The following is a 115,343-nucleotide window of genomic DNA, read 5'->3' on the forward strand; positions in this document are numbered from 1 at the left end:
ATTTATTTTTATAATTATATGATCACATATTCCAGCAAGAGCTTCATCAATTGAATTGTCTACAACTTCATATACTAAATGATGAAGCCCTCTTGGTCCAGTTGAACCAATATACATACCAGGTCTTTTTCTAACTGGATCTAAACCCTCTAATACCTGTATGTCCGATGCGTCATAATGTCTTTTGTCTTTCGCCATTTTATCTCCTATTCTAATAAATTACTTTACCTTCACTTATTCTATAAAAATTTGCATCAACTGATTTTAAAAATTCATCAGTTTCTGTTGTAGTAATAAATGTCTGTAAATCCTTTAATGAATGTAATAAATACCTACTTCTATTTGAATCAATTTCTGAGAAAACATCATCTAAAAGAAGAACAGGTTTTATTTTATATAAATTTCTTATTAAATCTGCTTCAGCTAACTTTAAACTAAGTACAATACTTCTTTGTTCGCCTTGAGAACCATAATTCCTAGAAGAAAATCTATTAATTTTAAAATCTAAATCATCTCTATGAGGACCAATAGTCGTGTATTTTTTTTCTAAATCTTTAGAAAGAGAATCCTTTAAAAGTACTAAATAATTTTCCATAAGTTCTTTCTCATCGACTAAAACTGGAACTGTTGAAAGATAAGTTATACTTAGATCATCCCCAGAAATTAATTTATAATGCTCTTTAGAAATTTCATTTAATCTCTTTATGATCTTTAGTCTCATAATAATTATTTTAGTTCCATTTTTTACTATTTCCCTATCATAGACATCTAAAAGATTTTTGTCTATATTCATCTTTAGAAGTTTATTTCTCTCGAATAAAAGCCTTCTATATTTGTACATATAAAAATCATAATTTAGATCAATATTTGACAATAAATCATCTAAAAATTTTCTTCTTTCCCTAGGTGAATATTTTATCATATTAAGATCATCAGGGTTAAAAAGTATAACAAACCTAGATTTTTTGTAATCCTTGGTATTTACTTTTTCATCATTTATAAATAATTTTTTATTTTCAAATTTTGAAATTTCAACTCTATAATCATCCTTGTAATCATCAATATTATATCTTGTAATAATACTAGAATAATTTTCATCAATATTAATTAGATCTTTATCTTTTGAATTTCTAAAAGAATTTGCCTTTACAGACATATATATTGATTCAATTAAATTTGTTTTCCCCGAAGCATTTAAGCCATAGAGTACGTTTATATTTTCACCAGGAATAAAATCTAAACTCTTATAATTTCTGAAATTAAAAAGTCTTAGATATTTGAGTTTCATTTCTCACCAATTATATATTCATTTCCTTCAAAGGAAATTTTATCTCCCTTGTGTAATTTTTTTCCTCTTCTAGTTTCAACTTCTCCATTAACTTTTACATTTCCCTCTAATATCATATTCTTGGCAAAGCCACCTGATTCACAAAGTCCTGTAAGCTTTAAAAAGGAGTCTAGTTTTATAAATTCAGTATCTATATTTATAGTTTCCATAATTACCCCGCAAGTCTAACTGGAAGCACAAGATATATATAGGAGTCATCTCCTTTTTCTGTTATTATTAATGGATTTACAGAATCTGTGAAATTAAGAACAATATCTTCAGATTCTAAAATTTTAACTCCATCTAAAATATATCTTGAATTAAAAGCAATATCTAAAATTTCTTCATGTTCTGATGTTTTAACCTTTTCAAAAACATCTCCAATTTCCGAATTACTCTTAATATTTATGTGATTTTCTAATACATTTAATTTAATAAGATTTGCTCTATCTTCTCTCGCAAGAAGAGATGCTCTTTCAACTGCGAATTGAAATTCTCTTTTAGATACAATAGTAGAAATTTTGTGTTCATCTCTCAGAAGCGCACTGTAACTAAAAAATTCGCCACTTAATAATGTACTATAAAATATAGTATTATCAAATTTAAAAACTATATTGTTTTTTGAAATATTAAGAGTTACATCTATATCATTATCTATTATCTTTACAAGTTCATTAAGAGATCTTGATGGTATAATAATTGAATTTTCAATTCCCGTTTCCTTTTCAAGTTTTTGAATTGCCAATCTAAATCCATCTAGTGCAACGAAGTTTATAAAATTCTTCTTTATATCCATAAATACACCAGTGAAAACAATTCTAGATTCGTCATTGGAAACTGCGAAAGTAGTTTTCTTTACAATATTTTTTAAATCTTTTGCAGAAATATCTAATTTAATATCATCTTCAACCTTGGGAAGATCTGGATATTCATCTGCCTTTTGAGTTGAAATATTAAAAATAGAATCTCCACACTTTAAATTCATAGTGTAATTTTCTACATTTATATTTATAATATCATTTTCAAGTTTTCTAACAATATCTCCAAAGAGTCTTGAATTTATTACAATTTCTCCTTCTCTTTCAACTATTGCATTTAATTTAGTTTTAATGCTTATCTCTGTATCAGTAGCAGCTAATATTAAAGTATTATCTTTAGCTGTTATTTTTATGCCTTCGAGTATTTGCATAGTTGTTCTCTGAGAAATTGCTTTTTGAACTATTGAAATATGTTTTGTCAGTTCTTTTCTATTAACCTTTATTAGCATTTTTTCCTCCTAGAAATATAGTATATAAAATAGTAATAGTAGTAGGGCTTGTTAATTTGTGTATAAGTCCTAAAAACATTGAGATTTATAAAAATTTAACATTGATAACATGTGGATAAGTTTTTGACTTTTAAAAAATTATCCACAATTAAGATTTTATTTCCTTTATTAAATTTGTTATTTCAATTTTAAATATAGGATCATTATCTAAATCATGAGTTATTTTATCGTATGCGTGAATTACAGTTGAGTGATCACGCCCGCCAAATACATCACCTATTTTTGGAAGGCTTAAATCAGTAAGTTCTCTAGTAATATACATGGCTATTTGTCTTGGATAAGCAATAGCATTAGTTCTCTTTCGTGAATTTAAATCGTCTATAGTTAAGCCGTATTTTTTGGCAACTTCTGATTTTATAAATTCTGCTGTAATTTGTTTTTTTGCTTTAGTTTCGTAAATATCCTGAAGAACTATAGCGGCAGAATCAACAGAAATATCAGAATCTGTCAGCTTTGAATATGCCATAACGCGGGAAAGCGCCCCTTCAAGTTCTCTAATATTACTTCTTACATTTTCAGCTATAAAATTCATAACTTCTTGGCTAATATTAAAACCCTCAGAGTCAGCTTTTTTCCTAAGAATTGCAATTCTAGTTTCCAAATCAGGAGGTCCAATGTCTACTACAAGTCCCCAAGCAAATCTTGAAATCAACCTTTCTTCAAGACTTTTAATGTCTTTAGGTGGTTTATCAGAAGTTAAGACAATTTGTTTATTTTGTTCGTGAAGCTCATTAAAAGTATGAAAAAACTCTTCTTGAGTTCTGTCTTTATCAGCGATAAATTGGATATCATCAATTAAGAGAAGGTCTACTTTTCTGTACTTATTTCTAAATTCTTCATTTTTATTAGTTTGAATGGAATTTATAAGTTCATTTGTAAATTGCTCACTTGTAACATATAAAATTTTTTTAGTAGGATCTTGCTCTAGTACAAAATGTCCAATTGCGTGCATTAAATGGGTCTTGCCAAGTCCAACACCTCCATATATAAAGAGTGGATTTGAAAATGCATTTTGCGGGTTTTCATAATTTTCAGAAACTGCAAGTGCCGCTGCATGGGCAAATTCGTTACTCTTTCCAACTACAAAAGTTTCAAAAGTGTATTTAGGATTGAGCCTTGATACATTTAGAAAAGGCTTATTTATAAGTCCTGCAGGGTTTGAATCGGTGGATTCATCATCTGAAATAATATTAATATCAAAATCAATTCCAGTAATTTCCTTTAAAGCATCACCAACTAAATCAAAATGTCTTTTATTATTTACGAGATAATCTCTTATAAAAGGCGATGGAACTTTAATTACAATTTTTTTGCTATCGTAGTCAATTGATTTTGGAAGCATTCTTGAAAACCAAGTGGAATATGTAACTTGAGACATAGATCTTTTTTCAAGTTCTTTTAAAAAAGTTTCCCACATTGTGGAAAGTTCTTTATCCATATTTCCTCCTCATTAACAATTTTTATATTGTTGATAAATTGTAGTTAATAATTAAATCTACAAATGTGAATAAATCTGTGGATAAATAAATATAAACAATAAAATTCATATAAAATGTTGATAACTTTTTGTAGAAATTAGATTATTTCTATTTTTTACAAAATAAAAATAAAATTATCAACATCTTATCAACATAATGTTAATAACTTTACTTATAAACAAATTTGTTTTTATCTACAAACAATTTATATTTATCCACATATATTTTAACAAATAATGATAGACTTATCAACAATAAGGGATTTTACAAGATTTTAAAATTTTTATTGTTATAATATTTAAAATTAAAAATTAAGAGCTTATTTGCTATTAAATCATCTATATTACTTGACAATTTAACCATTTGTAAATAAAATGATAAAGATAGAAAGAGGTGAGAACTTTGAAGAGAACTTTTCAACCAAAAAACAAACAAAGAAAAAGAGAACATGGTTTTCGTTCAAGAATGAGAACTAGAGCAGGTAGAGCCGTTATTAAGGCAAGAAGAAGAAAGGGCAGAAAGAGACTTTCAGCTTAGGTTTATAATGAAGGATTGTTATTTAAAAAAGAATAGTGAATTTCAGAGGGTTTATTCTAACAAAAAAATTTCTGGATCTAAGTATATTACTCTTTTTACTATTGAAAATAAAAGAGATTATCCAAGATTTGGTATTACTACTACTAAAAAAATTGGAAATGCCGTAAATAGAAATTTCGTTAGAAGAAGATTAAAACACCTTTTAAGAGAGAATTCTCACAAAATAAAACCAGGTTACGATTATGTATTTGTTGCTAAAAAGGATGCATGTGATTCTGATTTTAAAGACTTTAGGAGTTCTTTTTTTTCTGTTTTAAAAAGACAAAAGAAGATGATTAAATGAGTAAAATTTGTATGTTATTAATAAGATTTTATCAAAAATTTATTTCTACATATCTTTTACCAGGAAGACACTGTAGATTTACACCCACTTGTTCACAATATAGTTATGAAGCCTACGAGAAATATGGTTTTTTTAAAGGTACTTATCTTACTATTAGAAGAATTTTAAAATGCCATCCCTTTCACAAAGGCGGTTACGATCCTCTCATTTAAAATTGGAGGAAATTATTAATGCATTTAATTAGTTCTATACTTGGAATTTTTGTAAAATTCATCTACGATGGACTAGCTACAATTATGTCAAATGAACCAGCTCAAGTTTCATATTTTGCACTTTCAATTATTATTGCTACTATTATTATTAAGCTTTTAATTTTGCCACTTAATATTTCTCAGATGAAAAGTCAAAAGACAATGGCAAAGCTTCAACCAGAGCTTAAAAAAATGCAACAAAAGTACAAAAACGATCCACAAACTTTAGCTGCAAAACAACAAAAACTTTATAAAGATGCCAATTACAGCGTCGCTGGAGGATGTCTACCAATGATTATAACAATGGTTGTATTAATTGCTTTTTATAGAGTGTTTTTGAACCCACAAACCTTCGCTTTTACAGACCCAGGTTTTTATGAAACAATGAACAAGAATTTCTTTTATATTAAGAATATTGATCATGTAGATCAAACTTTTATTATGCCTATTATAGCAGCTGTTTCAACTTTTTTAGTAAGCTTTATTACTACTAAAAACCCTGCCTCTCAAGGTGCAGGTGCTGATCAAGCAAAGTCTATGATGACTACTATGATGGTTGTGATGCCTATTTTAATTTTTTCAATGGCGAGAAGATATGCAGCTGGTCTTGTTATTTATTGGATTGTTTCTAATATATTTTCAATAATCCAACAACTTATTACTAATAAGATTGTAAAAGATGAAATTGAAGAAGTTGAGGTTAAGGATAAGTAATGAATTATGTAATTAAAACGGGAAAATCCGTTGACGAAGCAGTAAGAGAGGCTCTAATTGAATTAAATATTTCAAGAGAAAATGCTGAAATTGAAGTATTAGATGAAGGTCAAAAGGGATTTTTGGGACTTATTGGTTCTAAGGATGCAACTGTAAAAGTTTGGCCAAAGGAAGATGAAACTAAGAGTATTTTAGATGAAATATTTAATGAAAAAATTGAATCAGAGAAGAGCCAAGACACAGTTCAAGATAATGTTGAACTTGAAATAGAAAATAATGAAATTTTTACAGAAAAAACAGAGGATAATTTAGAAGCTAGCGAAAAAAACTATGTTGAAGAAAGTTCGAATAGCATCGAAGAAGAAAATAAAGATATTTTAGATGCTGCAAGAGAATTTACTGCAAAAATTCTTGAGACTTTGGAACTTGATAATACTGTAGAAATGGAATTGGAAGATAATACTCTAAACATTAATATTAAAGGAGATGAAAATAGACTTGGAATTTTAATTGGAAAAAGAGGTATAACTCTTGATTCAATCCAATATATTTTAAATTTAATAGTCAATAAAAAATCTTCAAGATATATTAGAGTAAATTTAGATTCTAGCGGTTATAGAGAAAAAAGAAAGCAAACTCTTATAAATCTTGCAAAAAAAATGGCTAATAAGGTTACAAAGAGTGGCAGATCAGTTAAGCTTGAACCTATGAATTCTTATGAAAGAAAAATTATTCACACAGCTTTGCAAGATTTTGATGGAGTGTTAACACATTCTGAAGGAAAGGACCCTTTTAGAAAAGTTGTAATTCAAAAAGAAAGAAAATATTAAAAAATTATATAAGAGGGCTTTATTTTAAAAGCCTTCTTTTTTATTTGCTTTAATTGTAGTAATATAGTTTAAAAGGACTGATATAATGGGAAATTTAAATGATACTATTGCTGCAATTTCTACTGCAATTGGCGAAGCTGGCATTGCAATTGTAAGAATGAGCGGCGAAGATTCAATAAATATAATAGATAAAATTTTTGTATCTGTAAGTGGAAAAAATATGGCAGATGCTGAAAATAGAAAGTTTTTGTATGGTCATATATGTGATGGAGACAAAAAAATAGATGAAGTTTTAGTTGTAAAAATGAAAGGGCCTCACTCCTATACTGCTGAAGACATTGTTGAAATTCATTGTCATGGAGGAGTTGTTTCTGTTAAAAGAATTTTAAATTTAATCTTGTCTAATGGTGCAAGGCTAGCTGAAAAGGGAGAATTTACTAAAAGAGGTTTTCTTAATGGAAGAATTGACCTAACTCAAGCTGAGGCAGTAATAGACATGATTAAGGCAAAAACAGATATTTCCTTTGATCTTGGTTTAAATCAACTTAGTGGAGCACTCAGCGAGGTACTAAATAAATTAAGGGATGAACTTATCTCTATGCAGGCTCTTATTGTCGCAAACATAGATTTTCCTGACGAGGATATTGAAGATGCTGCCTATCATGATCTTATGGATAGAAGTGAAAAAATTTTAAATAAAATGGATAATCTCCTTGAAAATTCTAAAAACTCAAGACTTCTTAGAGATGGCATAAATACAGTAATTCTTGGAAAACCAAATGTTGGAAAATCTTCACTTTTAAATGGACTTTTAAAATATGAAAGAGCAATAGTAACTGATATTGCAGGTACAACTAGAGATGTAATTGAAGATTATATAAATTTAGATGGTGTTTTATTAAAAATTTCTGATACTGCCGGAATTAGAGAAACTGACGATGAAGTTGAAAAAATTGGCGTAAATATTGCTAGAGAAAAATTGAAAGATGCGGATCTAGTAATTGCAATTTTTGATATTTCGAGAGAATTTGATCAAAACGATAAAGAAATTTTAAAATTGATCGAAAACAAAAAACATATCATTATATTAAACAAAGATGATTTAGAACAAAAAATTTCTGATGAAGAAATTGAAAAGTATTTTAAAGATGATTATTTGAGACTTTCAGTTATGAAAAATGAATCTATTAAAAAAGTTGAAAAATTAATTTTAGATTTGTTCTTTGATGGAGAACTTCAAATTTCCTCTGACACGGTGCTTTCTAACATTAGACATATAAATGCATTAAGAGAAGCAAGAAAAGAACTTTTAGAGGTAAAAGAAAGCCTAAATAAAAAGGTGTTTTTAGATTTAATTGAAGTTGACCTTGAAAATGTAATTGCACATATTTCTGAGATAACAGGAACAATTACAACAGAAGATATTTTAGACAGAGTATTTTCTGATTTTTGTATAGGAAAGTAGGTAAAGATGTCAGATATTAAATATTTTGAAGCTGGAGATTTTGATACAGTTGTAATTGGAGCAGGTCACGCAGGAAGTGAAGCTGCTCTTGCATCTGCAAGACTTGGTGCAAAAACTCTTTTATTATGTATAAATTTAGATTCAATAGCACAACTTAGCTGTAATCCAAACATTGGTGGAACAGGTAAGGGTCATCTAGTTCGTGAAATTGACGCTTTAGGTGGCGAAATGGCAAAAAATATAGACAAAACTTTTATCCAATCTAGGATGCTTAATACTTCAAAAGGTCCAGCTGTCCATTCACTTAGAGTGCAAGCTGATAAGAGAAAGTATCACGATGAGATGAAAAGAGTGCTGGAAAATGAAGAAAATTTATATCTCCTTCAAGATGAAGCTATTAGAATTTTAAAAGATGGTAAGAAAGTAACTGGAGTTTTAACGAGAAATGGTGCAAAATATAAAACTAAATGCGTTGTAATATGTAGCGGAACTTACCTAAGATCAAGAATATTTATGGGAGAAGTAAATTATTCCTCAGGTCCAAGTGGATTTGGTCCAGCAAATTATCTTTCAGAAAGTCTTGAAAAAGATTTTGGAATGGAACTTAGAAGGTTAAAAACAGGAACTCCTGCAAGGGTTTTGCGCAAATCAATGGATTATTCTGTGATGAAAGAACAAAGAGGAGACGAAGAAATAATTCCGTTTTCTTTCCTAAACATCGACAAAAAATACGATATTAAACAAGAACTTTGTTATTTGACTTATACTACTAAAAAGTGCCACGATATTATTAGAAATAATATCGAAAGATCTGCACTTGCACTTGGAGATATTGAAGGAAAAGGTCCAAGATACTGTCCATCTATTGAAGATAAAGTAACTAGATTTGCTGATAGAGATTCACATCAAGTTTTTATTGAACCAGAAGGTCTTACTACTGATGAAATGTACATCCAAGGTGTGTCTTCTTCACTACCAGTAGAAGTACAAAATCAATTTTACAGAGAAATAATAGGAATGGAACACTGTAAAATTTTAAGACCCGCCTATGCTATTGAATATGATGCAATCGATGCAACCCTCTTAAAGAGAACCTTAGAACACATGGATTATGAGGGTTTATTTTTTGCTGGACAAATTAATGGATCTAGCGGATATGAAGAAGCAGGAGCACAAGGAATTGTCGCAGGAATAAATGCAGCTCTTAAAGTAAAAGGAAAAGATCCCTTTGTGCTAGATAGATCTGAAGCATATATTGGAGTTTTAATTGACGATTTAGTAACCAAGGGAACTCGAGAACCTTATAGAATGATGACTTCAAGAGCTGAATATAGGCTCACTCTAAGACAAGATAATGCCGATTTAAGACTCACTGAAAGAGGAAGAAAAATTGGACTTGTAGACGATGAGAGATATAAAGGATATTTATATAGGAAAAATGCAATTGAAGAAGAAATTAATAGAATTAAAAAAATTCAAATTAATCCAACTGCTGAAAATAATAAAATTCTAAAAAGCCTTGGATCAACCGAAACTCAAAATTCTTTCTCTCTTTATGAGCTTATAAAAAGGCCGGAACTTGACTATAAAAAACTAGCAGTATTTGACAAAGACAGACCTTTTGTAAGAAGTGATGTAATAAGAAATATTGAAATTGAAATAAAGTACGAAGGTTATATTAAAAAGCAAGAAATACAAATTAAACAGTTTAAAAAACTTGAAAACAAAAAACTTTCCAAGGATATAGATTATAAAAATATAGATGGACTTAGAATAGAAGCAAAAGAAAAATTATCAGATATTAGACCAGAATCCATTGGTCAAGCATCTAGAATAACTGGAGTTTCCCCAGCAGATATAAATGTACTTTTGATACATCTTGAGCAATTAAGGAGAAAAAATGTTAATTGATTATATGAAAAACTATGATCTGAGCACAGATAATATTGATAAATTTGAAAAATACAAAGAATTAATACTGAAATACAACGAGCATACAAATCTTACGCGAATTACTGAAGAAAATGAATTTAACGTAAAACACTTTTTGGACTCATTGAGCCTTTTTAAGACAAAAAAATTCGATGGAGAGAAAAAAATTATTGACATAGGAACTGGAGCAGGATTTCCAGGGATTCCATTAAAGCTTTATAACGAACAATTAGATATAATTCTTCTAGATTCACTTAGAAAAAGAATTGATTTTTTAAATGACGTAATTGAAGAACTGAATCTAGAAAAAATAAAGGCAATTCACGCAAGAGCCGAAGAAATTGCAAGAACAGAAGAATACAGGGAACAATTTGACATAGCAGTATCTAGGGCAGTTGCAAATCTAGCTACCTTAACAGAGTATGCAATGGGATTTGTAAAAGTTGGAGGGTATTTTATTTCTCAAAAAGGTCCAGAATACAAAGAAGAGCTTGAAGATGCAAAGAGAGCGATTGAATTAATGGGCGGAATTGTGGAAAATGTGATTTACACTCCATTACCAATGGATATAGATCATTATATTATTGTGATTAAGAAAGTTAAAAAGACTGACAAAAAGTATCCAAGAGGTGGGGGAAAACCAAGGAAGGCACCTCTATAAATTCCAAAGATCAAATTAGTTAATAAAAACAAGATGCTCCACGTAGAGCATCAAAAAAATTAAAAAAATATAAAAATGCTCCACGTAGAGCAAAGCTTCAAATTTTTTGAAGCTTATTTTTTTGCTTTGCCTTTAAAAAAAAATTCAAACATGTTATTATTAATGGTATAGAAATGAGGTAAAAAATGTCTGTTGTAATTACAGTTTTCAATCAAAAAGGTGGGGTTGGTAAAAGCACCACTGTTATAAATTTAAGTTCAGCACTTGCCTTGAGAGGTAAAAAGACACTTGTAGTTGACATGGACCCACAAGGAAATTCAACTTCAGGGCTTGGAGTTTATGAGTTTAAAAATATGATATATGACTTTGTTATAGATGAGAAAATAGATTCTATTTACAAAACTTCTTTTAATAAGCTCGACATAATCCCATCAAATGGAGAGTTTGCTGGAGTGGAAATTGAACTTGCAAGATACGAAGACTGGCAGTTTAAACTAAAGAAGATGATAGATAAGGTCAAGGACAATTATGATTTTGTAATTCTCGACTCTCCACCTTCTCTTGGAATATTATCAATGATGTCTTTAATTGCAAGCGATAAAATCCTTATTCCTGTGCAATGCGAATACTATGCCCTTGAAGGAGTTTCACAACTAATGGATACAATTGCTCTTGTAAGAGACAATTTTAATCCAAATTTAAGTATTTTAGGAGTTGTGATGTGTATGTACGATGGAAGAAACAATCTGTCTAATCAAGTAGTAGAAGAAGTTAAAAAATTCTTTAAGGATAAAGTTTTTAAAACTTTTATACCTAGAAATGTTAGACTTGCAGAAGCTCCAAGTTTTGGTATGAATATATTTGATTATGACAACAAATCTAGAGGTGCAAGGGCATATACGGAGCTTGCTAAGGAAGTAATAGGTGAAATATATGAGTAAGAAAAATGCACTTGGCAGAGGAATAGAAAACTTTTTAACATCCAGTGAAAAAATAAGAGAAGTGATTGAAGAAGATAGTTCAAAACTTATGGATATTAATGTTATTGAAATTATTCCAAATGAAGATCAGCCCAGAAAAAATTTTGACAAAGATGAAATATACGAACTTTCTCAATCTATAAAAAAATATGGAATAATTCAGCCACTTTTACTAAAGAGAAAAAATGATAAATATGAAATCATAGCAGGAGAAAGAAGATATAGAGCGGCATTAGAAGCTGGAGTGACAAAAGTTCCTGCAATTGTAAAAGATGTATCTGATGAAATTTCTAGTAGGATTGCTATCATTGAAAACATTCAAAGAAAAGACTTAAACCCAGTGGAAGAAGCTATGAGCTACAAACACCTTTTGGATTCACAAGATCTAACACAGAAAGAACTCGCCGATGAAATAGGTAAAAGTAGACAATATGTGGGCAACACTATTAGGCTTTTAAAGCTTGATCCTAGAGTTTTAAAACTTTTGGAAGAAGGGAAAATTAGTACATCTCATGGTAAAAAATTACTTGCTATAAAAGATAGTGATAGACAGTATAAGGAAGCCATGAAAATCATAAAAAACTCCATTCCTGTAAATGTTAATAAAAAAAATACTGAGACTGGAAAAATAGAAAAATCAAAAGATGTTTTTTTGGAAGATATAAGAAGTGAGATTGAAAGATCACTTGGAACAAAGGTAAGTTTCAAAAAAAGAGGAAAAGTCGGCAAAATTGAAATCGAATATTATGGCGAAGAAGACTTATCTAGAATTGTTGATCTTATTTTAAAAAAGGATTTAATGGAATGAAAAGATTTTATACGACATATTTAGTATCAGCCTTTTCAGATAGGGCTTTTATGGGTAATTCGACTGGAGTAGTAATTGACGATAGTGGAAAGCTTTCAGATGAAGAAATGGAAAACATCGCTAAGGACATCAATCAATCTGTAATTGTTTTTGTAAGAGAACTTGATAGAGATCGATACTTAACAAGATTTTTCACGCCAGATGGTGAGATAAATCTTTGTGGTCACGCAACTGTTGCAACTTTTTATGCACTTGCAGAAAATGAATATATTAAAAGTGAGGAAGAAGGTATAAAGAAAATTATTCAACACACAAAAATTGGTAAAATACCAGTTGAGCTTGAATATAGAAATGGGAAAATCCAAAATATTTACATGAATTTAGATATTAAACTCGATGAAAAATTTGAAGATGAAGATAGAATTTTAAAAATTCTCAATTTAAAAAAAGAAGATATTGGGCTTGAAATAGCTGAAAATTTGAGCATGAAAAAAATATCTACGGGAACTTGCGACATAATTGTACCTGTAAAAAACGAAGAATCACTTTCTTCTATAGTACTAGACAAAAAAGAAGCCCTTGAAATTTCGAGAGATGAAAATTTAATTTCAATTCATGCTTTTACAACAAATGATGGAAAAAAAATTAAACAAAGAACTTTTTCTCCAATAATTGGCGAAGATGAGGAATTTGGAAGTGGAACATCTACAGCTGCAACTATGTACTATTTAAGTTCAAACAAAATAACAGAAAGCAAGAGTGTTACAGCAATACAAGGCGATTATATTGGAAGAATTTCAAAGGTTTTTACAAATCTAACAGATAGAGAAGGAAGGATTCGTGTTGGGGGAAGAGCTTACGTATTTATGAATGGAGTTTTATATTTATAATGGCAAGAAAAGAGAGAAAATCAAAAAGATCTAAAATAGTTCTTTTTATATTTTTTGTAGTGATAGTATTTTTTGGAGTGAGTTTAGTATCTTCACGAAATAAAATAGTAGATATTAATCCAAAAGATGTTGATTATATAGAGATAATTGGATTTAAAACTGATAATATGAAGACAATAAAGGAAGAAAAAACTGTAAATAAAATAGTAAGAGACTTAAATCGATTGAGAGGAAAACAAGCAAACAAAGATACTAATGCAGAAATAGCAAATTATATAAATGTCTATTTTACAAGTGGAAACAAAATTTCTTTTGTAAAAACAGGTCTTACTATTAGAGTAAATAATATCTATTACAATATTAGTTCCAATAACTCAAAAATGATTGATAATATAATAGAAAAGTATGGAAGATAAAATAAAGCTGGCTTAGTTGATAAGTCAGCTTTTTAAAAATATAAATGGAGCTGATAGGCGGATTTGAACCGCCGGCCTATTGATTACGAATCAATTGCTCTACCAACTGAGCCATATCAGCAAATAATAAAATAATTATAGCACTAATTGAAAAAAAGTAAAACTGAAAAAACTTGATTAATGATATAATGAATGTGGTGATTAAATGAAATACATAATGGCATTTGATGCAGGAACTACATCTGCAAGAACTATAATTTTTGATAAAAAGGGAAATCCAGTATCTGTTGCACAAAAAGAACTTATTAAACATTTCCCAAAGCCCGGATATGTTGAGGAAGAACCAGAAGACCTTTGGTCAAAGCAAATAGGTACGGCAGTGGAAGCAATGTCTAAAAAAGGTATCGACCCAAAAGATATTGCGGCGATTGGAATTACAAATCAACGAGAAACTACAATTGTTTGGAATAAAAAGACAATGGAGCCAGTTTACAACGCTATTGTGTGGCAATGTAAGAGGACGACAAAATACTGTGAAGAACTAAAAGAAAGAGGACTTGAAGAAAAAATAAAACAAAAGACAGGGCTTGTAATAGATCCCTATTTTTCTGCTACAAAAATAAGGTGGATTCTTGAGAATGTGGAAGGCGCAAGAGAAATGGCTAATCGTGGAGAGCTTTTATTTGGAACGGTGGAAACATATCTAATTTATAAGTTAACAGATGGCGAAGTTCACATAACAGATTACACAAATGCATCGAGAACAATGTTATTTAACATAAAGGAAAAAAGATGGGATGATGAGCTTTTAGAAATTTTTGATATACCAAGATCCATGCTTCCTGAAATAAAAAATTCAAGCGAAGTATATGGTAATTCAAAATCAAAATATTTGGGTTGTGAAATACCAATTGCTTCTGCAATTGGTGATCAACAGTCTTCACTTTTTGGCACAGCATCCTTTGAAAAGGGCATGGCAAAATCCACTTATGGCACAGGAGCTTTTATCCTAATGAATACAGGTGACGAGCTAATAAGATCGCAAAATGGTCTTGTTTCAACCATAGCATGGTCAATAAATGGGAAGGTTAAATATGCACTTGAAGGTTCAATTTTCGAAGCAGGATCATGTATTAATTTTTTGCGAGATAATCTAAGGATTATAGATCAAGCAGATGATTCTGAATATATGGCTAGTAAGGTAAAGGACACAAATGATTGCTACTTTATACCAGCCTTCACAGGTCTTGGAGCTCCTTATTGGGATCAATACGCAAGAGGCAGTATAATTGGACTTACTGGTTCAGTAAATAAATATCACATAATACGAGCAGCATTAGAATCAATAGCATATTTAAGTTGTGATGTAGTAGAAGCAATGCAAGAAGACTCAATGACAAAAATAAAATCATTAAAGGTTGATGGAGGAGTAAGCAAGAATAATTTTTTGATGCAATTTTTGTCAGATATTGTTGGGGTTGAAGTTATAAGGCCGAAAGTAATTGAATTAACAGCTCTTGGTGCATGTTACATGGCTGGGCTTGCAGTAGGATTTTGGAAAAACATAGACGAAATAAGAGAAAACAATGAAACAGAAAAGTGTTTTGAGCCAAAAATGAAAGAAGAAGATAGAAGTAAAAAGATGAGTAGATGGCACGAAGCCATAAAATATTCTATGAATTGGGCGAAATAATCGAATAAAAAATAATAAATTGTAAAATCCTTGCAGATTTTATTTTTAAGTAAAAGGTTTTAATAGGATAAGGTTATCATTTTTGTTATAATATATTTGATAAAAAAATTATGAGGAGATTTTTATGGATTACAATAATTTTTTGAGAGAAAAAATGGTACCAGCCTTTGGGTGTACCGAGCCCATAGCTTTGGCTTATGGTGCAAGTCGTGCAAGATCTATATTAGGAGAAGATCCTGAAAAGATTATAGCAAAGCTATCGGGCAATATGATTAAGAATGTAAATAGCGTGAAAGTGCCAGGGACTGATGGAAGAAAGGGAATTGAAATCTCTCTTGCTGCGGGAGCATTCCTTGGAGATTATAATAAGAAACTTGAAGTTTTATCTAGTGTTGATAAAAGCAAGTTAAATATGTTAGATGATCTTATAAAAAAGGGTCTAGTTAAAATAGAACTTGTTCATGAAATTAAGGGACTTTACATAGACATTGTTATGGAGAAGAATGGCAATAAATCTCGTGTAATAATCAAGGATTACCACACAAACATTATTTATGAAAGTATAAATAATAAAGTGCTTTTCGAAAATAAAAATGAAGACGAAAAACTAGAATCTAAAATAGATTTATCCTTTGATAAAATTTATGATTTTGCAAAAAGTGGAAATTATAAAAGTATAACAGATATCTTAGATAAAGAAATTGAGTACAATTATGATATTGCAGTAGAAGGAATTGAAAACCCATGGGGTGCAAACATTGGAAAAATGATTTTAGAAGATGCAAAAGATAACTACAATGACAAATTAGTTGCTTATGCAGCTGCAGGTTCCGATGCTCGCATGTCTGGTTGTGAAAAACCTGTTGTTATAAATTCTGGAAGTGGAAACCAAGGCATAACAGTTTCCGTTCCTATAATTATTTATGCAAAGGATCATAGTATAGAAAGGGATAAATTATATAGATCACTTATTTTTGCAAATTTAATTGGTCTTTATATAAAAGAAGGAATAGGAGAATTATCTGCCTATTGTGGAGTGGTATCTGCTGCAGCTGCTTCGGTATGTGGAATTGCCTTTATGAAGGATGAAGACAAAGATCTTATAAAAGAAACCCTAAAAAATGGACTTGCGACAAATTCCGGAATTATTTGCGATGGAGCAAAGGAATCTTGTGCCATAAAGATTGCATCTAGTTTAAAAATGTCACTCTTTGCATATAAGCAAGCAAAGTCTGGAAACTCTTTTAAATCTGGCGATGGAATAGTAAAGGACGATGTTGATGATATGATTAAAACAGTTGGACATATTGCAAAGGATGGAATGAGAGAAACTGACGAGGTTATTTTAAAAGAAATGATAGGAAGATAAAAGTTAAAAGATGAGGTTAACAAAGAACGGTAAATCAATTGGTTTACTGTTCTTTTATTGGTTAAATAAAAAAAGAATAAAATAAAAATAAAGTTTTAATTTTATCTTACACTATATTTAAATTTACATCTATAAAAACACCTCCAAAACAGATAGTCTATTAATTGAAATTAGATTATCTACTTGGAGGTATTATATCTATTAAAACCACATTTATTTTTCAATTACATTATATCCCATATCCTTTAAAATTCCTGTTACAGAATTTTCTGGAACTAAGTGAGCGGAGCCAACTAATATGAAGTATGTGTTCTTTCCATCTTTTTTTAGCATCGCATCTATTTTTTTTGCCATACCCTTGTCCCTTTCGCTTAAAAGTGCTTCATTAAATTTTTTAGATTCTTCATCACTTTCAGCAGATAAAATAGATTTCATTTTAGATTTGTCTCCACTTTGCCAAGCATCTAGCAAATTGTCGAGACCTAAATTTATATTTTTGTAGCCATTTTTTTCGATTTCACTTGTTAAAGCTTCAATCATTTTTATATAGGAGGTATTGTCGAAGTTTGCAAGGATATTTGATTGATATTCCATAGATTCAAGTTCTCCTATTTCAATTTTATTTAATAGGCTTAGGCTCATGAAGTAGGATTCAATTCCAAAGCTTGCTCTTGCAGTTTCTCCTGATGGATCAATTGACAAAGTGTTGTAAACAGCCCAAGGTTTAAGCGTTTTTATATCAGCTTCCTCCATTCCAAAACTTTTAAATAAATTTAGAACTCTCAAATAAAGTTCAGCACCTAAATCATCCCTTAAAGTTTTCCCATCATTGTAGTAAATTTTTTCACGCATTTTTTTTGCTTCATCTTTTTTTGACAGATCAATTTCCATAAAAATCTTGTCGGAGGATTTTAGTGCATTTAAAATATTTTTGTCTATTGGGTAAAGAGAAGTATTCCCAAGGTGAATTGATCCAAGCATATAAATTTTATTTTCCTTGTTGTTTACTTCGTAGAAAAATCCCCTAGAGACTTTGTCATTGTCTTGTAAAACTTTATTCACAGCTCTTGAGTATAAAGAGATCATTTCTTCTAGAGAAATTTTTGAATTTAAATACCCTTCATCTTCAGAACCTAAAAATATTTTTGCTTTTTTCAAATTTTTTATTTCAAATTTTTCGTCCTTTAATAACTTTGAAATTGAATTTAAAATTTCTTCACGGGTAAGTTTTTTAAAAGTGAAGTTTCCAGCTGTTTCTATGCCCCTTTCTTCAATTTTTTTCTTTGAAAGTTTATAGCAAGTGTTGGCATCTTCTAATGTTGCGGGTTTCGTAAAGTCTCTTTCATTGAAAAAACCTTTCGCAGGATAAAGCCCCATAAACTGTGCTTCGTTTAGATCCTTTGTAGCCCAAGGACTAAAAATTGGACTTTTAGTTTCGGATAAACTATCTTTTTTAGACTTTATCTCGTGAGCTTCTTTTATTTTTTTGTTTAAAGTATTTTGGTTTTCTTCACTTTTTATACTTTCAGCTTTAATTTCCGTTACAATAGGAGCAGTAACTGTAGCACTTGCAATACTTGGTATTAGAAGTGCTGGAACTAAAACTAAAATAGAAAAAATTTTTTTTAGTTTAGTTAATTTTTTATTTTTATTCAAAACTTCACCTCATATAAAATTCTTTTAAATATTTTAAAAGTTTTTCGTTTGCATCATCATTTAAAACACAAATTCTAAAATAATTTTCATTTAAATTTTTAAAATATTTACAGTCTCGTATTACTATTCCCTTTTCTAAAAGTTTTTCACGAAGTTCTGTAGACTTAATCCCATCTAAAATTTTTATCAAAATAAAATTTCCAAAGCTTTTTTGAGGTTTCAAATTTTTCATTTCTGAAATCTCGTGGAAGATATAATTTCTCCTTGATGTAATAAAATTGAAGACGTGAGAAATATATTCTTTATCAGAAAACATGACTTTGCCACAAATGTCTGCAACAGAATTTATTTGCCAAAGTACTTCTTTATTTTTAAAGTAATTTAAAAAATTTTCATCAGAAGATAGTCCATAGCCAAGCCTAATTCCGGGAAGAGCAAAAAACTTGGATGTTCCACGAACTACTGCAAGATTTTTATAGGAATTAATTAATTTTGTGGAAGAGTATATCGATATATCTGTGAATTCGATGTAAGTTTCGTCGATCAAAATTTTTGCATCTGTTTCTTTTAGAATTTTTTCAATTTGTTCTGTATCTAAAATTGTGCCCGTTGGATTATTTGGATTTGCAAAAACAACAAACTCAATTTTTTCTTCAATAATATTTTTAATAAGCTCATCTAAATTTATTTTAAAATTATTTTTTTCATCTAATTTATACTCTATAATTTTTGAATTTATTTTTCTGAGTTCATTTTCATATTCAGAGTAACATGGCGAAAGGATCATGGAAATTTTTGGAGCGAAAAACTTTATAGCATCTTTTAGAATTTCTGTGGATCCAAGCCCAAGCACGATATTTTTACTATCACAATTTACATACTTTGAAATAGAGTTTTTTAGATCTATGTAATTCACATCGGGATAAGTGGAAAGTAGATTTAAATTATTTTTTAGCTCGTCGAGAGTTTTTTTGCTAGGACCAAGGGGATTTATATTTGATGAAAAATCCATAATATCCTCTATATCAATGTCGTTATTTTTTGCAATTTCAAAAACATTTGCACCGTGACTATTCATTTAAACACCTCTTTTCTATTGTACACTATTTTGTAAAATTTTTACATTTAATATATAATGTTGATTAAGAATAGGGTGGGTGGCTATGAATATTTTTTTAAACGATTACAATGATTTTGGTTCAAAAGAAATCTACAACGAAATAAGTAAAATTTTTGATGAGAAAATTTCTGGATATGGATTAGATGAAATTTCAAACTCTGCACGAGAATTAATTTTAAAAGAAATAGGTAGAGATGCAAATATTGAGTTTATCTCAGGAGGTACTGCTACAAATATTTTGGCGACAACTTTTTGTTTAAGACCTCATGAAGCAGTTTTATCTGCTTCTACTGGGCACATAACTCATCATGAGACAGGATCTATTGAGGCGACAGGTCATAAAGTTGTAACAATAAAAACCTCAGATGGAAAAATAAGAGCAAGTGAAATAAAAGATTTAGTGGAAAATCAACCTGGCGAAATTGATGTAAAAATAAAAGTTGTCTACATTTCACAAACTACAGAAGTTGGAACAATTTATTCCATTGAAGAAATAAAAGAAATATATAGAGTTTGCGTTGAAAAAAATCTTTATTTATACATTGACGGAGCGAGGATTGCTCACGCAATGGCTGCAAATAATACAAAATTATCAGATTATGCAAAATACTCTCATATTTTTTCTATTGGTGGCACAAAAAATGGTGCGCTTTTCGGCGAAGCTTTAGTAATTTTAGAAGAAGATTTGAAAAAAGATTTTAGATACTACTTAAAACAAAGAGGAGCCATGATGGCAAAAACCTTTTTAATAGGTTTGTCTTTTAAAGTATTATTTGAGGATGGACTTTATTATAGAAATGCAAAGAAAGCTTATGAAATGTCAAGACTTTTAGTTGAAGGTCTAAAGGAAATTGGAAGAGAGCCACTTTTTGGCGAATCAAACCAAATATTTATAAGGTCAAATCCAGATGAAATCAAAAAATTAGAAAAAGAAAATATTTTTGAAATAGACAATAAGAAAGATTCAATAATTAGATTAGTTACAAATTACAGGACAACAGAAGAAGATGTGAGAGGATTTTTAAATTCTATTAAAAATTAGGAGGAATTATGTTAGACAAAAATATGACAGTTGAAGCTGCAGCAATGGAAAATCCAAAAGTTTTAATGGAACTTCAAAAGCTTGGTGCAGAATATGATTTTATCGCCTTGGAAAGTCTTGAAGATGCACTAAAATCCCTTGGCGAAAACTACGATGTATTTATTAAAAAAGTTGAAGGACACACTGATTTTAAAGATATGGAAAAAGTTAGAAAGATGAATAAGGAAGAGCTTATAAACTATATTATAAATGAAATTCATCCTCAGGAACTTGAAACTATTGAAAAAATAGATGGTATTTTTAGAGGTGCAATCAAAAAATACTACAGAGAAAGAGGAGAACAACTCTTTGTAATTTACGAAGTGCTTCTACTAATTAAGGCAGAACTTGTTTCACACTTTTCCAGTGAAGAAGAGTTTGAATTTAAAGACTCTTTAGCAGGAAAGAATGTGGATTTCGAAAATCTCATTGCAGAGCATGAAAAGACAATTGGACTTTTTGATAGGATAAAATATCTAACACGCGACTATAAAATGAATGCAGAAGAGCCTGAAGTTAAAGAACTTAACAAACTTATGTATGGCCTTGATGAAGACATGAGAAGACATATTTATATCGAAAACGAAATTTTATTTAAGATGTAATAGAAATTAAGAAGTAAATTAGAAATGGTTTGGCTTTGCTAAACCATTTTTTGATAATTTTAGTTGTATTGTTTCAATTGGGTTGCTATTATTACTTTTCTATAAGTTACCTCTTTATAGTTGTTTTTACAGCATTAAGAATTATTTTGAAATACTTGTAAAAAAATCAAAGAAGTGTTATTATAAAAGCAGAGACACCCCAGAGGGGGTGTAGGAGGTAATATGGAGAAAAAATTTGATGTGAGCGGCATGACTTGTGCATCTTGTGTTGCAAATGTCACAAAAGCTGTGGAAAAGTTAGATGGCGTGATAGATGCAAATGTAAATCTCATGACTAACTCAATGAAGGTAAATTACGACGAGAACAAAGTAAATGACGAAAAAATTATAAATTCAGTGGAAAAGATTGGCTACGGAGCAAGAGTTTCTGGTGAAAAAACTTCAACAGAAAACAAAATAGATAATAGAGAAAAAATTTAAAAAGTAGACTTATTTATTCAACTATTTTTATGCTCGTGCTAATGTATGTAGCCATGGGGCATATGGTAAAATTACCAACTCCTTGGATTTTTCATGGAAGAGAAGGTTCAATAATTTTTGCATTCACACAATTTCTTTTGGCACTTCCAATAGTCTACATCAATAGAGAATTTTTTATTTCTGGATTTAAGGGACTGAAAAACAAAGCACCAAACATGGATAGTTTAGTCGCCATAGGTTCATTAGCGGCATTGATCTATGGTGTTTTCGCCATTTACATGATGGCTTATGGCTTTGGCTATGGCAAAATGGAAATTGTCGATAATTACAGACATAATCTCTACTTTGAATCCTCTGCCATGATTTTAACTTTAATAACAGTTGGAAAATATTTGGAAGAAAAGTCTAAAAATAAAACGAGGTCATCAATTTCAAAGCTTATGGATCTTGCACCCAAAATGGCAACTGTAATTGAAGAGGATAAAGAAATCGTAAAAAACATTGAAGATGTAAAGATTGGCGATATTTTAATTGTAAAACCAGGAGAATCTGTTGCAGTTGATGGTAAAATAATAGAGGGCTCTTCATCCCTCGATGAATCGGCAGTAACTGGTGAATCTATGCCAGTTTCAAAGACCATTGGTGATAGAGTCATCTCTGCATCCATTAACACAACGGGATCCTTTAAATTTGTGGCAGAGAAAGTTGGAGAAGACACGACAATCTCACAAATTATTAAATTAGTGGACGAGGCAAATCAGTCCAAGGCTCCAATTGCAAAATTGGCAGACAAAATCGCAGGAATTTTTGTGCCAGCAGTTTTGATTATCTCCCTAGCAACTTTTGTAGTGTGGATGATAGTAGGGTATGGATTTGAAACTTCCCTCAATTTTGCAATTTCAGTCCTTGTAATATCTTGTCCTTGTGCCCTTGGACTTGCAACGCCAGTTTCAATAATGGTTGCAACGGGTAAAAGTGCGGACTTTGGACTACTCTTTAAAAATGCAGAGGTTTTAGAAAATCTTAGCAAAATAGACGTCATAGTCATGGATAAAACTGGTACTATAACAGAAGGAAAACCAGAAATAACAGATATTATAACTGACCTAAATGAAGAAGAATTTATAAAAATTGCGGCATCTGTGGAGAAAAACTCACAACATCCATTGGCATCTGCCATTTTAAAATATGCTAATGAGAAAAAAATAAAATTAAAGAATGTAGATGATTTTAATTCAGTTAGCGGTAGAGGCCTTAGTGGAAATTTAGATGGCACAAAATATTTTGCTGGCAATAAAGAATTTATGATCGAAGAAAAAATCGACATAAAAGATTATGAAAAAAAAGCAGAAAAACTTCAAGAAGAAGGTAAAACATCAATGTACTTTGCAAATTCAAAGGAAGTTATTGGCATAATTTCTGTAAAAGATCTACCTAAAAAAAGTTCCAAAGATGCAATTGCGTTTTTAAGGAAAATGGGCAAGAAGATAATTATGTTAACTGGAGACAACGAGAAGACCGCAGAGGCCATTGCCAAGGAAATTGGAGTTGATAAAACTTTTGCAGGATTGCTTCCTGAAGATAAAAATAAAAAAATTGATGAAATTCAAAAATCTGGTGAAAAAGTACTAATGATTGGAGATGGAATAAACGACGCTCCATCTCTAGCTAAGGCTGATATTGGAATGGCAATAGGCCACGGCACAGATGTGGCCATTGAGTCCTCAGATGTAGTGCTAATGAGATCTGACCTTTTAGATGTAGTCTCTGCACTTGAACTTTCCAAGGCGACAATAAAAAATATTAAAGAAAATTTATTTTGGGCATTTTTCTACAACACAATAGGAATTCCTATTGCTGCAGGAATTTTATTTCCAAAGTTTGGCATAAAATTATCGCCAATGTTTGGAGCTTTTGCAATGAGTATGAGTTCAGTTTTCGTTGTAAATAATGCCCTTAGACTTAGAAAATTTAAGCCAAAGGGTATAAATTCTGTAGAAAAACAAAATGAAAACATGGAAACTAAAAAAGAAAAGGTAACTACAATAAAAGTTGGTGGCATGATGTGTGAACACTGCGAAAAGAGAGTTTCTGAAGCAATAAAAAATACAAAAAAGGCAAGAGAAGTAGTTGCAGATCACAATAGTGGAGTTGTAAAATTTATTGACGAGGGAATAACACCCAAAGAGATAAAAGAAGCAGTTGAAGATGTAGGTTATGAAATTATTAAAAATAAAGGAGAAGATAATATGGAAAAAATTTTAAAAGTTGAAGGAATGTCTTGCAATCACTGTGTAGCAGCAGTAAAAAAAGCACTAGAAAGTGTCGAAGGCGTATCTGAAGCCAATGTAATGTTAGAAGAAAAAAGAGCAGAAGTAAAACTAGACAAAGAAGTTTCATCTGACGAGCTTGTAAAAGCAGTTGAAGATGCAGGTTATTCTGCAAAATTAGAAAAATGAGAGCAGAAAGAGATGTGCAGCTTAGAAAATTAAAAACTGTTCGAGGACAAATTGAGGGACTTATAAAAATGGTTGAAGAGGATAGATATTGCCTAGACATTTCTAACCAACTTATGGCATCAATTTCCATTTTAAAGAATATTAACAAGGATGTCTTAACAGTACATTTAAAGGGCTGCGTTAAGGAATCTTATGGCAAGAGCGAAGAAGAAATTGAAGAAAAAATTGAAGAAATAAATAGCATAATAAATAAGCTTTCAAAGTAGGAGTTATTTATGAAAAAAATAGCAATTTTATTTATTGCTTTGGCTTTTTTAACATCTTGCAAAAAAAGCAAAGGCTATGAAATAAAATTTAGATCTGGAGAAAGCTATAAATTTGAAGAGTTATCTGTGAAAGTAATTGACGATGAAGAAAAAATGACTACAAGAGAAATTTTTAATAGCCTTGATGACAAAGATCAAGAAAAGATGAAAGAAATAATAAAATTACTTGAAAAATGTGAAGTTGTCGATGGAGGATACGCTTACGACTCAATACCAGACCACGAGTCTTTGTTGCTTGAATTTAAAAACAAAAAGAATGAGGACATGATTTATATGTATGATACCAAAAGAGATAGAAATACAAAAAAATTCCACTACACATTTTCAGGTAGTCTTGGAAAATACGATAGTCCAGCAATTTTTTCAGACGAAGATTTAATTTCAAAGATAAAAAGCATAGTATAATAATAAAATAAAAACAAAGAAAAATCACGGTCTTTTTTATGCCGTGATTTTTTATAGATTTTTTACCAAGTGCAAAGTCCTGTCTTTTCCTGTATTTTCCAAAGTATTCTCATAAAAAATCTATTTTCATAAAAATTTTCTAAATGTAAAGTATATTCGCCGTTTTTATTATTCCAAATTCTAGAAAAATACTCTTCCATTTCTCTTGGCAATGTAGAATTTTTTTCCATTTCCACAGCCAAATTTGTTTCCAAGTTAAAATTATCTAAATTTCTCCTTGTGTAATTAGCACTTCCAAGTATTGCAAGGGGATTTTTGTCCTTAAATTTAAAATAAATAAATTTTGTGTGAAATTGTTCACCAGAAGTTTGATACCAGCGAATATTTATGTCTGGATAATCTTCCTTTAATTCAGAAAGAGCAGGTCTATTTGGTGTCCCATTTTTTTCAAGACCAAAGGCATCTTTATTTAGATCGGCGATAATTTTTACATATGCTCCACGCTTTGAAGCTTCACCTAAATCTTTTAGAATTCTAAATTCTGAAAGATAAAACATTCCAAGATTTATTTCATCGCCTTTTTTTGCATCTCTTATATTTTTTGATATTTCTTCATAAATCTTTCCCTCAGTGATAATTTTTAATTTGTAAGGTGAAGTTACTTCTTCTGCCTTAAAATTTTCTATAACATTAGGAAGTTTGTTGAAAAATATACTTTCGGATTTAATTAAATCTTCCATAGATTTGCCGCGAAAGACCATAGCAACATTAGAATGGTAAGCGCTTGGATCATGTGGATTTGCTGATGCAACTAAGGCTTCTTTCTCAGAAATTACCACTTTTCTGTGATTACCTTTAAAGTTTGCGAGTTTTAAAATTGATCTAACATTTACTTTTTCTGCATCTTTGTCAAAAAAGTTTTTGATAAAGCCACCGCCAGATGTACCAAACCACTTTACATAGGCTCTGTAACCGCCAGATATTAACACATTGGAATCACGCATTTTATTCAAATCTGTAACAACAACATAAATTCCATTTTCACGAAGTTTTTTTAAATTATTTTCTTCATAGGCGCCGTAAAAATTATTTATAGGATCTGTAACAAATAAAATTGGCATCTCTGGATTTTCTTTTTTCTTTACAACTAAAAGATCGGTCATTTTTTCTACTTGATTAGGGAAGTTCATAGAATTGTCGTATTCATCATTGAATAGGAAAAAATCAATTATTAAAAATTTTTGAGCATTCTTTATAATTTCCATTTCACGATTAAAAATTTTTTGCTGGTGAAATCTCTTTCCATCTTTCAAATAAGTAAGATCGTATAAAAACTCACAATCGGCAGGCTTAAACTCGCTGGATATATTAGTACCAGATGGGTTTTTTGTATTTAAACTATATAAAATCGGCACAAAAATAAGCAATAAAACAATTAGAATCATAATTTTCTTTTTCTTTTTCAAAGTTATCTCCTTTAGATTATTATAGCAAAACTTATGAATTAATTTGTAAAAAAATATAAAAAAGTTAAAGTTGACAAGTGTTATGTGGTGTTATATACTGTTATACAACGAGGAGAATGAAATGAAAATTATTTTGGTAAATGGATCTGCAGTTCCTCTTTATGAGCAGATAAAAAATGCAATTAAAGAAAACATTTTAAAAAATTCTGTGGCTGCTGGTGAACAACTCCCTTCAGTGAGGACTCTTTCCAAGGATTTAAAGGTTAGCATTTTGACAGTTAAAAAAGCTTATGATGAACTTGAATCTGAAGGATTTGTTGAGTCTAGACAAGGTCTTGGCACCTTTGTTTCTAGAAAGGACTCTGAAGTAAAAAGAGAAGAATTACAAAAAAAATTAGAAAAACACTTACAAGAGGCTATAAATTTGTCGGCAGAGTTAAATTTAGATAAGAAGACAATTATAGAATTATTTGAATTTTTATATAATGAGAGGGTGGACTATGATAAATAAAATTGAAGTAAAAAATTTAAAAAAGAATTATGGCAGCTTTACTCTTGGACCAAATTCTTTTGGAATAAAAAAGGGATTTATCACAGGTTTTATTGGCAAAAATGGAATGGGCAAGACTACTACGATAAAGTCATTGCTGTCATTAATTAATTATGAGGGAGAAATTTTTGTTGATGGAAAAGATTCAAAAGATTTAGATTATCTTCAAGATGTTGGAATAATTATGGACGATTCCTTTTTATCTAAAGATTGGAATATTTATCTTGTAAATGAAGCAATGAAATGTGGTTACAAAAATTGGAATGAAGAAAAATTTTTTGAATATTTAAATCAATTTGAAATTGAAAAAAATAAAAAGATCAAAGAACTTTCTCGAGGAATGAAAATAAAACTTATGTTTTCAATTGCTCTATCCCATGGCGCAAATCTTTTGATTTTAGACGAGCCAACAAGTGGACTTGATCCAAGTATGCGTGATGAACTTACAGATATGTTAAAGGAATTTGTGGAAGATGAGAATAACACAGTACTATTTTCAACTCACATAACAGAAGATTTAGATAGAATTGCCGATTACATAATTTTTATAGATAGAGGAAAAATTATTGACGACTGCAGTAAAGAAGAATTTGAAGAAAGGTACTTTGTATTAAAGGGTGGAGAAGAAGATTTAAAGCTACTCGAAAAATATGAAGTCCTTGGCATAAAATCAAGCTCAACTTACTTTGAAGCACTTGTGAAAAACATTACAGAAGAAAATATTTCTGAAGGATTAATTGTGGAAAAGCCAGATATAAATAAAGTTTTAGTTCTATATGGGAGGAAAAAATGAAAGACATTAAAAAAATAATTAAGTTAGATTATATTTCTATCAAGCCCTATTTTACTTTAAAAAATTTAGCAATAATGGTTTTTTTGTATTTATTTTATTGTTATTTGAGCAAAAATCCAATTATTGCAATAGCAATGCCAATTTTTTTTGCAATAATTTACTCATCCTATCCCTTCTTAGTTGGAGAAGAAGCTGGAATTGACGGGCTTTATAAAATTCTAGGACTAAATTATAAAAGTGTTGTGAGAGGAAGATATTTATTTTCCTTAGTTTTATTTGTTATAAGTATAATAATTGGAATGATTTTTTCTATTATAACATTATTTTTTGTGGAAAAAATCGATATAAAAATAATATTTCCAAACATAGTAGCATATCTCATAATTTATATAATTTTAATTTCATTTCAATACCCACTTTATTTTAATTATGGATACAAAAAAGCAAAAACATTATCATTTTTTACTTTCCTTGCATTTGGAGTTTTGTCTTTTGCCACAGTCTATCTTAGGGATAATATAAAAGGCATGCTAATATTTATGACTGAAAATAAATTTTTTAGCTTGCTAATAATAGCATTGATTATTTTAGTTACAATTTCTACTTCGGTAAAGATATCAGAAAAATACTATAAAAAAAGAGAGTTTTAAAAACAAAGTATTTTTCGATGTCAGATATATTAAGAAAAAATTTTAATGGTCTTGTAATATCCATAGATAAATAATTTTTCAATAAATTAAAAACACAAAAGGACACTAGTGAATTACCTGAATGATGTAAAATCGTGAAGAAGAACAATAATATTGAATTTTAACATGCGGTCTGTATATATAATAGTTTAAAGATCTTTTAATTTTTTTAATTTTATGATTATTATACCAATAAATATATCTTTTTATTTCTTCAGCTAATCCACTGATAGAATCCATATAAATTGTGTAAAAAAAAGAAAAGGTCACTTAAAACCTCATAACTTGTACAATGTGTTAGTATAAAACAAACAAACCAAGAGAATTAAATGACCAAGTACATTTTTCAATTAATACTGAAGAACTTTATATAAGACTTAAAAGCATAAACTGTTTAGAAAGGCTTAATGAAAAGATCAAAAGACTAGAAAAAGTAATTTACATAATTCCAAATGCTAAATCAGCTTATCGTTTAATAGATACCTATATGGATACAAATGAAGAATGACTATAATCTGTTAGGTAATAATAGATATGTGACAGAAAAATAAAAAAAATAGGAAGCCATCTGATAATATAAGATTAACAACAAACAAATTATCAGACAGAGAGACCTCCTATGAAAATAATTATAACAGAAGAAATGAAATTTCGTCAAAGGGTAGTAGAATATGCAATAAAACAAGACAATAATGCAAAAGCTGCAAGAAGATATGACACAAGTAGACAACAAGTTCAAAGATGGCGAAAAAAAATATGATGGAACAGTCCAATCCTTAGCAAACAAGTCCAGAGGCTCTATGTCAAATATTGGGGAGACTCGTTAATTCGAGTCTCTCTTTCCATTAAAAAATCAATACTTAGGCGCTATTAGAATATCAAAACTAAAATAACTAAAAAATTACTAAAAATAGGTATAGCAAACAAAACCCCTAGGGGTTTTGCAAAATTTTCCCGTTTTCATATCATTACTTACAAGCAAACATGATTCTCTTTCTAAACAAATTGAAATTTTTCATACCAAAACAATTTCTTTTTAAAGTCTTTATCTTAGTATGAGTACCTTCAAGTGGACCATTAGACCAAGGATAATCAAAAGAATTACATATCTCATCAAACCAGTTATTAAAAGCAGTGATACAAGATTTAAATTCTTTTAAATCAGATTCTTCAGCTCTTCTTATCCATTCCCTTAAAGATTTAGATGCTCTAACTCTATTGGGTTGACTTAGAACATATTGGTAAAACAGTTCCTTTAACCTATATGCTAACTTCAAATCGTTGTTTAAATCAAGCATTAAAGAAACTTCTTTAGCTTGTTCAGTTGTTAAATTAGAAGCAGGTTTTGTAAGTAGACTCCTACTTCTCTTAAAATACTTTCTAAGCTTAGAAGAAATATCTTTTTGAATCCTCTTTCTAACATTCTCTAAAGCCCATGAAACTTGTCTTATGAAGTGATACCTATCAACAATATGGATAGAAGTTTTAAAGAACCTATTCTTAACAGACTTAAAGGTATTGGACATATCACTTACAAAAAACTTAACTTCTTGTCTCTCCTTGTTAGGAACTTTTTTAAAGTATTTAAACAAAAAGTTCTTATCCCTAGTAGGCAAAATATCAATGACAGAGTGCTTATCACCATTAAGAAGAGAAGTTTGATACTTAATATTTCCACTATCACCTTTAAACTCATCTATACACAATACACTTGAAAGTTTTGCTCTTGAAACATATAAACAATGTAAAATTCTCAAAACAGTATTAGAAGAAACATTATACCTACTAGCAATAGAAGAGCTAGAATGAAGTTCATTAAATTCAGCAACAATAGCAAAAACAAGCCTATAAGTCATAGTGTGACCCTTAGCAATAAAATCAAGTTCTCTTTCAAAACGACAACCACAAGACTTACAATCATACCTAGTCTTCTTTAAATGAATAAGACATTTCTTACCATGAATATGAGTATCCTTAATCTTTTGAATCCTATGATCATGAACCCAAATCTTTGTAGAACCACAGTGAGGACAAGTATCCATCTTTGTAACAGAAGCATAAATGTGAACAAATTCCTTATCCTCACAAAAACTATCAAAAATTACATCTTTAAAACCCAACAAATTCATGTTATTATTATTTTGCACTTATATGCACCTCCTAACAAAGTTTGTTGTTATTTTAAGTTTAGGACTAAATGCGTATAAGTGCAATTTTTTTTGCATAAAAATATCTGTTAGAGATTTACTCCCCAACAGATATTATAGAGCCGAAAAAACAAAACGATACACTGTCATTAACTAATTTTACACTAGTTAATAACACAATTCAACTAAGATTAAACTTTAATACAGAAATATATATCCAAGATGATGTAAAACTAAGACTTGTAAAAAATATAATTGAAAGGATGAATTTATCAGAACTTAAAAAAGTCTATTCACATTTTGGAAGAAAAACAGTTGTAAATCCTGTAACAATGCTCGAAATACTAATATTCTGCTATTCAGAAGGAATGTTTTCATCAAGAGAAATAGAAAAAGCTTGTAAATATGATTTAAGAATTAAGTATCTACTAGATACAGAAAAAACACCTGACCATAGCACAATAAATAGATTTAGACAAAAAATAGTAGAATTAACACCGGATCTGCTCCATCAAATGGTCCAAATGTTAATAGAAGAAAATCAAATAGATCTATCAAGTATATACATAGACGGAACAAAAATAGAAGCCTATGCCAACAGATATAGCTTTGTATGGAGAGGAAGCATTGAAAAATATCAAGAAAAACTTAGAATAAAAGTCGTAAAATACTTAGGACTTAATGAAAATTCAACAGCAGAAGAAGTCCTTGAAGTAGTAACAACAGTTTTTAACCAAACGGCAAAAGAATGTGCAGATAAAAATATAGAATTTGTATATGGACAAGGAAAAAGAAAACACCAACTCCAATGAAACTACGAAATGCTAAAAGACTGGAAGGAAAAACTTGAAAAATACAAAGAACATTTAGAAATAATGGGAGAATATAGAAATCCTACTCAAAAACAGACCATGATGCAACCTTTATGAGAATGAAAGAAGACCATATGAAAAATGGGCAACTTAAAGCGGCATATAACGTACAACTAGCAAGTGCATCAGGCTTTATCATAGGAGAAAACATATCACACAATCCAAGTGACATGTATACATTAAAACCATTCCTAACAAATCTATTAGACAAATATCCAAACAAACTAAATAAAATAGTAGCAGATGCAGGATATGAAAACGAAGAAAACTATGTATTCTTAGCAGAAAAAGGATTAGACTCATACATAAAACCATCAAACTATAAAAAATCAAAAACAAGAAAATACAAAAAAGACATGGAGTTTAGAAAGAACCTAAAATATGATGAAAAACAAGACAAGTACACATCACCAGAAGGAAAAGAATTCATAAGATGTAAAGACAAACATACAAAAAAGAAAAGTGGATACATATCGACAACAAAGATATATAGATGCTTTGATTGGAATACAAATGGACAAAAAACAAAAGGAATCTATATATCAGAAACCTTTCAAAAACATAGAGAAAAATCCTTAAAAAATATAAGACCAAAAGAAGGAATAGAAGAAAGAATAAACAGATTGATCCAAACAGAAGGAGCATTTTCTAAAATAAAAGATGGATTATCCTATAATAGATTTCACCATAAGGGAAAAGCGAATGTAATAAGTGAAATAAATCTTTTATCAATATCCTTAAACCTAAATAAATTAGCATCAAAAATAACAAAAAAAGACTTAGAAATCATAAAATACAAAGCTGCTTAAGAAAAAATTTTTTCAAAAGTATAGCTTTATTATGTGTCCCCATTTTTAAGGGAAATTGGAAAAATCTATCTAAAAGATTTTTTTAAATCGGAAAATATAATGGCTAAATTCAAATATTTAACAAAAAAAGTGATGAGCAAAATAGAATTGTCTATTTTGCAACATCACCTTTATCAATTTTCCTTACAAAAAGATATTAAATTATTTTCCAGCAATACCTTCAAGTCCCTTGTCAACAAGAGCTTGTTTTTCTGGATCAATTTTTGGTGTATCCATTGTGAAAGAATTGTCTACAACTGTGAAATCAAAGTAACCAAGTCTTGCTATTGGTCTAATTTTGCATACATCTACCTTGTCTCCATCAGTGATAAATTCATCTTTAATGTGGATTCCTACAACTTCTCCAATTATAATATCAATTGTGTTAATTGTGTCAATACCTGGTAGTCTAATTGTTTGAACGTATTTGATTTCATATTGAACAGGAGATTCTTTAACTCTTGCAACGTCAACAATTTTTGAACTAACTTTTTCAAGTCCACAGTATTCAAATTTGTCTTTAAATCCTTTAGGTAATTTAGCAATTGAGGATTTGTTCATTGCTTCTGCAAGATCTTCTGAAACCATGTTGTAAACAAATTCGCCAGTTCTTTCAATGTTTTTAACAGTATTTTTTCTATCATCAAAAACATTTTGATTAGCTGAAAATAATATTAGTGGTGGGTCAAAAGTTAAGTTAGTAAATTGTGAATATGGAGCAATATTATCTGTTCCATCTATATTTTTTGTAGAAATCCAACCAATTGCTCTTGGGATTGTACATGATTTAAATGGATTCTTTTTTAATCCGTGATTATTTTTTTTAGGTTCGTAAAACATAAATTTCTCCTTTTAAAGTTTTATTTTATTATTAAATATGCGATAGGTGTTGTAATTAAGAAACAAAATACAGTTCTTTCAAACCATATTATAACTAAATCTTTAATCGATACCTCTATTTCAGAAGCTACAATTGTAGGAATTGTAGTTGAAAACATAATTACTTGTGCAACGCTCATTACAGAAATTATAAATCTTGTAACAATAGGTGCTTTTGTTATTACCATTACTGGTAAGAACATTTCTGCTAGTCCAAGCATTGCCGCTTTAGCCGCTAACAATGGATCAGGTATTCTAAGTAAAAGTGTAACGGGGTATAAGATGTATCCAAAATAGTCAAATACTTGTGTGTAATTTGCGATTATAAGTGCAATAAGTCCAATAGACATAAAATTTGGAAGAACTTCAAAAACTAAATTAAATGAATCTAACACATTTTTTGTAGTTCTTGGTATAATTGGACCTGCTTCTTTACAAAGTGTAAGACCTTCGTTAAGAGATGCAAAAAATAAATTTCCTTCCAATTTTTCCTCAGAGTAACCTTCTTTATTTTCATAATACTTGTTAGATGCTGTGGAGATTGGTGGGATTCTTACAGTTATTGCACTTAGTGTAAAAGTAACAAAAAGCGAAACAAACACATACTCACTCCAATAAGCCATTAAATCTGTTGTATTCGCAATAACAATTAAAAATGAAATAGCAACTGTAGTAAAGCCAGTTACTACCGCTATTGCTTCTCTTAGAGTATACTTTCTCTCTTTGTATAAATCATCTGTCATCATAACTCCAACAGCAGTTGATCCCATAAAAGCTGCTACTGCAATTACAGCAGTTCTACCAGGAGTTTTCCAAATTGCTCTCATTATAGGTCTCAAAAAGTTTCCTATAAAGTCTATAAAGCCATAATCCATTAAGAAAGTAATAAAAATTGCTGAAATTGGAATAAGTGTACCAACTTGAATTGCTAGCGAGTTAAATAAAAAGGGACCGTGGTCATCCCTTGCCACTGCTTCAGGCGCAAAACCTGAAAATAAATAAATTGTAAAAAATGCTCCCGCAAGTTTTGTAATAGAAAAGACAACTGAAACTTTATCTTTTCTCCATGTTCCCTTTACAAATGGTCTTATTGCTCCAAGCATAATTATTATAAAGGCATAAGCTGTTGTAAATTTAGGAAAAGTGTTGATAAAAAGTGAAATAACATATTCTAGTGGAATAGTTGAAGATCCATTCACCTCAATTGGTGTAAAAAATGCAAATATTCCAATTGCACTTAATAGAATAAACTTTATTAATAATTTGGGATTCTTATAAAGCTTTTCTTTAGATATTGTTTTTTCGTTCATAGATTCCTCCTTTGATTAAATAATATCCTTTTCCAAAATTAAAATATATGGAATATATTGCTTTTGATTTTAAAATTTTTGCTTTATAATGTAATTATGATAAAGCAATTTATATAGGTGGGAAAAATTTTGGAGAACAATTTACTTTTATACGATATTATTACAAAGGAGTATATTCACAACTTAATATATGGAGATTTATCTAGAGCAAAATTATTTAAGTCTACATTTAAAGAATATGATTTTGATTTAAATACGAACTATATAATTACTGTTATGTACGATGATTTTTGGAAAATTTGTAGAAACAGAGATAATCAGTATCGCTATAATATTAAGAAAAAACTTTTAGATTATACGCGAGAAATTCTTTTAGATTTTAAAACTATTTCCACGACTTTGACTGGGACTGATAAAATAATAATATTTTTGGATTGCCAAGAACGTGACGAAGATAAAGCGTATGAGCTAAGTGAAGTTGTTGCAGAAAAAATCATAAATGGGTTAAAGAAATATATAAGTCATACAGTTAGCATAGGCATAAGTTCCTATTGCAAAAGCAATAAAGACATTGCAAGAGGATACGAGGAGTCCTTTAGCTCTCTTGAAAATATTTTTGGCGAGGGTAGAGGAAAAATTTTAAGACCGCGTGCAAAGAATTTAAGCATAAACAAAAATTACAAATCGAAAATTGATAAAAGAATTTACGGATTATTAATAAAAATAGGTTTTCAAGATAAAGAAGGTTCTTATGAACTTATTGACATGATGTTAGATGAAATGATTATAAGAAATATGACAGAGGAGTATATAAAATCTAACGTAATAAGACTTATAGTTGAAGTTATAAATTATTTTAACAGAGAGCATTCAAAATCTAATTTATCTGTTATTACCATAAAAGGAATAGAAACCATAGTTGATGCAAATAACATTTCTGATATAAATAGTACACTAAAAAAAGTAGTGAATTTAATATGTTCTAATTTGGAAAGAGAGGATGAACACGAACTTGCAATTAATAACGCAAAGGCATATGTGAAAAAATATTATATGGATGACATTAATCTTGATCAAATTGCAATGGTGGTAGGTTATAGCAAGAGTCACTTTTCTAGAATGTTTAAAGAACATATTGGCATAAATTTTTCAAAATATCTCATAAAAACTAGAATTAATAATGCAGAAAAACTTATAATAAATTCCGACAAGCCAATTTATGAAATTTCTATAGATGTTGGTTTTAATGATTACTCATATTTTTCAAAAGTTTTTAAAGAGAATTACGAATTAAGTCCAAAAGAGTATAGAAATAAGTTTAAAACAAGTAGTTATTCTGTTTCTAAATAATATAAATTCATAAAGTCATACATAAGGGGCTGTTGCAAAAGTCCCAATAAATAAAAAGACGAGAAAAATTTAAAATCCCCGGTTTTTTGATATAATTGTATTCATAGAGAGTGTCCTTTCTTTTTATATTTGGTTAATTAATTATATAGGATATCTCTCTATTTTTCTTCTATTTGGTTTCACATCAATTGTAACGCTACACTTGAAACTCTTTTATATTAAAATATTACTTTTCTGTTTCTTAGAGCTATGCTAACTTTTTTGTGCAAATAAGTGTACTGACTCCTAAGTCCGAACAAGGATTTAAGAGGTCAGTACAGAATTCACAATCTTTAGTGTTTTTTATTATGGATAATTTTACAAAACTATTTAACCAAGTCTAAAAATTTTTCCATTGATTTTGTTAGAATGGCATTTTTACGATAGATTACAGTTAAACTCCAAGGAAATTTAGGGTTTTTAAGACGAATGAATCTTGCATTTTTAGAAATATATTTTTCCACCAGTGGTCTAGGTAAAATTGTAACACCTTGGTTATTTGCCACCATTTCCAACAACATATCCCATTGATCATTTTCAAAAATTATATTCGGTTTAAAACCTGCTCTTTTACACTGTTCTACAAAAACACCATTGTATTGAAATTCAGAAGTTACTTGAATAAATTTCTCCTCTGAAAGAGTGGAAAAATCTACTACTTTTTTATTTGAAAGGTGATGTTTTTCAGAAACTACTAAAACAGCCTCTGATGTATAGGCGATCTTTTTAATAAATCTGTCATCTTCAAAGGGCTCAATGACAATACCAAGATCTAATTCTCCAGCTAATAATTTTTCTTTCATATGTATGGATGTTATTGAAAAAATATTTAGCTCTATATCAGTGTATTTTTTGCGATACTCATTTATTAAACTGAAAAAATAAATACTACCAGAAGTTGGCGGTAGTCCTAGATTAAGTGGAATATTCTGCCTATTTATTTTATTAATTAAAATTTTCTCCTTTTCCTCATAGTAATCGATAACATCTACTGCAAAATCATAGAGTAGTTTTCCGCTTTCTGTTAGAACAAACTTATGATTTCCAGGCTCGTGAAGGGGAGTCTGCAATTCCTTTTCAAGACTTATAACTGCCTTACTTATTGTAGATTGACTTATAAATAAATTTTCTGCAGCTTTTGTAAAACTCTTTGTTTTCGCAATTTCAATAAAATAGCGTAGATGATTTACTATCATAAGAATCCCTTTTCTTTCTTTCCTAAGAAGGCTTATAAATCACACTATTATCCTATCATAAATTTTAATAAAGGTACAAAAAAAGGACCGTCATTTTAGGGTAACCATATTTAGACAGTCCTTCTTAAATCACCAAATCTTATACTTTTCCGCCTGTCTAGTTAACTCTTCTCTAAAATCAGGATGTGCAATTTTAATGAGTTCATTTGCTCTTTGTCCTATATTAAGTCCTCTAAGCCATGCTACTCCATATTCTGTAACTATATAATCTGTGTCATTTCTACTCGTTGAAACGGCTGAATTTTTTGCAAGATATGGAACTATTTTAGAGTGCAGAACCTCGTTACCATTTTTATCCTTAGTACTATAGGTAGAATGCATTGCTAAAATGGACTTTCCACCTTTTGATCTTTGTGCACCCATGACTGTTTCAGATTGTCCACCTGTACCTGACCACGGCATACCATTCACGGTTTCTGATGCTGCTTGACCATATAAATCTACTTCAAGGGTTGCATTAATAGAAACAAAATTATCAAGTTTTCCAATAGTATATGGATCATTAGTATAGGTGCAGGATTTAAAAATCACTGAAGGATTATTATCTAAGAAATCATATAGATTTTGACTTCCCATTGTAAAGGAACAAACTGAGTATCCTCTATCAATAGTTTTTAAAGAATTGTCCACCGCTCCACATTTTATTAAGTCCACCATAGTTTCTGTAAACATTTCTGTATGAACACCAAGATGTTTTTTTGTTTTCAATTCATTTGCAACTGCATTAGGTATATTTCCAATTCCAAGTTGAATAGTTGAACCATCATCTATAAGATCAGCAATGTATTTTCCTATTACTGCATCTTTTTCAGTATATGGCACTAGATTTGAAATTGGAATGGGATGATTTGCCTCTACTATTGCCTCTACCTCTGATATATGTACTAAAGTATCTCCATAGGTTCTTGGAAAATTAGGATTAACTTCCACAATTGTAAATGCTCCATTATTTATTAAATCCCTCTCATAAATGGCACTTACAGATAAGGTCATATATCCCCTCTTATCCATAGGAGAAACTGTACAAATTACTACAGGTCTCCAGTTTTCATATTTGCATCTTTGTAAAGTCTTTCTCAAAATAGAAGTAGAACTTTGTGGAACAGGACTTACTAACTTTTCTTCGTAAGCTTTTCTTAAAGCACCAGACATAAACCATGCATTATGATCTAATATACCTTTCATCTCTTGGTCGTGAAAATAAGGATAGTCCCTTAGTGGTAAACAAGTATTAAGATGAGCTCCCTTTACTCCGGTATTTTTTAAATGGGTAAGATTTGACATAATTTCAATAGGTTCTGCTGCAGCTTGAGCTGAAAAAATATAGTCTTTATCTTTAATCAACTCTAAAGCTTCTTTTGCTGTCATTACTTTACTTTTATACATTTCTTCGTAATTCATAACTTTCTCCTTTGTTTATTAATAATATTCTCTAAAATTTCATTGAAAAGTTCTGGTTGGTCCATAAAACTGGCATGACCTGCGTCTTCAATTGGAATAAGAATTTTTTCACGTTCAAAATATTCTATACTCTCTTCTCCCGTAAAGAATGGCACAACTAAATCCTTCTTACCATGAATCCAAGTTACAGGACAAACTATATCTGAAATTTTACCACTTCCTTCAACTACTTTTTTTTCGTGAGTTATATTAAATTGACATAAAGCTACACTAATATCTACAAAACATCTTTCTTTAATAATTTCCTTCATATAGGCATTAAAATCCTCTTCATTAGGCGGATATAGATTGAAAATAGTATTTCCCCAAATATTGTGAAGAAAAGCTGTGTTTTTATTTTCGATTGCCCTAGTTATAGGAATCATTATTGCAGGGTCCTTTATGACATCTTCTCTTTTATACAGAAATTCTCCATCTATAGGAGTAAGGTCTTCAGTTCTCTTGGGTAGTAAAAATCCATTTACTCCAACAGAAGCAAGAAGAACTAGATGATTTACTTTGTCTCTATAATTTGCTGCAAGTTCTAGGGCAGTTCCCCCTCCTGCACTCCAACCTACTACCACTCCATTAGAAATTTTCATTTCATCCATAAATAGCGCAACATCATCTGCCCAGTCCTTAATTTTAATATGACTATTTTTATAGGTTGACTCTCCAAATCCTGCCATATCTATTGCCACAATATACGCCCTGTCTTCAAAATCCTTCATTAGATGTTCATAAAAAAGAGATGAGCTTTGATTTCCGTGAATTAAAATTAATGTAGGCTCCTTTTCCTTTAAATCTTTTCCAGTTTCTCTATAGGCAATTATTTCTCCATTGCTAATTTTCTTTTTATTTACTTGATAGATCATTTTATCCCCCTATTTTTTGCCGGTTTCTGGAAGTAAAAATCCACCTATTACGAAAGTTAAACTCAGTAGAACTGCACAGTTAATACTAAACTCATAAGAACCTGTTTTATCAAAGGATACTCCAAAGAGATAGAACACTATAGTTTCAATAATATAGGATAATGCCCAAAAAAAGCCCATAACTACAGTAAGTCTTGCAGGTGTCATACCATGAAGTTCTTGTGGAATTGTAACTAGTGAAGTCATTGGAAGGAACATAAAAATTCCAATAGATATTGCTGCTACAATAGCAAGTGTTGGATAAGAGGTTTTAACCATCAAATAAGCACTAGCAGTCATAATAGAACCACAAATAATAATGACAGGTTTTCTCTTATGGTATTTTTTGAAAGAACAATAGCAAAAAGTGTTCCTATAATTCCACCAATACCTGTAAGAGCACTTAATTTAGATGTAGTAATAGCAGCACCCTCTATTCTAGGGAAGAGTTGAAGAAGTGTTAAATATAGTATTAATACTCCCGAATAAGAAAATGGAAGTAACCAAGTTACCTTATCCTTTAGAGTATCACTAATAGTGTAATTAATCTTCTCTTCATTTGTTCCAGTCTTATTAAGTTCAAAATCTTCTCCAAAAATCGACCAAAATATAAATAGCAGTCCTGAAATTGCTGTAAAAAAGCCCATACTCTTTTGCCAAGTTTTCATTATCTCAATTACCGGCTTAACAATAAGTAGAGCAAGAACTGCTCCAAAATTATATGCAACTGAATTTAAAGCATTAATAGTAGGCTTTTGTTCATCTGTAAAATAATGAATTACAACAGGAGCAAAATATATTACAAATACTGCGCCACCAAAGCCCATAACAAATCTACCTAGAATAAACATTAAATATGAATTGGAAAATACTGCTAATAGACTTCCCACGAAAATCAACCCACCTCCAATGGCAATGGACTTTTTCGGTAAGAGTTTATTTAAAATTCCAGCTGCCAAAAAATTACCAATAATCTTAGCAATCGTTACTGCATTAGATACAAAGGATGAAGACGCTGCCGAATCCACTCCGAAAAATTTTGCAATCTCTGCAGTTAGCGTACTTCCCGCAATCCAGTTTACAGCAAAAAATGCATAGGTAAAAAACAATATTCCTTCAATAACATAGGCTCTCCCCATTGCTCTACTTTTTTCATTTTCCATAAATTTGCTTTCCCCTTTCGCTATAATTTAATAAAACTTAAAGTCCTATTAATCTTAATTATAGCAAAATAAAAAAAGCTCAGTGATATATAAAAATCATCTATCATGAAACGTTTTCATAATTGTGCGTGTTTTTTAACTAAAACTTTTTATTTTTAAAATATCTCATAACAAATTTTTTAAATTCAAGCTCATTTTTGTTGAGTTCTGCTCCTTGCAACCATATAAAGGAGAAATCCCTTTCAAACAATTTATCTAGTTTAAATACATCTACATTTGAATGTTTAATTTTTTCTGAATTTAATGTAATTGCTGGGCCGAGTCCGTTTTCGACAAAATAATGTAATTGTATATCTGATGAAGCATTGTAAAGAATTTTTGGATGGAAATTATAGGATTGATATATTTTTTTAACATCATTGTACATGGGATAGGATTCATTAAAAGCTACAAAATTAGTATTTTCAAAAATAGAAAAGTCACTTATTTTGTCTATAAAATGATATCTATTTTTGGGAGCGATTAAAACAAATTCTTCTTTAAATAAAGAATAATTAATTATTAAAGGATCATCTTTTCTATTACAAAACCCAAACTTAAATTTACCAGATTTTACGCTTTCAACTACAAAATTTGAGTCAGTGCCTGGTGACAACTTAAAGTTAATTTTTTCTTTAGGGAAACTAGTATTAAAGTCCTTTAATAGATTAGCTATAAAATTAGAGCTTAATGAATCTATGGATATTAAATTTATACTATTTAATTGCTCCTTTGAAAAAGCGTTAATTTCTTTTAGACAATTTTCATAATTATTTAAAATATTATTTGCATATTCTAAAAAAATTTTTCCCGACCAAGTAATTTTAATATTTCTACCAGATTTAATAAATAATGTTGTCCCTAATTCTTCTTCTAAAGATGTTATTGAGTAACTTAAACTAGAAGTGGAAATTAAATTTTCTTTTGCGGCATTTCCATAATGTTCATACTTTGCTAATGATTTAAAATAATATAATTGTTGTATATTCAAAAAATCACTCCCTTTATTTCAAAATTTTGTACAATCAAGCAAAATAATCGAATGATTAATTATTTACATAATACTCTATTTTCAAGATTTTGTCATGATATAGTGATAAATTTAAGAAAAATTTCAAGAAAACAGGCAAAATGGGGCTTTAATTAATCGAAAAAATCAAACGATTGAACGGAATATTAAAGAGAAGGAAAACGATATCTTATTTTTAAGTCGTTGAATATCAACAAACTTGAAGATATTATAAAGATACGGAAAACAATTTCAAAAAATAATTTATTAAAGGAAGGGATTATTATGGCAAAAGAAGTTACGCAAGAACAATTAAGTGAGTTAAAAGAATTAGTTGAAAGAGCAAGAAAAGCACAAAAAGTTATTGAAAATTATACTCAAGAAGAAGTAGATAAGTTATGTCGTGCAATATGTGCAAAATTATACGATGCAAAAGTTTGGGCTGAGTTATGTGATGAGGCCGTAGACGAAACAGGATTAGGAGATAAGGTTACAAAAAGAAACAAGAGAAACAAACTTAAATTAATCCTAAGAGATTGTATGAGAGCAAAGAGTGTTGGAGCTATTGAAGTAGATGAAGAAAAAGGAATTACTAAATACGCAAAGCCAGCAGGACTTTTAGCAATTTTAGTGCCTACAACTAACCCATGTCTAACACCAGCTGGTCAAGCTATATACTGTGTTAAAGCAAGAGATGTAATGATTTGCTCACCTCACCCAAGAGCAAAAAATGTTACTAATAAATGTGTTGATTTAATTAGAGAGGCTCTTGTAGAAAATGGAGCACCAGCTGACATAGTTCAATGTATTAAAAATCCATCAATTGCACTAACTCAATATTTAATGGCTGATGCCGACTTAGTTATTGCTACAGGTGGAAAAGCAATGGTTCACTCAGCATATAGTTCAGGAACACCAGCTTATGGTTCAGGTGCAGGTAATGCTACTGTTATTATTGATGAAACTGCTAATACTGATGAAAGAATTAGAGAAGCAGCTTCTAATACAAGAATTTCAAAGACATCAGACTTTGGATCAGGATGTTCATGTGATGGAAATTTAGTAATCCATGAGTCAATCTATGATAAATTAGTTGAAGCTTTAAAAGCAGAAGGTGGATACCTTTTAAATGATGAACAAGCTGAAAAAGTTAAAAAAGTAATGTGGGATGAAGAAGGACACAGACTTCCAAAGACAGTTGCAATTAGTCCTCAAAAATTAGGAGAAGCTGCTGGAATTGAAGTTCCAGAAGAAGCTAATTTCTTAATGGTAACTGGTGGGGGAATGGAAGGCATTGGAAAAGAACACTTCTTCTCATCTGAAAAATTAACTACATTATTAACATTATTTAAATATGAAGGAGATTTTGAAAATGCCCTTGATATGATGAGAGCATTATTTGAAGTAGGTGGAAAGGGACATTCATGTGGTCTATATTCATTTGATGATGATCACATTGATGCACTTGGAAAAGCTGCTCCTGTTTCTAGAATTATGATTAGACAACCTAATAACAAAGGAAATGCTGGATCAGCAACAAATGGTATGCCAGCTACATCTTCTATGGGATGTGGAACTTGGGGCGGAAATATTGTATCTGAAAATATAGCTCTTAAACACTATATAAACACTACTTGGGTAGCTAGACCTATTAAAGAAGATATGCCATCACTTGAAGAATTATTCCAAGAGTTTTATGTAGAAGGAATGGATCAAGAATAATAATAGAAAAGAAAAAGATATGTTTAAAAGCTGCTTTTTAAGTGGCTTTTAAACAAATATAAATCGTAGGAGGAATTATGAAAAAACTCATCTCGGAACAGTTAGTTGAATATTTAGAAAATAGAGATACAAAATATGTATTTGGACTTTGCGGACATACTGTAATAGCTATGCTCGATGCTCTTGAAAAGAGTGAAAAATTAAAATATATTTCTGTAAGACATGAACAAATTGCATCTACAGCTGCCGATGGCTACGCAAGGGCTACAGGTAAGGCAAGCGTTGTTATGTGTCACTTAGGACCAGGACTTACAAATGCAACTACTGGTGTTGCAAATGCTCAAGCCGATTCAATACCAATGGTAGTTATTGCGGGAGATGTTCCAAGCTATTATTTTGGAAAACATCCTCATCAAGAAGTAAATCTTCATGCAGATGGAAGTCAATATGAAATTTATAGACCTTTTGTAAAAAGAGCTTTTAGAATTGATACTCCAGAATTATTTCCAGAAATACTTGATAGAGCATTTAGACTTGCTGAATCTGGAAGACCAGGACCAGTATTGATTTCTGTTCCAATGGATATGTTCTCAAGAGAATTAGATACAAGATTTTTCGAAAGGGTTCAAAATAATAACTTAAAAACAATTAGACCATCACTTGAAAGAGAAACAGCTAAGAAAATTGCAAAATTATTAGTTGAAGCTGAAAGACCTGTTATACATGTAGGTGGTGGGGTTATTTTATCAAAAGCAACTGAAGAGTTAAAAGAACTTGTAGAATACCTTGATATACCTGTTTCAAGAACACTTATGGGACAAGGAGCACTTTCTGATAGACATCCATTAATGTTAGGAATGACAGGTTTTTGGGGAACTGATTTTATTAATGATAAAACTTCAAATGCTGATGTCATTTTAGGATTGGGAACAAGATTTGCAGAAGCAGACTCTTCTTCTTGGTATAAGGGAGTAACTTTTAACGAAGATAATACTAAATTTATTCAAATAGATATTGCAGAAGAAGAAGTTGGAAGGAATTATCCTCTTGAAATTGGAGCTGTTGCAGATATTAAGTTGGCACTTCAAGAAATTCTTAAAGCAGTGAAAGAAATTTCAGGACCGATAGAAAGAAAAGGTTTAAAAGAAGAAATAGCTAAATTTAAACATGATTTTAAAGAAGCAAACAAAAAAATTGAAAATGACCTTAGATTTCCAATGACTCCACAAAAAATATTAAAAGATGTGAGAGAAGTTTTGCCAGAGGATGCAATCATTTGCACTGATGTAGGTTGGAATAAAAATGGAGTAGGTCAACAATTTGACATAGTAAATCCAGGAACAATAATTCACCCAGGTGGATTTGCTACTATGGGATTTGGTTCAGCAGCACTTTTAGGAGTAAAACTTGCAAAACCTGATAAGAAAGTTATTACATTAATTGGAGATGGCGGATTTGGAACAAACCCTTCCGTACTAGCTTGCGCTAAAGAATACAATATTCCAGTTGTATGGGTAGTTATGAATAATTATGCCTTTGGAACAATTGCTGGACTTGAAAAATCTCACTATAATCATAATTTTGGTACTGTATTTAAAATTGATGGAGAGCCTTATAATCCAGAATGGGCAGATATTGCCAAAGGTTATGGAATAAAAGCTAAAAAAGTAAAAAGTGCTGAAGAATTTAAAGAAGCCTTTGAAGAAGCATTAAATTCAAATGAACCTTATTTATTAGATGTACCTATGGAAAATATACCAGTTCCAACAGATGGAATATGGAATATCAATGATATTTATACGCCAAAGGATAATGTCTTCGAAGGACATTTAATGTCAGGAGAAGCGACTAGATCAAGTCATGTAAGCACAGATTAATAGTATAAATGTTTATATTAAATAACCAATAAAAGAAAGGGAGAAAGAATTTCTTTCTCCCAAAACAAAAGAGGTGAAAAATGTTAAATAAACTTGATAAAAAATTTGAAGAAAGCATATTATGCGTTTTATTAGTTATTATGACTATTATATTGGGAATTCAAATTGTAGCAAGATATGTTTTCGGGAATTCTTTAGCTTGGTCTGAAGAGTTAGTTAGATATTTGTTTGTATGGTCAGCTTTTTTAGGCGTTCCATACTGTATAAGAAGAAAAGCATCAATAAAGGTAGATCAATTTAGAAACATGATGCCCGCAGGTATTCAAAAGGCATTAAATTATATAGATAAAATAATTATTTTTATATTGTTTTTAATAATCGCTATATTTTCTTTTGATGTAATACGAAGTACTTACATAAGCGGACAAACTTCTGCAGCTATGGGAATTCCTATGTGGACAGTTCAATCTTCTGTTTTTGTAGGTTCAGTTCTTTCAATGATAAGAATCACTCAAAATTTTATTGATTTAATAAAAGAAAAAGATAAAGTTAAGGAAGATGAACAGGAGGCTTAAATGACTATAGCAAGTATATTTATTTTATTTTTAGCTTTAATAGTTGCAGGGATTCCTATAGGAATGATTTTGGCAACGTTAGGGATTTTACCAAACTTAATAGATCCTTGGTTTTCTGCTGACCCTCAGTATATTATTAGAGCGATGATAGGTGGAGTTAATAGTTTTCCAGTATTGGCAGTTCCAATGTTTATTTTATCTGGAAATCTAATGGCAAAAGGAAAAATTAGCGAGAAACTATTTAATTTTTTCTCGTATTTTATAGCAAATAAAACGGCAGGACTTCCAATAGCAACAATTGTAACTTGTTTATTCTATGGAGCAATATCAGGTTCAGGGCCAGCGACAACTGCTGCAGTAGGAGCAATGGCTATTCCTGTCTTGACTAATCTAGGCTATGACATCGTTTTTTCTACAGCTCTTGTTGCTGTAGCAGGAGGTCTTGGGGTTATCATACCTCCTTCAATACCATTTATATTCTATGGACAAAGTGCGGGAGTATCTGTTGCAGATATATTTGTTGCAGGTGTAGTTCCAGGATTGTTAATTGGATTATGTCTAATGATTTATTCTTGGTATTACTGTAAAAAGAATGGAGAAGACAAAGAAAAATTACAAGCTTATGAAAAAGAAGTAAAGAAAGATGGCTTTAAAAAACTATTTTTAAATAGTTTTTGGGCACTACTATCTCCAATAATAATTTTAGGTAGTATTTATACTGGTGTAGCTTCTCCAACAGAAGCCGCAGTTATTTCGGTTTTTTACTCTTTAATTGTTTCAGTTTTAATTTATAAGACAATAAAATTGAAAGATTTTATAGAAATATTAAAAGAATCTGTAGGTACTTATTCAACAATATTGTTTATTATTGCAGCAGCTACTGGATTTGCTAGAGTTCTTACATTCATGAAAGCGCCTGAAATAATAGCAGGATTTATTACAAATGCAGTTTCTTCTAAGATCGCAGTTTTATTAGTTATAAACTTAGTATTATTGTTTGTAGGAATGATTATGGATACAACTCCAGCAATATTAGTATTAACACCAATACTTTTACCAATAGCAGTAAGTTATGGAATAAATCCAATACATTTTGGTGTAATGTTAGTTGTAAACTTGGCAATAGGATTTGTAACGCCACCTCTAGGAATCAACCTCTTTGTTGCTAGTTCATTGACGGGTGTAAAAGTTGAAAGCATAGTTAAAAAAGCAATTCCATTTATAATAGCATTTTTAATTGCTTTACTCTTAATAACATTCATTCCAAAAATAAGTTTAATTTTATTAGGAGGTTGAAAATAAAAATGAAAAATAAGATTATATGTATTGCATTTTTACTAATGTTTATTCCTTTAACACTTACAGGCTGTTTAAGTACTGAAGAGAGAAGGGGAGAAGCAAAAGAAAAAGATGTATATGAATTATCCATAGCAATAGATTCGCAAGAAGATACTGTAACGGGTATTTTTATGAATAAATTTGCTGATTTACTAGAAGAAAAATCTAAGGGAAGAATGAAAATTAATAGATTTCCAAATTCACAACTAGGCGGAGATGGTGAAATAACAGAAGCTGTTCAAAATGGAAATATAGCATTTGTTGTTCAAACTACAGCTCCACAGGTTTCCTTTGTTCCTGAAGCAGCAATATTTGATGCTCCAATGGCATTTAAAAATCTAGATGTTGCAAGGAAGGTGCTTGACGGCGAGTTAACAGAAAAACTAAAGGAATATTATGCTAATAAAAAACTCATTCTATTAGGTTATGCAGATCAAGATTTCAGGGTAATGTCTTCAAATAAAAAAGTTGAAAAAATGAGTGATTTGAAAGGTATAAAAATAAGAACTATGGAAAACCCAAATCATATTGCATTTTGGAAACTAGTAGGGGCAAACCCAACTCCAATGGCTTGGTCTGAAGTTTATATAGGATTACAACAAGGCTCTATTGATGCACAGGAAAACCCGATAGAGACAATTGTTGCAAGTAAAGTATATGAACAACAAGATGACATTATACTAACTAACCACATTCTTCATACATTATGTTTAATTGGTTCACCTTCTATAATAAATGAATTACCTGAAGAACTTCAAAAAATCATTTATGAAGCAGCAGATGAAGCAAAAGTATATGCTAGAAAAATGACAGATGAAAGAAATGAAAGTAGAGTTAAAATTATTGAAGACAGCGGAACGAAAATAATACCTTTTAATGAAAAATTATTTAATGATATGAGAGCTGCAAGTGAACCAGTATGGAAATCACTAGAAGAACAAATAGGAAAAGATCTTGTCAATACTTTAAGAAGTGAAATTGATAAGGCGGAAAAAGAATTAAATATAAATTAAATAAGGAGAATAGAATATGACCAATAGAATACAAGGAACTACTAGACTTGTTGGGCTTTTAGGAAAGCCAATTAAGCATAGTAGATCTCCACATATGCATAATTCAGCCTTTGAATTTTTGAAAGAAGATTTGGTTTATTTATGCCTAGAAACTGAAAATAAAGATTTAGAAATGGCTTTAAAAGCTTTAAAAACATTTGATGCAGTTGGAGCAAATGTAACTTATCCAAACAAGCAAGAAGTACTAAAATATCTAGATGAAATTGATGAGGCTGCTGAAATAATAGGGTCAGTAAATACAATATCAATTGATGATAAAACTAAAAAGATAAAGGGTTATAACACGGATGGATTAGGTTTTATAGAATCTCTTGAAAAAAAAGGAATTCAATACAAAGGCAAGAAAATGGTTCTAATAGGCGTTGGAGGAGCAGGAAGAGCAATTGCTATACAAAGTGCATATTCTGGAGTGGGAGAACTTGTAATAAAAGAAATAAATAAAGAAGTAGCTGATGAAGTTATAAATACTATAAAATCAAGAATTCCAAAGTGCAATGTTAAATTACTTTCAAATAATGAAGATGAATTAAAAGAAGAACTAAAAAATGCTGATTTATTTGTAAATGCAACTCCATTAGGTATGAAGGGAAATACTGATGCTTGTTCAATATCTTCATGTGACATAATCACAAATCCTAATACCTATGTATACGACATCGTTTATGAACCAAAAGAAACCAAGTTCATGAAGCTTGCAAAAGAGGCAGGTTGTGAGACGTGCAATGGTATCAATATGATGCTTTGGCAAGGAGCATTAGCATTTAAAATTTGGACAGGTAAAGATATGCCAATCGATTATGTAAAAAAAGAATTGGGATTAGAATAATCAAAATTTGATTAATAAAAAGAGATGACAATTAATATAGTTGGCACTAGATATAGTGCCTCTATGTATTTAGGCATATTTTTATAAGGAGGATATAGTATGACTTTTGAATATTCGCTAGCACAACTCACTGTTTTAGAAACTTCACCTGTTGAAATTGCAAAAATTGCAGCAGAATGTGGTTATGATTATGTTAGTTTAAGACAAATTTATATGGGTGTTAAAGGCGAAAAAATTTATGATTTAAGAAAAGATAAAAAATTAATGCAGGAACTAAAGGGAATTTTAAAAAACACGGGGCTCAAAGTTTTAGATATAGAATTAGCAAGAATATTTGATGGTGTAAATATAAAAGATTATGAACCTGCTATGGAAACCTGTAGAGAACTTGGCGGAAAGCATATTTTGTCATCTATATGGACTGATAACAAAGATTTTTACACAGAAGAATTTGCGAAACTTTGTGATTTAGCAAAAAGCAATGGACTAACAGTTGATGTAGAATATGTGCCAATAGCAGGAGTTAACAACTTGAAACAAACAGTAGAATTGTTAAATGATGTTAACAGAGATAATGCTGGTATAATGTTAGACATGCATCACATTCATAGAGCAGGAGATAATACAGAAGATATAGCTAAAATTCCTAAAGAATGGTTCCATTTTGCACATCTATGTGATGCGAGTAAAGAAATTCCTAAAGAAAAAGAAGAAATGATTAGGATAATGAGAGAAGCCAGGGATTATGTTGGCGATGGTGGAATAGACATTGCTTCTATATTAAATAGTATGCCAATAGTTCCTTACTCAATTGAATTGCCAAATAGTGCATATATAAAAGAATATGGCTTAAAAGGACATGCTCAAAATTGCTTAGATAAAGCAAAAGCATATTGCGATAAATTTGTAAAAGGGAGGGAATAATGGAAAAAGAAAGAGATGTAATACTTTGTGAAGTTGGATTAAGAGATGGTCTACAAAATGAAAAGTCTTTTCTTTCAACAGATGAAAAAGTTGAAATTTTAAACAAATTAACAGATGCAGGCTTTAAGATAATAGAAGTAGGTTCTTTTATGAGTCCAAAAGCTGTACCTCAAATGGCAGACACAGATGAGGTATTTAAAAAAGCAAACTTAAAACCAGGTGTAGAGTATAGAGCTTTAATAGCTAACTTAAAAGGTGTTGAAAGAGCAATTGATTGTGGATGCAAAAAAGTTAAATTAAATGTTTCTGCAAGCTATGCTCATAATATTGCTAATTTAAATATGACTCCAGAAGAAAGTGTAAATGGTTTTAAAGATTGTGTAAAACTTGCTAGAGAAAATAATATTGAAGTTTCAGGATCAATATCTATGCCCTTTGGTTCTCCTTGGGAAGATGAAATTCCAATGAAAGATATAGAAACTATTATTGAGGCATATTTAAAAAATGACATAAACGAACTATCACTTTCAGATGCTTCAGGTCTAGCAAATCCTTTACAAGTAAAAGAAATCGTTAGACATGTAAAAAGCAAATATAAGGATGTCAGTTGGATATTGCACTTTCATAATACTAGAGGGTTGGGAATTGCAAACATATTAGCTGGTTTAGAAGAAGGAGTTAAAAAGTTTGACACATCTTTTGCAGGGTTAGGAGGATGTCCTTTTGTTCCCGGCGCAGCAGGTAATGTATCAACAGAAGATGTTTTAAATATGTTTAACCAAATGAAGATTAAGACAGGAATAGATATTGATGCAGTAATTGAAATTGGACAAAAAATAAGACAAAGTGTAAATCATGATGTTGGAAGCTACGTATTAAGGGCTGGAAAATCAGATGATTTAAAATTAGAGCTTCCGAAGAAAGGGAAATAACTTTTAGTGAAATATGAAAGAAAAAGGTGTTAAGAATGATAAAAACTAAAAGATTGAGAGATTTAATCAATGGGAAAGATGCTGTAATAGCTCCATGTGCATTTGATGCTTTATCTGCAAGATTAATTGAGTATAGCGGATTTGACTTAGTTGCAACAACTGGGTTTGGAATGCATGGCACAATGTTAGGCGTACCTGATAATGGGCTTTTAACATTTACAGAAATGCTGAGAATGTGTAGAAATATGTCAAGTGCTATTGATATTCCAATGATGGCAGATGCTGAAGGCGGATATGGTAATGCAATTAATACAAGTAGAACCATAACAGAATTTGAAAATGCTGGAGTAGCAGGACTTTTTATAGAAGATCAAGTTTTACCTCCAAATTGTCCTTATATAAAGGGAACTAAATTGATTCCAGTAGAGGAGATGGTAAGTAAAATAAAAGCAGCTGTTGACGCAAGAAAAGATCCCAACTTTGTGATAGTTGCAAGAACTGATGCACCCTTTGAAGAGGCTGTTGAAAGATTAAACATATATGCAGAAGCGGGAGCCGATATGGTTAAACCAATGCCTCATTCAAGAAAGGAATTAGAAGATTACCCTAAGCATTTGAAAGCACCAATTCATTTAGGATTCACATATGGAAAAGAGACAACAAAGGGAGTAACAGCAAAGGATTGTGGTGAAATGGGATATAAAATTATTACATTCCCATTTGCACAATTGATGTCAAGTGTATCAGCTCAAATTGCAATATTAAATGAAATTAAAAAGAATGGAACTGATGAAGCATTTTACGAAAAAATGATTTCATTTGAAGAGTATTTAGATACAGTAAATATTGATAAATATAATGAAATGGATAAAAAATATATGTTTAATTTAGATTGACATAAAGATTAAAACATAATCTGATAATATATTTTAAATTTCACTTTAAATTTTGTCATTAAAAAACTGACCTTATCAAGATAGATTTTAATTCTAACTTGAAAGGGTCAGTTTACTTATTTTTTGACCTTATTTTATATCATTTATAAAATTTTTTAAATTGTTTATTTGAATATTTACGGCATCTTTTGCAGGACCACCATAGACATTGCGATTTTCTAAAGATTTTTCTATATTTATAAAATCATAGAGATCATTTTCAAAAATTTTGTGAAATTCCTTATATTTTTTTAAACTTATATCTTCAAGTTTTAAGTTTTTTTCTATTGAATAATTAACAATTTGACCGACTACACTATAAGCTTCACGGAAAGCAATGCCCTTTAATACTAAATAGTCGGCTAAATCTGTTGCATTTAAAAAGCCCTTTTCAGCAGAACTTCTCATCTTTTCCTTATTGATATAAATTGTATCTAAAATCCCCTTCATAATTTTTAAAGAATTAAAAACTGTTTTCACTGAATCGAAAAGTGGTTCCTTGTCTTCTTGAAAATCCTTATTATAAGAAAGAGGTGTACCTTTTAAAATTGTAAAAAGTGTAAACAAATCTCCATAACATCTACCACTCTTGCCCCTTATTAATTCAGCCATGTCAGGGTTTTTCTTTTGAGGCATGATACTTGATCCAGTAGAAAACTTATCAGAAAACTTAACAAAATTATATTCACTGCTGGAAAAATAAATTAGCTCTTCACAAAGTCTTGAAAGATGAGTCATAATTACTGAATTGTTAAATAAAATTTCAAGTATATAATCTCTATCAGAAACAGAATCCATGGAGTTTTCTGTAGGTTTTTTAAATCCCAATAATTTTGAAGTCATAAATCTATCGATGTTAAAACTTGTTGTAACAAGAGCACAACTTCCAAGGGGATTTTCATCTAATCTATTAAAAGTATCTTTTAATCTATTAAGATCTCTGCAGAGCATTTGTGCGTAGCTTAAAATATAGTGAGCAAAAGTTGTCACTTGAGCGTGCTGCATATGAGTAAAACCTGGCATTATTGTGTATATATTTTTTTCAGCTAAATCAATAATTGTTTCAATTAGTTCTAATAACTTTATTTTAATTTTTTCTAATGATTTTTTAGAATATAATCTTAAATCTAGGGCGCATTGATCATTTCTTGACCTAGCTGTGTGAAGTTTTTTTCCTACAACACCCACTCTTTTTGTTAGTTCATTTTCCACAAAGGAATGAATATCTTCTTCCTTTAAATTAATTTCAAGTTTTCTTTCTTTTATTTCATCTAAAATATTTTGAAGTTCACAAGAAATAATTTTTTCTTCATTTTTCGTTATTATTCCAACCGCACTGAGCATTTTTACATGAGCAAGAGAACCTATTATATCTTCTTCAAATAAAATTTTATCAAAATCAATGGATTTATTGAATTCATGTGTAAAATCTTCAAGTCCATCTAAGTGACTGCCCCATAAATACATATTAAACTCCTTTATTTATCTTTGCATCAACTACCGTAGATAGTGAATATAAATTAATAAATCCACTGGCATCTTCGTGAGAATATAAGTTTTCTGCACCATCTCCAAAGGAAGCTAAATCTTCATTATAGAGTGAATATTTAGAGCTTACTCCTGCGGGAATTATATTTCCCTTATAAAGTTTTAGTTTAACCTTGCCAGTTACATTTTTTGACACTTCGTCACTAAAGGCGAGTAGTCCCTTTAAAGAATTTGAATACCATTTTCCATCGTATACAAGATCGGCGAATTTAATAGATAAATAATTTTTAAGATGTGCAGAATCTTTATCTAAGGTTATAGATTCCAAAATTTCAAGTGCCTTATATAATATTGCTCCGCCTGGATTTTCATAAACTCCACGACTTTTCATTCCTACAAGACGATTTTCAACTATATCATCAATACCAATGCCATTTTCGCCGCCAATTTTATTTAAATATTTTAAAAGATTTGCAGGAGTCATTTTTTCTCCATTTACTGCAGTGGCTTCTCCACTATGAAATTCAATTTCTAAATCAAAAACTTCATCCCTTGCCCTCATTGGCGATACAGAAAGCTCTAAAATTTTGTCATAATCTGGATAATTTTCTGGATTTTCAAGGTTAAGACCCTCGTGAGATAGATGCATTATATTTAAATCTTTAGAATAATTCGTTTCCCTTGAAATTTTAAGTGGAATATTGTGTTCTTCGGCATAATCAATTTCTTCATCACGAGATTTTATATCCCAAATTCTCCAAGGTGCAATTATGGGCATTTCTGGTGCAAAATGTTTTATTCCCATTTCAAAACGAATTTGATCATTTCCCTTACCAGTACATCCATGACAAATAGCATCGCAATTTTCCTTTTTTGCAATTTCAACAAGTGCTTTTGCTATTAGAGGTCTTGCTGTTGCAGTTCCAAGAAGATAGTTTTTTTCGTACTTTGCACCCATTTTTAAAGTTGGAAATACAAAGTCCTTAACATATTCATCTACAAGATCTACTATATAAATTTTTGAAGCTCCTGTTTTTATGGCCTTTTCTTCAAGACCTTCTATCTCACTTTTTTGTCCAACATTTCCAACAACTGCTATAACTTCGCATTTGTAATTTTCCTTTAGCCATGGAATTATTATAGATGTATCAAGACCACCTGAATATGCTAGGGCAACTTTTTTATAATTATTATTTTTCATTTTTTTCCTCCAAATTTTAAAACTTTGCAATATCTTACAATTGAGACTCAAAAAAAGTATAAAAAAATCGCCCCTAGAAAGGGACGAAAATCGTGGTACCACCCAAATTTGTATATTTCTATACCTCAAAAACTATAACGCATAACCGTGCAAATCTAAATATCGAGATGCAAGTTCCAAGCTCCTATTCAAATTACCCTCCCTATTTTCTCTCACCAAACGAAAACTCTCTTAAAGTCTTGGATAATTTTACTCGCTCTTCAAAACTTTTATTGTTTGATATACTAACAAGATAAATTCTATTTGTCAAGAATTTTTTAAATATTTTTTAATATTTTTTGTTGCAAAATGTTTTATCTATTAAATGCAAAAAAACAAAGCAATGAAAAAATTTTTTATTTGAATTAATTTAAAAAAAGCTTGACAAATTAAATTTAGCATAGTAAAGTATTGAGAAATCAATGAAGTGGACAAAAAGTATTCCTATAACTTTTTTAGAGAGCAAGGTCAGGTGAAAGCTTGTAAAGGGAAAGAATATAATAGAACCACAGAGATTCTGTAAAGAAATTAGTATTTACAGAGGTTAACTGCCTTAAAGTTTTGAGATATCTAAAAGATAATTAGAGTGGTACCGCGGACTTCGCCTCTTTCATGGAGGCGATTTTTTTATTTTAAAATGGAGGAAGAAAATGAAAAAAATAATAAGTTTATCAGTAATAGTTTTAGCTGCCCTTATATTATTAGTGGCATTGTTTTTAAATAAGTCTAATGGCAATTCTGACATGAGAGTAAAGGACATTAAAAAATCTGGGAAAATTGTAATGGGATGTAATGCAAACTATCCGCCTTTTGAATTTCACAAAAACATTGATGGAAAAGATAAGATTGTTGGTTTTGACGTGTTTATTGCAGAAGAAATTGCAAAGGATCTTGGAGTAAAACTTGAAATTTCAGATATGGAATTTTCATCTGTGCTTGCAAGTCTGGACTCAGGCGTAATCGATCTCGCCCTTTCTGGGATTTCAAAAACTCCTGAAAGAGAAAAATCAATTTTATTTTCAAAGGTATATTACGATCCAAAAAATTATTTATTAGTAAATTCTAAGGATTTGGGAAAATATAAAGATGAAAAAAGTGTTATAGATTTAACTATTGGAGTTCAAACAGCAACAATTCAAGAGGAAATTGCAAAAAACTTAAAGATTAAAAATATTGTTTCACTACCAAAGACGCCAGATTTAATTGCACAACTAAATCAAGGATTGATAGATGGAATAATAGTTGAAAAGAGTGTTGGAGATAATTATGAACTTTCCAATAAAAATTTAAAGATGGAAAATAGTTTTTATTTTGAGGCTGAAACTAGTGGAACAGCTGTTGGTCTTAAAAAAGGTGACGATGAACTTTTAGAAATAGTTAACAAAACATTAGATAGATTAGAAAAGGAAGGTAAACTTGAAAAATATTATGAAGATGCATTAGAACTTTCAACGAAGTAGGTGTTTCATGGAAAATATATATAAACTAGAAAATAAAAAATTTTCAAAAAATAAAATAATTAATTACTTGGTAATTTTTGCTTTTGTAATTTTTATCTTTGTATTTGGCAAATTAATTATAAATTTTTTTAACACGACAGTAGAAATTTTTGAAAAGTACAGTTCATATTATATAAAGGGACTTTTAACTACTATTTCACTTTCTTTTATCTCTGTAATTTTAGGTTCTATATTTGGATTATTTCTATATTTGATGAAATCTTCAGAAATAAAAAGTCTAAACATCTTTGCAAATATATACATTGAAATAGTGAGGGGAACTCCTATGCTTACTCAAGTATTTTTTGTATTCTTTGGACTGGCAAGTATTATAAATTTTAAAAATTTTGGAATTTCAATTTCATCCTTTGCCTATGTAACAGGAGTCATTGCGGTGAGCTTAAACTCTGCGGCATATGTATCTGAAATTATTAGATCTGGCATAAACGCAATTGACAAAGGACAAATGGAAGCGTCAATATCTCTTGGGATGAAAAAATCTTTAGCAATGGAAGAGGTCATACTTCCACAAGCTACAAAAAATATACTTCCAGCTCTTGCCAACGAATTTATCGCAGTAATAAAAGAAACCTCAATTATATCTACCATAGGCGTTACAGATATTATGTACAATGTAAATTTAGTCAGAGGATCATCTTATAAATCTTTAGAACCGCTTATAATTGGTTCAATGCTTTATTTTACAATTACTTTTACTCTTACTAGATTATTAAAACTTGTGGAGGGGAAATATGATAAAAATTAAAAATTTATATAAATCCTTTGGAGATAAAGAAGTTTTAAAGGGAATAAACTTAGATATTGAAGATTCAACTGTAACAACAATAATTGGAGCAAGTGGATCAGGAAAATCAACGCTCCTTCGCACAATTAATCTTTTAGAAAAATGTGATGACGGAAAAATCTTTCTTGATGGATATGAAATAACTGGTGAAAATCCAAATTTAGAAAAAATAAGATTAAAAATTGGAATGGTTTTTCAAAACTTTAATTTATTTCCCAATAAATCAGTAATTGAAAACATTACTCTTGCACCTATAAAAGTTAAAGGTGAAGATGAAAAGTCTGCAAAGGAAAATGCAATTGCTCTTTTAAAGAGCATGGGTTTAGAAGATAAAGTGTACTCCTATCCAAACTCTTTATCTGGAGGTCAAAAGCAAAGAGTTGCCATAGCAAGAGCTCTTGCAAATAAACCAGAAGTACTTTTATTTGATGAACCCACATCAGCCCTCGATCCAGAAATGGTAAAAGAAGTTTTAAATGTAATAAAATTTCTTGCGAAAAAAGGTCTTACTATGATAATAGTAACTCATGAAATGGGATTTGCTAGAGAAATTTCTGATAATATTGTATTTATGAAAAATGGTATCGTAGAAGATATAGGTGATCCAAACTATATTTTTTATGAAACAAAAAATGAAAATACGAAAAAATTTTTACAAGCTGTATTGTAATTAAAAATTCCTTAGAAAATTAACTCTAAGGAATTTTTTTGTACATATATTTATAGCTATAATATTTTTTAAAAAAGGATAATGTCTTAAATTTTATTACATATTAGTCTTAAATTCTAATTTTAGGTCAGTTCAAAATTCAAGAATCCCTTTATGTCTATGAATAGGTTTATTCGTCGAAGCCACCTGTGTAGAGGTTGTAATAAATTCCTTTTTGTTCAAGTAAATCTTTATGGTCTCCTCTTTCTACAATTTCTCCATTTTGTAAAACTATTATTACATTGGAATTCATAATAGTTGAAAGTCTGTGGGCGATTACAAAAGTTGTTCTACCTCTCATAATTTCGTCCATTCCACTTTGTACAATTTTTTCTGTATGAGAATCTATGGAGGATGTTGCTTCATCGAGAATCATAACTGGTGGATTAAAAATTTCTGCTCGGGCTATGGATAATAGTTGCATTTGACCTTCAGATAATTCGCTGCCTGCTCCAGTGATAATTGTGTCGTAACCATCCTTTAGATTTTTTATAAAATTATGAGCGTTAGTTCTCTTGGCAGCTGCAATAGTCTTTTCCATGTCAACTTCATCTACAGAATAATTTATATTTTCTGCAATTGTTCCGGTAAATAGATGCGTATCTTGAAGGACCATACCAAGTGATGAGCGAAGATCTTTCTTTTTTATTCTCTTTATATCGAAGCCATCGAAGGTAATTTCACCACTGTCAATGTCATAAAATCTATTTATTAAGTTTGTGATAGTGGTTTTTCCCGCTCCAGTTGCACCAACGAAGGCAACTTTTTGCCCTGGTTTTGCATAGAGATTTAGATTTTTAAGAATTTTATTCTTGCCGTCATAGGAGAAAGATACGTCATTAAATCTAATATTGCCCAAAAGTTCTCTGTATTCATCTGTTACAAGGTCATGCCAAAAATATTTTTCTTTTCCATTAACTTCACGTACAACTTTTTCTACGTCACCAGAATAGTCTTCTGGACTGACTTCTAAGAAGTCAAAAATTCTTCTTGCACCTGCAATTGCAAGCACAACGGAATTTATATTGCCACCTATTTGACTCATGGGTCCAGTAATAGTTCTTGATAGCTGCAAGAAAGATGCAACTACGCCAACAGTAATACCAAAGCCGCCATGTACTGCCATTAGTCCGCCAATTACTGCAAATAAAATGTATTGAAAGTTCCCTATTCCAAAGATCATTGGAAAAAGGAAAAGTCCTAATCTATTTGCGATCATGGTGTTTTCCATAAGTTCATCGTTTATAATTTTGAAGTCTTTTTTTGCAGCTTCTTCGTGATTAAAAACTTTTATGACTTTTAGTCCGTCAGTCATTTCTTCGATGTATCCATTGGTTTTTGCGAGAGAATTTTGTTGACTCATAAAATAATGGGAGGATTTTCCACCAATTACATTCATGACAAAAATCATAAGTCCAACTGTAAGGATTATTATAAGAGACAACAATATAGATTGAGAAAACATGGCGATTAAAACCATTGTTATTGTCATAAGTGAGGATACAAAGGAAGGAAAAGATTGGGAAATCATATCTCCAAGTGCTCTTACGTCATTTGTGTAGTAACTCATAATGTCGCCGTGACTTTTGCTGTCGAAGTAAGATACTGGAAAAGACTGCATCTTTTTGAACATCATCTTTCTAATGTCTCCGAGAGTGTTTTCGGAAATGTAAACCATTAGCCTTGAATATGCAAAGGATGCAAGTACACCTATTGCTAAGAATAAAGACATTTTAATTAGCAATGCCAAGAGATTTGAAAAATCGGGAACGTCAGTATTTAAAAGTGGAAGTACATAGTCGTCGATTAAAAATCTCATGAAAAGTGAGACGGAAATCGTGGCAAAGGATGAAATTATTACAAATAAAGAAACTGCAAGGAGTTTATATTTATGCCTCTTAAAGATAAAGGAAAATAATTTTTTTGCTGCAGTTTTATTTTCTAGAGATGTAATTTTTGTTTTATTATTGCGCATCAAAATCACCGTCGCTTTCTTGAGTTTCATTAATTTCTTTATAAATTTTACTGTTTTTGATTAAATTTTCGTGTGTTCCAATGTTCTCTATTTCACCAGAATCCATGACGATGGTATAATCAGTATTTTTTAGTGATTTAATTTTTTGTGAAATCAAAATTTTTGTCATATCGGGTCTTAAATTGTTTAGAGAATTAATTATTTTTTCTTCGGTATTATTGTCTAGGGCTGAAGTTGAGTCATCCATAATTAAAATTTTCGGGTTTTTTAAAATAGACCTTGCAATAGAAATTCTCTGTTTTTGTCCACCAGAAAAGTTAGTGCCACCTCTTTGTACAACCATGTCGAGATCTTTTTCTGGGTCTATAAAGTCGTCGCATGACGCAATATAAAGTGCCTCTTTTAACTCTTCGTCAGATAAATTTTCATTAGCCCATTTTAAATTTTCACGAAGTGTGCCAGTAAATAGTTGGTTTTTTTGTAAAACGACAGAAACTTGATCTCTAAGAGCTACAAGATCATAATCTCTAACATTTTTTCCACCAACATATACTTCTCCACTTGTAGTGTCAAAAAGTCTTGCTATTAGACTTATGAGAGTAGATTTACCAGAGCCTGTTGGACCAATTATTCCAACATAGTCCCCAGAGTTTATCTTTAAATTTATATTTTCTAAAACTGATTTTTTTAGGTCACCTGAATAAGAAAAATAGACATCATCAAAAACAATTTCTCCATTTTTCACTTCACTTACAGCATTTTCAGGACTAAATATAGATGGTTTTGTAGCAATTACTTCGTTTATACGTACAATGGAATTTCTCGCTATAGTGATTTGTACGATAATCATTGAAAGCGTCATGAGCGAAATTTGAATTTGAATTGCATAAGTCACAAGACCTGTTAGTGCACCGGTGCTCATGTTTCCAGCCACAATGAAGTGACTACCAAGCCATGCAATTAAAATCGTCATAAGGTATGTGGAAAAATTCATAAGTGGATTTGTAAAGGCGAGAAGTTTTTCTGCCTTAATGTAATTATTTTGAAGATCGTCAGAAACATTATTAAACTTTTTTATTTCCTTATCTTCTTTTACAAAGGATTTAACAACTCTAATTGCAGACAAGTTTTCTGACACATCTGTGTTTAATTTGTCTGTTATTTCAAAAACTCTTTCAAAAATTGGATAGGCTCCCTTGATTATAATTCCCATTCCAATTGCAATTAGTGGAATTATAATTATAAAGGTTGGAGCAAGTTCTTTGGAGAGTTTAAAACTCATGATAAAACAAAAGAACATTGTAAGTGGAGATCTTATCGCCATTCTAGTAGTCATTTGGAATGCCATTTGTACCATTTGTACATCGGTAGTCATCCTAGTGATGAGAGTTCCTCTCTTGAATTTGTCCATGTTTTCAAAGGAAAAATTTGTAATATTCTCAAACATGGAGTAACGCATATTTTTTGCAAGGCCACTTGATGCCTTTGTGGCAAGATAACCTGAAATTATGCCTGTTGCAAGAGAAATTGCTGCACATATAAATAATATAATGCCAAAATGAATTATATTTTCACTTGAATTTTTTAGTATGCCTTGATCAATAATTTTTGTCATGTAAAAGGGAATAGATGTATTCGTTAAAACTTCTAACAAAACAAAAAAAGGCGAGAGTACTGCATACTTTTTGTACTCGCCTAAATTATTAAAAATAATTTTTAACATATAACACTTCCTAAATCTATTTAATTATAATATATATATACCCAAAATAATTTAATAAAACACTTTAATAAAAATATTATATACCTTATTTAAAGGAATTGTATTTAAACCGCATTTGTAATAATATATATATGGAGGGATATTATGGTAGACAATAAAAAAGAAAAAGATTTAATTGAAAACTCTAAGACTCTTTCTGATTCAAAAAAGAAAGAAATGAAAGCAAACATTGATCAACAAAGGGAAATAAAATCAGAAGATAGACCAGATTCTGATATATACGCTAAAACTAAAGGAAAAGATCATGAAACGGGAATTAAAATCCCAACAGATGCAGAAGTTGAAGAAGCTAAAGAATGGGTTGACAAAGAAAATAGAATGTAAAATATGGCCTAGTGATGGGCCTTTTTTCATAAGAGGTGAAAATGGACAAGAAATTTTTAGATTGGCTTCTTAACATAAGGACTGAGACATTAAATAGATACATGATTGCAATTACACATCTCGGGACAGGTGGTGCTATTTGGCTATTTACAACATTTATTCTCTTTTATCTCGGCTTTCGAATTGAGAGCATAAACATAGCTCTAGCACTAATTTTTAACGGAATAGTGTGCAATTTATTTTTAAAGAATATTTTGAAAAGGAAAAGGCCTTCTTGGATTTCAAAGGTTGAACTTTTGATAAAGAATCCAACAGACTTTTCTTTTCCATCGGGGCATGCATCTTCATCCTTTGCTGCTGCACTAACTATTTATTTTTACTTTAAAGGAATGGGGATATTTTTTCTAGTTGTTGCAACATTAATTTCACTATCAAGAATTTATCATTTTGTGCATTATCCCAGTGATGTAATAATCGGGGCAATACTCGGAATAATAATTGCTCTTTTAACAAAAAATAATTATGATAAATATATATTAGAATTTTTGCAAAGTAATGCTATATTTTTATTTAGACCTCTTCCTAAGCTCTAAGAAAAATTTGGTAATTAGATTTGCACATTCTTTTTCGCAAATACCAAACTCATAACTAATATTGTGATTAGTTATGAGTTTTTCTATTTTCTGATGAGAAACAACTGCACCAAATCTTTTGTTTCTAGCACCAAAATATAAATTTCTAATTCTAGAATTTAAAATTGCACCAACACACATTAGACAAGGTTCTAAAGTTACATAAATGTCTGAACCTTCTAGATGATAGGAATTTAAATTTTTAGATGCCATATTTATCGCCATAATTTCTGCGTGAGCAATGGGAGAGTGAAGTTTCTCTTTTTTATTGTATCCATATCCAATTATTTTATTGTTTTTTACTATGACACATCCAATGGGCACATCATCTGATAAAAGTGATTTCTTTGCGTAATGGATTGCCTTTTTCATATACTTAATTTCCATAAAATTATTATATCAAATAAATTTTTTTAATGTGTTGGATTTTTGCTTCTATAAAAGTTTATATGAAAAACCCTCTCTGTGATATAATATTTAAAGGTGATAAAATGTCAGAATTAAATTTAGAACTTGAAGTTTGTGGCGGATGCAATGAAAAAATTGGCGTTAAAGATTTAACCAGCATTCTAAAAGATTTAAATCCCTATAAAAGAGAAGAAATAACTGTGGGTTTTGATAAAAGAGATGATGCTTGTGTTTACAAAATAAACGAGGACATCTCACTTGTTGAGAGTTTAGATTTTTTTTCTACAATGGTAAAAAGTCCCTATGACTTTGGAAGAATTGCTGCAACAAATGCGATTTCTGATATTTATGCAATGGGTGGAGAGCCAAAATTTGCACTAAATATAGTTTGCTTTCCCGAGGGAGAGAATCTCGAAATTTTGAGGGAGATTCTCCGAGGTGCAAGTGATGTATGTAGGAAAGCAGAGGTTTCCATAACTGGTGGGCATTCCATTCACGATAGTAAAATAAAGTTTGGTCAATGTGTGACGGGAATTGTTAAAAATAGAGAAATTTGGAAAAACAATGGTGCAAAAGTGGGAGATTATTTTATTTTGACAAAACCACTTGGAGTGAGTCTTATTATGAGTGCCTATTCCGTAGGCATGACATCAGAAAACAATTACATAGAAGCAATTAAAAAAATGACTACATTAAATAAAGATGCAGCAGAAATTTTAAAAAAATATGAAGTTTCCTCTGTTACAGATGTAACGGGATTTGGTTTAATAGGTCATTTAGACGAATGTACTGAAAATTCTGTGGAAATTTATGCGGATAAAATAAGTTTTTTGCCAGGAAGTTATGAAGCTGCTAGTGAATTTTTATTTACTGCAGGAGGGCAGAGAAATAGAAGGGCACTAGAAGATGAAGTTGATTTTACTTTTGATGATTTTGCACTAGAAGAAGTTCTCTTTGATCCACAAACTTCGGGAGGTCTTTTATTTTCAGCAAAAAAAGAAGAAGCAGATAAAATTTTAGATGAAATGAAAAAAAGGGGAATACCTGCCTTTTTTGTTGGTCGTGTAATTCCAAGGGGAAATAAAAAATTTAAGGTGATATAAATGGAAATTGATGCAAGGGGATACGCTTGTCCAAAGCCCGTCATCATGGCAAAAAGGGCAATTAGCGAAAATAATACAGAGAAATTATTAGTAAAAGTTGACAACGAGATTGCAACAGAAAATTTGAGAAAAATGGCAGACCAATTGGGGTATAAATCAACTGTAATTGAAAATTCTAAAAATGATTATGAAGTACATCTTAAAAAAATAGGAGATGTTAAAAAATTTGAAGATATTGACGACGAGTATGTAGTGATTTTTTCTTCAGACAAACTTGGCATTGGCGAAGAAGAATTTTCGAAGAAGCTAATGGAATCTTTCACTTACGCCCTTTCAGAAGAAGACAGTCATCCAAAATATATTTTGTGCTACAATTATGGAGTTCATCTAACTACAATAAATGAAAAAATTGTAGAAGATTTAAAAAAACTAGAGGAAAAAGGCACAGAAATTTTATCATGTGGACTTTGCCTTGAAAATTATAAATTAAAAGATAAATTAAAAATTGGCGAGATAACAAATATGTATAGAATTTGTGAAATAATGACAAAATATAGAGTTGTAAAGCCATGCTAGAATACTATATCTTGACCTTTGATTCTTCAAATAAATCAATTAAGGCGGAGAGGATCCTTCGTAAAAACAAATTAAAGGCGAGGGTAATTCCTATTCCTGAAGAACTTTCAAGGGGTTGTGGATTTTCTGTAAAGCTGGAGGGCGAATTAGAAATTGCCAAGGATTTTTTAAAAGAAAAAAATATTTATTCAAGGGGAATATATAAATTCAAAGAAGATTCTGGAAGGAAAATTATAAAGATTGGTGAAAAATGATTTATTTAGACAATTCATCTACTACTCTTATAAAACCAGATGTGGTTTCAAAGGCTTTATATGAAGCTATTGCAAGCCAAAAATACTCCAATCCATCTCGTGGATTTTACCAAGAGGCGATAAATTCCAGTGAAGCAGTTTACGATGTAAGAGAAATCATAGCAGAATTTTTTGGAGTAGAAGACCCACTAAATGTTGCCTTCACGGCAAATATTACTACTTCACTAAACTTAGTTTTAAATTCGATTTTTAAAAAGGGAGACCACATAATTACAAGTGTAACGGAGCATAATTCGGTCCTAAGACCGCTATACCAACTTGAAGATAGAGGTGTGGAGCTTTCCTTTATAGACATTGATGAAAATTATAACTTAAAATTAGAGGAACTTGAAAATTATTTAAAAGACAATACTAGGGCAATAGTTATAACTGCCGAGTCTAATGTAAGTGGAGTTAGGACTGATTTAGAATATATTTACGAATTTGCCATTGCTCATGATCTTTTAGTAATCATTGATGGAGCACAAGTTGCAGGAACTGCAAAAATAAAATTTAATGAGAGAAAATATCCAAGGCTAATTTTTTGCATAACAGGACACAAAGCTCTTTTTGGGCCGACGGGGACTGGAGCGATAATAGATATGTCGGGGGAAAAATTTAAAAATGTATTCACTGGCGGTAGTGGGGTAAATAGCTTTCATAGATTTAATTCAGTTGAGATGCCCGATGTCTTTGAATATGGTACAATTAATTTTCACTCAATACTGGCACTTGGTGCAGGAGTAAAATTTATTGACGGGATTGGAATAGAAAGAGTTTCAGAAAAAATTCACTCATTGCGACAAAGACTTTTTTATGGTATAAGGGAAATTCCAGGGATAAAATTATTTTCAAATGAAAGGGACTCAAGCATAGTTTCCTTTAACTACAGAGAATATCCGTCATCTGAAATTTGTAAGAAAATGTATAAAATAAATAAAATTGCCTCTAGGGGAGGAATACACTGTGCACCACTTTTCCACGAGAAAGTCGGAACAAAGACAAGGGGCATAGTGAGGTTATCACTTTCCTATTTTAACAACAATGACGAAATAAATAAGACAATAGATACGATAAAACTGATAGCAGAAACTAGCTAGGAGGAAAAAATGACTTTTAAAATAATATCCGACTCTTCATGCGATTTAGATAAATTTACGCTGGAGAAACTGAGTGTAGATGTTTTAAAAATAAAAAGTACAGACGAAAATGGTGAAGATTTGCCAGAAGAAATAACCAATAAAGAAATTTACCGAGAAATGAGAGAGGGAAAATTTTTTAAGACAAGTCAAATTACTTATTATGAGTACTTAAAAAAATTCGAAGAACTTGCAAGTGAGGGACTTGACATTATTTGCATGACGCTTTCGTCTGGACTTAGCGGAACTTTTCAAAATGCTTACATGGCAAAAAAAGAAGTTGAAGAAAAATATAATGTAAAAATAGAAGTCTATGACTCTCTTGCAGCATCAGTTGGATTTGGTCAAATAACATATTTTGCAGGACTCGCCGCAAAAAATGGTGCAAGTTTCGAAGAGATTTCAAGGCTTATAGAATTCTTAATTGCAAACACAAAACATGTTTTTACAGTTTTCGATTTAAAATATCTTTACGAAGGGGGAAGAGTTTCAAGGGCAAAGGCAAGAATTTCAAATGTCCTAAATATTCTTCCAATACTAGAGGTCGATAAAGAGGGAAAACTTTATGTTTCCGATGTAGTTCGTGGGAAAAACAAATCCTATAAAAGAATGGTAGAAATTATTTCTGAAAAATCCACATCAGATGGAAGCGACAGAATCTTTCCAGTTTATGCAGATGATAGAGAAATTTTAAATCCTTTAATTGATAGATTAAAAGATAAAGGTTATGAAAAATTTTTATGCCTAGAGATAGGCCATGTAATTGCAGCTCACGTTGGTCCAGACATATGTGGTCTAGGTTACTTAACAGAAAATATTCCAGAGGAATTTAAAAAGTACTTAGATTAAAATAATAAATCTAAAGGGGAAGTCAAAACTATGACTTCTTTTTTGTTTAAATTCGATTTTTTGAGGTTAAGGTTTTTTAGTTATCTTCTTTAATGAATAAAGGGAGATTAAAAATACTATAAATTCAGATACAAAGGCTCCAAGGAATAAATATCTTGTTCCAAAAAGTTTTACACATAGATAAATAGAGATAAATAGAGAAATAGATCCTCTAACAAGATTTATTAATATTGAATATTTTGGATTTCCAATTGCTGAAGAAAGTGATGCTATGAACAAATTACTTCCTGATAATAAAAACATCAAAGCATAAAGCCTCATCGGTCTAATGGAAGATGAAATCATGGTCTTGTTTTCTAAAAACATATTAAATAATTTTTCTGAACCAAAATAGGATATTGCATACATTGTAATTGCAATTATAGATATAAAAACAAAACTCATTTTAATAATTTTCAAGCTTTTTTCCCTTTCCTGTGATCCATGGTAATAGGATAGAAGAGGAAGAGTACCATGACAGACTCCCTGGAAAGTTGAGTTTGCAAAAAGCGACATATAATTTATAACTGCGTAGGCAGATAAAAATTCTGGTGAGATGTATTTAATTATAAATAGATTGAAAATAAAGACGAAGGTTGCTGTGTTTAGTTCTGATATAAATTCGCCAAAGCCATAGGATGCTGTGGTTTTTAAATAATCAAAAATTTCTCTAGAGCTCATTTTTATTTTTATAAAGCGAAGATAGCCCTTTGTAGATCTAAAGTGAATAAAAAATATGAGGCAAGATAGAAATTGAGCAATACCAGTAGCAAAGGCAGCACCTTTTACTCCCATTTGAAATTTGTCGATTAAAATATAATCTAAAACAATATTTGTAACGCAAGCGGAAATTGCACCGAATATAGCAGTTCTAGGATATCCATCTACCTTTACCAAAACTTCAAAGGCATAAGAAATTATATAAAAGGGAGAGAAAAATACGATTATAGATAAATATTGGTGTGACAGAGGAAATAAATTAGAGTCAGCACCCAAAAATAAAAGGATTTTATCCATAAAAATTAGTGCAAAAGCAGCAAGAAGAACTGCAAAGGCAAGTATAAAAACAATTATAAAAGTAAAGACTTTATTTGCTTCATCTCTATTTCCCTTGCCAAGTTCAATACCAATTATTGTTTGAGATCCGACTCCCGTTATAATTGCAATGGCAAAGAGAAAGTTCACATATGGAATTACTATTGTTACAGCAGATAATTCTAATTCACCAGCAAAATTTGCTACAAAAAAGCCATCGACAATTGTGTAAATTGAAAAGACCCACATGGCAATAATTGATGGGATTACAAATTTAAAAAACTGTCTTTTTAAGTTCATAAAACACCTCTATTTATTTAATTATATATCAGCATAAATTTTGAATCAATAAAACAAAAAAGTCATATATATTACCAATTTTCTCATCTCTTTGATATAATAAAGATATAAAATTATGGGAGGAAGATTATGAAACCAATTATAGGAATTTCTGTGAACTCACTTAGAGATATTTCCCAAAATGATGTTGGACAAATTGGGGTGGAAGGTCAAGATTGGCAACTTATTGCAGCCGATTATATTAGAGCTATCGAGAGAAATGGCGGCGTGCCAATATTAATACCAAATATAAAGAGTTTGGAAGATATGAGAATTGTACTAGACAAAATTGACGGATTGCTTTTATCTGGTGGTCACGATGTAAACCCAAGGATTTATAACGAAAGGAACAGTGGAAAAGCTGGAAAATTTGACAACCTTAGAGATCATGAAGAAATTTTTATGACACAATATGCACTTGAAAAGGACATACCCTTTCTTGGAATATGTAGAGGTCTTCAAATTTTAAATATCACTTTAGGAGGAACTATTTATCAAGACTTGCCGTCAGCAGGTTTTCCTGCACATTCGATGAGCAATTCACTTAGAAATGAACCATCACATTCAATAAAGATTATAAAGGACTCTCCACTTTATGAAATTTTTGAAAGGGACGAAATTTGGACAAATTCCTACCACCATCAAGGCATAAATGAACTTGGCAAAGATTTAAAAAAAGCGGCACTTTCAGAAGAAGGACTTGTGGAAGCAGTATATCTTGATGACAAAAAGTTTGCCTTAGCAGTACAATGGCATCCTGAAATGATGTATGATGATAAAGGTATGAATAAAATCTTTGAAAAATTCATTGAAACCTGCAAATAAAAGCCAAAAGAAGCCCTTGTTTAGAATTCTAATCAAGAGCTTTTTTATTACTCAAAATAATCTATAAAAGTTTTCACTGCGATACCCGTCCTTTTGTTGTAAAGTATACCTTCACAGTGAGGCCAGCTATCTTTGCCTACTGTTTTTTTCGCTTCTTCGTAGTCCTTTTTCTTTGCGATTTCTATATTGCCTTCAAGTAGTCTTGGCCCCTTTTCAATGTAGACTACATCATTTTCATATCCAGGAATATCTTTTAGTTTGTGGGAAAAATTATCTAGCCCCCTTTTTTGAGCTAAATAAAACAAATCATCCATTAACTCATTATATTCCTCTTTATTGGCCCCTTGCATTAAATAATCAAAAGTTTTTTTATCGTCACGAGCCATTTTTTTAACAGAAGGGGCATACATAGATCCATCTTGTGGATAAATTACCCTGTCAAAGGAAAAATTATTATCTTTATTTAAAACATATTGAAATTCCATAGGCCTTCGATAACCAGATTCTTGTTCAAAAATTCCATCTTTAAAGAAATAATTTTGATTATATACATTAGAAAGTAAAATTAATTTTCCATCTTCAAAAAAATCCTTTACAAAATAAGTACTATAAGCCCCAAGTTCATCTGGAAATTTTGGATTATCAATTTCTCGCAATTTATTTGAAAGTAAATATGAAAAAGCCTTATCTCTTAGAGAAACTTTAGACTCGATTATTTTTGAGTCACTTTTTCCGATTTCTTCATTTTCAAAAATATTATTTTTAGCTTTTTTTGCAAATTTAATTTTTCTATCATTTGATGAAATTATTACATCGCCTACATTGTTTTTGCTGCTTTCTACTTTTTTGTCAGTAAAGCTTGCATTATTAAAAAGTTTTTCATATTGATCTAAATTTATTTCGCCAATAATTTGTGAAAGAGGAAATTCTTCCTTGGACTCTCCAAGATTTTCTCTAGCAATATAAAAATTTATTTCTGGTTTCTTTGCCACATTTTTTTCTTTATCCTCTATTTTATTTTTTGCCTCAACTATTTTCTTTTCAACAATATTATTTTCTTGATTAGAATTTCTATTTTTTCCACAAGCTGCAAATAACAAAATTGTAATCAAAGAAATTAATAAAATTTTAAAGATTTTCATACTTTCCTCCTTTTATATTATAGTATAATAAATTAAAACAAAACACAATTATAAAGGTACTATTAATGCTTTAAATGTATGATATAATAGTTGTAATTTTAATCAAGGGGGATGCTATGAAAGCTGTTATAACTGTCATCGGCAGTGACAAAATTGGTATTGTATATGAAGTAGTAAAGAAGATGGTGGAGTTTGACCTAAATATTGTAGACATCACTCAAACAATTTTAGACGGTTACTTCACAATGATTGTAATAGTTGATTTAACTAAGATGAATGTTGAATTCCAAGAAGTTGTTGATGCTTACGAAAAACTTGGCGAAGAACTAAATCTTTCTATTAGAGTTCAACATCAAGGTATCTTCGACAAGATGCACCAAATTTAAGGAGTGCCCTATGGATAAAAAAAGAATTTTGGAGACAGTTAGGATGCTTGACCAAGAAAACCTAGATATTAGGGCAGTAACTCTTGGCATATCACTTTTAGACTGCATAGATAAAGATGGCGATGTTGCACGCAAAAAAATTTATAACAAAATAATAAATTACGGAAAACATTTAGTTAAATACGCAAATGAAATTGGCAAAAAATATGGTGTTGAAATTGTAAACAAAAGAGTTTCTGTAACGCCTATTGCCCTTATTGCAGGTGCAACTGATGAAAAAGACTACACAGAATTTGCAAAGACTTTAGATAAGGCTGCAAAGGAAATTGGAGTAGACTTTATCGGTGGATTTTCTGCATTAGTTCATGGAGAAATGACTCCAGCTGATGAAATTTTAATAAATTCCATTCCTCGTGCACTTTCCGAAACAGAAAAAGTTTGCTCTTCAATAAATGTTGGAACTACAAAAAAAGGTCTAAATATGGACGCAGTTAAGCTTATGGGAGATATAATTCTCGAAACTGCGATAAATACTAAGGATGCAGATTCTATTGGTTGCGCAAAATTAGTTGTATTTGCAAATGCAGTTGAAGACAATCCCTTTATGGCAGGAGCTTTCCACGGCGTTGGAATGGGAGATGTAGTTCTTCACGTTGGAGTATCTGGACCGGGTGTAGTTAAATACGCACTAGAAAAAGTTAGAGGTAAAAGTTTTGATGTAGTTTCTGAAACTATTAAGAAAACGGCATTTAAAATAACGAGATTGGGCGAACTTATAGGCACAGAAGTTGCAAATAAAGTGGGAGTTCCCTTTGGAACAATTGACTTATCTCTTGCACCAACGCCAGCTATTGGCGATTCCGTTGCACGAATTTTAGAAGAAATCGGCGTAGAGTTTGCAGGAGGACATGGAACTACTGCGGCACTTGCAATGTTAAATGATGCGGTGAAAAAGGGCGGAATTATGGCATCAGATCACGTTGGAGGACTTAGTGGAGCTTTTATTCCAGTAAGTGAGGATGAAGGAATGATTGAAGCTGCAAGGAAGGGTTACATTGGGCTTGATAAACTTGAAGCCATGACTTGTGTATGTTCTGTAGGTTTAGACATGATTGCAATTCCAGGGGATACAAAAGCATCAACATTAGCTGCAATAATAGCAGATGAAGCAATGATTGGAATTATAAATCAAAAGACTACTGCAGTTAGAATTATCCCAGTAATTGGAAAGGGCGTTGGAGAAGAAGCTACCTTTGGTGGACTTCTAGGTTCTGCACCAATAATTCCTGTTCATCGAGGAAGCAGTGAAAGATTTGCAAGTCGTGGAGGATTTATACCTGCTCCAGTTCACAGCTTTAAAAATTAATATATAAAAAAGGAAGGTATCCTATGAATAGTAATTCAAAGAATATTGAAAAATTAACTACCGAAAACACCGAGTTTAAAAGAGAAATTGGCGTCTTTGGTGGCGTAAGTATTATTGGCGGCATTATGATAGGTTCTGGTATTTTTTATCTTGGATCCTATGTACTTCAAAGGACAAATATGAATTCAGGTCTAGCTCTTATTTGCTGGATAATTGGAGGACTTATTACACTTTTTGGAGGGCTTTGTTATGCAGAGCTTGGAACAGCAATGCCAAAAGCAGGTGGAAGAATTGTTTACTTAAATGAAGCCTATCATCCAATAGCTGGATTTATATCTGGATTTACTGATTGGATAGTGGGAGGACCAGGTTCAGTTGCCGCAGTTTCTATTGCCCTTATGAGTGTATTTAAAAGCTTTTTTGAAATTTCTGACTTTGGAATAAAAATTGCAGCAATATTTTTAATTATTGCACTTACAATATACAATTTATTTGGAGTAAAGGCATCGTCAATTCTTCAAAATTTATCCATGGTTGCAAAACTTGTTCCCATAGGAATTGTAATGGTATCTGCACTTTTTGTTGGAAGGGTAAGTCCTGATTTAAGCCTTGGAAGTGCCATAGAATATTCAAAGACAAGTGACACAAATATCTTTGGCATCATTGCCATAGCTGTTGTTGCAACTTTGTGGGCATATGAAGGATGGACAAATTTAAATACAGTTGCAGAAGAAATAAAAGAACCACACAAAAATTTGCCCCTTGCACTAATAATAGGGATTGGCGGCATAACAGTTTTATATACATTATTTAACTTTGCAATTATGAAAGTAATACCTCATGATGAAATTGTATCCATGATAAATGGCGGCGATCTCTATCTAGGGACAGAAGTTGCAAAAAGAGTATTTGGTCATGCTGGCGTAATTATAGTAAGTGCAGGAATGATACTAGCAATGTTTGGGACATTAAATGGACTTATCCTCGCACAACCAAGGATGTACTATGCAATGGCAGTGGAAGGTCACTTCTTTAAATCATTTGCAAAGCTTCATCCAAAGTATAAAGTTCCAACGGCACCGATTATTGTACAATGTATTTTTTCTTGTATACTTGTAATGGCATCAAACTTAGACCAACTTACTAATATGGTAGTAATCACAGGAATGATTTTCTCAGTGCTCACAATTTTAAGTGTTCCAATACTTAGAAAAAAATATCCAAATATAGAAAGACCTTATAAAGTTTGGTTTTATCCAGTTTCCGTAATAATAACAGCTCTAATTTTTGCAGGGCTTGTAGTTCAAGGTGCAATAGAAGATCCAATTACAGGATTAACTGGACTTGTAGTGCCAGCTCTTGGTGCAATCACTTATATGATTTTTGACGCAAAATTAAAAAAGGAAAAAGGAGTATAAGATGAAAAAATTATTTTACAATGGAAAAGTTTATGTCAATAGAGATGAATTTCAAGAAGCAATTTATACTGAAGATGAATTTATAAAAGAAGTTGGGAAAAGCGAAGACCTTTTAGAAAAATATTCTGATTCTGCGATAGAAAAAATTGACTGCAATGGAAAAACTGTAATACCAGGACTAAATGATTCACATTTACACTTTATGCAATTTGGAGAAAGCAGAAACCAAGTTGATATAGAAGGTGTAAAGTCCATTGAAGAAATGATAGAAAGATGCAAAATCTTTATGAAAAAAAATCCCAAGAGATGTGAAAAGGGGATCCATGCAATTGGATGGAATCAAGATTTATTTGTTGAAGATAAGAGAATTCCAAATAGATTTGATTTAGATAAAATTTCAACAGAAATTCCAATTGTACTAGAAAGAGTTTGTGGTCATATAGTTTCATCTAATACAAAGGTAATTGAAATCCTTGGACTAACTAAGGACAGTCCACAATACCCTGATGGAGAATTTTTAATAGGAGAAGACGGCTATCCAAGTGGAGTTTACACAGCCAATGCTTGCAACTTTGCAAAGGATGTAATACCCGATTTTACATTAGAAGAAAGGCGAGAGATGCTAATCGAGACTATGGATTATGCAATATCTTGTGGACTTACATCTGTTCAATCAAATGATGTGGGCACAACTTTCATGAATGGACCCGTTGCCTTTGCACTTTTAAAGGACATTTATAAAGAAAATAAAAAAATTAGATATAGACATCAAGTTTGTTTCAATGATTTTTCTGAATTTGAAAAATACTTAACTGTTGGAGAATTTAAGTCAGAAGATTACAAGGACAATTATCTAAAACTTGGACCCCTTAAATTATTTAAGGACGGCTCACTTGGCGCAAGGACAGCTTTAATGCGCAAAGGCTACAATGATGACAAAGAAAATTACGGACTTCCTTGGATAAAGGATGAAGAGATGAGAAAATATGTGAACCTTGCAAGTGAAAATAATCTCCAAGTCATCACTCACACAATTGGCGATAAGGCAATCGAAGATACAGTAAAATGTTATGAAGAATCTTTTAAAAATGGCAAAAACAACCTTCGCCATACTTTAGTCCATTGCCAAATAACAGATAGAGAACTTGTAGAAAGAATTGCAAAAGACGATATTTGCGTAATGGCACAACCGATTTTTTTAGATTATGACATGAAAATAGTTGAAGATAGATGTGGAAGGGACCTCGCAAGTACGTCCTATGCCTTTAAATCTTTAAAAGACCTTGGTGCTCATGTTGCCTATGGAACTGATGCACCAGTAGAAAATTTAAATCCTTTCCCAAATATTTACATGGCAGTAACTAGGAAGGACAAATTAGGAAAGCCTGAAGGTGGATTTTATCCAAAGGAATGTGTAGACGTATATGAAGCAATTGACGCTTACACAGTTGAATCTGCTTATGTAGAATTTGAAGAAGACATAAAGGGAAGAATAAAAAAAGATTTCTTGGCAGATTTTGTAGTTTTAGACAGAGATATATTCACTATTGACCCAATGGAAATTAAGGAAATTAAGCCTTTAATGACCATTGTCGGTGGTAAAATTGTTTATAAAAGATAGCTAGTGATAGAATGACTTTAGAAATTAAGGGAATAAAAAATTTAAATAACGAGGAAAGACTGGAGTACATGGTGGACTTTGGAAAAGCCACGATAAAAACAGAAAAAGATGCAATCGCCATGATGGCAAATCTTTCCTCTGTAATTTTTAATGTAGTAGAGGATTTGAATTGGGCAGGTTTTTATCTCGTGCGAGGGGATGAACTTGTCCTTGGACCTTTTCAAGGTTTGCCAGCTTGCACTAGACTAAAAGACCAAGGAGTTTGCGTCGCAGCTTGGAAAAATCAAAAAATTATGCGAATAGAAAATGTCCACGAATTTAAAGGACATGTGGCATGCGACAGTGCATCAAATTCAGAACTTGTCTTGCCAATAAAAATAAATTGCGAGGTAATTGCAGTTTTAGATTTGGACTCACCAAAGGTAGGTCGCTTCACAAACTTAGAAGAAGAAAAATTTTCTGAACTTGTAGGATTTATGGAAAAAGAACTTAATAAATAAAAAAGGTGATTTTGCAAAATAGAATTTTCTACTTTACAAAATCACCTTAATAGATTATTAAACCTAAAGATCTTCTGGAATTATTTTATATAATGCATCAGAGGTCTTTCTTTTTTTCTCGCGGATCTCTTCATTTTTTGCGTATCCAATTGCTATTACAAGTCGAATTCTACTTTTAGTATTTAAGAATTTTTGAATTTTTTCCTCGTCAAACCAACCTATTACGCAAGTTGAGAGCCCAAGTGTTGTTGCCTCTGCAGTAAAATAAGCTGTAGATATTCCAATATCAACTGATTTAAAATCTTGATTCTTTACTTGGGAGCTGATTTTTGCAGTCAAATTGTAGTTTTCTTCTGTAACAATGGCAAAGGCATTTACATCTTTTGTGAAAGAATTCATCTTGCCAAGCTGAAGAAATTTTGAAATATTTTTTGCATTTTCGCCATGAACAATGTAATAGTAATAAGGTTGAGCATTGCAAGCTGAAGGTGCAAGCTTCATTGTGTCAAGGCAAGTTTGCAATTTCTCTATTTCAACCTCTCTATCTGGATCGTAATCTCTACAAGATTGTCTTATTTTTGCTAATTCTTTAAAATCTCTAAATTCCATATTATCTCCTTAAAAATTCATCTAAGTTTCCATCAAAGAAGTAAAAATCTTCATCACGCATAAGTACAGGAACGCCAACTTTACCTTCTTTTACAATTTCGTCAAATGCTTCGGAGAAATCTCTCTCCTTTAAAAATCTCTTCAAGTTTGCCATTGATGCTGTGATATCTACAATTTCGCAGTCTAAATTTTTTTCTTTAATTTCTGCGATTGCAGGTGGACAATCGGGGCAGAGACTTGAAATGAATAATGTAAGCATATTTATATCCTCCAAAAACTTATTTAATGATTGGTAAAAATCTTGGTCATCGCATTTTTTTCTTTTTGCAATATTAAAATAAATTTCTCTATTGCGCATTTTCCGGTTAAAATGACGGCTTTCTAACAATTCCATAATATTATCATCGTCTATAAAATTACCTTGAAAGTCTATTACATTTGCACCCTTTGAAAGAGCAAGAGAAGACAGTCCCCTGTCATTTGTAATCACTAGGTCGCCCTTATTTGCGTGATTTGCAATGTAGATGTCAGCAGCTTCCTTTGATATATCAACGCTAATGACATCTCCGTAGGTTGTGCTAAATTCCTGTGTATAATTTTTTACCAACAAGAGCTTCGCACAATATTTTTTTGATAGCTTTTCTGTTATTTCACGGACAGGGGATCCGTCTGCATCTAATAATATCTTCATAATTATTATCTACCCAAAAATAAATTTAAAATATCAGATAATTAAAAAGTATTGAAAAATTATAAGATTTTATATAGACTTAATTAAGGAGGTCAATATGAAATATATTTACAGAATATTTGTATTCCTTACAGTTATACTTCTACTTGGAGCGTTGGGACTTACATTTATGTTTATGCCAAGGGGGAAAAAATTAAATAACAATAAAATTATAAATAAAGAAGAAATTGCTGAACCAGAAAAAATCACTGTCTTTAATGAAAATGAGGATATTGTAAATATTTTATTAATTGGAATAGATTCTAGTGAAGTTACCTATGAAAAAGATAAAGATTCTAAGAGAGCTGATACGATTATGCTCTTATCAATTGATCCAAAATACGATAAAGTTAGGTTATTGTCAATACCAAGAGATACATATTATAAGTTAAAGGGCTACGACAATTATAGGATGAATGCAGCTTATTCTCGTGGAGGGATTGACCTACAAGTATCAAGTGTTGAAGATTTTCTTAATGTAAAGTTAGACCATTATGTAACGGTAAATTACGAAGCAGTAAAGGAACTAGTTGACGCAATAGGCGGAGTTGAAGTTTACACTCCTGAATACAAGTACACAGATCCATCAACTATACCACCCCTTGAAATTGATTTTAAAGAGGGACTTCACCTATTAAAGGGCGATGATGCGGTAAAATATCTTAGAATAAGAAAAATTTACAAGGACCAAGACCTCGATAGAATTAAGGCGCAACAAGATTTCATAATGAAGATTTTTGAAAAGATGAAGTCTCCAAAAATGCTTCTAAAACTTCCAAAACTCGTATCTATTGCCAATAAGCATATTGAAACAGACATGAATTATGGACAACTCTCCTATCTAGCATACTATGGCGTAACTCTTGATAAAGAAAATATAGGAATGAAAACTGTTAGCGGAAGGACGAAAAAGGGCTCTCCTCTATATTTTGTTGACAAAGAAAGTGCAAGGTATGAGGCATCAGAACTTGAAAGATTGAGAAAAAATGCAGCAGAAAGTGAAGGCGCAGAGGATAACTTTACAGAAGAAGATTTACAAAATATGACAGAAGAAGAAAGAGCAGCAGCTGAACAAAAAATTAGAAATAGAGAACTTAGAGAAAAGTTAAAGGAAGAAGCTGTAAGAGAAGAAGATTCCTCATATAATTCTAAAAAAGAAAATAATTTATAAAAAGGACCTTAGGGTTCTTTTTTTGTAAATTTTTGCAATAAAAATTTCGCAAAGTTGATTTATCTCAGAAAAACCATTATTGAAGAATATCTCATTTAAAAATTAATATTTCTAAATCTAAAGCTTATAAAATTGCAAGCTTGATTTACAAAAACAACTTGACTACAAAGGAAGTTTTTCAATTTAAAAGCTACAATTTACAAGGAGATATTCTCAGTAAGAGGGTTAAAATAGATTTAATTTAATGTAGTGATTATTAGAATTTTATTGAGCTAATAATTTTACAATATTTTTAACAACTTCCTTAGATTTTTTCATTTGATCAAGGCTAACAAGCTCGTATCTTCCATGATAATTATAGCCACCAGTGAAAATATTTGGAGTAGGAAGGCCCATAAAGGATAATTTAGAACCATCAGTTCCTCCTCTAACTGGTCCAATTTTTGGGACTACACCTGCACTATCAAAGGCAGCTTTTGCAAGGTCAATTATCTCCATGTGCTCTTCAATTTTTTCTTTCATATTGTAATATTGGTCTTTAATATCAACTTTAATCTTGTCATCATACTTTTTATTTAAAAACTTTGCTATATCTTCAAATAAATTTTTCCTTTTTTCAAATTTTTCTCTTGAGTGATCTCTTATGATGTAATTCATTTTTGTAAACTCGACGCTTCCCTCCATATTAGTTAAAAGGGAAAAGCCTTCGTAGCCTTCAGTGTATTCAGGTCTTTCGTTAACAGGGAGCATGGAATTAAATTCCATGGCAATTAGCTGAGAATTTATCATTATGTCCTTTGCAGATCCTGGATGCACATTTTTCCCTTGGATTTCAATTTTGCAAGAAGCTGCATTAAAAGTTTCATACTCAAGTTCGCCAATTGGCCCGCCGTCCACAGTAAAGGCAAAATCAGCACCAAATTTTTTCACATCAAATTTATCTGCGCCTCTTCCAATTTCTTCATCGGGTGTGAAGGCTATTTTTATGTCACCATACTTGGCGTCTTTGTCCTTTAAAAGTTCTTCAATAGCAGAAATAATTATGGCAATGCCAGCTTTGTCGTCTGCACCAAGGAGGCTGTTTCCATCAGTTGTAATAATAGTTTCGCCCTTTAAATCTTTTAAAAAAGGAAAATCAGAGACAGTTGTCGTGAACTCGTCATTTAATTTTATGTCGCAACCCGTGTAGTTTTTTATTATATTTGTCCTAACATTTTTGCCAGACATATCTGGAGAAGTGTCCATGTGCGCAATAAAACCAACAGTATTTTTAGTCTTTGTGTTGCCGACGATATTGCCATATATATAGCCGTTTTCATCAATTATTGAGTCAATGCCAAGGCTTTTTAATTCTTCCACTAAAAAATTTCCAAGTTCTACTTGACCCTTTGTTGAAGGACAAGTTTTAGAATTTTCATCGCTAGTAGTTTCGAAAGAAATATAATTTAAAAATCTATTTAAAATCTTTTCCATAATAACCTCCAATTCTAAAAGTATTTTATCACAGATAATAGTTTTGTAGAAATTTAAAATTATTTTAAGGTAATAGTTTCAAGGCGAAATTAAAAATCAAAGTATTCTTTTATTTTGGCGGAATTTTACAATGATGAAAAGATAATTATTGACAAAAATTTTATAAAAGAATATAATGATTCTTAAAACAATTTGCTTTACTGATTAAAAGCGATAAAAAGGAGGAAAATATGGATACACTTCAAGCATTATTATTTATTTTTATAGTTTATGCAATTGGCGATGTAGTAGCAACTGCCACAAAAAGTATTGTTCCGTCGTTATTTGTCTGTTCTGTAATATTTTTAGTTGGTTTCTGGTTAGGCATACCTGAAACACTTTTCAAGGATTCTCTTTTATATGACATTGGAGCAGTAATGATTACAACACTTTTAGTTCACATGGGTTCAATGTTAAATTTGGGTCAACTAATTGCGCAATGGAAAACTGTTCTTATTGCGGCAGGTGGAATCGTAGGTATAGCTATTTTATTATTACTTTTAGGTAGCCCAATTGTAGGGAAAGAAACTGCAATAGTAGCAGCACCACCTATTTCTGGCGGAATCATTGCTGGATTGCAAATGGCAGAAGCTGCAGCAGCTATAGGAAGAAATGATTTAAAGCTAATGGCAACATTATTAGTTGTATTGCAGGGTTTTGTTGGCTATCCTTTAGCATCATTTTGTCTTAGACGAGAGGCAAATAGAATTTTAAAATTGAAGGCAGAAGGTTACACTTTTCAAGAAGATGAAGTAGTAGAACAAAGAGAATTAAAGACAATTTTCCAACTACCAGAAAAATATACTTCTCCAAATTATTTTTTGGCAAAGGCAATTTTAATAGCATTTATTGCTACCTTTGTTTCAAGTTTATTGAAGCGAATTGATACGGGGGTATTTATTCTAAATGTTTTAATTAGAATAGATAAAAATGTTTTAGCACTTATTCTAGGTATAGTTTTTGCTGAAATTGGATTTTTGGAGAGAGAACCACTTAATAAAGGAAACTCCTTTGGATTTTTAATGGCAGCACTTATGGCAGTAATATATGGAGGCCTTGCAGGCGCAAGTCCAAAAGATATACTTGAAATTTTACTTCCAATTGTAATTTGTCTTGCATTGGGAACTGTAGGTATAGGTATTATGTCTATAATAGTTGGAAAGGTTTTGAAAATCGGAGCATGGATGGCATTTGCAATAGGAACATCAGCACTTTTTGGATTTCCAGGAACTTATGTAGTTTCACAAGAAGTTGCAAGAGGTGTAGCAAAGTCTGAAGAGGAAAAAGAAATAATACTATCACAAATTTTGCCTAAGATGCTAGTTGCAGGTTTTGTAACAGTTTCAATAGGTTCAGTAGTATTAGCAGGAATTTTAGCACCAATGCTAACGCCTGCAATGTAATTGCTAATTTTTTAGTATGAAGGGAGAAAAAATGAACGTAAAAAATTTAATCGAAAAAAACAAAGACTATATAGTTGAAATGAGAAGATATTTTCATATGCACCCTGAACTTTCTTTTGAAGAATTTGAAACCACAAAGAAAATTGCAGAAGAACTAGAAAAGATGGGAATACCTTATGAAATACCAACTGAAGAACCAAAGACAGGAGTAATAGGTGTAATTAAGGGTGGAAAACCAGGAAAGACTGTTGCACTTAGAGCAGATATTGACGCACTAAATGTTACAGAAAAAAATGACGTAGAATACAAATCACAAAATGTTGGCAAGATGCACGCTTGCGGGCATGACACTCATATGGCAATGTTACTAGGTGCAGCAAAGATGCTAAAAGAAGTACAAGAGGATCTTTGCGGAAAAGTTTATTTAATTTTTCAACCAGCAGAAGAAGTTGGACTTGGCGCAAAGTATATGATAAGACAAGGTAATTGGTTTGAAGAAACAGATAATATCTATGGTTCGCATATTTGGTCTGGAGTTGAAGCAGGAAAAATTTCTGTAGAAGCTGGCGATAGAATGGCAGCAGCAGATATGTTCAAGATAAAAATCAAGGGAAAATCTGGCCATGGATCATTGCCTAATGAAACAGTAGATGCAGTAGTAGTTGGTTCAGCAGTAGTCCAAGCACTACAACAATTAGTTTCAAGGAATTATTCTCCACTTGACTCAGTAACTGTTACAGTTGGATCTTTTCACAGTGGAAATAGATTTAATATTATTGCAGGAGAAGCCGAGATGGAAGGCACAAATAGATATTTCTCAAGAGAAATTGGTGAAAGAATAGAAAGCGATATGAGAAGAGTAATAAAGGGAGTATGTGATGCCTATGGTGCAACTTATGAACTTGAATACAAATATATTCTAGGACCAACTATTAATGAAGAAAAATCTTCTAAAATTGCAGAAAAAGCTGTTGAAAAAGTAGCAGGAAAAGACGCAGTTGCCTCAATGCAAAAGACAACTGGTGGCGAAGATTTTTCCTTTTACCTTGAAAAGAAACCAGGATGTTTTGGCTTTGTAGGATGTAGAAATTCAAAAATTGGTGCAGACTACCCACATCACAACGAAAGATTTAATGTAGATGAATCTGTACTTGCAAAGGGTGCAGCAACTTATGCACAATATGCAATTGACTTTTTAAATGGAGAAAACTAAAATTAATAAAAGTAGGGCGAGATCAATAAATACTCGCCCTTTATTTTTAAAATTTAATCAATCAAACTTATAAATATTTATACCTGTGTATTCGTCTTTTTGTCTTTCAACTATGCCGTCAATTATATTTATTGTCAGCTCACAAGTTACACTTATCTTTGAACTCTTTAAATGACCACCAAAGACATTTCCCTCTTCATCAGAAGCAGAGATGTGAAGGTGTGGGTAGTATTCGCCATCTAATGTCGAGATACTTCCTATTATTGATAAAATTTCAAATTCTCCCTTGAAATTTTTTTCTTTGTAATCTTTTTTTGAAACGCTATAAAGTCCAATAGTAAAGTCATCTGTTGCGCCAATACCATAGATGCTTGCAAGCTTAATATTTTCCCTTAAAGCGAGTTCCTTTAATTTTTCTTGAACTTCCTCAGTTCTGTCAATTCTTGCGATTATTTTGTCGCCAAATCTTTTGTAATCCATAAATCCTCCTATTTTTTATATTCATACAATATCATGCCAATATAATTCCGAAGATTATGCAAAACTCTAGCTATAAAAAAGAATAGAAAATGCTCCTTCTGCCCTTTAGGTTCTTTTTCCTTACTATTATTTATTGTCATTATCTTGCAATTAAAAGTTCTTATAAATTAATTTTACCACTTAACTTTAATGTCAATCAAAATCATTTTTTGAAATCCTATCTTCCACAGAATATTCATTATCCAAAATTTCAACATCGTACTCCTCGTTAAACATTGGCGAAGATAAAATATAATCAGCCGTAGTAGGAGATGTGGCAAGGGCAATATTATATAGAGTAGAAATCCTAAGTAAGGCCTTTACATCGGGGTCATGAGGTTGTGCCTCAAGGGGATCCCAGAAAAAAATTAAAATATCAATTTTTGAATCAGAAATTTTTGCACCAAGCTGCTGGTCGCCACCAAGAGGACCAGAAACAAGTCTCTTAACATCGAGAGAAGTCTCACGAGAAATTAGTGCAGCAGTAGTTCCAGTTCCAATAAAATTGTGATGTGAAAGTTTTTTTTCGTGTTTTTTCACCCAATTTAAGAGTTCTTTTTTCTTGTGGTCGTGTGCAACAAGTGCAATATTTTTCTTTTTGTTAACTTTGATTTTTTTGACTTGCATAATTACCTCAATTTTTAAAAAATCTTGACTAAGTTTCTTCTTTAATATATAATATCAAAGATTGAAATCCTTGCATAGTTTTTTTAACTATGCCGAAGACCATGAGGAGGTGAAAGTATGAATAAATACGAAGCGGTGATTATGTTTTATCCTGAAGTGGAAGAAGAAAAGAGAAATGCTTCTTTCGACAGACTTAAAAAAGTAATCGAAAAAGATGGTAAAATTAATAATGTTGATGAGTGGGGCATGAGAAAATTAGCTTACGAAATTGAATACAAAAAAGAAGCTTATTATATTTTCCTTGAATTCGAAACAAAACCAGAAGATATTGCTGAAATCAACAGAGTCGCAAAGATTATGGACCCAGTTATGAGACAAATGATTATTAAAGTTGAAGACTAAGGAGTTTTTATGAATTGTGTTAACTTAATAGGAAGACTAGCAAGAGATCCAGAACTTCGTTATGCGCAAACAGGAACTGCAATGTGCCGTTTCACAATTGCTGTAGATAGAAGAATGTCTAAGCAAAAGAGACAAGAAGCTCAAGCAAATAATCAACCAACAGCTGATTTTATTTCTTGCACAGCTTTTGGAGCAACAGCAGAACTTATTGCAAATTACCATAAAAAGGGCAGTCAAATTGGAATTGAAGGTAGAATTCAAACAGGAAGCTACGAAAAAGATGGAAGAACTATTTACACAACTGATGTAATTGTAAATAATTTAACTTTCATTAGCTCAAACCAAGGTGGATTTAACCAAAGCCAAGGTGGATTCAATCAAAACCAAGGCGGGTTCAATCAAAGTCAAGGCGGATTTAGCAATCAACAACCAGTAAATTCTGCTTATGGAAATGATTTTTCAAACAATGACAGTGACGATGAAGATGGATTTTTCCCTGTTGACAATGACCAAATACCATTTTAAGGAGGGTAAAAATGCAAAGAAGATTTGGCAGAAGGAAAAAAGTAGATCCTTTTGAAAAAGATAAAACTAAAAAAATCGATTATAAAGATGTTGAAATGCTAAGAAATTATATTTCTGACCGTGGCAAAATTCTTCCAAGGAGAATCACTGGTTTAACAGCAAAACATCAAAGAGAAATGACAGTTGCTATTAAAAGAGCAAGACAAATTGCACTTATTCCATATAGCGCTGATTAATAAAAATTGTTGGTAATAATATGTACCCTCTCTACTGGACAAACTAGTAGAGAGGGTATTTTTATAAAATATAGTTAGGATTCAAAAAATTAAACTGCATTTTAAATAAAAAAATAAAAATGACAACAAAAGAAAAAGCCAGGCATAAAAGCCTAGCTATTAATAGTATATTTAATTATCTAGAAAAATAGATAAAGTATTGGCATTGAGATAACAATACTTAAAATTATTCTTTCAACCCAAATTATAATGTAATCTGAGAATTTTAAAGGTATTTCCGTTCCCATCATTACAGGGATTGATGCTGAGAAGAAAAGTATTTCTGATACTGATACTATTGCTACAAGCATTTTTGCTATTAGTCCAAGTCCTGCATTTGCTACTATTGGTGCCGGTAGAAGCATTTCTGCAATACTCATACCAAGTGCTTGAGCCACCATAAGTGGTTCTTCCACTTTAGTTATTAGTGTGAAAGGATAGAATATATATCCAATTATGTGGAAAATTGGAGTGTATTCTGCAAGTAAAAGTCCAATCATACCTACGCCAAGTAGTGAAGGTGCAATGTTAAGTGCCATTTTAAATCCATCGATAAAGTTTTCTTTTATTACAGAAAGCAATGATCCAGAATTTTTAAAAGCTGTCATTCCAGCGTCCACTGCGTCAGAAAAAGTAATTTTTTTCTTTTCTTCAGGAACATATTTTTTACCTGAATAATATTCTTGAGGTTTTTTATTTAAAGGGAAAATTCTAGCAGTTATTGCTGTTACTAAAAATGTTACGAATAATGTAATCCAGAAATAAGCTAGCCAATAATCCATTATATCCAAAGTTTTTGCTACGATAATCATAAATGTCGCAGATACTGTTGAGAATCCAGTTGCTATAATTGCAGCTTCTTTTTTTGTGTAAGTATCTTCCAAATAAACTCTATTAGTTATTAAAAGTGCAAGAGAATAAGAGCCTACGAAAGATGCAACGGCATCGACTGCTGATCTACCAGGAGTTTTAAAAACTGGTCGCATAACAGGTTCCATGAATACACCAATGAATTCCATAAGTCCAAATCCTGTTAAAAAGGCTAAAAAAACCGAACCTATTGGCACGATTGTAGTTACTGATACCATGATTCCATTCCAAATAAGAGGAAGCATATCACCGTCAAAAATTCTTGCAGGTCCCTTGTTTGTTACATACATAAACACAAATATTAAACTCACGAGTTTTAGAACAAAGAAAACTGAGTGAAGTTTACTTTTTTGCCATGATTTTGTCTTAATTGCATAAGCAATTCCTGCAAGCACCATAAATATACCAAATACAAAATTATAATTTGGAATCTTTTTCACAAGATTGGTAATGTGGTCAATAGGTATTGTATTTGCATCCCCTATTTTCACTGGCACAAAAAACATAAAAATACCAAAAAGTGCATAAATAATGAATAATATGATATCCATCGAGTTAAATTTTTTCTTTTCCATAATAATCCTCCTTTATTTTTTAATTATACCACATTATAAATAAATGAAAACGTAATGCATAAAAATTTTGGCTTTTTGTAAAACAGGTTTATTATATTCTCGAGTTTGACACTTTGAAATTAAAAAAGCTCCAAAATACATTGTAAATAGTATATTTCAGAGCTTTTAATGTTTTTAAAAATGTAGTATTGTTTATCCTTTTTTATCTTTTTTTAATAATTTTTCATACTTTTTCTAGGATCTATTTTAGGACAATATTTTATTTTCAATTGAAGTCGACTTTTATAATATTATTGTAATTCACTTCTTCTGTATTATAATAATTGAAAATGTCTTTTCCAAGATTTGTAATTTTTATTGCGGAGAAATCTTTTTTGGACTCTATAAGCCCTAAGTCCTCTAAAATGCTTAATAGAGAAGATTCTTCTTCGTCAAATTTTTCATCCTTAATACAATTTTTTTCATTTAACTTTTTCAAAAAATCAATTACAAAACTCGTGTATTTATCATAATTTTTGCCAAAGGAAGATTTTAAGAACTTTTTATTAGTGAGAGATTCTGTCCAAATGGAAAGCTTTGTAGCATCGTCAAAGGTCTGGTAATTGTCGGCATAATCTGTTAGATAAAGTTCTTCTGGTGCATCTTCTCGTGTAATAAAAGTCAAATATTTTTTCACCATAAAGGTAAAGTACAACTCGATAAGTGGAAAATGTGTATTTTTAAAAGTTTTAACAACCTTTGTTGGAACTAAATTAATTGATTCTGTAAATTTTTTTAGCATAGCAGGAGACAAGTCGCCAGATTTTAATTTATTCACATAATTCATGTCTAAAAAAGTAAGAAAGCTATCAAAATTTTCCAGAAACTTATTCCCAAATACAAATTTTTTATTATCTAAAAGTATGGGCAAAATATCGTCATCAAAATAAAAACCACTCTCGCTATTTTTTAAAAGATCTAAATAATAAAAAATGTTTTCTTTAATTTCATTTAAGTCTTTCAAGATATTTTTCACGTTGCGACCCATTGTAAGAAGTTTTCCATAAAAGATAATTAAAAAGTCTAAAGAACAAGCTAGTTCCTTGCGATTTAAAAACTCACCAGATTCAGATAGGTACTCAAATATCTTTTTGTAGTCTAGGTCATAGTCCTTAAAAGTTTTATTTTCTTCAAATAGACAGTTGGAGTAGATTTTAGAAAACAAATTTATAGAAAATTCAATAATAAACTCAGTATCGGCGTTTGAAAAAATCTTCTTAAAGAGATCCTTATTTTGCAAAACTAAAAAATCCTCTTCGTAAAACTTATCTAGCAAATATTCAAAATAATTTATTTCATTGTCATTTTCTGCGTTAATTGAATCTAAAATCTCATTATACATTGACTCAAAAGTAACTTCAAAGACAGAAATTATATTTAAAAATTCTCTCTTTAAAAAGTCCTTGTTTATTGTTACTGGACCGTAATTTTCTTCAATGTGATAAAACAAATTAGAAAGATTGTTGGAAAAAGTGATGAACACCTCTTCAACCATTAATTGAGTAACATGAAGAATTACTTTTCTCTTGTCATTTCCAAAAATTCTACATAGACCAAAGTCAACTTCTGCAAATTCAATACTTGTGTAATTTTCCACTTCAATATATTCATCAAGGAGGACATCAAAAAATAGAAAGTAATCGCCCTTTTTTTCTATCCTAAATAGAGAAACATAGGATTCTCTTAAAATTTTTATAAAGGACTCTAAGTCCTTTACTTCACAATTAAGTTCCTTTAGCATATTTTTTATTGTAGCATTGGCACTTTCTTCATATTCTTTAAAGTCAAAGAGAAGAAATGCCATGATTTCGTCACTTGTTCTCATATTTATATAGGGGTTTTCTAATATGGGAGCAAAATCTTTTTTATTATAAAATTCTTTAAAAGCTAAAGTCTTTTCTGTGAAGAGTTTTTTAGCTATTTCATAGATTTTCCTTGTTTTTAAATTCATTTTTTCACCTATTCTTTTGCAACTTCAACTAATTCTTTTAGCTGGTCCATATATCTTAAAATATATTCAATGTGATAATTGTATACACTATCTACTTCTGTTAAATCTTTTGAAGTAGGTTCATTTAGATCGTATCGCTTCTCTATTTCTTTTGAAAGATTTTCTTTTAAATAATTTGCATCCATATTATTTATAACTTGAAGCCGAAGGGATATATTGTCAAGGAGAAAAACTATTTGTGATTCCTTTGATATTGAGTGACCATGGTGAAAAGGAGTCTTAACTTCTTCCTCCAAAAGCTTATATAGCGTGTTTACACTAGCAAAGTCTGCATTAAAAGAGGACAAGTCAGTTTTTTTGTCGTAAATAATTTCTCTTAAAGCTTTATTCGCAGAATTATAGCATTTTTTTGAAGCATCGATAAAAGCTTCCCAGATATTTGGAGAAGATATAAAATAATTTACTAGCACGCCTACAACGACACCTATAATTGTACCTATAATTCTATTTAATGCATAAAAAGCTTTATCTGAATTAGAGCAAAAACTTGCCACAAATACTATACAAGATAATTGTGTCATTTCACGCATCTTCACAATTGAAAGTATATAAATTATTATTAAAATTCCAATGCCACCAATAAGTGGTTCTGCTAGATATGGCACAGATATAATTGAACTGAGATAACCAATTATTACACCAACTATGCAAGTAAAGAGTCTTTTTTTCGTGTCTGCTAAGGATTCTGACATAGATGGCTTAATGGAAGAAATTGTAGCGATGGATACAAATATTGGAGAGTTCAAATTTAAAAGTTGGGAGATGTAAAGACCAATGACAACAGCAATTGCTGTTTTAATTGCACGCATCCCAATTTTATATTTATAATCTATTTTATTTTTTATTGCCATTTAATCATCTCCTTTAAATTATATATTTAATATACAGAATAATTATACCAATAATAGGCTTAAAAGTACATTTTGAGAAGTTATGAAAGCTTTGATATAAATTGTAAAAAATGGGTAAAATTATAATAAGAAAAGGAGAGTGACCTTTATGTTATTGAACTTTGTTGGAAAGAACATTGAACTTACAGAATCTTTGAAGAATGTGGCAGAGAAAAAATTCTCCAAATTGGATAAATATTTTTCAAAAGAAGTTGAAGCAAGGGTTGTATTCTCAACAATAAGAGAAGAACAAACTGTGGAAGTTACAATATTTTTACCAAAGACAATTATTAGAGCAGAAGAAACTACAGACGATATGTACTCTTCAATGGACAACGCTGTGGATGCACTTGCTAGGCAAATTAGAAAACATAAGACTAAATTAAAGAGAAGATACCAAAACAACGAAACTATTAGGTTCGACGAAATTGTTGAAAAAGAAAAAGTAGAAGAACCAGAAAATAAAATTGTTAAGAGAAAAAATTTCGAACTTAGTCCAATGAACGAAGAAGAGGCAATTCTTCAAATGGAACTTTTAAATCATAATTTCTATGTATTTTTAGATGCAGATACTGACGAAGTTTCTGTAATTTATAAGAGAAAAGATGGAAATTATGGAAAAATTGAAGTTTAAAATAATATCAGGACGCTTAAGGGCTTTTAATTAGTGATTTAGTCCCTTAAATTTAATCGGCATGAAGGCATTTACCTTTGTGCCGATTTTTATATATCAATTTTTCCAAATCAATATAAGTCCACGAATATTTATAGGATAGGAGGAGTACATGATTTTTATAAATAACTTTCTCAAATAGACGCAGGACATTTTTAATACATTTGATTAATTATTTATCCTATCTAAATAGGAAATTTAAAATGAGGTTTTCCAGTTATTTAAAAAATATATTTCTCCTCTACTTGAATAAGACAAAAGGGATAATCTTGATTAGAAAAAGTAAAAATCAGTCTCAATAAATTTGTAAATATTGAGTTTGAATGTGTGATATAATTTTATAGAAAAACTATACAAAATGAAATGTACCCTGAGGTGGATTATGGGATTTTCTTATGATAAATTATGGAAAAAATTAATTGATGAAAAAATGAATAAACAAGGCCTACAAAAAGCCATAAAAACAACACCTCGAACCATAGCAAAAATGGGACGAGATGAAAATGTGAGTATGGAAATATTGGGTAGAATTTGTAAATATTTTAAATGTGATATATCTGAGATACTTGAATACAGAGTGGAGGAAAATAATGATTGGTCAAAAATTAAAAGATAATCTAGAGAAGAAACCAAATAGTAGAAAAATGGAAAAATTTAAAAAAGACTTTCCACAATTTTTCTCAAAAGAAGGTGCATTCAAGCTTAATATATTTAAAGATTTTTTGTCAGAAGAAGAAATAGATATATCCAAAGAAGGATATGAACTCAAATTTTTAGGCAAGTCCTATGCCAAATACTTAAGTTCCTTGGAATCAGAAACCTATATTTCTCCAGATGTAGAACATAACTCTAAAGAAGAGAATGAGAATAGCGAAAATCTCTACATAGTCGGAGATAATATTGACGCCTTAAAGCATTTGTTAAACTCATATGCAGGAAAAATTAAGTGTATCTATATAGAAATGTAAACACCTTTATTGATACAATTTAATACCATAGAAAGTGGGCATTTCAAGCCTTTTAGGTGTAGTCTGATTTTTACGAGAGTAAAATCAAGGCTTTTTTTATTGCTTGAAAATGGAAATAGTTTGTTCATGCACACTCCTTGTAGGTAGATAACTTTATACCTTTTAACGGATATGGGAATGGTGGTGTGCAAACTCATATCTAGGTTTAGTACTTAAACATGGACTGTTCTTTATTTTTTAATCATTGACAAAAATTTTTTATTAGAAGATACTTATTCTACGGAGGAATAAAATGTATCATTCAAGATGGAAAGGTAGTCATTATGAAGCTGGATTTAAATACGGAGTATTACTTTTTAAAAATGGGAAAATACCAAGCTTCGATAGACTAATAAGTTCAGATAAATTAGAATATTCAAAAGAGGCATTCTATGTTTATAATAAAGTTTACCCAGAAATTTTAGATGAGATAAGAGGCTTTGCAGATGGTTTGAAATTAGATTTCAAAGTAGTGTTTGCGTTTTTAGCATCAATGTATGTATTTACGGAAGATACATATTGTTCTTGTATCGGTATTTCTAATTTAAAGGGGATATTTCTTGCAAGAAATAGTGATTTTGATAAGAGTATAAAAAATCTAACTGATAGTGCTTTATATAGACTAGATAATAATTACTCTTTTATTGGGAACACAACAGCTATGATTCAAATGGAAGATGGAATAAATGATAGGGGTTTGGCTTGTGGATTAACCTTTGTTTATCCAACAGTAAAAGGAGTGGGACTTAACGCTGGTTTTTTAATTAGATATATTTTAGAAAAATGTTCAACAGTAGATGAAGCAAAAATTTTTTTAGAAAGTGTAGATGTAGGTTCATCTCAAAATATAATTGTTATTGACAAAACTGGAGAAATGTTACTTGCAGAACTTAATTCAAGTGATAAATATTTTGAACAAAAAAGCAGTGGAGTTATTTATAGAACTAATCATTTTATTTCTGAAAAAATGGTTAAATATAAAACTGAAATTAAAGATGATATTTACTCTAATGAAAGATATAAAACTTTAGAGAGTATAGATTATGATGAATTTGATGTAAATGATATAAAGTTACTATTAAGTGGTAAAAAAGGCTTTATGTGTCAATATGAAAGAAGTCAGCAATTTGATACCATATGGTCTTCCATATATGCTTTAAAAGAAAATAAGATGTATCGATGCGAAGGCAATCCTGGAAGAAAGAAATATTTTATTGATAGGAGATGGTAAGTTTTATTTATTCTTAGATAACCCCCTTTTAGGGAATTAATTCCTAAAAGAGGTTATCTTGCATTTATATCCCTTTTTCATACACAAACTCAAAACTTCCATCCTCATGCACCACTATCTTATTGAGCATTAAGTTCCATAGTATTGGTTCAAATTCTATAATAGGTTCAAGCGTATTTAGTTTATTTATAAAGAAGTCATACTTTAGCTTTCTTGATTCCTTGTCTTGAATTTGACTACTTAAATCTTCATAGGCTTCTTTTTCTTTATTGAAAATATCGACAAGCTTTGAATAGTTTTTAGCATATTCCACTTGGTCTTGACTGCTTTTGGAGTTTTCATCGATGAGTTTTTCGATTCTTTTTTTAACAAGGTTCATCTGATGAATAGCCTTCTCAAGTTTTTTCTCAAGGGCTGAGGTGTCAAAAGTATCTTCTATTAATTTTAAATCCTCTAGGATATGTCCCTTGTTCGCTATTAACTCATTTACAGATTTAATAAAGGCTTCTTTAATTTCATTTTCATAAAGATGAGGAGTTTTACATGGGTTTTCTTTGCTCTTATATTTATTATTGCATTGCCAGACAGTCCTTTTATATTTCGTGTTGGAATGCCAAGTCTTAGAGCCATAAAAGCTGCCACACTCCCCACAGACAATCTTAGAGGAGAAGAGGTGGCTTTTGTATTTTACATTTTTAGCTAAGAGGTCTTGAACAAAATCCCATACCTTTGGTTCAATAATAGCTTCATGGTTTTTCTCTACATAGTATTGAGGGACTTCTCCTTCATTGATTTTTTTCTCTTTAGTTAGAAAGTTTACCGTGAAAGACTTTTGAAGTAGAGCGTCACCTTTGTATTTTTCATTGGTTAGAATGGATTTTACACTGGTTAGACTCCACTTCTTCTTTTCTTGTACCGTTGGGATTCCTTATTCCGTAAGCATTTTAGCAATGCGAAAAGGCGTATTGCCTTCAAGAAAGTAGCGGTAGATTTTCTTTACCAGTTTTGCTTCTTCTTTGTTAACCATGAGGTTACCGTTAGGCCCTTTATCATAACCTAGGAAGTTTCCATATGGAATACTGACCTTACCATCAGCAAATCTCTTCCTTTGTCCCCAGGTGACATTTTCTGAAATAGATCTGGATTCTTCTTGGGCGAGTGATGACATAATGGTAATTAAGAGTTCTCCCTTGGAATCAAAAGTCCAGATGTTTTCTTTTTCAAAATAGACCTCGACTCCTTTATCCTTTAACTCTCTAACCGTTGTTAAGCTATCCACCGTATTTCTTGCAAACCTTGATACCGATTTGGTAATAATTAAGTCGATTTTACCATTTAAGGCATCATCTACCATTCGGTTAAAGCCTTCACGGTATTTGGTATTGGTTCCGGATATTCCTTCATCGGTATAAATACCAACAAATTCCCAGTCGGCTCGTTTTTTAATGTAGTCCGTATAATAGTCTACTTGGGCTTCATAAGATGTAAACTGTTCATCAGAATCAGTTGAAACCCTAGCATATCCAGCTACTCGTCTTTTAGTTACTTGAACTTTTGATTTTGATGAATATTTAGTCTTTGTTGCTGGTATGGTCGTTACTTTTTTCTTCATGTTTTTCTCGCCACCTTTCTTTATTTGCTTTACCTATTTTTCTTTTTGTTTCTTCTGAATGCTTAGGTTTTGGACGCACTGGATTGCTATATTCTCTGTTAGTAATTTTTCCGTCCTTATAATAGAAATAGATCACATTATACTTTATTCCGATTTTAGATAATTTATCAATCATTATTTTGCTGTCGAATCTATAAAGGGTTAGTTCCTCAGCTACAATATTTTCTAGAGCGGTCAAGTAGATGGTTGAGTTTTTGCATTCACTGGATGGGCTAGAGCAATAGTAGCAGATTGCTTCATCTCCGTTAGCAATATTTTTGCTTTTGTCTTCTGTAACTTTTGCCACATTTCTCACATTTTATGAAACTTGAGAAGTCATTAAATCTTTTTATTTTTCTAGAAAACTCAGGGTTTTGTCTTAATTTTGCATATTCGAGTCTTGTTTCATCTGTCCACCAATCTTTCTTAGCAGTTGATTTCCATTCTACTTTTTTCTTGCTACCATCTATAAAAACAAATTCAAGAAGTCCTGGCTCTAACACATTAATATCCGTAATGTTTTCGTAGAATATTTCTTCCGAGAAGTTTTCAATTCCTAAGACTTCACAACATTTATTCTTGAGGATGTACTCTGGTATTGATGGATTAATGCAACCTTTTCTATTAGCATCTTTTTGTCCAGCACACATCCAAACTATATTTTTTCATTGGATCCATCTCTTTTATTTCTTTGATTCCTTTGGAAGTTTCTGCCACATGAACAATGAATGTTACTAGTAAAGCAAGTAACATTTAGAGACATATTTGCTCTAGATCCGAGTTCTCTTCGTTTAGCCATTTCATTTTGTACTTTTTCATAGACTTCTAAGTCGATTATCTTGGGGTGGGTATTTTCGCTCCAATACATAAGAAGTTCTCCTTCATTCTTCATTTCCTTTTTAGTTATAAAATCTGTATATGTTTTTTGAAGGAGTGAATTTCCTGTGTATTTTTCTTGTCTTAAAATAGCCCTTATGCTTGATGCTGGTAGAGGCTTACCAGTAAGCCCTTTTACACCTTTTTCTCTAAGTTCCTTTTCTGTTGTCTCAGCAGATTTTCCAGCAAGAAAATTTTCGAAACAGTATTTAATAACTTCTGCTTCTTCAGGGACTAAGTTAAATTTTTCTCAGTCCCATCTGTATCCATAGAGTACATAGGAATTAACCTTCCCTTCTTGGAACTTTTTTCTAATGGTCCATTTTACATTATTAGATGTGGACCTCGCTTCTTCTTGAGCAAAGGATGCGAGAATTGAAAGCATAAGTTCGCCGTCTGCAGAGAGTGTTTTTATATTCTCTTTTTCAAAATGAACCTCAACACCCAAACTTTTTAGATGCCTTACAATCTCTAACAAGTCGACCGTGTTTCTACCAAATCTTGATATTGATTTTGTAAGAATTAAATCTATATTTCCTTCTTCGCAAGCATTGAGCATTTCTTGAAATCCTTTACGATTAGCGCTTGCTCCAGAAACACCAAGGTCTGAATAAACTCCAGCAAATTCCCAATCCTTATTATTAGTAATTAAATTATTATAGTAACTTACTTGTTGTGAAAGGGAATTAAGAGTTCTACCTTTTGCAACAGAAACTCTGGCATAGGCAGCTACTCTTTTTTTCTTTTTAAGTTTAGGTAGAGTAGCCTCAATCTTTTGTATTCTTTTCATAATAGTTCCTCCTTTCACTACCATATATCAATATTAATTGGCTATAAGTCAAGTAAATTAGAGGATAAAAGGAACTATTGTAGCCTTATATTTTTCAAGAAGTTTCTTTGTAATTTTCTTAAAATCTTTGTTAGAAATTATGTCAGCGTTTCTTAATTTTAGGAAAAATAGGTAAGATGTATAGAACTTAAATTCATCATTCATGGCCAAACCTATCCTTAATGTAACATTCGTGAGAACAATATTTCCTGTTTTTATTTCCATAAGCATTAAAAGGTTTATGGCAATAATAACAAGTGAAATTATAGTAAGCCTTACGGTTTACCTTATCCAGGTTACTGTTCCACCAATCTTGTCTGCATTTGGAAGAGCAGAACTTTTTACTCTCATTAATCTCAGCACCACAGTTTATACATATGTGTTTTTTCTTTTCAGAAGTACCAGTTAATCCATTTCGTCTACAAAAGCTTTTCACAGTATTAATAGATATTTTCAAGGCATCTGAAATTTCCTTATAGCTATATCCAGCTTGTCTTAGTCTAGTAATCATAAATTATCCCTCCTACTAGCCCTAAGACAAAAATGGGTATCTTGTTAGGGAATTTATAAAAGTAATTACTTTTATAATGATTTTTAACATTAAAATCTAGATTGTAAAAGTAATTACTTTTTGTTATAATTAAAGTAATAACAAATAAAAAGATTAGGAGGAGTGAACTATTGGCAAATAAAAATGATAGTGGAATAAAACCTTTGAAACACTACAACATAGCAGATTTCAATCGCGGACAATCCTCAAAGATAATAAGAAAAATAGAAGAAGAAGACAGTACAGCATTCGTTTTAAAACATGGAAAACCAATAGCTGTAATAATATCTAATGAAAAGTATGAAAGATTATTAAAAAAGATATTGACATTAATATTTATTAGCAACAGTTTATGAATTGAAATATTCGTGATGGAGGGAATTATATGGATAAACAACAGTTAGCATCTACAATTTGGGAATCAGCAAATCAGATGCGTTCAAAAATAGAGGCGAGCGAGTATAAAGACTTTATCTTAGGGTTTATTTTCTATAAGTATCTATCTGATAAAGAATTAAGATTTTTTAAAAATCAAGGATTGTCACAAGAAGATATTGAAAAGATAAATGAAGATGATGAAGAATATGCAGAATATGTAAGAAAAAACTTGGGATATTTTATTTCATATGAGAATCTATATTCAACATGGCTATCTAAAGGTGGAGACTTTGAAATAGCAGATGTAAGAGATGCGTTATCTGCTTTTGATAGAAACATTGATAGTTCTTATAAGAAAGTTTTTGAAAATATCTTTAAGACTCTTAGTAGTGGACTTTCTAAATTAGGAGAAAGTGCTGCTAAACAAACCAAAGCGGCAAGATCGCTATTAAATTTAATAAAAAGAATTCCTATGGATGGTAGTCAAGACTATGATGTTTTAGGTTTTGTTTATGAATATTTAATTTCAATGTTTGCTGCAAATGCTGGAAAGAAAGCAGGAGAATTTTATACACCTCATGAAGTATCTGTTTTGATGTCTGAAATAATCGCAGAAGAACTAAAAGATAGAGATAAAATCCAAATTTATGATCCAACATCTGGAAGTGGTTCTTTGCTAATTAACATTGGGAAAGCAATGCGCAGATATTTAGATAGTGATAATAAGATAGATTATTATGCTCAAGAGTTAAAAGAAAATACTTATAACTTAACTCGTATGAATTTAGTTATGAGAGATATTAAACCAGCTAATATCAATGTAAGAAATGGAGATACATTAGAAGATGATTGGCCATTTTTTGAAGATGATAGAAAAGACAGTACTTACAATCTTGTAAAAGTAGATGCAGTTGTTTCAAATCCACCATATTCTCAAAAATGGTCACCTAAAAACAAAGAGCATGACCCAAGGTATAAATTTTATGGTGTAGCACCAAGAGGAAAGGCTGATTATGCATTTTTACTCCATGATTTATACCATTTAAAACCAGATGGTATTATGACAATTGTATTACCTCATGGAGTCTTATTTAGAGGAAATGCTGAAAGAGAGATAAGAAAGAATCTGATAGAAAAAAATAAAATAGATACAATTATAGGACTTCCTGCTAATGTATTTTTTGGAACTAGTATACCAACCATAATAATGATTTTAAAACATAACAAAGAGAATAATGATGTTCTAATAATTGATGCATCAAAAGGATTTGAAAAATCAGGAAAGAGTAACAAACTAAGAGATTGTGACATTAGGAAAATAACTGATACTATAAGGGATAGGATTAGTATTGAAAAATACTCTAGGGTAGTTACGAAAGATGAAATAAGAAAAAATGAATACAATCTTAACATCCCTCGTTATGTTGATTCTTCAGAACCTATAGAAAAATATGATTTATATGCAACCATGTTTGGAGGTATCCCAAAGTCTGAAATCATGGAGTTAAGTGACTACTGGGAGGAACTAAAAGGATTAGATGATGAAATTTTTAGAACAAAAGATGGGGAATACTTTGATTTAAATATTGAGGAGTTAAATCATATAATACAAGGACATAAATCATCTCATGAATATATTAAAAAATACAAAGAAGCATTTAATGGTTTTGAAGAAAATCTTAAAGAAGATTTGATAGATGGGATTTTAGATGTTGAAATAGCGGAAGAACGAGAAAAAATTGTAAAAAACATCTTTGAAAGATTAGAAACAATAAAATTAGTAGATAAGTATAAGGCATATCAAATATTTGCAAATAACTGGAATACTATAGAAACTGACCTCGAAATGATTCTAGATGAAGGCTTCGATATTATAAATTTAGTTGATCCTAATATGGTTGTGAAGAAGAAAAAGGAAGGCGACGAAGAAGTTCCTGAAGTTCAGGAAGGGTGGAGAGGTAGAATACTGCCATTTGAATTAGTTCAGGAAAATCTATTAAAAGATGATGTAGAAGAAATAAGGACAATAGAAGCTAGACTTGCTGAAATAACATCTGAATATGGAGAAATACTGGACTCTTTAGAAGAAGATGAAAAAGATGCAGACTATGTAAAGGAAGATAATTCTTCTTTTGTAAATGCTGAAGTCAAAAAATATATGAAAGAAGCTTGTGATGAGATAGAAACAGATGAAATTAAAATATTAAATGGATATCTCGAATTGTCTAAAAAAGCGGAAAAAGAGCAATATGTTAATGAAAATAATAATATTGACTGGAATTTAATGGAAAAGGGTAAAAGTGGAACTTACACAAAAACAGAAATAAATAAAAGAATAACACAAATCCAACAAACTTTTAGCTTTGAGGAAGATTCTTTGGAAAGCAAGCTTCAAAAAGTAACTTTTTTAATTGAAGAAGAAACTGCTTTAAAATCTGATTTAAAAATAAAGAGAGAAGAACTTCATCTAAAAACAAAAGATTTAATAGAAAACTTAGATGAAGATAAGTCCCTAGGCTTACTTTATAAAAAATGGATAGCTCCACTCGTAAAGGGTTTGGATGAATTGGGAAAAAATGTTCTTATAAATCTTGAAGAAAATATAAGAGCTATTTACAAAAAATATGCAAAGACATTTGTTGAAATAGAAGAAGACCTAAATGATAACCAAGAAGAATTTATTTCTATGTCTGATAAGCTAACCGGCAATGAAAAAGATTTAGCAGGAATAAAAGAACTTCAAAAATTATTGGAGGTATAAGATGAGAAATGATAAAAATGTACCGAAAATAAGACTTAAGGAATTTGATACAGAGTGGTCATCTAGCACATTAGAAGATGAGGGTACTTTTTACTATGGTAGAAGCTGCCCGAAGTGGTCGGTTACGAAAGATGCGACAATTCCATGTATAAGATATGGAGAGCTATATACCAAATTTGGGGCCAAAATAGATAAAGTTTATTCTTATACAAATATTTCACCTGATAATTTAAGGTTTAGCAATGGTTCAGAAGTTCTGATTCCCCGAGTAGGAGAGGATCCTAAGGATTATAATCATTGCACATGGCTTTCAATACCAAATGTTGCAATTGGAGAAATGATTTCAGTATATAATACTAAAAATAACCCTCTATTCACATCAATTATGTTAAATGCCACTATGCAAAATGAATTTGCTAAAAGAGTAGAAGGCGGAAGCGTAACAAACCTATATTATGAAAAATTAAAAAATATTAAAGTTTTTTTTCCTTCGAAATTAGAACAAGAAAAAATAGGAAATTATTTTGCTAATATAGATAACCTTATATCTTTACAAAAGCAAAAATATGAAAAACTTCTTGACCTTAAAAAAGCCATGCTAAATAAACTCTTTCCAAAAGAAGGAGAAACGTCTCCTGAAATAAGATTTGATGGTTTTAGTGGAGAATGGGAAGAAAATGTTCTTGGCAAAATAATGGAAGTTACATCTGTTAAACGTATACATCAAAAAGACTGGGTCAAATCCGGTATCCCTTTTTTGCGTGCAAGAGATATAGTTGCAAGATCGAAAAACATCAGGATAAATGATCCTATATTTATAACAGAAGATAAATATATTGAATGCATTTCAATATCTGGAAGAGTTAAGATTGGTGATTTGTTAGTTACAGGAGTAGGAACTATAGGTGTTCCGATGTTAATACAAAATAGTCAACCTATATATTTTAAAGATGGTAATGTGATATGGTTTAAAAACAAAAATAATATTGATCCGAAATTTCTTTTTTATTCATTTTATGGAAATTTAATTCAAAAGTATATAAAAATATCATCTGGAATAGGAACAGTAGGAACATATACTATTGAAAGTGGAAAACAAACACCAATCAAAATTCCTAGTTCACGAGACGAACAAAAAGCTATAGGAGACTATTTTTCTAAACTAGATAAACTCATAGAGTTAAATAAGGAAAAATTAGAAAAATTAAAAAATGTAAAGTCATCGTTACTTGACAAGATGTTTGTCTAGGAGGTGAGATAAGTGCAATTTAATACAGAAGCTGAATTTGAAAAAGCTGTTATTGAGACTTTAATAAAGTATGGATGGGAAGAAGAAGTTATTTATTATCCGACTGAAGAAGATCTTATAAACAATTGGGCTGATATACTGTTTAATAATAATAGGCAAATAGATAAGTTGAATGATGTACCACTTACTAGAACTGAAATGGATCAAATTTTGGAGCAAATTATTGCTCTTCAAAGCCCTATGAAACTCAATGGCTTTATTAATGGTAAGAGCGTAGCCATCAAGAGAGACAATCCAGACGATAAATTACATTATGGTAAGGAAGTAAGTCTAAAAATATATGACAGGCAGGAAATAGCTTTTGGAGAAAGTAGATATCAAATTGTAAGCCAACCAAAATTTAAAGCAAAATCTTCCATTTTAAATGATAGAAGAGGAGATTTGATGCTACTTATTAATGGTATGCCTGTTATACATTTAGAGTTAAAGAGAAGCGGAATAGAAGTTAGTCAGGCATATAATCAAATTGAAAAATATTCACATGAAGGTATTTTCAAGGGATTATTTTCATTAGTTCAAATATTTGTAGCTATGCAACCTGACGAAACAGTTTATTTTGCAAATCCTGGTGAAGGAAAATTTAATCAAGATTTTTATTTCCATTGGGCAGATTTTAATAATGAGCCGATAAACCATTGGGCAGATGTAATTGCTAATTTATTAAATATTCCGATGGCTCATCAATTGATAGGTTTTTATACGGTTGCTGATTCTAGTGATGGTATTTTGAAAGTAATGAGATCTTACCAATATTATGCTGCAAATGGAATTGCAGAAAGGGTAGCTAAAAATACATGGTTTGAAGGGAAACAACTAGGTGGACATGTGTGGCACACAACAGGTTCTGGAAAAACTATGACTAGTTTTAAATCTGCTCAGCTTATTGCATCGTCAAATGATGCCGATAAGGTAATATTCCTTGTAGATAGAAAGGAACTTGCTGTTCAGTCATTAAATGAATATAGGGCATTTAAAAGTGATGATGAATCCGTACAAGCTACTGAAAATACAAATATTTTAATTAGTAAGTTAAAAAGCAATGACTATGATAATACACTTATAGTAACCTCAATTCAAAAGTTATCTAATATTAGTGAGGATTCAGAAGTTTTAAAAATTGACGATATTAAATATATATCTAAAAAGAGAATGGTCATAATAATAGACGAATGCCATAGGTCTACTTTTGGAGAGATGCTTACTACTATAAAGAAAACATTTAAGAATGCACTTATATTTGGATTTACAGGAACGCCTATTCAAGAAGTCAACATAAAGAAAGACAGTACGACTCCAACAATATTTGGAGATGAAATCCATAGATATACTCTATCTGATGGTATCAGAGATGGAAACGTATTAGGCTTTGATCCATATATGGTAAAAGTTTATCCTGATTCAGAGATAAGAGAAAAGGTTGCTTTACACCAAGCTAAAGCAGAATCCATTGCTGAAGCAATGGCTTATGAAAAGAAAAAGAAAGTATTTATGAAATTTATGGATTCTTCAAAAGTAAGTATGTGTGAAGAATTAATAAATAATAAGTGGGTCAAGGGAATAGAAGATTATGTTCCAAATGAACAATATGAAACTGAAGAATACAGACTGGCTTTGATTGCTGATATAAAGAGTAAGTGGCCTTTATATAGTAATGATAATAAGTTTCATGCTATTTTTGCAACTTCAAGCATTCCTGAAGCAGTAGATTATTATAGACTTATGAAAAAAGAAATGCCTGAGCTTAATATTACAGCCATGTTTGACCCTAGTATTGATAATGAAGGACAGTCTTCTTTGGATAAAGAGGATGGGATTGTAGAAATGCTGGAAGACTATAATGATAAATATGATATGTCTTTTACAATTCCAACGTATGATAAGTTTAGGAAAGATGTCAGTAGGCGACTTTCACATAAAGAACCATATGAAAACATCAATAGAGATGAACAAATTGATATTTTAATTGTTGTAAATCAAATGTTAACCGGATTTGATTCTAAAAGAGTTAATACTTTATATCTTGATAAAATGCTTCAATATGAGAATTTAATCCAAGCAATCTCAAGAACTAACAGAATCTACAACAAAAAAGAAAAACCTTTTGGAATTATAAAGTGGTATAGAAGACCAAATACAATGGATAGAAATCTAAAAGAAGCAGTTAAAGCATATTCTGGAGACATACCACTTGGATTATTTGTTGATAAATTACCTGGCAATATTAGAAATATGAATAATTGCTTCGAAGATATGAAGATTCTTTTTGAAAATTCATATATAGAAAATTTTGAAAAACTACCTGAAGAAAATAGTGTAAAAGCTAAATTTGCTAAAGAGTTTAATAGATTTTCAAAACATTTGGATGCTGCATTGATTCAGGGATTTGATTGGGAAATTAAAGAATATGAATCCGAAGATTCCACAATTTCTGTGATTTTTACAGAAGAAGACTATTTGAAACTTCTAGCTAGATATAATGAATTACCTAAGAGTGGTGGAGGTCATGGAACAGATGAAGTTCCTTTTGATATAGATACTCGAATTATAGAACATGATAGCGAGAAAATAGATAAAGACTATATGAACTCTAGATTTGAAAAGTATATCAAATTATTAGCAGAAGATGTTTCTAAAGAAGAGGTAGAGAAATTAAGAAAAGAACTTCATGCATCATTTTCAATGCTTTCTCAAGAAAGGCAAAAGCTAGCTAGTATTTTAATATATGATATTCAGTCGGGAAATATTGAATTAAATCCAAATAAAACTTTTAACGACTATATAAATGAAATGCTTGCAAAGCTTGAGAACAATAAAATTAGAAGAGTTGTAAAATTGTTAGGATGTTCTGAGGAGCTTTTAAAATATTTATATAAGAAAGAAGTAACTGAGGATAATATTTCTGAATATGGAACTTTCGATGAATTAAAAGAAAGTTGTGATAAAGAAAAATCAGAAAAATTCTTTGAAGATTCATATGGTGATTCATATTCAAATAAACGTCTACCTATGTATATAGATGGATATTTAAGACACTTTCTTTTAAATAATGGAGAAGATCAGTTTATTGAAATAGACTATGAGGAAACATTAAATGAAAAATATAAAAAGAAAGAGTATAAACAAATCGATGTTTCTTTAACTAAGGAAGACTTAAAAGATAAAAAAATTAGTACTAAAGTTTCAACTGCACAATTAAATTCTTGGTATAAAGAAAGCGGAGCTTTAGCATCTATTATTGAGAGTGATTGTTTTGCATTTGTTGACAATCATTTATGCTTAAATACAGAGGACTATGTTGAAAAGAAATCAACAGGTTGTTATGCTTTAACAGATTATGCCAAAGAAAATGAGGAAGAATGTTTCTTACAATTTGTAGAAGATGAGAACGGCCAACTCAAATATGTGACTTTACCGTCAGTATTAGCAAGCAAAACATTTTATTACTATGAATATATAGGAGAAGACTTATTAACTCAATATGGCCTTGTCAATCAAATGTCTAATGAAATGTTAAAAGCTATAAATAATCTTGAATTTGGGGATTCTCTAAAAAAACTGATGAGTAAAAATATTTGTGATTGTTCATTTAAGAACTTACAAGGAGATACAGGACTTGATAAAAGAACAATTAGTAATATGCAAAAAGGCCAGAATTTAAACAAATTGAATGTTATATCGGCTTGCCTTGGTATTCATATTCCTTCAAAGGTAAGCAAGAAAATGCTTAAGTTAGCTCAAGTTACAATAGATGAGGATTTACCTGGTAGAGCTGGAGATGATAACAACACGTATAATATGTTAATACATTTAAAATGGGCTACGGATTATCCTGAGATTATTAAAGAGCTAAAAGATCAAAATTTGGAATATTTATTGAAATACCCAAAGTCTAAAAAGAAAAATTAACAAATAAGAAACATATCCAGTCGACTAAGGATCAGATTTAATATCTGGTCCTTTTTTATTTGCAAAAATAAATTTTTTTTGAAGTTTATTCAACGGCAGAACCTTAAAAAAGAGCGGTTTTTAGAAGTGATAACCATAAAATGGCTTAAAAAAGCGTTTCATCCGTTGAAGTTTCTTCAACGGATGAAAAATAGCTACTTGTTAAAATAAAAATGTACTAGTTGGTACAAAAAATATTAGTCTCAAAAAGTATGAGTGCGCACGAATACGGAGATGCAAAAAGAATAGAATTTAGTGGATAAAGACTAATTTTTCTTCGATGCAGCTACCGTTATTTGTCATGTGCAAAATCAAAACTTTAGCTTATGGAATGCCTCTTTTTGCATCTCAAACGAGATGACAAAAGGAGGCTTTTTATATGGAAAAGCGAATGTTAGAGACTCTTATGACTAAAGAGGCGGTAGAGGACTTTGGATTAGATGTAAATAATTTAATAAAAGTTAGAAAAAGAGATCAGACCTACTATGTTTACCAAGAAGAAGTTAGTAAGAAAGTTTATGAAGAAGTTAATCGAGAAGAACGTAAATATCAAAAAAGACGTCAGCGAATGTTTAAGACAATGGCAGAAAAAGGAGAAATGATTATTTCATTAGAACAAAGTATGGAAGATACAGACTTTGAAATAGAGTCTGAAATAAATGTAGAAGAGCAAGCTGAAAAACATTTGATGCTAGAAGCACTAGCTGATGAAATAGAAAAATTACCAAAGGAAGATAGAAAACTCATGAAATTAGTTTTTAGAACAGATTTAACCCAAAGACAATTAGCAGAGATTTTAGATCTATCACAAGGTGCTATAAATGGGAGAATTAAAAAAAATATAAAAATATTGAAAGAAAAACTAATCAAGTAGGTCGATTTTGTCTTAGGGCTAGTGAAGGGGTTAAGAACTAAATCTTATATTTGGTTCTTCCTTCTAGCACCTAAGGAAGGAGGAAATCTTCATGGAAAACAAAGAGGGAATGGCAACAAGCTTATATGCCATATAAATTGTAGCTAGGAAATTAGCAAGACAGTTATTAAAAGAAATGGAGGGTAAAAAAGATGTCAAGAATAAAGCTACTGATGGAAATCAAAGAAGATGCAGAGAATCTTGCATCTAGTATAGGTGTCCTTCTCACAGCACTAGAAAGTGATGAGGAACTGCCTAAAGAAGAAAAGGTAAAACAAGAAGAAAAGACCTATGAGATTGAAGATGTTAGAAAAATACTAGCTGATAAATCAAGATTAGCCTATACGGCTAAGATAAGAGAACTATTAGAAAAGTATGGGGCTAAAAAGCTATCTGAGATTGATCCAGGTAACTATAAAGACTTGGTAGCAGATGTGGAGAAACTCTAATGGGTGATCATGCAATATTATCTGCATCAAGTAGTTCACGTTGGATTCACTGTCCACCAAGCGTTATGCTTTCTCAAAAATATGAAGATGAGGTTAGTCCTTATGCACTTGAAGGCACCTCAGCTCATGCCTTAGCAGAATATAAGCTTAAAAAGTTATTAGGCTTAGATATCAAAGATCCTACTAATGATTTGAATTTTTATGATGAAGAAATGGAGGAGTTAACTGAAGGATATGCATCATATGTAACTGAAGTAATAAGTAGGTACGAAAGCCCAGCCGTCTTTGTAGAAGAAAGGCTTGACCTATCAGACTATGTTAAAGAGTCATTTGGCACAGCTGACTGTGTAGTTGTAAGTGGTAATGACCTCCATATAGTAGATTTAAAGACTGGATATATTTTTGTAGATACAAAAGAAAACACACAACTCATGTTATATGGACTCGGTGCTCTGACTCTCTTTGATGGAATTTATGATATTGAGAAAGTAGTTCATCACATCTATCAACCAAGAAGGTGCAATATCTCAACTTATGAAATCAATAAGACAGAACTATATAAGTGGGGAGAATCTGTACGAGAGATTGCAGAGAAAGCTTACAAAGGAGAAGGAGAATTCTCTTGTGGAGAATGGTGCATATTCTGTAAAGCAAAGAATAAATGTAGGAAAAGAGCAGAAGAGAACCTAAAACTAGCACAAGATGAATTTACCCTACCACCAGAACTATCTGACGATGAAATTGAAGAAATCTTACCAAAACTAGACGAACTGGAACTATGGACAAAAGATATCAAGGCTTATGCATTAGAAAGAGCCCTTAAAGGTCACAGGTGGAAAGACCTAAAACTTGTAGAAGGTAGGTCTAATAGGAAATACCGAGATGAAGATGAAGTTATAAATAAAGTAAAAGAACTGGGATTTAATCCCTTTGAAGAAAAGTTACTTGGCATCACAGCTATGACTAAGTTACTAGGTAAGAAAGTCTTTGATGAAAATATCACTGACTTATTAGAAAAACCAAAAGGAAAGTTAACCCTAGTAAGCATTGATGACAAGCGAGAAGAAGTAAAAATTGACAATGTTAAAGAAGAATTCGGAGGTAAATAATATGTCAAATATGAATAAAACAAAAGTAATTACAGGTGAAGTTAGATTAAGCTATGCAAATGTATGGGAACCAAAGTCAATCAATGGTGGTAAAGAAAGATACTCAGTATCCGTCATTATCCCAAAGAGCGACCAAAATACAATCGAGAAGATTGAAAAAGCAGTAGATGCTGCTATTGATGAAGGACTTTCTAAATTCAATGGAAAAAAACCTAATAAGAAAGCTATCAAGCTTCCATTAAGAGATGGCGACACAGAAAAAGATGATGAGGCTTATGCTGATGCATACTTCTTAAATGCCAACTCTATGACAGCACCTCAAATTGTAGATAGAAACGTAGAACCAATTCTTGATAGAAGTGAAGTTTACTCAGGAGTTTATGCAAGGGTATCACTAAACTTCTACGCCTACAACGTAAATGGTAATAAAGGAGTGGCCGTTGGCCTTGGAAATATTCAAAAACTAAGAGATGGTCAACCTCTAGGAAATAGGTCTAACGCAGCAGATGACTTTGATGCCATGGATGACAATGACGACTTTTTAGCATAGGAGGACTTTATATGAAAGAAACAATTTTAGCTATTTTGATGGGATTATGGTCTTACTACTGGTATAAGTTAGGCTATGTTCAGGCTCAAATTAATGAAACACAAAAGAGAATCAGGGAAATTTATAAGGATATAGAAAGGCGATTGGATGAAACACAAAGAGTTGTTGATGAATGCATCCAATCATTAAACCAAATTAAATATAAATGAAAAAAATATCAATAGATCTTGAAACATTCTCTTCAATTGATTTAGGCAAAAGTGGTGTATACAAATATGCCGAGAGTGAGGATTTTGAAATCCTCCTCTTTGCCTATTCTATTGATGATGGAGGAGTTGAGGTCATAGATTTGGCAAGTGGAGAGATTATTCCTGAAGAAATATTATCAGCGCTTAGTGATGAAAGTATAGAAAAGTGGGCCTTTAATGCAAATTTTGAAAGGGTGTGTTTATCAAAATTTCTTGGAGAGAGATTAAAACCTCAAGGCTGGTATTGTACCATGATTTGGTCAGCTTATCTTGGTCTACCTCTATCTCTTGAAAAAGTAGGAGATGTTTTAAAACTAGATAAGCAAAAGATGAATGAAGGCAAGGCTCTTATTAAATATTTTTCTATTCCATGTAAACCTACTAAAACCAATGGTATGAGGACAAGAAATTTACCACATCATGATTTGGGAAAGTGGTCTACCTTTAAGGAATATAACCAAAGAGATGTGGAAACAGAAATGGCTATAAAGAAAAAACTATCAGCCTTTCCTATGCCTCAATCAGAATGGGAAAACTACTGGATAGACCAAAACATCAATGACAGAGGAATCTTAATTGATGAAGTTTTAGTTGATTCAGCTATTAAATTTGATGAGATATTACGAGATGAAAACATGGATAGAGCCATAGGATTAACTGGTCTTGAGAATCCAAACTCTCCCTTACAGCTAAAAGAATGGCTTAATAAAAAAGGCATAGAGATAGATTCCTTAGCTAAGAAAGATGTAGAGTCTGCTCTTAAAAATGCTGAAGGAGATATTAAAGAAGTACTGGAACTTAGACAGGAATTATCTAAGTCTTCAGTTAGAAAATATGATGCTATGAAAAATGTAAAAGGAAAAGATAATCGAGCAAGGGGTCTGATCCAATTTTATGGAGCAAATAGAACTGGAAGATATTCGGGCAGGCTTATTCAAGTTCAAAACTTAAGGAGAAACAATCTAAAAGATTTAGACCTAGCTAGGAGTCTTGTAAAAAATAGAGATTACGAAACTATGGAGATTCTATATGAATCACCCTCTGATATTTTATCCCAATTAATAAGGACAGCCTTTATAGCAAAAGAAGGCATCAGGTTTATTATTTCTGACTTTTCAGCAATAGAGGCTCGTGTCCTTGCATGGCTTGCAGGAGAACAATGGGTATTGGATGCCTTTGAAAATGGAGAAGATATCTATTGCAGAACAGCATCGAGGATGTTTGGAGTGCCAGTTGAAAAGCATGGAGTAAATGGTCATCTTAGACAAAAAGGAAAGATAGCGACTTTAGCTTGTGGTTATCAAGGGGCCTTAGGTGCTCTTAAAGCAATGGGTGGAATTGAGATGGGTTTATCTGAAGATGAACTTCAATCAATAGTCGATTCCTGGCGAGAGGCTAATCCAAATATAGTAAGTCTTTGGTGGGATATAGATTCAGTCGTAAAAAGAGTTATAAAGACTAGAACTAAAGAAAAATATAAGAGCCTAGTTATTAGCTATGAAAAAGGCATTCTTTTTATAGAACTTCCTTCAAAAAGAAGACTTGCTTATCCAAAGGCAAAGATAGGGATGAATCGATTCGGTGGTGAATCAATTGTTTACGAAGGAACAGTAGTAGGAAATAAGTGGGACAAGATAGAATCCTACGGCGGTAAATTTGTAGAAAATATTGTTCAAGCCATAGCAAGAGATATTTTAGCTGAGGCTATGATGAGACTTGAGAAAAAAGGATTTAATATCGTCATGCATATTCATGATGAAGTTGTAATAGAAAGTGATTCATCTAGTATCGAAGAAATAAATGAAATCATGTCCATAGTTCCTAGTTGGGCACTGGACTTATTCTTGGTGCAGATGGATTTGAAAGTGAATTTTATAAAAAAGACTAAGGAGGTCTTTATGAACATAGAAATTTTTAGAAATAGCGAATTTAAAGATATAAGAACAATGGTAATTGATGGAGAACCTTGGTTTGTAGGTAAAGACATAGCTGAGAACTTAGGCTATACAAATACTAGAAAGGCAATAATCGACCATGTAGATACTGAGGATAAAAGAGATGGGGTAACGATTCGTGACTCCATCGGAAGAGAGCAAACTCCAACATGTATTAACGAATCTGGTCTATATAGTCTAATTCTATCTAGCAAGTTACCTCAAGCTAAAAAATTTAAAAGATGGGTTACAAGCGAAGTTTTACCGAGTATTAGAAAACATGGAATGTATGCAACAGATGAACTCTTAGACAACCCAGATCTATTTATCTTAGTACTAGAAGAATTAAAAAGAGAAAGGCAAGAAAAGCTAATCCTAAAACAACAGAATCTAGAGATGAAACCAAAGGCATCCTATTACGATATTGCCTTATCCTGTAAAGAAGCTGTGGCAATAACAGTGATTGCCAAAGACTATGGTTGGTCTGCCAGAAAAATGAATAAGAAACTTCATGAGTTGGGAGTTCAGTTTAAGCAAGGTAATATATGGCTTTTGTATGAAGATTACGCAGAGGAAGGATATACTTGTACAAAAACTTATCCATTTAATAAAGGAAATGGAGAGGTTGGCACAAAAATACACACTTACTGGACTCAAAAAGGCAGACTGTTTATTTACAATCTTTTAAAATCAGAAGGTTATGTTCCTTTAATTGAAATTAAGGAGGCAGCCTAATGAATAAAGAATTATACAACAGGAGTGGGTGCAAGGACCCCACTCCTTATCAAGCAATTAAAAATGCAGAGAAGAGGTACTATCCTTTGGTATATATCTGCAGTCCATTTTCTGGAGATGTTGAAAATAATGTAATCAAGGCACAGAAGTATTCTCGATATGCCTTAGATAAAGGAAACATTCCCATAGCACCACATCTTCTATTTCCACAGTTTATGAGTGATGAAAGTGAGAGAAGACTTGCAATGCATTTTAATTATGTCTTTCTTGGTAAATGTGAAGAAGTATGGGTCTTTGGTGACTATATAAGTCTAGGAATGGCTGAAGAAATAAGAGTTGCTGAGAAGAGAAAAATGAAGATTCGCTATATAAAGGAGGTATCCTAATTGAAAATATACACCTCAAATTTAATAGGAGTTGAGTCAAATTGTGTTTATCCAAATGAGGTCAATGCAGTAGATGTTAGGTCATTTGAGAAAGCCGCAAGTTTTGATCATGTAATGGCTAAGTATAAAAATTCCTACAGGTCCAACGATAATTTTATAGAGTCAGAATGTGTTCCCATGGATATAGATAATGACCATTCAGAAAATCCAGATGATTGGATTTCAATGAATGATTTAAAGAGAATATTTAATGGAGTTAAATTTGCCATAGTTTACAGCAGAAACCATAGAAAAGAAAAAAATGGAAAAGCTGCAAGACCAAGAATGCACATATATTTTCCAATTCCTAAGATCACAAATTTAGCTGAATATGTAGGCATAAAAGAAAGCTTGGCAGAGACTTATACTTTCTTTGATGGCAATGCCTTAGATGAGGCGAGATTTTTCTTTGGAGTTAAGAATCCTGCTGTTGAAATAGTTAGGGGAAGGAAATATATAACTGATATTTTAAAAGATGACTTTGAGGATTTTGATAACTCTCAAGACTTAATTCAGCAAGGCTCTAGAAATTCAACTATGAACCATTTTGCTGGTAGGGTTCTAATTCGATATGGAAATACAGATGAGGCAAGAGAATTATTCGATAAAAAAGCATCACTTTGTTCACCACCATTAGAAGAGGAGGAGTTAGAACAAATATGGAGGTCAGCTTGTAAGTTCTATAAAAAGGTAGCTGCAAGTGAAGATTATGTTCCACCTGAAGAATATACTGAAGGCATAAATTTAAGACCGTCAGAATTTTCAGACATAGGTCAGGCAGAAGTTTTTGTTAGAGAATACCAAGATAGAATTCGCTTTTCACCTTCTACAGGTTTTCTTGTTTACAACGCTTCTTACTGGGAGGAATCTGAACTAAAAGCACAAGGATATTCTCAAGATTTAGTGTTAAAACAAATAGAAGAAATAGACAATGAACTTTTGAAAATGGATGAAGACATTAAGAAATCAGGAGTTAGAGATATCATGTCTTCAATGAGTGAGAAAAAGGCAATGGAGGTTTTTGATAAAAGTCAAAAATCTATTTACTATAAATTAACTTCGCTTGAGGCATATAAGAAATATGCAGTAAAAAGAGGAGATACCAGAGCTATCCATGCAACTTTAAAGGAATCAAAGCCGATGCTTGAAATAGACCAAAGAGAACTTGATACAGACGAGTTCTTGTTAAATACTCCGTCATTTACAGTAGATTTAAAAACTGGAGAATGCAGAGAACATAAGGCAGATGATTATATAACCAAAGAAACGTCTATGGATCCAAGTGATGAAAATATGGATATATGGCTTGATGCCCTGGATACATTTTTTGTAAATGATAAAGAACTTATAGAATACGTGCAGAAAGTGGCTGGTATTTCTCTAATCGGAAAGGTCTATATTGAGGCTCTCATTATAGCTTATGGTGATGGTAGAAATGGAAAGTCCACATTTTGGAATACTATATCAAGAGTTCTAAATCTATATAGTGGGTCAATCTCAGCAGATATTCTTACAGTTAATTCTAAGAGAAATGCCAAGCCAGAACTTGCTGAAACAAGAGGCAAGAGATTACTAATTGCAGCAGAACTGCAGGAAGGATTAAGACTTAATACTTCAAATGTGAAACAGCTTTGTTCTACGGATGAAATTGTAGCAGAGAAAAAATATCGAGATCCATTTAAGTTCATACCTTCTCATACCCTTGTCCTTTATACTAACCACCTACCAAGGGTGGGTGCCTTAGATGAAGGAACTTGGAGAAGACTTATTGTAATTCCTTTTGAGGCGAAAATTGAGGGAAGTAGCGATATTAAAAACTACACTGATTATTTAGTAGATAAGGCTGGAGGAGCAGTTCTCAAGTGGTTAATCGAGGGTGCTAAAAAGGCTATTGATGAAGATTTTAAATTCAGCCTACCTAAAAAAGTAGCAGATGCCATCAATGAATATAAAGAATCGAATAACTGGTTCAAGCATTTCTTAAATGAGTGCTGTGAGATTGATTCATCCTATGAAGAAAAGTCTGGAGAAGTCTATCAAGAATATAGAGCCTATTGTTTAAGAACTGGAGATTATGTAAGGTCTACAACAGATTTTTATTCTGCTCTTTCATCCAATGGATTTATGAGGAGAAAAACTAATCAAGGAATTGTGATTAATGGACTTAAATTAAAGTCAGATTTTGTGTAAAAATACAAGAAGTGCAGGTCGTGAATGTCATATATATAACTATTATATAGTAAGTAAATTAAATTTTAGTTATATATAATAGTTATATAATAGAGTTTCACGACTTGCACAATGGCTAAAAATAGAGGTTTATATGTTAGAAAATGAAATAGAAAAAGCCTTAGTCGACAAGGTAAAACTCCATGGTGGTCTTTGTCTTAAATTTACATCTCCTTCAATGACGGGAATACCAGATAGGTTAATATTTCTACCTAAAGGAAAGATAGGATTTGTGGAAACAAAAAGACCTGGAGGAGAACCAAGACCAATTCAGAAAAAAGAATAAGACAATTTAAAAAGTTAGGTTTTAAGGTTTATGTTCTTGATTCCAAAGAAAACATTGACGAAATAATAAAAAGAATCGGAGGTGACTAATTGGAATACACTCCACATAAATATCAAAACTATGCTACTGAATTTATAAAAGAAAACAAAGAATCAGCACTTCTACTGGACATGGGTCTCGGCAAGACGGTTATAAGCTTATCAGCTATAAAAGATTTACTCTTTGATTCTTTTGAAATTTCTAAAGTTTTAATCATAGCACCACTAAGAGTTGCCAGGAACACTTGGGAGGAAGAAATAGAAAAATGGTCTCACCTTGATATCTTAGAATATTCAGTAGCAATAGGAAGTGAAAAAGAAAGAATAAAAGCATTAGAAGAACAAGCAGATATTTATTTAATCAATAGAGAAAATGTAGACTGGCTAATAAATAAGAGTGAAATACCCTTTAACTACGACATGATCGTAATTGATGAACTATCATCCTTTAAATCTCATAGGTCAAAGAGGTTTAAAGCTTTGATGAAAGTTAGACCAAAGGTAAAAAGAATAGTTGGTCTTACTGGAACTCCATCATCTAACGGTCTAATGGATTTATGGGCTGAGTTTAGACTGCTTGATATGGGTCAAAGACTTGGAAGATTTATTGGTCAGTACAGGGAAATATACTTCAAACCAGATAAGAGAAACGGACCAATCATTTATTCCTATAAGCCACTTCCTTTTGCTGAAGATGCAATCTATGAAAAGATATCAGATATCGCAGTTTCTATGAAAGCTGAAGACTATCTAAAAATGCCAGAGAAGATAAACAATGAAGTTTTTGTAAATCTATCAGATAAAGAAAGAGATATCTACGAGACCTTAAAAAAAGACTTGGTTGTTAGTATTAAGGATAAAGATATAGATGCAGTTAATGCTGCTGCACTTTCTAATAAGTTACTGCAAATGGCGTCAGGCTCAGTTTATGATGAAGATAAAAATATGATTCATATTCATGATAGAAAGCTTGATGCTTTAGAAGATTTGATAGAAGGCGCAAACGGTAAACCTGTTCTGATAGCCTATTGCTATAAGTCAGATTTAAAAAGAATAAAAGATAAGTTTGATGTAAAAGAACTTAAAACAAGTGAGGACTTTAAAGAATGGAATCAAGGTAAAATTCCGGTTGCCATTATCCATCCAGTATCTGCTGGCCATGGACTAAACTTGCAAGCGGGAGGATCAACACTTATTTGGTTTTCTCTTACTTGGTCTTTAGAACTTTATGAACAAACCAATGCCAGACTTTATAGGCAGGGACAGAAAGAAACAGTTGTGATTCATCATATATTAGCAAAAGGAACTATTGATGAAGATGTGATGAAAGCTTTAGAAAATAAGAATAAAACACAAGCTGCACTTATAGATGCAGTAAAAGCAAATCTAAAATGAGTAGAGGTTCTATAGAGAACTTACCTCAAAAAAACATGGAGGTAAGCATGAAAGCTAAAGAATATTTACAGCAAGCATTTTATTTAGACAAAAGAATTAATAGCAAGCTGGAGCAAGTTGAAAGTTTAAATGCACTAGCTACAAAAGCTACATCGACCTTATCGGATATGCCTAAGAGTCCCAGTAGAGGAACATCTAAACTTGAAGATGCTATTGTTAAGATTGTAGATCTCCAAGAAGAGATTAATAGGGATATAGATAAACTTGTAGATTTAAAAGCAGAGATGGTTGGAACAATCAAACAGATTCAAAATAAAGAACTTCAAGTTATCCTTGAAAAAAGATATCTTTGCTTTGAGACTTGGGAGAAGATAGCAGTTGATATGAATTACGATATTAGACATATTCATAGACTTCACAATCTGGGGTTAAAAGAAACTTCAAAGCTAATCAAACCTTGTCATGAAATGTCATAGAATGTCACTATGGAGTTGTAGTATAGTTAGAATAGCAAAAGAATAATAAAACGAGCCTTGGAGATAAAATCTTCAGGGCTTTTTTTATGGAGTGATAAAGTGCCAAGAAAACCTAAGAGACCATGTTCACATCCAGGTTGTCCAGAGTTAGTTGATGGACGATTCTGTAAGAAACATGAAAAAGGATATAACAAAAACTATGAAAAATATAAACGAGACCCTAATACTCATAAACGTTATGGGAAAGCGTGGAGAGTTATAAGGAAAAGATATATAGCAGAGCATCCGCTTTGTGAGATGTGTTTAAAAGAAAATAGAATGACTAAGGTAGAGGAAGTACATCACATACTTCCTCTTTCTCG

General features: G+C 31.1%; 115 protein-coding genes, 1 tRNA gene, 4 pseudogenes and 2 other annotated features (2 of these 122 only partly in view). Of the genes and pseudogenes, 78 read left to right on the forward strand and 42 right to left on the reverse strand.

All coding sequences use genetic code 11. The features are described 5' to 3' along the window. From gyrB to dnaA, 5 genes are all read right to left on the reverse strand, one after another. A protein-coding gene (gene gyrB, locus BIV18_RS05835; RefSeq protein ID WP_075659717.1) for a DNA topoisomerase (ATP-hydrolyzing) subunit B crosses the window boundary here: on the reverse strand, nt 1-198 show its beginning. The gene continues 1,716 nt to the left of window position 1, outside the view; only the first 198 of its 1,914 coding nucleotides appear in the window; the start codon lies at nt 196-198; its stop codon lies off the left edge, out of view. Between the two features lie 13 nt (nt 199-211). After that, nucleotides 212-1,288, reverse strand: a complete 1,077-nt coding sequence (gene recF, locus BIV18_RS05840) for a DNA replication/repair protein RecF (RefSeq protein WP_075659718.1) — start codon at nt 1,286-1,288, stop codon at nt 212-214. Next, the gene (yaaA, locus tag BIV18_RS05845) at nt 1,285-1,497 is read right to left on the reverse strand and encodes a S4 domain-containing protein YaaA (RefSeq protein ID WP_075659719.1); all 213 of its coding nucleotides are present in this window, start codon (nt 1,495-1,497) and stop codon (nt 1,285-1,287) included. Before yaaA ends, recF begins: the two co-directional genes overlap by 4 nt. 2 nt (nt 1,498-1,499) lie before the next feature. Next, nucleotides 1,500-2,594, reverse strand: a complete 1,095-nt coding sequence (gene dnaN / locus BIV18_RS05850; RefSeq protein ID WP_075659720.1) for a DNA polymerase III subunit beta — start codon at nt 2,592-2,594, stop codon at nt 1,500-1,502. 148 nt (nt 2,595-2,742) lie between these two features. Beyond that, complete coding sequence (gene dnaA / locus BIV18_RS05855; RefSeq protein ID WP_075659721.1) at nt 2,743-4,092, reverse strand: chromosomal replication initiator protein DnaA; 1,350 nt, start codon at nt 4,090-4,092, stop codon at nt 2,743-2,745. 442 nt (nt 4,093-4,534) lie between these two features. Here dnaA and rpmH point away from each other — a divergent pair, with 442 nt between their 5' ends. From rpmH to BIV18_RS05915, 12 genes are all read left to right on the forward strand, one after another. Further along, on the forward strand, nt 4,535-4,669 hold the full coding sequence (gene rpmH, locus BIV18_RS05860) for a 50S ribosomal protein L34 (protein ID WP_019139068.1): 135 nt from the start codon (nt 4,535-4,537) through the stop codon (nt 4,667-4,669). 7 nt (nt 4,670-4,676) lie between these two features. Continuing rightward, on the forward strand, nt 4,677-5,012 hold the full coding sequence (rnpA, locus tag BIV18_RS05865; protein ID WP_083635538.1) for a ribonuclease P protein component: 336 nt from the start codon (nt 4,677-4,679) through the stop codon (nt 5,010-5,012). Continuing rightward, a complete protein-coding gene (gene yidD, locus BIV18_RS05870) occupies nt 5,009-5,224 on the forward strand; it encodes a membrane protein insertion efficiency factor YidD (protein WP_075659723.1) in 216 nt (71 codons plus the stop codon). The genes rnpA and yidD overlap by 4 nt, the downstream gene beginning before the upstream one ends. Before the next feature lie 18 nt (nt 5,225-5,242). Further along, nucleotides 5,243-5,977: a YidC/Oxa1 family membrane protein insertase gene (locus BIV18_RS05875; RefSeq protein ID WP_075659724.1), complete on the forward strand. Its 735-nt coding sequence runs from the start codon at nt 5,243-5,245 to the stop codon at nt 5,975-5,977. Further along, nucleotides 5,977-6,807, forward strand: coding sequence for an RNA-binding cell elongation regulator Jag/EloR (gene jag, locus BIV18_RS05880; RefSeq protein ID WP_075659725.1), 831 nt, complete (start codon nt 5,977-5,979; stop codon nt 6,805-6,807). The genes BIV18_RS05875 and jag overlap by 1 nt, the downstream gene beginning before the upstream one ends. An 85-nt stretch (nt 6,808-6,892) precedes the next feature. Further along, complete coding sequence (gene mnmE, locus BIV18_RS05885) at nt 6,893-8,272, forward strand: tRNA uridine-5-carboxymethylaminomethyl(34) synthesis GTPase MnmE (RefSeq protein WP_075659726.1); 1,380 nt, start codon at nt 6,893-6,895, stop codon at nt 8,270-8,272. A 6-nt stretch (nt 8,273-8,278) separates the two neighbouring features. After that, the gene (gene mnmG / locus BIV18_RS05890; RefSeq protein WP_075659727.1) at nt 8,279-10,183 is read left to right on the forward strand and encodes a tRNA uridine-5-carboxymethylaminomethyl(34) synthesis enzyme MnmG; all 1,905 of its coding nucleotides are present in this window, start codon (nt 8,279-8,281) and stop codon (nt 10,181-10,183) included. Further along, entirely contained in the window at nt 10,173-10,865 is a 693-nt protein-coding gene (gene rsmG, locus BIV18_RS05895; protein WP_075659728.1) for a 16S rRNA (guanine(527)-N(7))-methyltransferase RsmG, read from the forward strand. The genes mnmG and rsmG overlap by 11 nt, the downstream gene beginning before the upstream one ends. Before the next feature lie 185 nt (nt 10,866-11,050). Next, nucleotides 11,051-11,806, forward strand: a complete 756-nt coding sequence (locus tag BIV18_RS05900; RefSeq protein WP_075659729.1) for a ParA family protein — start codon at nt 11,051-11,053, stop codon at nt 11,804-11,806. Beyond that, a complete protein-coding gene (locus BIV18_RS05905) occupies nt 11,799-12,653 on the forward strand; it encodes a ParB/RepB/Spo0J family partition protein (RefSeq protein WP_075659730.1) in 855 nt (284 codons plus the stop codon). Before BIV18_RS05900 ends, BIV18_RS05905 begins: the two co-directional genes overlap by 8 nt. Continuing rightward, complete coding sequence (locus tag BIV18_RS05910; protein ID WP_075659731.1) at nt 12,650-13,543, forward strand: PhzF family protein; 894 nt, start codon at nt 12,650-12,652, stop codon at nt 13,541-13,543. The genes BIV18_RS05905 and BIV18_RS05910 overlap by 4 nt, the downstream gene beginning before the upstream one ends. Then, nucleotides 13,543-13,959 (forward strand): hypothetical protein, encoded by a 417-nt coding sequence (locus tag BIV18_RS05915; protein ID WP_075659732.1) that lies wholly within the window; start codon nt 13,543-13,545, stop codon nt 13,957-13,959. Before BIV18_RS05910 ends, BIV18_RS05915 begins: the two co-directional genes overlap by 1 nt. A 45-nt stretch (nt 13,960-14,004) precedes the next feature. Here BIV18_RS05915 and BIV18_RS05920 read toward each other — a convergent pair. Further along, nucleotides 14,005-14,080, reverse strand: a tRNA-Thr gene (locus BIV18_RS05920). Nucleotides 14,081-14,164: 84 nt separating this feature from the next. Here BIV18_RS05920 and glpK point away from each other — a divergent pair. Further along, a complete protein-coding gene (gene glpK / locus BIV18_RS05925) occupies nt 14,165-15,652 on the forward strand; it encodes a glycerol kinase GlpK (RefSeq protein WP_075659733.1) in 1,488 nt (495 codons plus the stop codon). A gap of 124 nt (nt 15,653-15,776) precedes the next feature. Then, the gene (locus BIV18_RS05930; protein WP_075659734.1) at nt 15,777-17,021 is read left to right on the forward strand and encodes an L-cysteine desulfidase family protein; all 1,245 of its coding nucleotides are present in this window, start codon (nt 15,777-15,779) and stop codon (nt 17,019-17,021) included. A gap of 213 nt (nt 17,022-17,234) precedes the next feature. On the opposite strand, the gene BIV18_RS05935 is transcribed toward BIV18_RS05930, so the two are convergent. Continuing rightward, complete coding sequence (locus BIV18_RS05935) at nt 17,235-18,677, reverse strand: TraB/GumN family protein (protein WP_075659735.1); 1,443 nt, start codon at nt 18,675-18,677, stop codon at nt 17,235-17,237. Between the two features lie 4 nt (nt 18,678-18,681). Beyond that, nucleotides 18,682-19,755, reverse strand: a complete 1,074-nt coding sequence (locus tag BIV18_RS05940) for a pyridoxal phosphate-dependent aminotransferase (protein ID WP_075659736.1) — start codon at nt 19,753-19,755, stop codon at nt 18,682-18,684. 85 nt (nt 19,756-19,840) lie between these two features. On the opposite strand from BIV18_RS05940, the gene BIV18_RS05945 reads away from it, so the two are divergent. From BIV18_RS05945 to BIV18_RS05965, 5 genes and pseudogenes are all read left to right on the forward strand, one after another. Continuing rightward, nucleotides 19,841-20,839 (forward strand): threonine aldolase family protein, encoded by a 999-nt coding sequence (locus tag BIV18_RS05945; RefSeq protein ID WP_075659737.1) that lies wholly within the window; start codon nt 19,841-19,843, stop codon nt 20,837-20,839. A gap of 8 nt (nt 20,840-20,847) precedes the next feature. Next, nucleotides 20,848-21,483: a hemerythrin domain-containing protein gene (locus BIV18_RS05950; RefSeq protein WP_075659738.1), complete on the forward strand. Its 636-nt coding sequence runs from the start codon at nt 20,848-20,850 to the stop codon at nt 21,481-21,483. A gap of 222 nt (nt 21,484-21,705) precedes the next feature. Further along, nucleotides 21,706-24,422: pseudogene (locus tag BIV18_RS05955) on the forward strand (heavy metal translocating P-type ATPase). Next, nucleotides 24,419-24,688: a metal-sensing transcriptional repressor gene (locus BIV18_RS05960; protein WP_075659739.1), complete on the forward strand. Its 270-nt coding sequence runs from the start codon at nt 24,419-24,421 to the stop codon at nt 24,686-24,688. Before BIV18_RS05955 ends, BIV18_RS05960 begins: the two are co-directional and overlap by 4 nt. Nucleotides 24,689-24,697: 9 nt before the next feature. Continuing rightward, on the forward strand, nt 24,698-25,153 hold the full coding sequence (locus BIV18_RS05965; RefSeq protein WP_075659740.1) for a hypothetical protein: 456 nt from the start codon (nt 24,698-24,700) through the stop codon (nt 25,151-25,153). Nucleotides 25,154-25,215: 62 nt separating this feature from the next. Here BIV18_RS05965 and BIV18_RS05970 read toward each other — a convergent pair whose 3' ends face one another. Continuing rightward, a complete protein-coding gene (locus BIV18_RS05970) occupies nt 25,216-26,619 on the reverse strand; it encodes a phospholipase D-like domain-containing protein (RefSeq protein ID WP_235860802.1) in 1,404 nt (467 codons plus the stop codon). Between the two features lie 121 nt (nt 26,620-26,740). On the opposite strand from BIV18_RS05970, the gene BIV18_RS05975 reads away from it, so the two are divergent. From BIV18_RS05975 to BIV18_RS05995, 5 genes and pseudogenes are all read left to right on the forward strand, one after another. Beyond that, nucleotides 26,741-27,130, forward strand: a complete 390-nt coding sequence (locus BIV18_RS05975) for a GntR family transcriptional regulator (protein ID WP_075659741.1) — start codon at nt 26,741-26,743, stop codon at nt 27,128-27,130. Continuing rightward, nucleotides 27,120-27,962 carry an ABC transporter ATP-binding protein gene (locus tag BIV18_RS05980; protein WP_075659742.1) on the forward strand — a complete coding sequence of 281 codons (843 nt, stop codon included), beginning with the start codon at nt 27,120-27,122 and terminating at the stop codon, nt 27,960-27,962. The genes BIV18_RS05975 and BIV18_RS05980 overlap by 11 nt, the downstream gene beginning before the upstream one ends. After that, entirely contained in the window at nt 27,959-28,612 is a 654-nt protein-coding gene (locus tag BIV18_RS05985; RefSeq protein WP_075659743.1) for an ABC-2 transporter permease, read from the forward strand. Before BIV18_RS05980 ends, BIV18_RS05985 begins: the two co-directional genes overlap by 4 nt. 382 nt (nt 28,613-28,994) lie before the next feature. Then, nucleotides 28,995-29,159: pseudogene (locus tag BIV18_RS11435) on the forward strand (transposase); the annotation flags it as partial. Nucleotides 29,160-29,270: 111 nt separating this feature from the next. Further along, a complete protein-coding gene (locus BIV18_RS05995) occupies nt 29,271-29,411 on the forward strand; it encodes a helix-turn-helix domain-containing protein (RefSeq protein ID WP_075659744.1) in 141 nt (46 codons plus the stop codon). A gap of 208 nt (nt 29,412-29,619) precedes the next feature. Here BIV18_RS05995 and BIV18_RS06000 read toward each other — a convergent pair whose 3' ends face one another. Continuing rightward, a complete protein-coding gene (locus tag BIV18_RS06000; protein WP_083635506.1) occupies nt 29,620-30,780 on the reverse strand; it encodes an ISL3 family transposase in 1,161 nt (386 codons plus the stop codon). A 281-nt stretch (nt 30,781-31,061) separates the two neighbouring features. Between BIV18_RS06000 and BIV18_RS10765 the strand changes: the two genes are divergently transcribed. Both BIV18_RS10765 and BIV18_RS10770 read left to right on the forward strand, forming a co-directional pair. Then, the gene (locus BIV18_RS10765; protein WP_202968683.1) at nt 31,062-31,610 is read left to right on the forward strand and encodes a transposase; all 549 of its coding nucleotides are present in this window, start codon (nt 31,062-31,064) and stop codon (nt 31,608-31,610) included. 119 nt (nt 31,611-31,729) lie between these two features. Further along, nucleotides 31,730-32,479 (forward strand): transposase, encoded by a 750-nt coding sequence (locus BIV18_RS10770; RefSeq protein WP_202968684.1) that lies wholly within the window; start codon nt 31,730-31,732, stop codon nt 32,477-32,479. Nucleotides 32,480-32,680: 201 nt separating this feature from the next. Here BIV18_RS10770 and BIV18_RS06010 read toward each other — a convergent pair whose 3' ends face one another. Together BIV18_RS06010 and BIV18_RS06015 are read right to left on the reverse strand one after the other, a co-directional pair. Further along, nucleotides 32,681-33,358, reverse strand: a complete 678-nt coding sequence (locus BIV18_RS06010) for a flavin reductase family protein (protein WP_075659745.1) — start codon at nt 33,356-33,358, stop codon at nt 32,681-32,683. 20 nt (nt 33,359-33,378) lie between these two features. Next, the gene (locus BIV18_RS06015; protein WP_075659746.1) at nt 33,379-34,707 is read right to left on the reverse strand and encodes a YjiH family protein; all 1,329 of its coding nucleotides are present in this window, start codon (nt 34,705-34,707) and stop codon (nt 33,379-33,381) included. Between the two features lie 129 nt (nt 34,708-34,836). Here BIV18_RS06015 and BIV18_RS11345 point away from each other — a divergent pair, with 129 nt between their 5' ends. Continuing rightward, a complete protein-coding gene (locus BIV18_RS11345; protein ID WP_075659747.1) occupies nt 34,837-36,057 on the forward strand; it encodes a response regulator transcription factor in 1,221 nt (406 codons plus the stop codon). A gap of 365 nt (nt 36,058-36,422) precedes the next feature. On the opposite strand, the gene BIV18_RS06025 is transcribed toward BIV18_RS11345, so the two are convergent. The 6 genes from BIV18_RS06025 to BIV18_RS06045 all read right to left on the reverse strand — a co-directional run bounded on the left by BIV18_RS06025 (nt 36,423) and on the right by BIV18_RS06045 (nt 41,899). Then, nucleotides 36,423-37,292, reverse strand: a complete 870-nt coding sequence (locus tag BIV18_RS06025) for a LysR family transcriptional regulator (RefSeq protein ID WP_075659748.1) — start codon at nt 37,290-37,292, stop codon at nt 36,423-36,425. Nucleotides 37,293-37,421: 129 nt separating this feature from the next. Then, on the reverse strand, nt 37,422-38,753 hold the full coding sequence (locus BIV18_RS06030) for an acetyl-CoA hydrolase/transferase family protein (RefSeq protein WP_075659749.1): 1,332 nt from the start codon (nt 38,751-38,753) through the stop codon (nt 37,422-37,424). After that, nucleotides 38,750-39,667 carry an alpha/beta fold hydrolase gene (locus tag BIV18_RS06035; protein WP_075659750.1) on the reverse strand — a complete coding sequence of 306 codons (918 nt, stop codon included), beginning with the start codon at nt 39,665-39,667 and terminating at the stop codon, nt 38,750-38,752. The genes BIV18_RS06030 and BIV18_RS06035 overlap by 4 nt, the downstream gene beginning before the upstream one ends. Before the next feature lie 9 nt (nt 39,668-39,676). Next, nucleotides 39,677-40,006, reverse strand: coding sequence for a hypothetical protein (locus tag BIV18_RS10985; RefSeq protein WP_235860803.1), 330 nt, complete (start codon nt 40,004-40,006; stop codon nt 39,677-39,679). Further along, complete coding sequence (locus tag BIV18_RS06040; protein WP_235860804.1) at nt 40,003-40,869, reverse strand: MFS transporter; 867 nt, start codon at nt 40,867-40,869, stop codon at nt 40,003-40,005. The genes BIV18_RS10985 and BIV18_RS06040 overlap by 4 nt, the downstream gene beginning before the upstream one ends. A 139-nt stretch (nt 40,870-41,008) precedes the next feature. Continuing rightward, a complete protein-coding gene (locus BIV18_RS06045; RefSeq protein ID WP_075659751.1) occupies nt 41,009-41,899 on the reverse strand; it encodes a LysR family transcriptional regulator in 891 nt (296 codons plus the stop codon). 303 nt (nt 41,900-42,202) lie between these two features. Here BIV18_RS06045 and BIV18_RS06050 point away from each other — a divergent pair, with 303 nt between their 5' ends. The 9 genes from BIV18_RS06050 to BIV18_RS06090 all read left to right on the forward strand — a co-directional run bounded on the left by BIV18_RS06050 (nt 42,203) and on the right by BIV18_RS06090 (nt 52,080). Then, on the forward strand, nt 42,203-43,639 hold the full coding sequence (locus BIV18_RS06050) for an aldehyde dehydrogenase family protein (protein WP_075659752.1): 1,437 nt from the start codon (nt 42,203-42,205) through the stop codon (nt 43,637-43,639). 77 nt (nt 43,640-43,716) lie between these two features. Then, complete coding sequence (locus BIV18_RS06055; protein WP_075659753.1) at nt 43,717-45,516, forward strand: thiamine pyrophosphate-binding protein; 1,800 nt, start codon at nt 43,717-43,719, stop codon at nt 45,514-45,516. 80 nt (nt 45,517-45,596) lie between these two features. Beyond that, complete coding sequence (locus tag BIV18_RS06060) at nt 45,597-46,091, forward strand: TRAP transporter small permease (RefSeq protein ID WP_075659754.1); 495 nt, start codon at nt 45,597-45,599, stop codon at nt 46,089-46,091. Then, nucleotides 46,092-47,387 (forward strand): TRAP transporter large permease, encoded by a 1,296-nt coding sequence (locus BIV18_RS06065; protein ID WP_075659755.1) that lies wholly within the window; start codon nt 46,092-46,094, stop codon nt 47,385-47,387. Nucleotides 47,388-47,395: 8 nt separating this feature from the next. Beyond that, on the forward strand, nt 47,396-48,442 hold the full coding sequence (locus tag BIV18_RS06070) for a TRAP transporter substrate-binding protein (RefSeq protein WP_178385777.1): 1,047 nt from the start codon (nt 47,396-47,398) through the stop codon (nt 48,440-48,442). A 16-nt stretch (nt 48,443-48,458) separates the two neighbouring features. After that, on the forward strand, nt 48,459-49,328 hold the full coding sequence (aroE, locus tag BIV18_RS06075; protein WP_075659757.1) for a shikimate dehydrogenase: 870 nt from the start codon (nt 48,459-48,461) through the stop codon (nt 49,326-49,328). A gap of 99 nt (nt 49,329-49,427) precedes the next feature. Beyond that, the gene (locus BIV18_RS06080; protein ID WP_075659758.1) at nt 49,428-50,252 is read left to right on the forward strand and encodes a sugar phosphate isomerase/epimerase family protein; all 825 of its coding nucleotides are present in this window, start codon (nt 49,428-49,430) and stop codon (nt 50,250-50,252) included. Then, nucleotides 50,252-51,184: a hydroxymethylglutaryl-CoA lyase gene (locus BIV18_RS06085; RefSeq protein ID WP_075659759.1), complete on the forward strand. Its 933-nt coding sequence runs from the start codon at nt 50,252-50,254 to the stop codon at nt 51,182-51,184. The genes BIV18_RS06080 and BIV18_RS06085 overlap by 1 nt, the downstream gene beginning before the upstream one ends. A 35-nt stretch (nt 51,185-51,219) precedes the next feature. After that, complete coding sequence (locus BIV18_RS06090) at nt 51,220-52,080, forward strand: isocitrate lyase/PEP mutase family protein (RefSeq protein WP_075659760.1); 861 nt, start codon at nt 51,220-51,222, stop codon at nt 52,078-52,080. A 129-nt stretch (nt 52,081-52,209) separates the two neighbouring features. Here the strand turns inward: BIV18_RS06090 and argH are convergent, their stop codons facing one another. Both argH and BIV18_RS06100 read right to left on the reverse strand, forming a co-directional pair. After that, nucleotides 52,210-53,586, reverse strand: a complete 1,377-nt coding sequence (gene argH / locus BIV18_RS06095; RefSeq protein ID WP_075659761.1) for an argininosuccinate lyase — start codon at nt 53,584-53,586, stop codon at nt 52,210-52,212. A gap of 1 nt (nt 53,587) precedes the next feature. Further along, a complete protein-coding gene (locus BIV18_RS06100) occupies nt 53,588-54,808 on the reverse strand; it encodes an argininosuccinate synthase (RefSeq protein WP_075659762.1) in 1,221 nt (406 codons plus the stop codon). A gap of 76 nt (nt 54,809-54,884) precedes the next feature. Continuing rightward, nucleotides 54,885-55,081, reverse strand: a binding site (T-box leader). A gap of 179 nt (nt 55,082-55,260) precedes the next feature. Further along, nucleotides 55,261-55,459, forward strand: a binding site (T-box leader). Between the two features lie 38 nt (nt 55,460-55,497). On the opposite strand from BIV18_RS06100, the gene BIV18_RS06105 reads away from it, so the two are divergent. From BIV18_RS06105 to BIV18_RS06115, 3 genes are read left to right on the forward strand one after another with little or no spacing between them, the layout of a single operon-like run. Then, entirely contained in the window at nt 55,498-56,307 is an 810-nt protein-coding gene (locus tag BIV18_RS06105) for a transporter substrate-binding domain-containing protein (protein ID WP_083635539.1), read from the forward strand. 7 nt (nt 56,308-56,314) lie between these two features. Beyond that, complete coding sequence (locus BIV18_RS06110; protein WP_075659764.1) at nt 56,315-57,112, forward strand: amino acid ABC transporter permease; 798 nt, start codon at nt 56,315-56,317, stop codon at nt 57,110-57,112. Then, a complete protein-coding gene (locus tag BIV18_RS06115; protein ID WP_075659765.1) occupies nt 57,099-57,821 on the forward strand; it encodes an amino acid ABC transporter ATP-binding protein in 723 nt (240 codons plus the stop codon). The genes BIV18_RS06110 and BIV18_RS06115 overlap by 14 nt, the downstream gene beginning before the upstream one ends. Nucleotides 57,822-57,990: 169 nt before the next feature. Here BIV18_RS06115 and BIV18_RS06120 read toward each other — a convergent pair whose 3' ends face one another. Together BIV18_RS06120 and BIV18_RS06125 are read right to left on the reverse strand one after the other, a co-directional pair. Then, nucleotides 57,991-59,835, reverse strand: coding sequence for an ABC transporter ATP-binding protein (locus BIV18_RS06120; RefSeq protein ID WP_075659766.1), 1,845 nt, complete (start codon nt 59,833-59,835; stop codon nt 57,991-57,993). Beyond that, a complete protein-coding gene (locus BIV18_RS06125) occupies nt 59,825-61,558 on the reverse strand; it encodes an ABC transporter ATP-binding protein (protein ID WP_075659767.1) in 1,734 nt (577 codons plus the stop codon). The genes BIV18_RS06120 and BIV18_RS06125 overlap by 11 nt, the downstream gene beginning before the upstream one ends. Before the next feature lie 144 nt (nt 61,559-61,702). On the opposite strand from BIV18_RS06125, the gene BIV18_RS06130 reads away from it, so the two are divergent. Then, on the forward strand, nt 61,703-61,942 hold the full coding sequence (locus BIV18_RS06130; protein WP_075659768.1) for a CDIF630_02480 family spore surface protein: 240 nt from the start codon (nt 61,703-61,705) through the stop codon (nt 61,940-61,942). A gap of 41 nt (nt 61,943-61,983) precedes the next feature. After that, complete coding sequence (locus tag BIV18_RS06135; protein ID WP_075659769.1) at nt 61,984-62,535, forward strand: phosphatase PAP2 family protein; 552 nt, start codon at nt 61,984-61,986, stop codon at nt 62,533-62,535. Here the strand turns inward: BIV18_RS06135 and BIV18_RS06140 are convergent. After that, on the reverse strand, nt 62,509-62,946 hold the full coding sequence (locus BIV18_RS06140; protein ID WP_083635540.1) for a nucleoside deaminase: 438 nt from the start codon (nt 62,944-62,946) through the stop codon (nt 62,509-62,511). The two genes, BIV18_RS06135 and BIV18_RS06140, sit on opposite strands and share 27 nt — an antisense overlap. Nucleotides 62,947-63,065: 119 nt before the next feature. Here BIV18_RS06140 and selD point away from each other — a divergent pair, with 119 nt between their 5' ends. From selD to BIV18_RS06165, 5 genes are read left to right on the forward strand one after another with little or no spacing between them, the layout of a single operon-like run. Continuing rightward, a complete protein-coding gene (gene selD, locus BIV18_RS06145; RefSeq protein WP_075659771.1) occupies nt 63,066-64,085 on the forward strand; it encodes a selenide, water dikinase SelD in 1,020 nt (339 codons plus the stop codon). Then, nucleotides 64,086-64,661 (forward strand): sulfurtransferase-like selenium metabolism protein YedF, encoded by a 576-nt coding sequence (gene yedF, locus BIV18_RS06150; RefSeq protein WP_075659772.1) that lies wholly within the window; start codon nt 64,086-64,088, stop codon nt 64,659-64,661. Further along, nucleotides 64,655-64,915 (forward strand): putative Se/S carrier protein, encoded by a 261-nt coding sequence (locus BIV18_RS06155; RefSeq protein ID WP_075659773.1) that lies wholly within the window; start codon nt 64,655-64,657, stop codon nt 64,913-64,915. The genes yedF and BIV18_RS06155 overlap by 7 nt, the downstream gene beginning before the upstream one ends. Continuing rightward, a complete protein-coding gene (locus BIV18_RS06160; protein WP_075659774.1) occupies nt 64,912-66,054 on the forward strand; it encodes an aminotransferase class V-fold PLP-dependent enzyme in 1,143 nt (380 codons plus the stop codon). Before BIV18_RS06155 ends, BIV18_RS06160 begins: the two co-directional genes overlap by 4 nt. 9 nt (nt 66,055-66,063) lie before the next feature. Further along, on the forward strand, nt 66,064-66,942 hold the full coding sequence (locus BIV18_RS06165; protein WP_075659775.1) for a DegV family protein: 879 nt from the start codon (nt 66,064-66,066) through the stop codon (nt 66,940-66,942). A 66-nt stretch (nt 66,943-67,008) separates the two neighbouring features. Here the strand turns inward: BIV18_RS06165 and BIV18_RS06170 are convergent, their stop codons facing one another. Next, the gene (locus BIV18_RS06170; RefSeq protein WP_075659776.1) at nt 67,009-68,316 is read right to left on the reverse strand and encodes an MATE family efflux transporter; all 1,308 of its coding nucleotides are present in this window, start codon (nt 68,314-68,316) and stop codon (nt 67,009-67,011) included. A 129-nt stretch (nt 68,317-68,445) separates the two neighbouring features. Between BIV18_RS06170 and BIV18_RS06175 the strand changes: the two genes are divergently transcribed. Further along, nucleotides 68,446-69,180: a gamma-glutamyl-gamma-aminobutyrate hydrolase family protein gene (locus BIV18_RS06175; RefSeq protein ID WP_075659777.1), complete on the forward strand. Its 735-nt coding sequence runs from the start codon at nt 68,446-68,448 to the stop codon at nt 69,178-69,180. A gap of 47 nt (nt 69,181-69,227) precedes the next feature. On the opposite strand, the gene BIV18_RS06180 is transcribed toward BIV18_RS06175, so the two are convergent. Beyond that, entirely contained in the window at nt 69,228-70,322 is a 1,095-nt protein-coding gene (locus BIV18_RS06180) for a hypothetical protein (RefSeq protein WP_075659778.1), read from the reverse strand. Nucleotides 70,323-70,438: 116 nt separating this feature from the next. On the opposite strand from BIV18_RS06180, the gene BIV18_RS06185 reads away from it, so the two are divergent. Genes BIV18_RS06185 through BIV18_RS06205 form a run of 5 tightly spaced genes read left to right on the forward strand, consistent with a single transcriptional unit; the run spans nt 70,439 to nt 75,613 of the window. Next, entirely contained in the window at nt 70,439-70,708 is a 270-nt protein-coding gene (locus BIV18_RS06185) for an ACT domain-containing protein (protein WP_075659779.1), read from the forward strand. A gap of 10 nt (nt 70,709-70,718) precedes the next feature. Then, complete coding sequence (locus tag BIV18_RS06190) at nt 70,719-72,074, forward strand: PFL family protein (protein ID WP_075659780.1); 1,356 nt, start codon at nt 70,719-70,721, stop codon at nt 72,072-72,074. A gap of 23 nt (nt 72,075-72,097) precedes the next feature. Next, nucleotides 72,098-73,492 carry an APC family permease gene (locus tag BIV18_RS06195; RefSeq protein WP_075659781.1) on the forward strand — a complete coding sequence of 465 codons (1,395 nt, stop codon included), beginning with the start codon at nt 72,098-72,100 and terminating at the stop codon, nt 73,490-73,492. Nucleotide 73,493: 1 nt separating this feature from the next. Next, nucleotides 73,494-75,113: an amidohydrolase gene (locus BIV18_RS06200; protein WP_075659782.1), complete on the forward strand. Its 1,620-nt coding sequence runs from the start codon at nt 73,494-73,496 to the stop codon at nt 75,111-75,113. 11 nt (nt 75,114-75,124) lie between these two features. After that, entirely contained in the window at nt 75,125-75,613 is a 489-nt protein-coding gene (locus BIV18_RS06205) for a free L-methionine (R)-S-oxide reductase MsrC (protein ID WP_075659783.1), read from the forward strand. Between the two features lie 63 nt (nt 75,614-75,676). On the opposite strand, the gene BIV18_RS06210 is transcribed toward BIV18_RS06205, so the two are convergent. Together BIV18_RS06210 and BIV18_RS06215 are read right to left on the reverse strand one after the other, a co-directional pair. Next, complete coding sequence (locus tag BIV18_RS06210) at nt 75,677-76,222, reverse strand: nitroreductase family protein (RefSeq protein ID WP_075659784.1); 546 nt, start codon at nt 76,220-76,222, stop codon at nt 75,677-75,679. A 1-nt stretch (nt 76,223) separates the two neighbouring features. Continuing rightward, nucleotides 76,224-76,913, reverse strand: a complete 690-nt coding sequence (locus tag BIV18_RS06215; protein ID WP_075659785.1) for a DUF188 domain-containing protein — start codon at nt 76,911-76,913, stop codon at nt 76,224-76,226. 97 nt (nt 76,914-77,010) lie between these two features. On the opposite strand from BIV18_RS06215, the gene BIV18_RS06220 reads away from it, so the two are divergent. Then, a complete protein-coding gene (locus BIV18_RS06220) occupies nt 77,011-78,123 on the forward strand; it encodes an LCP family protein (RefSeq protein WP_075659786.1) in 1,113 nt (370 codons plus the stop codon). A gap of 264 nt (nt 78,124-78,387) precedes the next feature. On the opposite strand, the gene pepT is transcribed toward BIV18_RS06220, so the two are convergent. Next, the gene (gene pepT, locus BIV18_RS06225; RefSeq protein ID WP_075659787.1) at nt 78,388-79,596 is read right to left on the reverse strand and encodes a peptidase T; all 1,209 of its coding nucleotides are present in this window, start codon (nt 79,594-79,596) and stop codon (nt 78,388-78,390) included. Nucleotides 79,597-79,826: 230 nt separating this feature from the next. Here pepT and BIV18_RS06230 point away from each other — a divergent pair, with 230 nt between their 5' ends. After that, nucleotides 79,827-81,038 (forward strand): hypothetical protein, encoded by a 1,212-nt coding sequence (locus tag BIV18_RS06230; RefSeq protein ID WP_075659788.1) that lies wholly within the window; start codon nt 79,827-79,829, stop codon nt 81,036-81,038. Nucleotides 81,039-81,069: 31 nt separating this feature from the next. Further along, a complete protein-coding gene (locus BIV18_RS06235; RefSeq protein ID WP_075659789.1) occupies nt 81,070-82,251 on the forward strand; it encodes an amidohydrolase in 1,182 nt (393 codons plus the stop codon). Nucleotides 82,252-82,308: 57 nt separating this feature from the next. Here the strand turns inward: BIV18_RS06235 and BIV18_RS06240 are convergent, their stop codons facing one another. Together BIV18_RS06240 and BIV18_RS06245 are read right to left on the reverse strand one after the other, a co-directional pair. Then, nucleotides 82,309-82,731, reverse strand: coding sequence for a PPC domain-containing DNA-binding protein (locus tag BIV18_RS06240; protein ID WP_075659790.1), 423 nt, complete (start codon nt 82,729-82,731; stop codon nt 82,309-82,311). 192 nt (nt 82,732-82,923) lie between these two features. Next, nucleotides 82,924-83,397, reverse strand: a complete 474-nt coding sequence (locus BIV18_RS06245; RefSeq protein ID WP_075659791.1) for a methylglyoxal synthase — start codon at nt 83,395-83,397, stop codon at nt 82,924-82,926. A gap of 117 nt (nt 83,398-83,514) precedes the next feature. Here BIV18_RS06245 and rpsF point away from each other — a divergent pair, with 117 nt between their 5' ends. Genes rpsF through rpsR form a run of 3 tightly spaced genes read left to right on the forward strand, consistent with a single transcriptional unit; the run spans nt 83,515 to nt 84,560 of the window. After that, nucleotides 83,515-83,799 (forward strand): 30S ribosomal protein S6, encoded by a 285-nt coding sequence (gene rpsF, locus BIV18_RS06250; protein WP_075659792.1) that lies wholly within the window; start codon nt 83,515-83,517, stop codon nt 83,797-83,799. 9 nt (nt 83,800-83,808) lie between these two features. Continuing rightward, on the forward strand, nt 83,809-84,324 hold the full coding sequence (locus BIV18_RS06255) for a single-stranded DNA-binding protein (protein ID WP_075659793.1): 516 nt from the start codon (nt 83,809-83,811) through the stop codon (nt 84,322-84,324). A gap of 11 nt (nt 84,325-84,335) precedes the next feature. Next, nucleotides 84,336-84,560 carry a 30S ribosomal protein S18 gene (gene rpsR, locus BIV18_RS06260; RefSeq protein ID WP_075659794.1) on the forward strand — a complete coding sequence of 75 codons (225 nt, stop codon included), beginning with the start codon at nt 84,336-84,338 and terminating at the stop codon, nt 84,558-84,560. Nucleotides 84,561-84,739: 179 nt separating this feature from the next. Here rpsR and BIV18_RS06265 read toward each other — a convergent pair whose 3' ends face one another. From BIV18_RS06265 to BIV18_RS06275, 3 genes are all read right to left on the reverse strand, one after another. Next, nucleotides 84,740-86,044, reverse strand: a complete 1,305-nt coding sequence (locus BIV18_RS06265; protein WP_075659795.1) for a YjiH family protein — start codon at nt 86,042-86,044, stop codon at nt 84,740-84,742. A 265-nt stretch (nt 86,045-86,309) separates the two neighbouring features. Next, on the reverse strand, nt 86,310-88,034 hold the full coding sequence (locus BIV18_RS06270; RefSeq protein ID WP_075659796.1) for a hypothetical protein: 1,725 nt from the start codon (nt 88,032-88,034) through the stop codon (nt 86,310-86,312). An 8-nt stretch (nt 88,035-88,042) separates the two neighbouring features. Continuing rightward, complete coding sequence (locus BIV18_RS06275) at nt 88,043-88,945, reverse strand: FUSC family protein (protein ID WP_075659797.1); 903 nt, start codon at nt 88,943-88,945, stop codon at nt 88,043-88,045. A gap of 148 nt (nt 88,946-89,093) precedes the next feature. On the opposite strand from BIV18_RS06275, the gene hpf reads away from it, so the two are divergent. The 4 genes from hpf (at nt 89,094) to BIV18_RS06295 (ending at nt 91,895) form a co-directional block, all read left to right on the forward strand. After that, nucleotides 89,094-89,618 carry a ribosome hibernation-promoting factor, HPF/YfiA family gene (gene hpf / locus BIV18_RS06280; RefSeq protein WP_075659798.1) on the forward strand — a complete coding sequence of 175 codons (525 nt, stop codon included), beginning with the start codon at nt 89,094-89,096 and terminating at the stop codon, nt 89,616-89,618. A 421-nt stretch (nt 89,619-90,039) separates the two neighbouring features. Further along, nucleotides 90,040-90,273 carry a helix-turn-helix domain-containing protein gene (locus BIV18_RS06285; RefSeq protein WP_075659799.1) on the forward strand — a complete coding sequence of 78 codons (234 nt, stop codon included), beginning with the start codon at nt 90,040-90,042 and terminating at the stop codon, nt 90,271-90,273. Further along, entirely contained in the window at nt 90,248-90,625 is a 378-nt protein-coding gene (locus BIV18_RS06290; RefSeq protein ID WP_075659800.1) for a hypothetical protein, read from the forward strand. The genes BIV18_RS06285 and BIV18_RS06290 overlap by 26 nt, the downstream gene beginning before the upstream one ends. Before the next feature lie 292 nt (nt 90,626-90,917). Then, on the forward strand, nt 90,918-91,895 hold the full coding sequence (locus BIV18_RS06295; RefSeq protein ID WP_075659801.1) for a choloylglycine hydrolase family protein: 978 nt from the start codon (nt 90,918-90,920) through the stop codon (nt 91,893-91,895). A gap of 64 nt (nt 91,896-91,959) precedes the next feature. On the opposite strand, the gene BIV18_RS10990 is transcribed toward BIV18_RS06295, so the two are convergent. From BIV18_RS10990 to BIV18_RS06310, 9 genes and pseudogenes are all read right to left on the reverse strand, one after another. Next, nucleotides 91,960-92,274, reverse strand: coding sequence for a hypothetical protein (locus tag BIV18_RS10990; RefSeq protein WP_235860805.1), 315 nt, complete (start codon nt 92,272-92,274; stop codon nt 91,960-91,962). Between the two features lie 120 nt (nt 92,275-92,394). Further along, nucleotides 92,395-92,820, reverse strand: a pseudogene (locus BIV18_RS10995) (recombinase family protein); the annotation flags it as partial. A gap of 3 nt (nt 92,821-92,823) precedes the next feature. Further along, nucleotides 92,824-93,507, reverse strand: coding sequence for a recombinase family protein (locus BIV18_RS11000; RefSeq protein WP_235860806.1), 684 nt, complete (start codon nt 93,505-93,507; stop codon nt 92,824-92,826). After that, nucleotides 93,467-93,853: a hypothetical protein gene (locus BIV18_RS10330; RefSeq protein ID WP_083635541.1), complete on the reverse strand. Its 387-nt coding sequence runs from the start codon at nt 93,851-93,853 to the stop codon at nt 93,467-93,469. The genes BIV18_RS11000 and BIV18_RS10330 overlap by 41 nt, the downstream gene beginning before the upstream one ends. After that, nucleotides 93,813-94,196, reverse strand: coding sequence for a hypothetical protein (locus tag BIV18_RS10335; protein WP_083635542.1), 384 nt, complete (start codon nt 94,194-94,196; stop codon nt 93,813-93,815). Before BIV18_RS10335 ends, BIV18_RS10330 begins: the two co-directional genes overlap by 41 nt. 5 nt (nt 94,197-94,201) lie before the next feature. Beyond that, nucleotides 94,202-94,642, reverse strand: a pseudogene (locus BIV18_RS10340) (recombinase family protein); the annotation flags it as partial. A gap of 30 nt (nt 94,643-94,672) precedes the next feature. Beyond that, complete coding sequence (locus BIV18_RS10345) at nt 94,673-95,212, reverse strand: recombinase family protein (protein ID WP_178385778.1); 540 nt, start codon at nt 95,210-95,212, stop codon at nt 94,673-94,675. Nucleotides 95,213-95,269: 57 nt separating this feature from the next. Further along, nucleotides 95,270-95,416, reverse strand: coding sequence for an SHOCT domain-containing protein (locus BIV18_RS10655; RefSeq protein WP_178385779.1), 147 nt, complete (start codon nt 95,414-95,416; stop codon nt 95,270-95,272). Beyond that, nucleotides 95,409-95,762, reverse strand: coding sequence for a DUF2116 family Zn-ribbon domain-containing protein (locus tag BIV18_RS06310; protein ID WP_075659802.1), 354 nt, complete (start codon nt 95,760-95,762; stop codon nt 95,409-95,411). Before BIV18_RS06310 ends, BIV18_RS10655 begins: the two co-directional genes overlap by 8 nt. A 170-nt stretch (nt 95,763-95,932) precedes the next feature. On the opposite strand from BIV18_RS06310, the gene BIV18_RS06315 reads away from it, so the two are divergent. The 16 genes from BIV18_RS06315 to BIV18_RS06395 all read left to right on the forward strand — a co-directional run. Next, complete coding sequence (locus BIV18_RS06315; protein ID WP_075659803.1) at nt 95,933-96,157, forward strand: type II toxin-antitoxin system prevent-host-death family antitoxin; 225 nt, start codon at nt 95,933-95,935, stop codon at nt 96,155-96,157. Between the two features lie 29 nt (nt 96,158-96,186). Next, nucleotides 96,187-98,940 carry a type I restriction-modification system subunit M gene (locus tag BIV18_RS06320; RefSeq protein WP_075659804.1) on the forward strand — a complete coding sequence of 918 codons (2,754 nt, stop codon included), beginning with the start codon at nt 96,187-96,189 and terminating at the stop codon, nt 98,938-98,940. Between the two features lies 1 nt (nt 98,941). Beyond that, nucleotides 98,942-100,189, forward strand: a complete 1,248-nt coding sequence (locus tag BIV18_RS10775; protein WP_075659805.1) for a restriction endonuclease subunit S — start codon at nt 98,942-98,944, stop codon at nt 100,187-100,189. A gap of 12 nt (nt 100,190-100,201) precedes the next feature. Further along, complete coding sequence (locus tag BIV18_RS06330) at nt 100,202-104,155, forward strand: type I restriction endonuclease subunit R (RefSeq protein ID WP_075659806.1); 3,954 nt, start codon at nt 100,202-100,204, stop codon at nt 104,153-104,155. Between the two features lie 418 nt (nt 104,156-104,573). Then, nucleotides 104,574-105,068, forward strand: coding sequence for a sigma factor-like helix-turn-helix DNA-binding protein (locus BIV18_RS06335; protein WP_075659807.1), 495 nt, complete (start codon nt 104,574-104,576; stop codon nt 105,066-105,068). Between the two features lie 191 nt (nt 105,069-105,259). Continuing rightward, nucleotides 105,260-105,556 carry a hypothetical protein gene (locus BIV18_RS06340; protein WP_075659808.1) on the forward strand — a complete coding sequence of 99 codons (297 nt, stop codon included), beginning with the start codon at nt 105,260-105,262 and terminating at the stop codon, nt 105,554-105,556. Beyond that, a complete protein-coding gene (locus BIV18_RS06345; protein WP_075659809.1) occupies nt 105,556-106,665 on the forward strand; it encodes a DUF2800 domain-containing protein in 1,110 nt (369 codons plus the stop codon). Before BIV18_RS06340 ends, BIV18_RS06345 begins: the two co-directional genes overlap by 1 nt. Nucleotide 106,666: 1 nt before the next feature. After that, nucleotides 106,667-107,215 (forward strand): DUF2815 family protein, encoded by a 549-nt coding sequence (locus BIV18_RS06350; protein ID WP_075659810.1) that lies wholly within the window; start codon nt 106,667-106,669, stop codon nt 107,213-107,215. 11 nt (nt 107,216-107,226) lie between these two features. Continuing rightward, the gene (locus BIV18_RS06355; protein ID WP_075659811.1) at nt 107,227-107,424 is read left to right on the forward strand and encodes a hypothetical protein; all 198 of its coding nucleotides are present in this window, start codon (nt 107,227-107,229) and stop codon (nt 107,422-107,424) included. Continuing rightward, nucleotides 107,421-110,132 carry a DNA polymerase gene (locus BIV18_RS06360; protein WP_235860807.1) on the forward strand — a complete coding sequence of 904 codons (2,712 nt, stop codon included), beginning with the start codon at nt 107,421-107,423 and terminating at the stop codon, nt 110,130-110,132. The genes BIV18_RS06355 and BIV18_RS06360 overlap by 4 nt, the downstream gene beginning before the upstream one ends. Continuing rightward, nucleotides 110,132-110,518: a DUF7768 domain-containing protein gene (locus tag BIV18_RS06370; RefSeq protein ID WP_075659813.1), complete on the forward strand. Its 387-nt coding sequence runs from the start codon at nt 110,132-110,134 to the stop codon at nt 110,516-110,518. Before BIV18_RS06360 ends, BIV18_RS06370 begins: the two co-directional genes overlap by 1 nt. After that, nucleotides 110,519-112,747, forward strand: coding sequence for a phage/plasmid primase, P4 family (locus BIV18_RS06375; RefSeq protein WP_075659814.1), 2,229 nt, complete (start codon nt 110,519-110,521; stop codon nt 112,745-112,747). Between the two features lie 133 nt (nt 112,748-112,880). After that, nucleotides 112,881-113,072 (forward strand): PDDEXK family nuclease, encoded by a 192-nt coding sequence (locus BIV18_RS06380; protein ID WP_268875149.1) that lies wholly within the window; start codon nt 112,881-112,883, stop codon nt 113,070-113,072. A gap of 89 nt (nt 113,073-113,161) precedes the next feature. Next, the gene (locus tag BIV18_RS06385) at nt 113,162-114,505 is read left to right on the forward strand and encodes a DEAD/DEAH box helicase (protein ID WP_075659815.1); all 1,344 of its coding nucleotides are present in this window, start codon (nt 113,162-113,164) and stop codon (nt 114,503-114,505) included. A 47-nt stretch (nt 114,506-114,552) separates the two neighbouring features. Next, the gene (locus BIV18_RS06390; RefSeq protein ID WP_075659816.1) at nt 114,553-114,981 is read left to right on the forward strand and encodes a hypothetical protein; all 429 of its coding nucleotides are present in this window, start codon (nt 114,553-114,555) and stop codon (nt 114,979-114,981) included. 99 nt (nt 114,982-115,080) lie between these two features. Next, nucleotides 115,081-115,343, forward strand: the 5' portion of a protein-coding gene (locus BIV18_RS06395) for an HNH endonuclease (protein WP_075659817.1). 100 nt of this gene lie beyond the right edge of the window; 263 of the gene's 363 nt are visible here — the first part of the coding sequence; it begins with the start codon at nt 115,081-115,083; the stop codon falls past the right edge of the window.

Origin of the sequence: Peptoniphilus grossensis (assembly GCF_001940285.1) — a bacterium.
Taxonomy (GTDB): domain Bacteria; phylum Bacillota; class Clostridia; order Tissierellales; family Peptoniphilaceae; genus Peptoniphilus_A; species Peptoniphilus_A faecalis.

Bases quoted from the DNA above. Each gene is read 5' to 3' on its own strand.
- BIV18_RS06360 (WP_235860807.1), top strand. From the start codon at position 107,421: ATGAAAAAAATATCAATAGATCTTGAAACATTCTCTTCAATTGATTTA.
- BIV18_RS06320 (WP_075659804.1), top strand. From the start codon at position 96,187: ATGGATAAACAACAGTTAGCATCTACAATTTGGGAATCAGCAAATCAG.
- BIV18_RS06220 (WP_075659786.1), top strand. From the start codon at position 77,011: ATGAAATATATTTACAGAATATTTGTATTCCTTACAGTTATACTTCTA.
- rnpA (WP_083635538.1), top strand. From the start codon at position 4,677: ATGAAGGATTGTTATTTAAAAAAGAATAGTGAATTTCAGAGGGTTTAT.
- BIV18_RS06200 (WP_075659782.1), top strand. From the start codon at position 73,494: ATGAAAAAATTATTTTACAATGGAAAAGTTTATGTCAATAGAGATGAA.
- BIV18_RS06335 (WP_075659807.1), top strand. From the start codon at position 104,574: ATGGAAAAGCGAATGTTAGAGACTCTTATGACTAAAGAGGCGGTAGAG.
- BIV18_RS06215 (WP_075659785.1), bottom strand. From the start codon at position 76,913: ATGAAGATATTATTAGATGCAGACGGATCCCCTGTCCGTGAAATAACA.
- BIV18_RS10335 (WP_083635542.1), bottom strand. From the start codon at position 94,196: ATGTGTGCTGGACAAAAAGATGCTAATAGAAAAGGTTGCATTAATCCA.
- glpK (WP_075659733.1), top strand. From the start codon at position 14,165: ATGAAATACATAATGGCATTTGATGCAGGAACTACATCTGCAAGAACT.
- BIV18_RS10985 (WP_235860803.1), bottom strand. From the start codon at position 40,006: ATGACTGCTAGTGCTTATTTGATGGTTAAAACCTCTTATCCAACACTT.
- BIV18_RS05980 (WP_075659742.1), top strand. From the start codon at position 27,120: ATGATAAATAAAATTGAAGTAAAAAATTTAAAAAAGAATTATGGCAGC.
- BIV18_RS10345 (WP_178385778.1), bottom strand. From the start codon at position 95,212: ATGAAAAGAATACAAAAGATTGAGGCTACTCTACCTAAACTTAAAAAG.
- BIV18_RS06350 (WP_075659810.1), top strand. From the start codon at position 106,667: ATGTCAAATATGAATAAAACAAAAGTAATTACAGGTGAAGTTAGATTA.
- BIV18_RS06050 (WP_075659752.1), top strand. From the start codon at position 42,203: ATGGCAAAAGAAGTTACGCAAGAACAATTAAGTGAGTTAAAAGAATTA.
- BIV18_RS06165 (WP_075659775.1), top strand. From the start codon at position 66,064: ATGACTTTTAAAATAATATCCGACTCTTCATGCGATTTAGATAAATTT.
- BIV18_RS05910 (WP_075659731.1), top strand. From the start codon at position 12,650: ATGAAAAGATTTTATACGACATATTTAGTATCAGCCTTTTCAGATAGG.
- BIV18_RS06085 (WP_075659759.1), top strand. From the start codon at position 50,252: ATGGAAAAAGAAAGAGATGTAATACTTTGTGAAGTTGGATTAAGAGAT.
- BIV18_RS06285 (WP_075659799.1), top strand. From the start codon at position 90,040: ATGGGATTTTCTTATGATAAATTATGGAAAAAATTAATTGATGAAAAA.
- BIV18_RS06295 (WP_075659801.1), top strand. From the start codon at position 90,918: ATGTATCATTCAAGATGGAAAGGTAGTCATTATGAAGCTGGATTTAAA.
- argH (WP_075659761.1), bottom strand. From the start codon at position 53,586: ATGTATTTATGGGGCAGTCACTTAGATGGACTTGAAGATTTTACACAT.
- BIV18_RS06170 (WP_075659776.1), bottom strand. From the start codon at position 68,316: ATGAACTTAAAAAGACAGTTTTTTAAATTTGTAATCCCATCAATTATT.
- BIV18_RS06380 (WP_268875149.1), top strand. From the start codon at position 112,881: ATGTTAGAAAATGAAATAGAAAAAGCCTTAGTCGACAAGGTAAAACTC.
- BIV18_RS06110 (WP_075659764.1), top strand. From the start codon at position 56,315: ATGGAAAATATATATAAACTAGAAAATAAAAAATTTTCAAAAAATAAA.
- BIV18_RS05960 (WP_075659739.1), top strand. From the start codon at position 24,419: ATGAGAGCAGAAAGAGATGTGCAGCTTAGAAAATTAAAAACTGTTCGA.
- BIV18_RS06175 (WP_075659777.1), top strand. From the start codon at position 68,446: ATGAAACCAATTATAGGAATTTCTGTGAACTCACTTAGAGATATTTCC.
- BIV18_RS06025 (WP_075659748.1), bottom strand. From the start codon at position 37,292: ATGATAGTAAATCATCTACGCTATTTTATTGAAATTGCGAAAACAAAG.
- BIV18_RS06070 (WP_178385777.1), top strand. From the start codon at position 47,396: ATGAAAAATAAGATTATATGTATTGCATTTTTACTAATGTTTATTCCT.
- BIV18_RS06100 (WP_075659762.1), bottom strand. From the start codon at position 54,808: ATGAAAAATAATAATTATAAAAAAGTTGCCCTAGCATATTCAGGTGGT.
- BIV18_RS05975 (WP_075659741.1), top strand. From the start codon at position 26,741: ATGAAAATTATTTTGGTAAATGGATCTGCAGTTCCTCTTTATGAGCAG.
- BIV18_RS06180 (WP_075659778.1), bottom strand. From the start codon at position 70,322: ATGAAAATCTTTAAAATTTTATTAATTTCTTTGATTACAATTTTGTTA.
- BIV18_RS10770 (WP_202968684.1), top strand. From the start codon at position 31,730: ATGAAAGAAGACCATATGAAAAATGGGCAACTTAAAGCGGCATATAAC.
- BIV18_RS06210 (WP_075659784.1), bottom strand. From the start codon at position 76,222: ATGGAATTTAGAGATTTTAAAGAATTAGCAAAAATAAGACAATCTTGT.
- BIV18_RS11000 (WP_235860806.1), bottom strand. From the start codon at position 93,507: ATGAAGAAAAAAGTAACGACCATACCAGCAACAAAGACTAAATATTCA.
- BIV18_RS06205 (WP_075659783.1), top strand. From the start codon at position 75,125: ATGACTTTAGAAATTAAGGGAATAAAAAATTTAAATAACGAGGAAAGA.
- BIV18_RS10775 (WP_075659805.1), top strand. From the start codon at position 98,942: ATGAGAAATGATAAAAATGTACCGAAAATAAGACTTAAGGAATTTGAT.
- BIV18_RS06135 (WP_075659769.1), top strand. From the start codon at position 61,984: ATGGACAAGAAATTTTTAGATTGGCTTCTTAACATAAGGACTGAGACA.
- BIV18_RS10765 (WP_202968683.1), top strand. From the start codon at position 31,062: ATGAATTTATCAGAACTTAAAAAAGTCTATTCACATTTTGGAAGAAAA.
- BIV18_RS06275 (WP_075659797.1), bottom strand. From the start codon at position 88,945: ATGGCAATAAAAAATAAAATAGATTATAAATATAAAATTGGGATGCGT.
- BIV18_RS10990 (WP_235860805.1), bottom strand. From the start codon at position 92,274: ATGAACCTTGTTAAAAAAAGAATCGAAAAACTCATCGATGAAAACTCC.
- BIV18_RS06265 (WP_075659795.1), bottom strand. From the start codon at position 86,044: ATGGAAAAGAAAAAATTTAACTCGATGGATATCATATTATTCATTATT.
- BIV18_RS06035 (WP_075659750.1), bottom strand. From the start codon at position 39,667: ATGATCTATCAAGTAAATAAAAAGAAAATTAGCAATGGAGAAATAATT.
- recF (WP_075659718.1), bottom strand. From the start codon at position 1,288: ATGAAACTCAAATATCTAAGACTTTTTAATTTCAGAAATTATAAGAGT.
- BIV18_RS06190 (WP_075659780.1), top strand. From the start codon at position 70,719: ATGGATAAAAAAAGAATTTTGGAGACAGTTAGGATGCTTGACCAAGAA.
- BIV18_RS06160 (WP_075659774.1), top strand. From the start codon at position 64,912: ATGATTTATTTAGACAATTCATCTACTACTCTTATAAAACCAGATGTG.
- BIV18_RS06130 (WP_075659768.1), top strand. From the start codon at position 61,703: ATGGTAGACAATAAAAAAGAAAAAGATTTAATTGAAAACTCTAAGACT.
- aroE (WP_075659757.1), top strand. From the start codon at position 48,459: ATGACCAATAGAATACAAGGAACTACTAGACTTGTTGGGCTTTTAGGA.
- BIV18_RS05915 (WP_075659732.1), top strand. From the start codon at position 13,543: ATGGCAAGAAAAGAGAGAAAATCAAAAAGATCTAAAATAGTTCTTTTT.
- BIV18_RS05995 (WP_075659744.1), top strand. From the start codon at position 29,271: ATGAAAATAATTATAACAGAAGAAATGAAATTTCGTCAAAGGGTAGTA.
- BIV18_RS06310 (WP_075659802.1), bottom strand. From the start codon at position 95,762: ATGATTACTAGACTAAGACAAGCTGGATATAGCTATAAGGAAATTTCA.
- BIV18_RS06355 (WP_075659811.1), top strand. From the start codon at position 107,227: ATGAAAGAAACAATTTTAGCTATTTTGATGGGATTATGGTCTTACTAC.
- yidD (WP_075659723.1), top strand. From the start codon at position 5,009: ATGAGTAAAATTTGTATGTTATTAATAAGATTTTATCAAAAATTTATT.
- BIV18_RS06040 (WP_235860804.1), bottom strand. From the start codon at position 40,869: ATGGAAAATGAAAAAAGTAGAGCAATGGGGAGAGCCTATGTTATTGAA.
- BIV18_RS05930 (WP_075659734.1), top strand. From the start codon at position 15,777: ATGGATTACAATAATTTTTTGAGAGAAAAAATGGTACCAGCCTTTGGG.
- BIV18_RS05985 (WP_075659743.1), top strand. From the start codon at position 27,959: ATGAAAGACATTAAAAAAATAATTAAGTTAGATTATATTTCTATCAAG.
- BIV18_RS05905 (WP_075659730.1), top strand. From the start codon at position 11,799: ATGAGTAAGAAAAATGCACTTGGCAGAGGAATAGAAAACTTTTTAACA.
- pepT (WP_075659787.1), bottom strand. From the start codon at position 79,596: ATGGAAAAGATTTTAAATAGATTTTTAAATTATATTTCTTTCGAAACT.
- BIV18_RS05900 (WP_075659729.1), top strand. From the start codon at position 11,051: ATGTCTGTTGTAATTACAGTTTTCAATCAAAAAGGTGGGGTTGGTAAA.
- BIV18_RS05945 (WP_075659737.1), top strand. From the start codon at position 19,841: ATGAATATTTTTTTAAACGATTACAATGATTTTGGTTCAAAAGAAATC.
- mnmG (WP_075659727.1), top strand. From the start codon at position 8,279: ATGTCAGATATTAAATATTTTGAAGCTGGAGATTTTGATACAGTTGTA.
- dnaN (WP_075659720.1), bottom strand. From the start codon at position 2,594: ATGCTAATAAAGGTTAATAGAAAAGAACTGACAAAACATATTTCAATA.
- BIV18_RS06255 (WP_075659793.1), top strand. From the start codon at position 83,809: ATGAATTGTGTTAACTTAATAGGAAGACTAGCAAGAGATCCAGAACTT.
- BIV18_RS06185 (WP_075659779.1), top strand. From the start codon at position 70,439: ATGAAAGCTGTTATAACTGTCATCGGCAGTGACAAAATTGGTATTGTA.
- rpsF (WP_075659792.1), top strand. From the start codon at position 83,515: ATGAATAAATACGAAGCGGTGATTATGTTTTATCCTGAAGTGGAAGAA.
- BIV18_RS06105 (WP_083635539.1), top strand. From the start codon at position 55,498: ATGAAAAAAATAATAAGTTTATCAGTAATAGTTTTAGCTGCCCTTATA.
- BIV18_RS06065 (WP_075659755.1), top strand. From the start codon at position 46,092: ATGACTATAGCAAGTATATTTATTTTATTTTTAGCTTTAATAGTTGCA.
- BIV18_RS06235 (WP_075659789.1), top strand. From the start codon at position 81,070: ATGAACGTAAAAAATTTAATCGAAAAAAACAAAGACTATATAGTTGAA.
- BIV18_RS06000 (WP_083635506.1), bottom strand. From the start codon at position 30,780: ATGAATTTGTTGGGTTTTAAAGATGTAATTTTTGATAGTTTTTGTGAG.
- BIV18_RS06010 (WP_075659745.1), bottom strand. From the start codon at position 33,358: ATGTTTTACGAACCTAAAAAAAATAATCACGGATTAAAAAAGAATCCA.
- rsmG (WP_075659728.1), top strand. From the start codon at position 10,173: ATGTTAATTGATTATATGAAAAACTATGATCTGAGCACAGATAATATT.
- hpf (WP_075659798.1), top strand. From the start codon at position 89,094: ATGTTATTGAACTTTGTTGGAAAGAACATTGAACTTACAGAATCTTTG.
- BIV18_RS06240 (WP_075659790.1), bottom strand. From the start codon at position 82,731: ATGGATTACAAAAGATTTGGCGACAAAATAATCGCAAGAATTGACAGA.
- mnmE (WP_075659726.1), top strand. From the start codon at position 6,893: ATGGGAAATTTAAATGATACTATTGCTGCAATTTCTACTGCAATTGGC.
- BIV18_RS06055 (WP_075659753.1), top strand. From the start codon at position 43,717: ATGAAAAAACTCATCTCGGAACAGTTAGTTGAATATTTAGAAAATAGA.
- BIV18_RS06155 (WP_075659773.1), top strand. From the start codon at position 64,655: ATGCTAGAATACTATATCTTGACCTTTGATTCTTCAAATAAATCAATT.
- BIV18_RS06080 (WP_075659758.1), top strand. From the start codon at position 49,428: ATGACTTTTGAATATTCGCTAGCACAACTCACTGTTTTAGAAACTTCA.
- BIV18_RS05950 (WP_075659738.1), top strand. From the start codon at position 20,848: ATGTTAGACAAAAATATGACAGTTGAAGCTGCAGCAATGGAAAATCCA.
- BIV18_RS05965 (WP_075659740.1), top strand. From the start codon at position 24,698: ATGAAAAAAATAGCAATTTTATTTATTGCTTTGGCTTTTTTAACATCT.
- rpsR (WP_075659794.1), top strand. From the start codon at position 84,336: ATGCAAAGAAGATTTGGCAGAAGGAAAAAAGTAGATCCTTTTGAAAAA.
- jag (WP_075659725.1), top strand. From the start codon at position 5,977: ATGAATTATGTAATTAAAACGGGAAAATCCGTTGACGAAGCAGTAAGA.
- yedF (WP_075659772.1), top strand. From the start codon at position 64,086: ATGGAAATTGATGCAAGGGGATACGCTTGTCCAAAGCCCGTCATCATG.
- selD (WP_075659771.1), top strand. From the start codon at position 63,066: ATGTCAGAATTAAATTTAGAACTTGAAGTTTGTGGCGGATGCAATGAA.
- BIV18_RS06015 (WP_075659746.1), bottom strand. From the start codon at position 34,707: ATGAACGAAAAAACAATATCTAAAGAAAAGCTTTATAAGAATCCCAAA.
- BIV18_RS06195 (WP_075659781.1), top strand. From the start codon at position 72,098: ATGAATAGTAATTCAAAGAATATTGAAAAATTAACTACCGAAAACACC.
- BIV18_RS06270 (WP_075659796.1), bottom strand. From the start codon at position 88,034: ATGAATTTAAAAACAAGGAAAATCTATGAAATAGCTAAAAAACTCTTC.
- BIV18_RS06125 (WP_075659767.1), bottom strand. From the start codon at position 61,558: ATGTTAAAAATTATTTTTAATAATTTAGGCGAGTACAAAAAGTATGCA.
- BIV18_RS06390 (WP_075659816.1), top strand. From the start codon at position 114,553: ATGAAAGCTAAAGAATATTTACAGCAAGCATTTTATTTAGACAAAAGA.
- BIV18_RS06090 (WP_075659760.1), top strand. From the start codon at position 51,220: ATGATAAAAACTAAAAGATTGAGAGATTTAATCAATGGGAAAGATGCT.
- BIV18_RS06060 (WP_075659754.1), top strand. From the start codon at position 45,597: ATGTTAAATAAACTTGATAAAAAATTTGAAGAAAGCATATTATGCGTT.
- BIV18_RS06345 (WP_075659809.1), top strand. From the start codon at position 105,556: ATGGGTGATCATGCAATATTATCTGCATCAAGTAGTTCACGTTGGATT.
- dnaA (WP_075659721.1), bottom strand. From the start codon at position 4,092: ATGGATAAAGAACTTTCCACAATGTGGGAAACTTTTTTAAAAGAACTT.
- BIV18_RS06120 (WP_075659766.1), bottom strand. From the start codon at position 59,835: ATGCGCAATAATAAAACAAAAATTACATCTCTAGAAAATAAAACTGCA.
- BIV18_RS05940 (WP_075659736.1), bottom strand. From the start codon at position 19,755: ATGAATAGTCACGGTGCAAATGTTTTTGAAATTGCAAAAAATAACGAC.
- BIV18_RS06370 (WP_075659813.1), top strand. From the start codon at position 110,132: ATGAATAAAGAATTATACAACAGGAGTGGGTGCAAGGACCCCACTCCT.
- BIV18_RS06140 (WP_083635540.1), bottom strand. From the start codon at position 62,946: ATGAAAAAGGCAATCCATTACGCAAAGAAATCACTTTTATCAGATGAT.
- BIV18_RS06290 (WP_075659800.1), top strand. From the start codon at position 90,248: ATGATTGGTCAAAAATTAAAAGATAATCTAGAGAAGAAACCAAATAGT.
- yaaA (WP_075659719.1), bottom strand. From the start codon at position 1,497: ATGGAAACTATAAATATAGATACTGAATTTATAAAACTAGACTCCTTT.
- BIV18_RS06115 (WP_075659765.1), top strand. From the start codon at position 57,099: ATGATAAAAATTAAAAATTTATATAAATCCTTTGGAGATAAAGAAGTT.
- BIV18_RS06230 (WP_075659788.1), top strand. From the start codon at position 79,827: ATGGATACACTTCAAGCATTATTATTTATTTTTATAGTTTATGCAATT.
- BIV18_RS05875 (WP_075659724.1), top strand. From the start codon at position 5,243: ATGCATTTAATTAGTTCTATACTTGGAATTTTTGTAAAATTCATCTAC.
- BIV18_RS06245 (WP_075659791.1), bottom strand. From the start codon at position 83,397: ATGCAAGTCAAAAAAATCAAAGTTAACAAAAAGAAAAATATTGCACTT.
- BIV18_RS06340 (WP_075659808.1), top strand. From the start codon at position 105,260: ATGTCAAGAATAAAGCTACTGATGGAAATCAAAGAAGATGCAGAGAAT.
- BIV18_RS10655 (WP_178385779.1), bottom strand. From the start codon at position 95,416: ATGAATGATGAATTTAAGTTCTATACATCTTACCTATTTTTCCTAAAA.
- BIV18_RS06030 (WP_075659749.1), bottom strand. From the start codon at position 38,753: ATGAATTACGAAGAAATGTATAAAAGTAAAGTAATGACAGCAAAAGAA.